This window comes from Microvirga guangxiensis (assembly GCF_900102135.1).
GTDB classification, from domain to species: domain Bacteria; phylum Pseudomonadota; class Alphaproteobacteria; order Rhizobiales; family Beijerinckiaceae; genus Microvirga; species Microvirga guangxiensis.
The window spans coordinates 56,533-170,450 of record NZ_FMVJ01000007.1 but is presented as its reverse complement, the minus strand read 5'-3'; the positions used below and the strand labels follow the sequence as shown (position 1 = coordinate 170,450).

At 62.3% G+C, this 113,918-nt stretch carries 107 protein-coding genes and 1 riboswitch (2 of these 108 only partly in view); of the genes, 60 read left to right on the top strand and 47 right to left on the bottom strand.

Going from position 1 to position 113,918, the window contains the following annotated elements; genetic code table 11:
* The 4 genes from BLP10_RS13700 to BLP10_RS13685 form a co-directional block, all read right to left on the bottom strand.
* Window positions 1-492, bottom strand: partial view of a L,D-transpeptidase gene (locus tag BLP10_RS13700; protein ID WP_091135390.1) — the 5' portion only. 156 nt of this gene lie to the left of the window's left edge; only the first 492 of its 648 coding nucleotides appear in the window; it begins with the start codon at window positions 490-492; the stop codon falls past the left edge of the window.
* 95 nt (window positions 493-587) lie between these two features.
* The gene (gene glyS / locus BLP10_RS13695; protein WP_091135388.1) at window positions 588-2,837 is read right to left on the bottom strand and encodes a glycine--tRNA ligase subunit beta; all 2,250 of its coding nucleotides are present in this window, start codon (window positions 2,835-2,837) and stop codon (window positions 588-590) included.
* 48 nt (window positions 2,838-2,885) lie between these two features.
* Window positions 2,886-3,827: a glycine--tRNA ligase subunit alpha gene (locus BLP10_RS13690; protein WP_091135386.1), complete on the bottom strand. Its 942-nt coding sequence runs from the start codon at window positions 3,825-3,827 to the stop codon at window positions 2,886-2,888.
* Between the two features lie 215 nt (window positions 3,828-4,042).
* Complete coding sequence (locus BLP10_RS13685) at window positions 4,043-4,927, bottom strand: S49 family peptidase (RefSeq protein ID WP_091135384.1); 885 nt, start codon at window positions 4,925-4,927, stop codon at window positions 4,043-4,045.
* Window positions 4,928-5,088: 161 nt separating this feature from the next.
* On the opposite strand from BLP10_RS13685, the gene BLP10_RS13680 reads away from it, so the two are divergent.
* Window positions 5,089-5,406, top strand: coding sequence for a hypothetical protein (locus BLP10_RS13680; protein WP_091135382.1), 318 nt, complete (start codon window positions 5,089-5,091; stop codon window positions 5,404-5,406).
* A gap of 31 nt (window positions 5,407-5,437) precedes the next feature.
* Here BLP10_RS13680 and BLP10_RS13675 read toward each other — a convergent pair whose 3' ends face one another.
* The 3 genes from BLP10_RS13675 to BLP10_RS13665 all read right to left on the bottom strand — a co-directional run bounded on the left by BLP10_RS13675 (window position 5,438) and on the right by BLP10_RS13665 (window position 7,076).
* Entirely contained in the window at window positions 5,438-6,010 is a 573-nt protein-coding gene (locus BLP10_RS13675; protein ID WP_091135380.1) for an SMI1/KNR4 family protein, read from the bottom strand.
* 105 nt (window positions 6,011-6,115) lie between these two features.
* Complete coding sequence (locus tag BLP10_RS13670; RefSeq protein WP_091135377.1) at window positions 6,116-6,859, bottom strand: tRNA1(Val) (adenine(37)-N6)-methyltransferase; 744 nt, start codon at window positions 6,857-6,859, stop codon at window positions 6,116-6,118.
* Complete coding sequence (locus tag BLP10_RS13665) at window positions 6,852-7,076, bottom strand: putative signal transducing protein (protein ID WP_091135596.1); 225 nt, start codon at window positions 7,074-7,076, stop codon at window positions 6,852-6,854. The genes BLP10_RS13670 and BLP10_RS13665 overlap by 8 nt, the downstream gene beginning before the upstream one ends.
* Before the next feature lie 113 nt (window positions 7,077-7,189).
* Here BLP10_RS13665 and BLP10_RS13660 point away from each other — a divergent pair, with 113 nt between their 5' ends.
* Both BLP10_RS13660 and BLP10_RS13655 read left to right on the top strand, forming a co-directional pair.
* Entirely contained in the window at window positions 7,190-8,209 is a 1,020-nt protein-coding gene (locus BLP10_RS13660) for a polyprenyl synthetase family protein (RefSeq protein WP_091135592.1), read from the top strand.
* Window positions 8,210-8,560: 351 nt separating this feature from the next.
* Window positions 8,561-9,370 (top strand): MetQ/NlpA family ABC transporter substrate-binding protein, encoded by an 810-nt coding sequence (locus tag BLP10_RS13655; RefSeq protein ID WP_091135375.1) that lies wholly within the window; start codon window positions 8,561-8,563, stop codon window positions 9,368-9,370.
* A 102-nt stretch (window positions 9,371-9,472) separates the two neighbouring features.
* On the opposite strand, the gene BLP10_RS13650 is transcribed toward BLP10_RS13655, so the two are convergent.
* From BLP10_RS13650 to BLP10_RS13640, 3 genes are all read right to left on the bottom strand, one after another.
* Window positions 9,473-10,345, bottom strand: a complete 873-nt coding sequence (locus BLP10_RS13650) for a 4-(cytidine 5'-diphospho)-2-C-methyl-D-erythritol kinase (protein ID WP_091135588.1) — start codon at window positions 10,343-10,345, stop codon at window positions 9,473-9,475.
* Between the two features lie 97 nt (window positions 10,346-10,442).
* Window positions 10,443-12,245 carry a tetratricopeptide repeat protein gene (locus tag BLP10_RS13645; RefSeq protein ID WP_244510526.1) on the bottom strand — a complete coding sequence of 601 codons (1,803 nt, stop codon included), beginning with the start codon at window positions 12,243-12,245 and terminating at the stop codon, window positions 10,443-10,445.
* Window positions 12,246-12,536: 291 nt separating this feature from the next.
* Window positions 12,537-14,201: an electron transfer flavoprotein-ubiquinone oxidoreductase gene (locus BLP10_RS13640; protein WP_091135373.1), complete on the bottom strand. Its 1,665-nt coding sequence runs from the start codon at window positions 14,199-14,201 to the stop codon at window positions 12,537-12,539.
* A 232-nt stretch (window positions 14,202-14,433) separates the two neighbouring features.
* On the opposite strand from BLP10_RS13640, the gene BLP10_RS13635 reads away from it, so the two are divergent.
* The 4 genes from BLP10_RS13635 (at window position 14,434) to moaB (ending at window position 17,920) form a co-directional block, all read left to right on the top strand.
* Window positions 14,434-15,000 carry a methylated-DNA--[protein]-cysteine S-methyltransferase gene (locus BLP10_RS13635; protein ID WP_091135371.1) on the top strand — a complete coding sequence of 189 codons (567 nt, stop codon included), beginning with the start codon at window positions 14,434-14,436 and terminating at the stop codon, window positions 14,998-15,000.
* 401 nt (window positions 15,001-15,401) lie between these two features.
* A complete protein-coding gene (locus BLP10_RS13630) occupies window positions 15,402-16,244 on the top strand; it encodes a uracil-DNA glycosylase (protein ID WP_091135369.1) in 843 nt (280 codons plus the stop codon).
* An 85-nt stretch (window positions 16,245-16,329) separates the two neighbouring features.
* Window positions 16,330-17,193 carry a KPN_02809 family neutral zinc metallopeptidase gene (gene ypfJ, locus BLP10_RS13625; protein ID WP_091135367.1) on the top strand — a complete coding sequence of 288 codons (864 nt, stop codon included), beginning with the start codon at window positions 16,330-16,332 and terminating at the stop codon, window positions 17,191-17,193.
* Window positions 17,194-17,365: 172 nt separating this feature from the next.
* Window positions 17,366-17,920, top strand: a complete 555-nt coding sequence (gene moaB / locus BLP10_RS13620) for a molybdenum cofactor biosynthesis protein B (RefSeq protein WP_091135365.1) — start codon at window positions 17,366-17,368, stop codon at window positions 17,918-17,920.
* An 84-nt stretch (window positions 17,921-18,004) separates the two neighbouring features.
* Here moaB and BLP10_RS13615 read toward each other — a convergent pair whose 3' ends face one another.
* Window positions 18,005-18,496 carry a hypothetical protein gene (locus tag BLP10_RS13615; RefSeq protein ID WP_244510525.1) on the bottom strand — a complete coding sequence of 164 codons (492 nt, stop codon included), beginning with the start codon at window positions 18,494-18,496 and terminating at the stop codon, window positions 18,005-18,007.
* A 124-nt stretch (window positions 18,497-18,620) separates the two neighbouring features.
* Between BLP10_RS13615 and BLP10_RS13610 the strand changes: the two genes are divergently transcribed.
* From BLP10_RS13610 to BLP10_RS13600, 3 genes are all read left to right on the top strand, one after another.
* The gene (locus BLP10_RS13610) at window positions 18,621-19,793 is read left to right on the top strand and encodes a PA0069 family radical SAM protein (protein ID WP_175493912.1); all 1,173 of its coding nucleotides are present in this window, start codon (window positions 18,621-18,623) and stop codon (window positions 19,791-19,793) included.
* Window positions 19,794-20,239: 446 nt separating this feature from the next.
* A complete protein-coding gene (locus tag BLP10_RS13605; RefSeq protein ID WP_175493911.1) occupies window positions 20,240-20,881 on the top strand; it encodes a ribonuclease HII in 642 nt (213 codons plus the stop codon).
* Window positions 20,882-21,040: 159 nt separating this feature from the next.
* Window positions 21,041-22,240 carry a site-specific DNA-methyltransferase gene (locus BLP10_RS13600; RefSeq protein WP_244510523.1) on the top strand — a complete coding sequence of 400 codons (1,200 nt, stop codon included), beginning with the start codon at window positions 21,041-21,043 and terminating at the stop codon, window positions 22,238-22,240.
* Between the two features lie 172 nt (window positions 22,241-22,412).
* Here BLP10_RS13600 and BLP10_RS13595 read toward each other — a convergent pair whose 3' ends face one another.
* Window positions 22,413-23,273, bottom strand: a complete 861-nt coding sequence (locus BLP10_RS13595) for an alpha/beta fold hydrolase (protein WP_091135361.1) — start codon at window positions 23,271-23,273, stop codon at window positions 22,413-22,415.
* A 198-nt stretch (window positions 23,274-23,471) separates the two neighbouring features.
* Between BLP10_RS13595 and BLP10_RS13590 the strand changes: the two genes are divergently transcribed.
* Window positions 23,472-24,368: a LysR family transcriptional regulator gene (locus BLP10_RS13590; RefSeq protein WP_091135360.1), complete on the top strand. Its 897-nt coding sequence runs from the start codon at window positions 23,472-23,474 to the stop codon at window positions 24,366-24,368.
* Here the strand turns inward: BLP10_RS13590 and mutY are convergent, their stop codons facing one another.
* Complete coding sequence (mutY, locus tag BLP10_RS13585) at window positions 24,369-25,487, bottom strand: A/G-specific adenine glycosylase (RefSeq protein ID WP_091135358.1); 1,119 nt, start codon at window positions 25,485-25,487, stop codon at window positions 24,369-24,371. It abuts the gene before it with no gap.
* Between the two features lie 57 nt (window positions 25,488-25,544).
* Between mutY and BLP10_RS13580 the strand changes: the two genes are divergently transcribed.
* The 9 genes from BLP10_RS13580 (at window position 25,545) to BLP10_RS13540 (ending at window position 33,784) form a co-directional block, all read left to right on the top strand.
* Window positions 25,545-26,054 (top strand): DUF721 domain-containing protein, encoded by a 510-nt coding sequence (locus tag BLP10_RS13580; protein ID WP_091135356.1) that lies wholly within the window; start codon window positions 25,545-25,547, stop codon window positions 26,052-26,054.
* A 72-nt stretch (window positions 26,055-26,126) separates the two neighbouring features.
* A complete protein-coding gene (locus tag BLP10_RS13575) occupies window positions 26,127-26,765 on the top strand; it encodes a DsbA family protein (protein WP_091135354.1) in 639 nt (212 codons plus the stop codon).
* 42 nt (window positions 26,766-26,807) lie between these two features.
* Complete coding sequence (gene smc, locus BLP10_RS13570) at window positions 26,808-30,269, top strand: chromosome segregation protein SMC (protein ID WP_091135352.1); 3,462 nt, start codon at window positions 26,808-26,810, stop codon at window positions 30,267-30,269.
* A 206-nt stretch (window positions 30,270-30,475) separates the two neighbouring features.
* Window positions 30,476-30,847, top strand: a complete 372-nt coding sequence (locus BLP10_RS13565) for an AtpZ/AtpI family protein (protein ID WP_091135350.1) — start codon at window positions 30,476-30,478, stop codon at window positions 30,845-30,847.
* Between the two features lie 60 nt (window positions 30,848-30,907).
* Window positions 30,908-31,636: a F0F1 ATP synthase subunit A gene (locus BLP10_RS13560; RefSeq protein ID WP_091135349.1), complete on the top strand. Its 729-nt coding sequence runs from the start codon at window positions 30,908-30,910 to the stop codon at window positions 31,634-31,636.
* Between the two features lie 55 nt (window positions 31,637-31,691).
* On the top strand, window positions 31,692-31,916 hold the full coding sequence (locus BLP10_RS13555) for a F0F1 ATP synthase subunit C (RefSeq protein ID WP_027315246.1): 225 nt from the start codon (window positions 31,692-31,694) through the stop codon (window positions 31,914-31,916).
* A gap of 107 nt (window positions 31,917-32,023) precedes the next feature.
* Window positions 32,024-32,575 (top strand): F0F1 ATP synthase subunit B family protein, encoded by a 552-nt coding sequence (locus BLP10_RS13550; protein ID WP_091135346.1) that lies wholly within the window; start codon window positions 32,024-32,026, stop codon window positions 32,573-32,575.
* Between the two features lie 10 nt (window positions 32,576-32,585).
* Window positions 32,586-33,071 (top strand): F0F1 ATP synthase subunit B family protein, encoded by a 486-nt coding sequence (locus BLP10_RS13545; RefSeq protein WP_091135342.1) that lies wholly within the window; start codon window positions 32,586-32,588, stop codon window positions 33,069-33,071.
* A gap of 68 nt (window positions 33,072-33,139) precedes the next feature.
* A complete protein-coding gene (locus BLP10_RS13540; RefSeq protein ID WP_091135340.1) occupies window positions 33,140-33,784 on the top strand; it encodes an HAD family hydrolase in 645 nt (214 codons plus the stop codon).
* Window positions 33,785-33,851: 67 nt separating this feature from the next.
* Here BLP10_RS13540 and BLP10_RS13535 read toward each other — a convergent pair whose 3' ends face one another.
* The 7 genes from BLP10_RS13535 to gcvT all read right to left on the bottom strand — a co-directional run bounded on the left by BLP10_RS13535 (window position 33,852) and on the right by gcvT (window position 43,869).
* A complete protein-coding gene (locus BLP10_RS13535; protein WP_175493910.1) occupies window positions 33,852-35,918 on the bottom strand; it encodes an acyltransferase family protein in 2,067 nt (688 codons plus the stop codon).
* A gap of 294 nt (window positions 35,919-36,212) precedes the next feature.
* Window positions 36,213-38,258, bottom strand: a complete 2,046-nt coding sequence (locus BLP10_RS13530; protein ID WP_091135336.1) for an acyltransferase family protein — start codon at window positions 38,256-38,258, stop codon at window positions 36,213-36,215.
* Window positions 38,259-38,571: 313 nt separating this feature from the next.
* Entirely contained in the window at window positions 38,572-40,140 is a 1,569-nt protein-coding gene (gene gcvPB / locus BLP10_RS13525) for an aminomethyl-transferring glycine dehydrogenase subunit GcvPB (protein WP_091135334.1), read from the bottom strand.
* A complete protein-coding gene (gene gcvPA / locus BLP10_RS13520; RefSeq protein ID WP_091135333.1) occupies window positions 40,140-41,480 on the bottom strand; it encodes an aminomethyl-transferring glycine dehydrogenase subunit GcvPA in 1,341 nt (446 codons plus the stop codon). The genes gcvPB and gcvPA overlap by 1 nt, the downstream gene beginning before the upstream one ends.
* 217 nt (window positions 41,481-41,697) lie before the next feature.
* Window positions 41,698-42,168: an OsmC family protein gene (locus BLP10_RS13515; protein ID WP_091135570.1), complete on the bottom strand. Its 471-nt coding sequence runs from the start codon at window positions 42,166-42,168 to the stop codon at window positions 41,698-41,700.
* A 159-nt stretch (window positions 42,169-42,327) separates the two neighbouring features.
* Window positions 42,328-42,702 (bottom strand): glycine cleavage system protein GcvH, encoded by a 375-nt coding sequence (gene gcvH, locus BLP10_RS13510; protein WP_091135331.1) that lies wholly within the window; start codon window positions 42,700-42,702, stop codon window positions 42,328-42,330.
* Between the two features lie 18 nt (window positions 42,703-42,720).
* Window positions 42,721-43,869, bottom strand: coding sequence for a glycine cleavage system aminomethyltransferase GcvT (gcvT, locus tag BLP10_RS13505; RefSeq protein WP_091135329.1), 1,149 nt, complete (start codon window positions 43,867-43,869; stop codon window positions 42,721-42,723).
* Between the two features lie 161 nt (window positions 43,870-44,030).
* A riboswitch (glycine riboswitch) is annotated at window positions 44,031-44,121 on the bottom strand.
* A 169-nt stretch (window positions 44,122-44,290) separates the two neighbouring features.
* On the opposite strand from gcvT, the gene BLP10_RS13500 reads away from it, so the two are divergent.
* Window positions 44,291-45,595, top strand: coding sequence for a hemolysin family protein (locus BLP10_RS13500; protein ID WP_091135327.1), 1,305 nt, complete (start codon window positions 44,291-44,293; stop codon window positions 45,593-45,595).
* Between the two features lie 176 nt (window positions 45,596-45,771).
* Here the strand turns inward: BLP10_RS13500 and BLP10_RS13495 are convergent, their stop codons facing one another.
* Window positions 45,772-46,353: a hypothetical protein gene (locus BLP10_RS13495; RefSeq protein ID WP_091135326.1), complete on the bottom strand. Its 582-nt coding sequence runs from the start codon at window positions 46,351-46,353 to the stop codon at window positions 45,772-45,774.
* 29 nt (window positions 46,354-46,382) lie between these two features.
* Complete coding sequence (locus BLP10_RS13490) at window positions 46,383-46,895, bottom strand: invasion associated locus B family protein (protein ID WP_091135324.1); 513 nt, start codon at window positions 46,893-46,895, stop codon at window positions 46,383-46,385.
* A 316-nt stretch (window positions 46,896-47,211) separates the two neighbouring features.
* Here BLP10_RS13490 and coxB point away from each other — a divergent pair, with 316 nt between their 5' ends.
* The 11 genes from coxB to BLP10_RS13440 all read left to right on the top strand — a co-directional run bounded on the left by coxB (window position 47,212) and on the right by BLP10_RS13440 (window position 59,797).
* Window positions 47,212-48,066: a cytochrome c oxidase subunit II gene (coxB, locus tag BLP10_RS13485; RefSeq protein WP_091135322.1), complete on the top strand. Its 855-nt coding sequence runs from the start codon at window positions 47,212-47,214 to the stop codon at window positions 48,064-48,066.
* 29 nt (window positions 48,067-48,095) lie between these two features.
* Entirely contained in the window at window positions 48,096-49,715 is a 1,620-nt protein-coding gene (gene ctaD / locus BLP10_RS13480; RefSeq protein WP_091135321.1) for a cytochrome c oxidase subunit I, read from the top strand.
* A gap of 140 nt (window positions 49,716-49,855) precedes the next feature.
* A complete protein-coding gene (locus tag BLP10_RS13475; protein ID WP_091135319.1) occupies window positions 49,856-50,812 on the top strand; it encodes a heme o synthase in 957 nt (318 codons plus the stop codon).
* Between the two features lie 4 nt (window positions 50,813-50,816).
* Complete coding sequence (locus BLP10_RS23205) at window positions 50,817-50,975, top strand: hypothetical protein (protein ID WP_175493909.1); 159 nt, start codon at window positions 50,817-50,819, stop codon at window positions 50,973-50,975.
* A 7-nt stretch (window positions 50,976-50,982) separates the two neighbouring features.
* Window positions 50,983-51,573, top strand: a complete 591-nt coding sequence (locus BLP10_RS13470) for a cytochrome c oxidase assembly protein (RefSeq protein ID WP_091135317.1) — start codon at window positions 50,983-50,985, stop codon at window positions 51,571-51,573.
* Window positions 51,574-51,640: 67 nt separating this feature from the next.
* Window positions 51,641-52,498, top strand: coding sequence for a cytochrome c oxidase subunit 3 (locus BLP10_RS13465; RefSeq protein WP_091135315.1), 858 nt, complete (start codon window positions 51,641-51,643; stop codon window positions 52,496-52,498).
* Window positions 52,499-52,601: 103 nt separating this feature from the next.
* Window positions 52,602-52,973, top strand: a complete 372-nt coding sequence (locus tag BLP10_RS13460; RefSeq protein ID WP_244510522.1) for a DUF983 domain-containing protein — start codon at window positions 52,602-52,604, stop codon at window positions 52,971-52,973.
* Window positions 52,970-53,716, top strand: coding sequence for an SURF1 family protein (locus tag BLP10_RS13455; protein ID WP_091135314.1), 747 nt, complete (start codon window positions 52,970-52,972; stop codon window positions 53,714-53,716). The genes BLP10_RS13460 and BLP10_RS13455 overlap by 4 nt, the downstream gene beginning before the upstream one ends.
* Before the next feature lie 73 nt (window positions 53,717-53,789).
* Window positions 53,790-55,205 (top strand): threonine synthase, encoded by a 1,416-nt coding sequence (gene thrC, locus BLP10_RS13450; protein WP_091135311.1) that lies wholly within the window; start codon window positions 53,790-53,792, stop codon window positions 55,203-55,205.
* Window positions 55,202-56,485, top strand: a complete 1,284-nt coding sequence (locus BLP10_RS13445; RefSeq protein ID WP_091135309.1) for a M16 family metallopeptidase — start codon at window positions 55,202-55,204, stop codon at window positions 56,483-56,485. Before thrC ends, BLP10_RS13445 begins: the two co-directional genes overlap by 4 nt.
* Before the next feature lie 474 nt (window positions 56,486-56,959).
* On the top strand, window positions 56,960-59,797 hold the full coding sequence (locus tag BLP10_RS13440) for an EAL domain-containing protein (RefSeq protein WP_244510537.1): 2,838 nt from the start codon (window positions 56,960-56,962) through the stop codon (window positions 59,795-59,797).
* Window positions 59,798-59,801: 4 nt separating this feature from the next.
* Here BLP10_RS13440 and BLP10_RS13435 read toward each other — a convergent pair whose 3' ends face one another.
* On the bottom strand, window positions 59,802-60,413 hold the full coding sequence (locus tag BLP10_RS13435; RefSeq protein ID WP_091135307.1) for a YqgE/AlgH family protein: 612 nt from the start codon (window positions 60,411-60,413) through the stop codon (window positions 59,802-59,804).
* Between the two features lie 108 nt (window positions 60,414-60,521).
* Here BLP10_RS13435 and BLP10_RS13430 point away from each other — a divergent pair, with 108 nt between their 5' ends.
* Together BLP10_RS13430 and BLP10_RS13425 are read left to right on the top strand one after the other, a co-directional pair.
* Window positions 60,522-61,349, top strand: a complete 828-nt coding sequence (locus BLP10_RS13430) for a protein-disulfide reductase DsbD domain-containing protein (protein WP_175493908.1) — start codon at window positions 60,522-60,524, stop codon at window positions 61,347-61,349.
* A gap of 44 nt (window positions 61,350-61,393) precedes the next feature.
* Window positions 61,394-61,876 (top strand): peroxiredoxin, encoded by a 483-nt coding sequence (locus BLP10_RS13425; protein ID WP_091135303.1) that lies wholly within the window; start codon window positions 61,394-61,396, stop codon window positions 61,874-61,876.
* A 70-nt stretch (window positions 61,877-61,946) separates the two neighbouring features.
* Here the strand turns inward: BLP10_RS13425 and rnhA are convergent, their stop codons facing one another.
* From rnhA to ispH, 3 genes are read right to left on the bottom strand one after another with little or no spacing between them, the layout of a single operon-like run.
* A complete protein-coding gene (rnhA, locus tag BLP10_RS13420; protein ID WP_091135301.1) occupies window positions 61,947-62,402 on the bottom strand; it encodes a ribonuclease HI in 456 nt (151 codons plus the stop codon).
* Entirely contained in the window at window positions 62,399-63,364 is a 966-nt protein-coding gene (locus BLP10_RS13415) for a homoserine kinase (RefSeq protein WP_091135299.1), read from the bottom strand. The genes rnhA and BLP10_RS13415 overlap by 4 nt, the downstream gene beginning before the upstream one ends.
* Window positions 63,365-63,367: 3 nt before the next feature.
* A complete protein-coding gene (ispH, locus tag BLP10_RS13410; protein WP_091135297.1) occupies window positions 63,368-64,327 on the bottom strand; it encodes a 4-hydroxy-3-methylbut-2-enyl diphosphate reductase in 960 nt (319 codons plus the stop codon).
* 336 nt (window positions 64,328-64,663) lie between these two features.
* On the opposite strand from ispH, the gene BLP10_RS13405 reads away from it, so the two are divergent.
* Genes BLP10_RS13405 through BLP10_RS13395 form a run of 3 tightly spaced genes read left to right on the top strand, consistent with a single transcriptional unit; the run spans window position 64,664 to window position 68,657 of the window.
* Window positions 64,664-66,514, top strand: a complete 1,851-nt coding sequence (locus BLP10_RS13405) for a monovalent cation:proton antiporter-2 (CPA2) family protein (RefSeq protein ID WP_091135295.1) — start codon at window positions 64,664-64,666, stop codon at window positions 66,512-66,514.
* Complete coding sequence (locus tag BLP10_RS13400; RefSeq protein WP_091135294.1) at window positions 66,514-67,893, top strand: MATE family efflux transporter; 1,380 nt, start codon at window positions 66,514-66,516, stop codon at window positions 67,891-67,893. Before BLP10_RS13405 ends, BLP10_RS13400 begins: the two co-directional genes overlap by 1 nt.
* 38 nt (window positions 67,894-67,931) lie before the next feature.
* Window positions 67,932-68,657, top strand: coding sequence for a DUF937 domain-containing protein (locus BLP10_RS13395; protein WP_091135292.1), 726 nt, complete (start codon window positions 67,932-67,934; stop codon window positions 68,655-68,657).
* On the opposite strand, the gene BLP10_RS13390 is transcribed toward BLP10_RS13395, so the two are convergent.
* Complete coding sequence (locus BLP10_RS13390; RefSeq protein ID WP_091135290.1) at window positions 68,654-68,965, bottom strand: DUF1127 domain-containing protein; 312 nt, start codon at window positions 68,963-68,965, stop codon at window positions 68,654-68,656. The two genes, BLP10_RS13395 and BLP10_RS13390, sit on opposite strands and share 4 nt — an antisense overlap.
* 245 nt (window positions 68,966-69,210) lie before the next feature.
* Here BLP10_RS13390 and BLP10_RS13385 point away from each other — a divergent pair, with 245 nt between their 5' ends.
* Window positions 69,211-70,101 carry a LysR substrate-binding domain-containing protein gene (locus BLP10_RS13385; protein WP_091135288.1) on the top strand — a complete coding sequence of 297 codons (891 nt, stop codon included), beginning with the start codon at window positions 69,211-69,213 and terminating at the stop codon, window positions 70,099-70,101.
* 3 nt (window positions 70,102-70,104) lie between these two features.
* Here the strand turns inward: BLP10_RS13385 and BLP10_RS13380 are convergent, their stop codons facing one another.
* Both BLP10_RS13380 and BLP10_RS23200 read right to left on the bottom strand, forming a co-directional pair.
* Window positions 70,105-71,034, bottom strand: a complete 930-nt coding sequence (locus BLP10_RS13380; RefSeq protein WP_091135286.1) for a DMT family transporter — start codon at window positions 71,032-71,034, stop codon at window positions 70,105-70,107.
* Between the two features lie 150 nt (window positions 71,035-71,184).
* On the bottom strand, window positions 71,185-71,751 hold the full coding sequence (locus BLP10_RS23200; RefSeq protein ID WP_175493907.1) for a YdcF family protein: 567 nt from the start codon (window positions 71,749-71,751) through the stop codon (window positions 71,185-71,187).
* Window positions 71,752-72,072: 321 nt separating this feature from the next.
* Between BLP10_RS23200 and BLP10_RS23195 the strand changes: the two genes are divergently transcribed.
* On the top strand, window positions 72,073-72,639 hold the full coding sequence (locus BLP10_RS23195) for a helix-turn-helix domain-containing protein (RefSeq protein ID WP_175493906.1): 567 nt from the start codon (window positions 72,073-72,075) through the stop codon (window positions 72,637-72,639).
* Between the two features lie 93 nt (window positions 72,640-72,732).
* On the opposite strand, the gene BLP10_RS13370 is transcribed toward BLP10_RS23195, so the two are convergent.
* Window positions 72,733-73,596 carry a DMT family transporter gene (locus BLP10_RS13370; protein ID WP_091135557.1) on the bottom strand — a complete coding sequence of 288 codons (864 nt, stop codon included), beginning with the start codon at window positions 73,594-73,596 and terminating at the stop codon, window positions 72,733-72,735.
* 224 nt (window positions 73,597-73,820) lie between these two features.
* On the opposite strand from BLP10_RS13370, the gene gcvA reads away from it, so the two are divergent.
* Together gcvA and BLP10_RS13360 are read left to right on the top strand one after the other, a co-directional pair.
* Window positions 73,821-74,747: a transcriptional regulator GcvA gene (gene gcvA / locus BLP10_RS13365; protein WP_091135282.1), complete on the top strand. Its 927-nt coding sequence runs from the start codon at window positions 73,821-73,823 to the stop codon at window positions 74,745-74,747.
* Window positions 74,748-74,915: 168 nt separating this feature from the next.
* Window positions 74,916-75,887: a DUF4424 family protein gene (locus tag BLP10_RS13360; protein WP_091135280.1), complete on the top strand. Its 972-nt coding sequence runs from the start codon at window positions 74,916-74,918 to the stop codon at window positions 75,885-75,887.
* Between the two features lie 24 nt (window positions 75,888-75,911).
* On the opposite strand, the gene BLP10_RS23550 is transcribed toward BLP10_RS13360, so the two are convergent.
* Entirely contained in the window at window positions 75,912-76,562 is a 651-nt protein-coding gene (locus tag BLP10_RS23550; RefSeq protein WP_244510521.1) for a helix-hairpin-helix domain-containing protein, read from the bottom strand.
* A 118-nt stretch (window positions 76,563-76,680) separates the two neighbouring features.
* On the bottom strand, window positions 76,681-77,238 hold the full coding sequence (locus tag BLP10_RS13350; protein WP_091135278.1) for a PRC-barrel domain-containing protein: 558 nt from the start codon (window positions 77,236-77,238) through the stop codon (window positions 76,681-76,683).
* A gap of 195 nt (window positions 77,239-77,433) precedes the next feature.
* Between BLP10_RS13350 and BLP10_RS13345 the strand changes: the two genes are divergently transcribed.
* From BLP10_RS13345 to BLP10_RS13335, 3 genes are read left to right on the top strand one after another with little or no spacing between them, the layout of a single operon-like run.
* Complete coding sequence (locus tag BLP10_RS13345; RefSeq protein ID WP_091135277.1) at window positions 77,434-78,411, top strand: ABC transporter substrate-binding protein; 978 nt, start codon at window positions 77,434-77,436, stop codon at window positions 78,409-78,411.
* Window positions 78,411-79,217, top strand: coding sequence for an ABC transporter ATP-binding protein (locus tag BLP10_RS13340; RefSeq protein ID WP_091135275.1), 807 nt, complete (start codon window positions 78,411-78,413; stop codon window positions 79,215-79,217). The genes BLP10_RS13345 and BLP10_RS13340 overlap by 1 nt, the downstream gene beginning before the upstream one ends.
* Window positions 79,214-79,987 carry an ABC transporter permease gene (locus BLP10_RS13335; protein ID WP_091135273.1) on the top strand — a complete coding sequence of 258 codons (774 nt, stop codon included), beginning with the start codon at window positions 79,214-79,216 and terminating at the stop codon, window positions 79,985-79,987. Before BLP10_RS13340 ends, BLP10_RS13335 begins: the two co-directional genes overlap by 4 nt.
* A gap of 3 nt (window positions 79,988-79,990) precedes the next feature.
* Here BLP10_RS13335 and BLP10_RS13330 read toward each other — a convergent pair whose 3' ends face one another.
* Together BLP10_RS13330 and BLP10_RS13325 are read right to left on the bottom strand one after the other, a co-directional pair.
* Window positions 79,991-80,926 (bottom strand): DUF5996 family protein, encoded by a 936-nt coding sequence (locus BLP10_RS13330; protein WP_091135272.1) that lies wholly within the window; start codon window positions 80,924-80,926, stop codon window positions 79,991-79,993.
* Between the two features lie 76 nt (window positions 80,927-81,002).
* On the bottom strand, window positions 81,003-82,043 hold the full coding sequence (locus tag BLP10_RS13325; RefSeq protein WP_091135270.1) for a hemerythrin domain-containing protein: 1,041 nt from the start codon (window positions 82,041-82,043) through the stop codon (window positions 81,003-81,005).
* Between the two features lie 194 nt (window positions 82,044-82,237).
* Between BLP10_RS13325 and BLP10_RS13320 the strand changes: the two genes are divergently transcribed.
* Entirely contained in the window at window positions 82,238-83,233 is a 996-nt protein-coding gene (locus BLP10_RS13320; protein WP_091135268.1) for a threo-3-hydroxy-L-aspartate ammonia-lyase, read from the top strand.
* Here the strand turns inward: BLP10_RS13320 and BLP10_RS13315 are convergent.
* The 3 genes from BLP10_RS13315 to BLP10_RS13305 form a co-directional block, all read right to left on the bottom strand.
* Window positions 83,230-83,925, bottom strand: coding sequence for a hypothetical protein (locus BLP10_RS13315; RefSeq protein WP_244510520.1), 696 nt, complete (start codon window positions 83,923-83,925; stop codon window positions 83,230-83,232). The two genes, BLP10_RS13320 and BLP10_RS13315, sit on opposite strands and share 4 nt — an antisense overlap.
* Window positions 83,922-84,236, bottom strand: coding sequence for a hypothetical protein (locus tag BLP10_RS13310; RefSeq protein ID WP_139165496.1), 315 nt, complete (start codon window positions 84,234-84,236; stop codon window positions 83,922-83,924). Before BLP10_RS13310 ends, BLP10_RS13315 begins: the two co-directional genes overlap by 4 nt.
* A gap of 132 nt (window positions 84,237-84,368) precedes the next feature.
* Window positions 84,369-84,839 (bottom strand): MarR family winged helix-turn-helix transcriptional regulator, encoded by a 471-nt coding sequence (locus BLP10_RS13305; protein WP_091135263.1) that lies wholly within the window; start codon window positions 84,837-84,839, stop codon window positions 84,369-84,371.
* Window positions 84,840-84,933: 94 nt separating this feature from the next.
* Between BLP10_RS13305 and BLP10_RS13300 the strand changes: the two genes are divergently transcribed.
* Complete coding sequence (locus BLP10_RS13300) at window positions 84,934-85,287, top strand: DUF1428 domain-containing protein (RefSeq protein WP_091135261.1); 354 nt, start codon at window positions 84,934-84,936, stop codon at window positions 85,285-85,287.
* A gap of 10 nt (window positions 85,288-85,297) precedes the next feature.
* Window positions 85,298-86,077: a VOC family protein gene (locus tag BLP10_RS13295; protein ID WP_091135259.1), complete on the top strand. Its 780-nt coding sequence runs from the start codon at window positions 85,298-85,300 to the stop codon at window positions 86,075-86,077.
* 109 nt (window positions 86,078-86,186) lie between these two features.
* On the opposite strand, the gene BLP10_RS13290 is transcribed toward BLP10_RS13295, so the two are convergent.
* Complete coding sequence (locus BLP10_RS13290) at window positions 86,187-86,429, bottom strand: DUF3297 family protein (protein WP_091135257.1); 243 nt, start codon at window positions 86,427-86,429, stop codon at window positions 86,187-86,189.
* 176 nt (window positions 86,430-86,605) lie between these two features.
* Between BLP10_RS13290 and kynA the strand changes: the two genes are divergently transcribed.
* From kynA to BLP10_RS13275, 3 genes are all read left to right on the top strand, one after another.
* Window positions 86,606-87,433, top strand: coding sequence for a tryptophan 2,3-dioxygenase (gene kynA / locus BLP10_RS13285; protein WP_210183620.1), 828 nt, complete (start codon window positions 86,606-86,608; stop codon window positions 87,431-87,433).
* 17 nt (window positions 87,434-87,450) lie between these two features.
* The gene (locus BLP10_RS13280) at window positions 87,451-88,629 is read left to right on the top strand and encodes an aminotransferase class V-fold PLP-dependent enzyme (protein ID WP_091135254.1); all 1,179 of its coding nucleotides are present in this window, start codon (window positions 87,451-87,453) and stop codon (window positions 88,627-88,629) included.
* A gap of 279 nt (window positions 88,630-88,908) precedes the next feature.
* Window positions 88,909-90,351 (top strand): calcium-binding protein, encoded by a 1,443-nt coding sequence (locus tag BLP10_RS13275; RefSeq protein WP_175493905.1) that lies wholly within the window; start codon window positions 88,909-88,911, stop codon window positions 90,349-90,351.
* Window positions 90,352-90,612: 261 nt separating this feature from the next.
* Here the strand turns inward: BLP10_RS13275 and BLP10_RS13270 are convergent, their stop codons facing one another.
* A complete protein-coding gene (locus BLP10_RS13270) occupies window positions 90,613-91,791 on the bottom strand; it encodes a BaiN/RdsA family NAD(P)/FAD-dependent oxidoreductase (protein ID WP_091135251.1) in 1,179 nt (392 codons plus the stop codon).
* 179 nt (window positions 91,792-91,970) lie between these two features.
* Between BLP10_RS13270 and BLP10_RS13265 the strand changes: the two genes are divergently transcribed.
* Window positions 91,971-92,408: a YqaA family protein gene (locus BLP10_RS13265; RefSeq protein WP_091135546.1), complete on the top strand. Its 438-nt coding sequence runs from the start codon at window positions 91,971-91,973 to the stop codon at window positions 92,406-92,408.
* Here the strand turns inward: BLP10_RS13265 and BLP10_RS13260 are convergent.
* On the bottom strand, window positions 92,405-92,650 hold the full coding sequence (locus BLP10_RS13260; protein WP_091135249.1) for a hypothetical protein: 246 nt from the start codon (window positions 92,648-92,650) through the stop codon (window positions 92,405-92,407). The genes BLP10_RS13265 and BLP10_RS13260 overlap by 4 nt on opposite strands.
* 215 nt (window positions 92,651-92,865) lie before the next feature.
* Here BLP10_RS13260 and ilvD point away from each other — a divergent pair, with 215 nt between their 5' ends.
* A complete protein-coding gene (ilvD, locus tag BLP10_RS13255; protein WP_091135247.1) occupies window positions 92,866-94,695 on the top strand; it encodes a dihydroxy-acid dehydratase in 1,830 nt (609 codons plus the stop codon).
* Between the two features lie 164 nt (window positions 94,696-94,859).
* Window positions 94,860-97,280, top strand: a complete 2,421-nt coding sequence (locus BLP10_RS23855) for a glycoside hydrolase family 113 (RefSeq protein ID WP_280141106.1) — start codon at window positions 94,860-94,862, stop codon at window positions 97,278-97,280.
* Between the two features lie 135 nt (window positions 97,281-97,415).
* Here the strand turns inward: BLP10_RS23855 and BLP10_RS23850 are convergent, their stop codons facing one another.
* The 3 genes from BLP10_RS23850 to BLP10_RS13235 form a co-directional block, all read right to left on the bottom strand.
* Window positions 97,416-98,906 carry a GGDEF domain-containing protein gene (locus BLP10_RS23850; protein ID WP_091135242.1) on the bottom strand — a complete coding sequence of 497 codons (1,491 nt, stop codon included), beginning with the start codon at window positions 98,904-98,906 and terminating at the stop codon, window positions 97,416-97,418.
* A 15-nt stretch (window positions 98,907-98,921) separates the two neighbouring features.
* On the bottom strand, window positions 98,922-99,239 hold the full coding sequence (gene sugE, locus BLP10_RS13240) for a quaternary ammonium compound efflux SMR transporter SugE (RefSeq protein ID WP_091135240.1): 318 nt from the start codon (window positions 99,237-99,239) through the stop codon (window positions 98,922-98,924).
* A gap of 172 nt (window positions 99,240-99,411) precedes the next feature.
* Window positions 99,412-99,702 carry a hypothetical protein gene (locus BLP10_RS13235; RefSeq protein WP_091135238.1) on the bottom strand — a complete coding sequence of 97 codons (291 nt, stop codon included), beginning with the start codon at window positions 99,700-99,702 and terminating at the stop codon, window positions 99,412-99,414.
* Window positions 99,703-100,324: 622 nt separating this feature from the next.
* On the opposite strand from BLP10_RS13235, the gene BLP10_RS13230 reads away from it, so the two are divergent.
* Window positions 100,325-102,889, top strand: a complete 2,565-nt coding sequence (locus BLP10_RS13230; RefSeq protein WP_175493904.1) for an autotransporter family protein — start codon at window positions 100,325-100,327, stop codon at window positions 102,887-102,889.
* A gap of 61 nt (window positions 102,890-102,950) precedes the next feature.
* Here the strand turns inward: BLP10_RS13230 and BLP10_RS13225 are convergent, their stop codons facing one another.
* The 4 genes from BLP10_RS13225 to BLP10_RS13210 all read right to left on the bottom strand — a co-directional run bounded on the left by BLP10_RS13225 (window position 102,951) and on the right by BLP10_RS13210 (window position 109,159).
* Window positions 102,951-105,257 carry a hypothetical protein gene (locus BLP10_RS13225; RefSeq protein WP_175493903.1) on the bottom strand — a complete coding sequence of 769 codons (2,307 nt, stop codon included), beginning with the start codon at window positions 105,255-105,257 and terminating at the stop codon, window positions 102,951-102,953.
* A 356-nt stretch (window positions 105,258-105,613) separates the two neighbouring features.
* Window positions 105,614-106,981 carry a glutamate--cysteine ligase gene (locus tag BLP10_RS13220; protein ID WP_091135232.1) on the bottom strand — a complete coding sequence of 456 codons (1,368 nt, stop codon included), beginning with the start codon at window positions 106,979-106,981 and terminating at the stop codon, window positions 105,614-105,616.
* 122 nt (window positions 106,982-107,103) lie between these two features.
* Window positions 107,104-108,243 carry a carboxylate-amine ligase gene (locus BLP10_RS13215; RefSeq protein ID WP_091135230.1) on the bottom strand — a complete coding sequence of 380 codons (1,140 nt, stop codon included), beginning with the start codon at window positions 108,241-108,243 and terminating at the stop codon, window positions 107,104-107,106.
* 169 nt (window positions 108,244-108,412) lie between these two features.
* Window positions 108,413-109,159 carry a 16S rRNA (uracil(1498)-N(3))-methyltransferase gene (locus tag BLP10_RS13210; protein WP_091135228.1) on the bottom strand — a complete coding sequence of 249 codons (747 nt, stop codon included), beginning with the start codon at window positions 109,157-109,159 and terminating at the stop codon, window positions 108,413-108,415.
* A 207-nt stretch (window positions 109,160-109,366) separates the two neighbouring features.
* Here BLP10_RS13210 and BLP10_RS13205 point away from each other — a divergent pair, with 207 nt between their 5' ends.
* The 6 genes from BLP10_RS13205 to BLP10_RS13180 form a co-directional block, all read left to right on the top strand.
* Window positions 109,367-109,831 (top strand): hypothetical protein, encoded by a 465-nt coding sequence (locus BLP10_RS13205; RefSeq protein WP_091135226.1) that lies wholly within the window; start codon window positions 109,367-109,369, stop codon window positions 109,829-109,831.
* A 19-nt stretch (window positions 109,832-109,850) separates the two neighbouring features.
* Complete coding sequence (gene ubiA, locus BLP10_RS13200; protein WP_091135225.1) at window positions 109,851-110,780, top strand: 4-hydroxybenzoate octaprenyltransferase; 930 nt, start codon at window positions 109,851-109,853, stop codon at window positions 110,778-110,780.
* An 84-nt stretch (window positions 110,781-110,864) separates the two neighbouring features.
* A complete protein-coding gene (locus BLP10_RS13195; RefSeq protein WP_091135223.1) occupies window positions 110,865-111,668 on the top strand; it encodes an inositol monophosphatase family protein in 804 nt (267 codons plus the stop codon).
* A 58-nt stretch (window positions 111,669-111,726) separates the two neighbouring features.
* Window positions 111,727-111,957: a DUF4170 domain-containing protein gene (locus BLP10_RS13190; protein WP_091135221.1), complete on the top strand. Its 231-nt coding sequence runs from the start codon at window positions 111,727-111,729 to the stop codon at window positions 111,955-111,957.
* A gap of 16 nt (window positions 111,958-111,973) precedes the next feature.
* On the top strand, window positions 111,974-112,714 hold the full coding sequence (locus tag BLP10_RS13185; RefSeq protein WP_091135219.1) for a lysophospholipid acyltransferase family protein: 741 nt from the start codon (window positions 111,974-111,976) through the stop codon (window positions 112,712-112,714).
* Window positions 112,711-113,918, top strand: partial view of a 3-deoxy-D-manno-octulosonic acid transferase gene (locus BLP10_RS13180; protein WP_091135217.1) — the 5' portion only. 82 nt of this gene lie beyond the right edge of the window; 1,208 of the gene's 1,290 nt are visible here — the first part of the coding sequence; it begins with the start codon at window positions 112,711-112,713; its stop codon lies beyond the right edge, outside the window. Before BLP10_RS13185 ends, BLP10_RS13180 begins: the two co-directional genes overlap by 4 nt.

The window sequence follows — 113,918 nt, the reverse complement described above, 5'->3', positions numbered from 1 at the left end:
GAGAGTGTCTGCGCCATTCTGGTGAAGATACAGCGCGCGCGCGCCGAGCGGGTTGTCGAGCCCGGCCTCGCGGTGCTCCGGCAGGTCGGGGTTGATGCCCTTCATGGTCTTGGTGGGGCGCCAGGACGGCCATACGCCCTTGCGGCCGACGGAGGCCACGCCCTTCCAGGAGAAGCCCTGCTTGCCGACGCCGACGCCGTAGCGAATCGCTTTCTTGTCGGGCTGGATGAGATAGAGCATGCGCTCGTCGATATCGACCACGATGGAGCCAGGCTTTTCGGGCCCATCGTAGTTCACGGTCTGCTTGGCGTATTTCGCATCCATGAGCCGGCGGTCGACGAGCGGAACGTCGAACGGCTTGTCGGGCATGGAGCCGATATACCACGCCGCATCGTCAGTTGCCGCGGCCTGGACGGGCGCGGGCTGCTGGGCGGTTTGGCAGGCGGAGAGGGAGGCGCTGAGGACAGCGCCGAGAAGCAGGCGTCGGAACATGGTGAGTCTACCGAAAAGGTGTTGCCGACTACCTAGGCCTCTGAGGGGCCTTTGGCTGTGCCCCTCATGCAACACCTTAATGGGAATTAACTCTACTATCCCTCAATCCGGGAGAAATCGGCCACCGTACGGGTCGCCTCACGGATGCTGTTGAGCAGGCGCAAGCGGTTGGCGCGAAGGGCCGGATCCTCGGCATTCACGGTTACCTTGTCGAAGAACGCGTCCACAGGCTGGCGCAGGCGGGACAAAGCGCGCATCGCACCCTCGAAATCCTCGTTGGCGACAGCGGCAGCCGCCTCTTCCCGCGCCTGGTGGAGAACCACCGCAAGCGCCTTCTCCTCGATCTGTCCCTGATCGTTCACGATCTGGAGATCGGGAGCTTCATTGTAGGTGCGCCCGTCCTTCTTCTCCTCGATGCGCAGAATGTTGGCCGCGCGGCGATAGCCGGCGAGCAGATTCGCCCCGTCCTCCGTATCGAGGAAGCGGCCCAGCGCCTCCACGCGGCGGACGACCATGAGCAGGTCATCCTGGCCTTCGAGCGCGAACACGGCATCGATGAGATCGTGGCGCGCGCCCTGATCGCGGAGATAGACCTTCAGACGATCGGCGAAGAAGGAGAGGAGGTCAGCAACCAACCCTCTATTGCCGAATGCCTCTCGTGCATCATCCAGTACGATTGCCTTGGTTCCACCTGCGAGCTTTTCTGCGAACGCTTCAAGCTCCTCACTGCCCATCTTCTCAGCTATGGTTTCCATGTCCGAGAGTTCATCGGAGCGAGTGCGAAGGTATTTTGCAAAATCGTGCATGGCGCTCGCATGGAAACTCGGCTCCGAGACAGACAACTTCATATTGTTCTCGAGCACCAACCTGATCACGCCCAACGCAGCACGACGCAACGCATAGGGATCCTTCGACCCCGTCGGCTTCTCGTCGATAGCCCAGAAGCCGACGAGCGTGTCGATCTTGTCGGCGAGCGCCACGGCCACCGACACCGGATCGGTCGGCACGCGGTCGGAGGGCCCAAGCGGCTTGTAGTGTTCTTCGATGGCAGCGGCGACGGATGGGTTCTCGCCCTGCAGCGTCGCGTAGTAGCGGCCCATCAGGCCCTGCAGCTCGGGGAACTCGCCGACCATTTCGGTGACGAGATCGGCCTTGGCGAGACGCGCGGCGCGCTCGGCCATTGCGGGGTCTGCGCCGACGATGGGTGCAAGCTCCTTGGCAAGCGCCGCGATGCGCTCCACACGCTCGAACTGCGTGCCGAGTTTTTCGTGGAACACGATGCTCTTCAGCTTTTCGAGACGATCCTCCAGCTTCACGCCCTGGTCCGTCTTCCAGAAGAAATTCGCGTCGGAGAGGCGGGCGCGCACCACGCGCTCATTGCCGCCGACGATGGTCTTGCCGCCATCGCTGGCGATGAGGTTCGACGTGAGCAGGAACTTGTTGGCGAGCTTGCCGGTCGCAGGATCGCGCAGCACGAAGCATTTCTGGTTCGCGCGGATGGTAGTGCGGATCACTTCGGGCGGAATGTCGAGGAAGGCTTCATCGAACGAGCCCATGAGCACCACGGGCCATTCCACGAGTCCGGCGACTTCTTCGAGCAGGCCTTCGTCCTCGACGAGTTCGAGGCCCTGCGCGAAGGCGAGATCCTTCGCATCGTGCAGGATCATGTCCTTGCGGCGATCCGCATCGAGCACGACCTTCGCGCGCTCGAGAGCCGGGACGTAATCGTCGAAACGCTTCACGCGGATTTCACCCGGCGCGAGGAAACGGTGGCCATAGGTGACATCGCCCGAGGTGATGCCGTCGACCTCGAAGCGCACCACTTCCGGATCTTCCGTCTCGGGTCCGAAGGTGCAGAGGATCGATTGCAGCGGACGCACCCAGCGCAAGCTGCCGGCTTCAGCCGAAGCCGCGCCCCAACGCATGGATTTCGGCCAGGGGAAATTCTTGATGATCTGCGGCAGGATCTCAGCCAGCACATCCGTGGTGGCGCGGCCGGGCTTCTCGATGATAGCGACGTAGAACTCGCCCTTCTTCGGATCGCTCTCGATCTTCGCCTGGTCGAGCGAAGCGAGCCCCGCCCCTTTCAGGAAGCCCTGGATCGCCGCGTCGGGCGAACCCACGCGCGGCCCTTTTCGCTCCTCGCGCACATCCTGGCCCTTGATGGGCAGGCCCATGATGGTGAGCGCGAGACGGCGCGGCGTGGCGAAGGCCTGCGCTCCCTCGTAGAGGAAGCCGCGCTCCACCAGCGCATCGGTCACAAGCTTCTTCAAATCCTCCGCCGCACGGCGCTGCATGCGGGCGGGGATTTCTTCGGAAAAGAGTTCAAGGAGAAGATCGGGCATGGGAGATATGAAACTTACGTGTTGAGGGAACGGGTGAGCGCGCGGTGCTTAAGCAGCCACGCCCCCGCCCTCGGTCTTCAGCCATGCCGCGCCGCAGGCTTTCGCCAGTTCGCGGACGCGCAGGATGTAGCTCTGGCGCTCGGTGACCGAAATCACGCCGCGCGCATCGAGCAGGTTGAACATGTGGCTGGCCTTGATGCACTGGTCGTAGGCCGGCAGTGCCATGAGATGGCGGCTGTCGTTGGAGCCGTCCTTCGGCTCGCCCGCTTCGAGATATTTGCGGCAGGCGGCTTCCGCGTCGCGGAAGTGGCGGAAGAGCATTTCCGTGTCGGCGTATTCGAAGTTGTGACGCGAATATTCCTGCTCGGCCTGCAGGAATACATCGCCGTAGGTGACCTTCCGGTCGCCGTCCTGGCCGTTGAAGTTGAGATCGTAGATCGACTCCACGCCCTGCAGATACATGGCAAGGCGCTCGAGGCCGTAGGTCAGCTCGCCCGCAACCGGCGAGCACTCGAAACCCGCTACCTGCTGGAAGTAGGTGAACTGCGAGACTTCCATGCCGTCGCACCAGCATTCCCAACCGAGGCCCCAGGCGCCCAGCGTCGGGCTCTCCCAATCGTCCTCGACGAAACGGATGTCGTGCAGGGAGGTGTCGATGCCGATGGCCTTCAGCGAACCGAGATAGAGCTCCTGCAAGTTCGGGGGGTTCGGCTTCAGGATCACCTGGAACTGGTAATAATGCTGAAGGCGATTGGGGTTCTCGCCGTAGCGGCCGTCCTTGGGGCGGCGGGAGGGCTGCACATAGGCTGCACGCCAAGGCTTGGGACCCAGAGCCCGCAATGTCGTCGCCGGGTGGAAGGTGCCTGCGCCCATTTCCATGTCATAGGGCTGCAGGATGACGCAGCCTTGTTCAGCCCAATAGCGCTGGAGCGTGAGGATCAGGCCCTGGAAAGAGCGCGCAGGATTCATGTGCGCGGGTTCGCTGGTCATGAGAGCGTCCGGTCTTTGAAAATCTTGAGCGAACCCTTGGGATGATGGGGGCTTCAAGTCAAGCGCCGCACATATTCCCCTCCCCCTTGTGGGGAAGGGTTAGGGGTGGGGGTGCAAGTGCCACGCTGGTCCAGTTCAGCGCCAGCACCCCCACCTCCCACTCCTCCCCACAAGGGGTAGGAGGGCTACCAGCGCCACCATAAGGGCGGAATTGCCTAGAGCCCCAACCGTGCCCAGGCCGCCCGCTCCTCAAGGGTTCCCACCACTTCCGCCGGGTCGATGAGGCCGCCCCCGGTCACGGCACGGCGGCCGATGAGGCGGGCGAGCAGCGGCGGGCGGGCAGGCTCGATCATGCGGAACTTCACATCCTCGCCGAAGCGCTGCCGCAGAACGGAGCGGACATCGCCGAGCCCGTCGATGAGCCCGAGATCCAGCGCCTCAGCGCCGACCCAGAAGGCTCCTGAAAAGAGATCCTCATAGGAATCGTTGAGCTTCTCGCCCCGTCGGGTCTTCACGAGATCGACGAAAACCTCGTGGATCTTGCGCTGAAGGCCCTTGAGGCGTGCGACGTCCTCCGGGTTTTCTGGCCTGAACGGATCGAGCATGGCCTTGTTCTCGCCCGCCGTGTGTACGCGCCGCTCCACGCCGATGCGGGCGATCAATTCCTGGAAGCCGAAGCTCGCGGAAACCACGCCAATGGAGCCCACGATGGAGGCAGGATCAGCATAAATCTCATCCGCCGCGCAGGCGATCATGTAGCCGCCCGAGGCCGCCGCATCCTCCACGAAGGCGAGAACCGGGATCTTTTTCTCCTCGGCCAAGCTTCGGATGCGCTTGAAAATCAGGTGAGACTGGGCTGCCGATCCGCCGGGGGAATTGATGACGATGGCCACTGCCTTCGCACCAGGCACGGAGAAGGCCCGCTCCAGCATCGAGGCTACATTTGCCATGGCCAGCCCCGAACGGAACGGCATGACGGCCCCGATGGCGCCTGACAGGCGCAGCACCGGCACGATGGGGTGAGAATAGCTACGGTACCGGCTGGGCAGGAGAAACTGAAGACGGGCCGGAAGCAGGGAGGAGAAAGATGTCTGAGCCATGGCCTTTATGTAGTGCGTGCGGTGCAGCTTCCCAAGATGAACGTACCGTTAGGGAAAGTTTCGGCCTTCGTTCAGTTAAGTCCGTTTAAAGATTCAGCATGGATAATATCCAGGCACATGCCGCTCATGGTCCAAGCCATTGCGGCTCAGGAGAAATTGACATGCGCAAGCTGCTTATCGGTCTTCTCGGCTTTGCCACCCTTGGCTTTGGTGCCCTTTCGGCTCCGCAGGCCGAGGCTCAGCCCTATTACGGGTACCGTCCGGTTGTGGAATACCGCTCCGGCCCGGTCCTCGTGCGCCATGATCGCGGGCGCCCGCACTATGGCCGCCGCGTCTACCGCCCTGCCCCGGCCTATCGTCCGGTTCCCGTAGCCCGCCGCTGCTGGGTCGAGCCCCGCAGGGTCTGGAACGGCTACCGCTGGGTTCGCCGCGGGGTTGAGGTCTGCCGCACGGTTCGCCGGCCCGGCTACCGCTGGTAATGACCGAAAAGGGCGCCTGAGGCGCCCTTTTTCATAAGGCGGGCTCTTCTTCTTTCCTCAAGCCTGTGAAAAGCTGTTCGAAGTTCGGCACACGCAGAACCTCCTCCAGCCCATCTGCTCCCTCCTCAAGAAAAGCGACCTCTGGCTCGGCGCTTGGCCCATCTGTCCGGTAATCGAGGCACAGGAAGCAGTCCCATCCATGCCGGGCAAGGACGATCAGTAGGTCGGCATTGGGAAAGCGGCTACGGAAGGATGAATCGTCATCTCCGTAGTCGACCATGTCCGAGAGCTCTCCCAGTGTCTCCAGTTTATGGACCGGATGGATGTCCCCATCGAGAATGACGCAGTGCCAATCGTCGAAAACCGGACGCGGATCAGGCGTCTTCGCGTAGAACCGGTAGCTCGTGTAACCGCCATTGCGATTTCGATACAAAGCCTTCAAGAGCTTAGGAAGGCTAACTCCCAACCGGCCCTCGGTTTCGGCAATGAGCTCATCCACCCTCGTGGCCGCACCCTCTTCTTTTTGGGACCAGTGCAGGCTCTCATGCCAGAATGAGCCGGTGGTTGGAGCAACGCTCGAAAGAGAGAGTTTATCTCCTTCCATACAGCCCCCTTTCTTGTCCAAACGCCTTGCCCGTTTTGAGCCAACCCGCGCTTATACAAATTATATATCATTATATCTGAATCCGAAATAACCGCCGAAGATGGGTTAGTCGACGAGGAGTGCCTCTCCCCGGTGCAGGGCTTCGGCATCAGAGTTGAAACGGCCATCCGGCCCATGGAGCACGACAGGCGGCAGAATACGCAAAGGCGCTCGGCTGCCCTTAACGCCGGATAGCAGAATACGAATTGCTGGCTGGTCGATGGCGGGATGGACAAAGCGAATTGCAATTCCCCCCATGCTCTTCCCTACAACGGCAACACAATCTGCCAGCCGGTCGGCCCGATGGATCAGGACGAGCTTCCCCCTGGGCTTGAGCAGGCTCAGGCATATCTTGAGCCATGCTTCGAGCCCTCCCGCCGGAAGAGCATGAGCAGCCGCCCTGCCCCGATCCGGCGAGATTCGCGCCTGACCTTCTTCGAGAAAAGGAGGATTCGTCAGCACCAGATCGGCAGTTTCAGGGTTCAGCGCTGCCGCATGACGAGACTTCTTATCGAGAAGATCGGCTACGAAGATGTCGGCCTCGACCCCGTTCGCCCTGCAGTTCCGCCTGCATAGCTCGGCCAGATCCACATCCCGTTCAACGAAGCCTAGGCGCATCTCCTTCTCCCGAGCGGCCACCATGAGCCCGACCGCGCCGGTGGCGGCTCCCACATCGAGCACCCTGTCCCCAGCTTTCGCGGGCGCGCTTGCTGCCAGAAGCACGGCATCCGTGCCGGCCCGATGCCCCTTGGCGGGCTGAATCAGGGTGACTCGGCCTCCCAGCAAACAATCTTCCGTGATCTCACTCATCGCGCAGCTCGCCTGCGAGACCGGCCTCGCGAATGAGCTGGCGGGCTTCCTCCACTTCGTCATCGGGCACCAGAAGCCGCCGGGGAAAGGCGCCGATCATTCCCTCGATGGAGCTGACATGCATATCTGCCACCAGCACATGGATATTGGCGTTCTCCAATAAGGATTGTAGGAAACCGATCAGAACGAGATCGTTGGTTCGGACGTTTTCGACCATCGGCAGGCTACCTTCCTCTGCGGCAAGCGTTTGCATTGCAGCATGGAAAGTGCCATGCCACATGAATGAATATTCCTACCGGCCATCACAGCCGGCAACCCGGGTTTCAACACGTGGGCGTCGTCGTTCCCTTCGAAGAGAAGCATCCCGAGAAGAATGCGAGCATCGAAAAGCTCGTCTCCCTTGTGGCCGCCGACATGGATCGGGTCAATGCGATGATCCTGTCGCGGACCGGTTCCGAGGTCACCATGATCCCGGAGGTGGCGAACCACCTCATCTCATCGGGCGGCAAACGGCTACGCCCCATGCTGACGCTGGCGACCGCCGGCCTCTCCGAATACGAGGGCGACGGGCATGTGAAGCTCGCCGCCGCCGTCGAATTCATGCACACGGCCACTCTCCTCCACGACGACGTCGTGGACGAAAGCGACATGCGCCGGGGCAAGATCGCCGCCCGCATCAAGTGGGGCAACGAGGCGAGCGTGCTCGTGGGCGATTTCCTGCTCGGTCAGGCCTTCCGCATGATGGTGGAGGTGGGCTCGCTCCGCGCCCTCGACATCCTCTCCGCCGCCGCGACCGTGATCGCCGAAGGCGAGGTGATGCAGCTCGCCGCCGCCAAGAACACCGAAACCACGGAAGATGAATACCTCGCCGTGATCCGCGGCAAGACGGCGGAACTCTTCGCCGCCGCCTGTGAGGTCAGCCCCGTCATTGCCGGCCGTCCCAAGGCCGAGCAAGCCGCCTGCCGCTCCTACGGTATGAATCTCGGCATCGCCTTCCAGCTCATCGACGATGCCCTCGATTACGGCGGCAAGGCCGCGACACTGGGCAAGAACGTGGGCGACGATTTCCGTGAGGGTAAGATCACCCTCCCCGTCGTTCTCTCCTTCCGCCGCGGCTCGGCGGAGGAGCGCGCCTTCTGGAAGCGCGTGCTCGAACAGGGCGAGATCGAGGACGGCGATCTCGAACAGGCAATCAGCATCATGCGCCGCCACAAGTCCCTGGAGGACACGGTGGAGCGGGCACGCCACTACGGCTCCATGGCTCGTGATGCGCTCGCCCTCTTCCCCACGAGCCCCATGAAGCAGGCTTTGCTCGAGACGGTCGATTTCTGCATCGCCCGTGCATATTGAGCATAGCAGCGCTGTTCTTTTTACAGAACAAATCGGTTGACATAAAATCCCGCCGGTCTAAAACGGACTTGCCTTGAGGCCACTCGTCTCAAGGCCGCGGTGATTTGAGACGAGCAGCTTGCCCCGCGTGATCAAAGGCTAAAGCGCCACGAGCGGCTTCCGCCTCGTGGTTCACGAGGATCGATGGGCTATGACGCGACTGATGACTGCACTGCCATTCATGCCGATCTCACCGCCTTCTCGGCCCGAATACTGTCGTCGCCTCGACGCCTGATCTTCCTCATCCCAACCCGAACCACATGTCCGGCTTCAACTTGAAGCCCAGACGCACTTTGCCTGAAAGGTACTCCCATGTCCGTTTTCACCCGCCGCACCCTTTTGTCCGCGACCTTCGCGCTCGGTGCCCTTGCTGCCGCGACGCTGCCCGCCGCGGCCCAGCAGAAGAGCATCAAGGTCGGCGTCATGTCCGGGGCCGAAGAGGAGGTGGCGCAGGTCGTCAAGAAGGTGGCCGCCACCAAGGGCCTGAACGTCGAGCTCGTGCCCTTCTCCGATTATGCTCTCGTGAACGAGGCCCTGGACCGCAAGGATCTCGACGCCAACGCGTTCCAGCACAAGCCCTATCTCGATGCGCAGATCGCGGCGCGCGGCTACAAGATCGTGCCCGTCGGCTTCACCTTCGTGCAGCCCATCGGTCTCTATTCCAGCAAGGTGAAAGCCGTGGCCGACCTGCCCAAGGGCGCGAAGATCGGCATTCCGAACGATCCGAGCAACGGCGGCCGCGCCCTCAATCTTCTGGCGCAGGAAGGCGTGATCAAGATCAAGGAGGGCAAGGGCCTGTCGCCGAGCCTGCTCGACATCGCCGAGAACCCGAAGAACATTCAGTTCTCGGAGCTCGACGCCGCGCAGCTGCCCCGCGCCCTGCCCGATCTCGATGCCGCCGTGATCAACACCGACCACGCACTCAATGGCGGCCTCGACATCCGAAAGGACACGATCGCGGTGGAGAAGCGCGAGGGCAACCCTTATGCGAACTTCATCGCCGCCCGTCAGGGTGACGAGAACCGCGCGGAGATCAAGACCTTCGTGGAATCCTACCAATCGCCCGAAGTCGCGAAGTTCCTGGAAGAGCGCTTCAAGGGCGCCATCATTCCGGCCTGGTAAAAGCTGAAGCCGATTGAACGACGAAAAGCCGGATCGTCAGCAGTGACGGTCCGGCTTTCTGTTTGAACGACAGCTGCAGCGCGGACGCCTCGAAGAACGGGGCTAGTGCAGCTCCGTAGCCTCGACCCACCATTGCGGTCGATGATCCAGCACGAAACGAGCCGCCTTCGCGGCACTCGACGCATCGTCATAGAGCCCGAAAACCGTCGCCCCTGAGCCTGACATGCGCACCAGGCGGCAAGCCTCGGTGCACGATACCAGATCGAGCCCCTCTTCGATGATCGGCTGGACCTTGAGAGCAGGCGGCTGAAGATCGTTGCGGGTTGCTTCGAGGACTTGCAGAAGATCATTGCGGGACGTCGCCTCGGCAGAGGGATGACCGAGGCCTTGCAATTGTTGCCCCGGCTGCAGTCCGAGCGCCCTGAACACGGCCGGCGTTTCGACGGGCACGCGCGGATTGACCAGCACGGCGAAGAGCGGCGGCATCTGTAAGGCTGGGCCCAACTCTTCCCCGATGCCTCGCATCATGCGGGCTCGAGGCTCGAGACAGACGAGCACGTCCGCGCCTGTCAGCCGCGCCGCATCGCGAAGGGCAGGATGCGACAATGGCAAATCGTTGAGTTGCGCAAGCAGCCTCAAAGCCGCCGCCGCATCGGATGAGCCGCCGCCGATTCCGGCTGCGACCGGCAGGCGCTTGGTGAGATGAAACGTTCCGACCTTGAGGCCCTCCACGCGCTCCGCCAGAAGCCGCGCGGCTTTCATGACGAGATTATCCCCATCGTGTCCCGCCGACGCGGCGGTCGGCCCGCTGACCTGCAAGGACAGCCGGGGATCCGGGGTCAATTGGAGATCGTCGCTCACACCGGCGAAAGCGACGAGGCTTTCGAGCGCGTGATATCCATCCGCCCGACGCCCCAGAACATGAAGGCTCAGGTTGATCTTGGCGGGTGCACGGGTAGAAAGAGGCTGAGGCATGTTCCTTCCATGCCCGAGAGACGGATCGATGGGAAGGGTCTGGCCGCCAAACAAAATGGCCGGGCAAAACCCGGCCATTTCAGCAAAGCGTCGCTTGTCAGCCGCCGTTATGGGCGGCCGGTGCCGGTGAGGGAGCAGGTGCGCTCTCGGCGGCGGTCGGGTTCTTTTCCACCTCGTCGAGACCGTGATCGATCTTCCGGAGGATCTTGACCAGATCTTCGGGCTCGGGGTTCGAAGCCTTGGCGTGATCCCACTGGAACTTCGCCTCGAGCTTACGGCCCACCTTCCAATAGGCGTCGCCCAGGTGATCGTTGATCGTCGGATCGCCCGCCTTCAGCTCTACCGCCTTTTCGAGTTCGCGCACGGCGTCCTCGTAGCGGCCCATCCGATAATAGGCCCAGCCGAGGGAGTCGATGATCATGCCGTCGCGGGGCGCGAGCTCCACCGCCTTCGTGAGCATCTTGAAAGCTTCATCGATGTTCTCGTTCCGGTCGACCCAGGAATAGGCGAGATAGTTCATCACCTGCGCCTTGCCGGCCGGCAAGGTATCGGGCACCAGCTCCAGGGACTTCTTGAGATCTGCCTCGGCCTTGTCCCATTGCTTGGCGCGTTCATAGGACGTGCCGCGATAGAAGAAGAGGATCCAGTGGCCGCGCTGAGGCGTGCCCACAAGCTCAATGGCCTTGCCGTAGGTTTCGGCCGCTTCCGCGAACTTCTTGCGCGAGCGCTGCACATTGCCCAGCGCCATGACGACTTCCACGTCGTCCGGACGCTCTTTCATGAGCTTGTCGAGATAGGCCATGGCCTCCTCGCCGCGCTCCATCTGCTCGTAATTCTGGCCGATGGAGATGTCGGCGCTCGTGCGCACCGGCGAATCCTTCGGCACGCGGTTGAAGACCGCGTTAGCCTGATCGTACTGCTTCAGGCGCTCGTAGACGTCGCCCAGGGTGATCAGAGCCATCGGGTGATCCGGCTTCAGATCGAGACCGAGCTGGAGATAGATGGTGGCCGTCAGCTCGTCGCCCTGCGAATTACCCACCACGCCGAGACCGTAGAGGAGTTCGGCCGCGCCGTCCTGCGCATTGGTGACGAGCGGCATGAGGGGCTTGCCCTCTTCGAGCGCGGTCAAAGCGGCCTTCACGATGGGATGACGCGGCGCAAGCTCGTCGAAGGCCTTGTAGATGGCGATCGCCTCGTTCTTCTTGCCGCGCTTGGCAAGGAAGCGGCCATAGGCATCCACCACCTGGAGAGTGTTCTTCTCGCCCTCGTAGGCCGCCTTGAAGCGCTTCTCAGCCTCGGCGGGGTTGCCCACCACATCGGCGATCAGGGCCGCATGATATTCACGGAACTGCTTGAACGGATCGTTGCCCGGCGTGCCGCGCAGCTTGTCCGTGGTTGCCAGAGCCTGCTTGGCGTCCTTGGAACCGGCATAGGCCCAGGCGGTCAGCAGCGTCGCGGTGAGATCCGCCTGGCGGCTGCGCGCGCTCTTGGCAAGGCGAGAACGGGCATCGCCATATTTCTGCGCCTTCATGGAGCGGACCGCGAGGGCGAACTGGGCCAGATTGTTGGACGAATCACGGGCCGAGAGCCGCTCTGCCGCCCGATAGGCTTCCTGCATCGAGCCGCTGGCGAGGAACACCACGAAACCGCGCTCCAGAAGCTCCTGATTGCCCGGATCCTCCTGAATGGCTTCTCGGAAATAGAGCGAGGCGGCATGGGTGTCGCGGGCGGAACCGGCTACATAAGCTGAGAGGAAGTTGCCCTCCAGGCTCTGAGCGGGCCTCAGAGGCTCATTCGGATCTGGATTGTTCGCCAAGGCCGGCGAGGCCAGAAGGCCGGCCGCCATCAGGACGAATGCGGGCAAACCCTTGCGGGCTAAAGGCAATTTGAACGTGGGCACGAAGCGCGGCTCCAATCATCGCGACATCTCAAGGTGAGAACATAAGGAGATGTGCGCCAAATCAGGCCGGAGAATGGCGTTTCCCTGTTGCCGTCGCAAGGGGACAATTGCCGCTGGAGGCGTAAAAGCCTCGTGAGAGTGAAGGATTTCACGCCAAGGCCAAGGCGCCATCCGGGCCCAAAGCGTCATCTCGGACGGCGTCAGCTGATCCGGGATCGTCCGCAGGATATGGCACTATTCTCTTCACGCGATCCCGGGCTCTGCTGCGCAGCCCCGGGATAACAACCTTCCTTACATATTCACGTAGTTCGGTCCGCCGCCGCCTTCCGGCGTGGTCCAGTTGATGTTCTGGTTCGGATCCTTGATGTCGCAGGTCTTGCAATGGACGCAGTTCTGCGCGTTGATCTGGAACCGGGCACCGCCCTCGCCTTCCACCCATTCATAGACGCCAGCCGGGCAGTAGCGCTGCGAGGGGCCGCCGAAGACATCGTGTTCGGATGCCTTCTGCAGGCCCATATCCTTCACCTTGAGATGGACCGGCTGATCCTCCTCATGGTTGGTGTTGGACAGGAACACCGATGACAGCTTGTCGAAGGTGAGCACGCCGTCGGGGCGGTCGTACTTGATCGGCTTCACCTGGGAGAGCGGCAGCAGGCATTCGTGGTCCGGCTTGCCGTGCTTCATGGTGCCGAAGGGCGACCAGTTGAAGACTTCCGTCAGCCACATGTCGAGGCCGCCGAGCGCCACGCCCGCCGCCGTGCCGTATTTCGACCAGAGCGGCTTCACGTTGCGCACGCGCTTCAAGTCGTAACCGATGGGCGAAGAACGCCATGCATCCTCGTAGGATGAAACCTCGTCATTGGCGCGACCCGCCTGCAGCGCCTCGAACACATGGTCGGCGCAAAGCATGCCGGAGAGAACGGCGTTGTGGCTGCCCTTGATGCGCGGCACATTCACGAAGCCCGCCGAGTCGCCCACGAGGCAACCGCCCGGGAACGAGAGACGCGGCACCGATTGCCAGCCGCCCTCCATGATGGCGCGTGCGCCGTAGCCGATGCGCTTGGCGCCCTCGAACACGTCGCGCACCATCGGATGCGTCTTGAAGCGCTGGAACTCATCGAAGGGCGAGAGGGTCGGGTTCTTGTAGTTCAGATGCACCACGAAGCCGACGGACACGAGATTATCGTCAAAGTGGTAGAGCCAGGAGCCGCCGCCTGAATTGTTCGGCAGCGGCCAGCCCATGGAATGTCGCACGAGGCCCGGCTGGAACTTCTCGGGCTTCACCTGCCACAGCTCCTTGATGCCGATGCCGTATTTCTGGTGATCGCGGCCCTCGTTGAGGCCGAAGCGCTCCACCATCTGCTTGGTGAGCGAACCGCGCGCGCCCTCGCCGAAGATCGTGTACTTGGCGCGAAGCTCCATGCCGCGGGTGAAGTTGGCGTTGGGCTCGCCGTCGCGGCTGATGCCCATGTCGCCGGTGGCGACGCCCACGACCTTGCCGTCCTCGATCAACACTTCCGCCGCCGGGAAGCCCGGATAGATCTCGACGCCCAGTTCCTCCGCCTTGCGGCCGAGATAGCGGGCGACATTGCCGAGGGAGCCCACGAAGTTGCCGTGATTGTTCATGAGCTTGGGCATGAACACGTTGGGCAGCTTCACGCCGCCTGCATGGCCTAGATACATGAACTCGTCCGCCGTCACTTCCGTCTTGAGCGGACGGTCGGGATCGGTGCGCCATTCCGGCAGGAGGGCATCGAGGCCGATCGGATCGATCACCGCGCCGGAGAGAATGTGAGCGCCGACCTCGGACCCCTTCTCCACCACCACGACGGAGATGTCGGCGCCCTTCTCGGCCGCCTGCTGCTTGAGGCGGATGGCCGTCGCCAGACCCGCAGGGCCGGCACCGACGACCACGACGTCGAACTCCATGGATTCACGGGCGGGCAGATCGGACATGAGTTCTCTCTCCTGTACGCGACTTGAAAACCAGATCGTTTACATATGAACAATATGGCGAAGTTCTCAAGTGCAGCCTTCTTTGGAATTGTCCTAGCTTCATTAGACTTAAGCGGAAAGTTCCCTTTCAGCATAAGGTTATGCCGAAAGGCGATATATTCTCTTCTCTTCAAGAAGTTTGCAGGCTCCGTCCCAAGTTGTTCCTGTTGTCGATGGTGCTTAGAATGAACCGATGCAGGACCAAGCCTCCAAGCACGAAGCGTTTCATACGCTCTTCGATACGCCCATCGGCGTCTGCGGCCTCGCCTGGAACGGGCGTGGAATCATGGGCGTGCAATTGCCGGAGGATGACGCATCCAGGACGCGCGACCGCATCGCAAAGCGTTTTCCGGGAAGCTCGGAAGCTGCCCCGCCGGCCCATATTCGGGCCATCATCGACGATGTGATCGCCCTGCTGAAGGGCGAAGCGCGCGATCTGTCCCACATCCCCTTGGATATGGAAGGCGTGCCGGAGCTTCACCGGCGCGTCTACGAGGTTGCGTCAAGCATCCAGCCTGGACGGCTGCTGACCTATGGGGAAATCGCGTCCAAGGTCGGAATCAATAATGCCCGGCTGATCGGCCAGGCCCTGGGCAAGAACCCGTTTCCCATCATCGTCCCCTGCCACCGTGTCGTCGCGGCGGGCGGCAAGCTCGGCGGGTTCTCGGCCAATGGCGGTGGCCTGACCAAGCGCCGCCTGCTCGCCATCGAGAACGCCCGGCGAGACGACAGCCCGACGCTCTTCGACCTGATTTCCTGAGGCTGTCTCACAAAGATATGGCGCATGTTCCCTCCCCCTTGCGGGGAGGGATCGAGGGTGGGGGTCGCAAAGTCGAAGCGTTGCGTCTGCTCCAGTGAATACGACAGCTCTACAGCACATCCCCTCTCCCGGGTGGGAGAGGGGCAGGGGTGAGGGTGTACCCTGTCCGGGTCAGGCAGTCCCTCACCCGGAGCTGCGCTCCGACCTCCCCCACCCGGGAGAGGTCTTCCAGCGTCTCACTGGTTTGATGTCTCACCCAATCAGACCACCCCCACCTCTACCCCTCCCCGCAAGGGGGAGGGGAAGAGCGGCAGTGCTTTGTTAGCCCGCCCTCCACGACAAGGCCGGCCCTTCATATGCTGTGAGTTGTTCATCGGCCTCGGAATGCTTACATACATCCCATGCAGGATCTCCCCTCCGACCGCGATGCTTTGAAGGCGCTGCTCGACTTCCATGTCGAGGCGGGGGTGGATCTTGCCTTGGACGAAACCCCGCATAATCGCTTCGCGGAGCCCAAGGCCGAACCGGCTCGGGCCGGAGGCCCTGCCCAGCAGGCGCAGCCCGCCCGCGCCCCGGCATCTCCTGCCTCGTCTCCTTCGCCTCGCGCCCTGCCGAAGGTGGCCGCCAGCGCGCCGGATGAGGTCGCGAGCATGGCCCGCGAGCAGGCCCGGCATGCGCAGTCGCTGCAGGAGCTCGAAGCGATCCTGGCCGGTTTCGAAGGCTGCGCCCTGAAATTCTCCGCCAAGAACCTGGCCTTCGCCGATGGCAACCCGGAAGGCCGCGTCATGCTGATAGGCGAGGCTCCCGGCGCGGACGAGGACCGGATCGGCAAGCCCTTCATGGGCCGCTCGGGCCAGCTTCTCGACCGGATGCTCGCCACGATCGGCCTCGACCGATCCCAGGTCTATGTGGCCAACATCGTGCCGTGGCGTCCGCCGGGCAACCGCACGCCGACCCCACAGGAAATCGCGATCTGCAAGCCGTTCATCGCGCGGCAGATCGAACTGGCGAAACCGGAATTCATGCTGTGCCTCGGAGGCCCGGCCGCTCAGAATCTTCTCGGCCTGAAGGAGGGAATCCTCCGCACCCGTGGCCGCTGGTTCTCCTACAAGACCGAGGACGGGCGCGAGATCAGGGCGCTTCCGACCCTGCATCCGGCCTATCTTCTGCGCCAGCCTCTGCAGAAGCGTCTCGGCTGGCGCGATTTCATGGCCTTGCGCCGGGCGCTTGACGCCAAGGAATAAGCTCCTTCTGCCTGAGCCGGAACCCAGCTATATGCTCACGCCTTAAGTTCCTGCGGCGTTCGATGCCGCTGCTGGTAGGTGGATCATGCGCTGGGATAACTTTCGAACCTCGTCAAATGTGGAAGACCGTCGCGGCATGGGCATGGGCGGCGCAGGTGGTCTCGGCATCGGCACCGTTCTGATCCTCGGTCTTGTCGGCTGGGCGCTCGGGATCGATCCGCGCATCCTGATCGGCGGCGCGGAGATGATCGCAGGCGGCGGTTCGGGCTATCAGCAGCAGCAGGGCCAGCAAGGCACGCCACAGGACGAGATGGGCCGCTTCGCAGCAGCGGTTCTCGGCAACACGGAAGACGTCTGGAAAACGGTTCTGCCGCAGCAGGCGAACCGTGAATACCGTGAGCCGAAGCTCGTGCTGTTCTCTGGCGCGACACGCTCCGGCTGCGGCGGCGCGCAATCGGCCATGGGGCCGTTCTACTGCCCGCTCGACCAGACCGTTTACATCGATCTCTCCTTCTTCCAGGAAATGCAGCAGCGCTTCCGTGCGGGCGGCGACTTCGCCTATGCCTATGTGCTCGCGCACGAGGTCGGCCACCATGTGGAAAACGTGCTCGGCATCCTGCCGCGCGTGCAGCAGCGCCAGCAGGAGGTCAGCCGCTCCGAGGCGAACCAGCTTTCCGTGCGCGTCGAGCTGATGGCGGATTGCCTAGCGGGCGTGTGGGCGCATCATTCCAACCAGCGCTGGCAATCGCTCGAGCAGGGCGACATCGAGGAAGCGATCCGCGCCGCCGAAGCCATCGGCGACGACCGTCTGCAGAAACAATCCCAAGGCCGCGTGGTACCGGATTCATTCACCCACGGCTCCTCGGAGCAGCGCATGCGCTGGCTCACGACTGGCCTCAAGAGCGGCTCGGTGCAGTCCTGCGACACGTTCAGGGCGAGCAGGCTTTAAAACAGAGACGTCATTCCGGGGCTGCGAAAGCAGAACCCGGGACCGCATGACGAGAATGGCGCCCTCTCCTGAATACGATCCGGGATCGGCGCTACGCTCTGTCCGGGATGACGCGTGTGGTCGAACGAATGACTCTACGCTACAACCACATCGATCACGCGAGAGTTCTTTCATGCCCGGCATCGACGAAACGCTCACATTCATTCCGCTCAGCATCGCGGTGCTCACCGTATCCGACACGCGTTCTCTCGACGAGGACAAGTCAGGCGCGACGCTTGCCGAACGCATCGCGAAAGCCGGTCACACGCTTGAGGATCGCGCCATCGTGACGGACGATGTGGAAGCCATCCGCGCGAAGGTGAAAGGCTGGATCGAGAATCCCGCCATCGACGTGATCATCACCACAGGCGGCACGGGCTTTACAGGGCGCGACGTAACCCCGGAGGCCATCGAGCCGTTGTTCGAGAAGCGCATGGACGGCTTCTCCGCAATCTTCCATCGCATCTCCTACGACAAGATCGGCACCTCCACGATCCAATCGCGGGCGACGGCGGGCGTGGCGAACGCCACCTTCATCTTCGTGCTGCCGGGCTCACCCGGCGCGTGCAAGGATGCGTGGGACGGCATTCTCGTAAGCCAGCTCGATTACCGCTACCGCCCCTGCAATTTCGTGGAGATCATGCCGCGCCTCGACGAGCACCTGAAACGCGGGAAGCTGCAGGGCTGAATATTCAGCAAAAGCCTTATCCTGAGGAGCCGCGAAGCGGCGTCTCGAAGGACGAGGCTCAAGGCAGTGCTGCCGCCAGCCTTATCACCCGAACACCGGATCGCGCTCGATCCGGGCCGACAAACGCACGGGCGTACGCGCTTTCATTTCGTTGAGCAGCACACGGCGATGCACGAGATCGCCCGCGTGAACTTTCGAGCGCAAGAACATGCGCCGCATCAAGCCCGACATGCCGTCGCCGTGACGGCGGAACCGAGCAAGACCGCGCTCCGGCGGCGCCAGCGCCACGAACCGGTCGAGAACCCGGATCCAACCCTCCTGCGGAATGTCGCCGTCGTCGAGGCAGAGCAGCCACTCGCGGCGGGCGGCCTGCGCTCCGTCTGCCCAGGAAACGTCATCAGCCACGATCAGGGTGGCTCCTGCCGCGTCGGCCACTTTCACCAGCGTCTCGTCCTGTCCATGAGCCAGGATGACGGCATCGCCCACGAGCCCTGCCGCAACAGCGGGCACGAGGGCGCTCAAAGTGGCTGCCAGGGCCTCGGGCCCGGAGCTGACGCGGACGAGAACTGTGATCATGAGCCCTCTTATATCGCCTTCGGATGAAGCCGTCGCCAGCAACATGATCATAAGGCCACTTGATTTTGTTCCCGATTTGTTCTGTTCTAATAGTGTTCTTCACCGAGATTCGCCCGAGGCCGCCATGTCCATTCGTTTCAAGGACCAGCCTGCTCCTTCGAAACCTGTAAAGCGCTCGCCCATCGAGGCGGCGGAGGCCGCGCGGCGGCGCATGGACGATCCTGCTTACCGGGTGGAGATGGAGCGCAGGCGCGGTCGCGGCTCGATGGCGAATCCGAGCGGGCGCTACGAGCCCGCGCAGCGGGAGAGTTTCGATGACGGCTGGGACATCGAGGACGAGCTGCCTCCCCTGCCGACCGAGGTGATCGTCGAGAAGGCCCGCACGATCATCACGAAGAATGATTCGCCCGACATTCTCTTCGAGAGGTCCATCAACCCCTATCGCGGCTGCGAGCACGGCTGCTCCTATTGCTTCGCGCGGCCGACGCACGCCTATCAGGGGCTCTCCTCGGGCCTCGATTTCGAGACCAAGATCTTCGCCAAGCCCAATGCGGCAGAGCTCCTGGAAAAGGAGCTGCGGGCGCCGAGCTACCAGCCGGCCACCATCGCGCTCGGCGCGAACACGGATCCCTACCAGCCGGTGGAGCGAAAATTCCGCATCACGCGTTCGATCCTGGAAGTTCTGAACCGCGCCAACCACCCGGTCGGCATCGTGACGAAATCGGCGCTCGTCACCCGCGACATCGATATTCTGAGCCAGATGGCCGACAAGCATCTGGTGAAAGTGGCGATCTCGATCACGACGCTGGACCCGAGGCTCGCCCGCAAAATGGAGCCTCGCGCCGCCACGCCGACCAAACGTCTTGAAACCGTGCGCAAGCTCTCGGAGGCGGGCATACCGGTGAGCGTGCTGGTGGCTCCCATCATTCCGGCGATCAACGATCACGAGATCGAGGACATCCTGAAGGCCTCGCAGCAGGCCGGCGCGCAGGAAGCGGGCTATGTGCTTCTGCGTCTGCCGCACGACCTCAAGGACCTGATGCGCGACTGGCTGGTGGAGCACTACCCCGACAAGCTCAAGCACGTGTTCTCGCTGCTTCAGGAAGCGCGGGGCGGGAAGGATTATGACTCCGAGTGGAGCACGCGCCAATCGGGCGTCGGCCCCTATGCCTGGATGATCGGCCGCCGCTTCGAGACCGCCACGGAGCGGCTCGGCCTGAACAAGCGCAACCTGTCCCTGCGCAAGGACCTTTTCAAGGCCCCAGCGAAGGAGACAGGGCAGTTGTCGCTATTCTGATCGAAGAGCGTCATCCCGAACGGCGCAAGCCGAGCTGGGATCGCGTGACCAGCAGAACGCGCTTCTCTCCCCCTTTGCGGGGAGGGATTGAGGGCGGGGGTCGTAAAGTCGAAGCGCTGCACTTCATCCAGAAAGCCCAACAGTCCTACAGCCCCCTCTCCCGGGTGGGAGAGGGGCAGGGGTGAGGGACCGCCCTGTCCGGATCAGGCAGTCCCTCACCCGGAGCTGCGCTCCGACCTCTCCCACCCGGGAGAGGTCTTCCAGCGTCTCACTGGTTTGAGCGCTCACCCGGTCGGACCACCCCCACCCCTACCCCTCCCCGCAAGGGGGAGGGAACAGGCGCCTCACCCTGGGAGGTCCCTGATCGGCCCGGGTCCGCGATTCGAACGGTCGCATGGCATCATGTACGGATGACAAAGGCGCCCCTTGCCGCTTTGATCCGGCCCATGACCGCACCGATTCGCTCACCTAAGAAACCGGGCCTTGGCCTCGAATGCGAGCTTTCAGCCCGCGCGCAGGGCTATTCCTGCATCGTCGGCCTCGATGAGGTGGGGCGCGGCCCCCTGGCAGGCCCAGTGGTGTCGGCGGCGGTCGTGCTCGATCTCGACAACGCCCCACAAGGCCTTGCGGATTCGAAGGCGCTCTCCGCCCAGAAGCGCGAGGCGCTGTTTGCTGAAATCCTTGCGACGTCGAAAGTCGGCATCGCCTCGGTGTCCCATGCGGAGATCGACACCATCAATATCCGGCAGGCATCCCTGCTCGCCATGTGCCGCGCCATGGCCGCCCTTCCCTGCACGCCCGACATGGCGTTCGTGGACGGCAACGATCCGCCGCGCCTGCCCTGTGCGACGGAAGCCGTCATCAAGGGTGATTCGAGCATCGCCTCGATTGCTGCCGCTTCGATCGTGGCGAAAGTGGTGCGGGACCGGATGATGGCGCGCCTTTCCGAGGCTTATCCGGCTTATGGATTCGCGAGCAATGCGGGCTACAGCACGAAAGTGCATCTCCAGGTGCTCGCAGCCGATGGTCCATGCCCCTTCCATCGCCTGAGTTTCGCGCCTTTGAAACAAGGGTTACTGGACCTGTAACCAAACCTAACGCGCGTTAACCCAAAAAGCTCAATCTTTTCAATAAGTCGGCAAGTTTTGCCGACCCAAAATAGCACGTATTTTTTTTCGCTTTTAAACGCGTTCTTTACCCTAACGGACGATGATCCTGAATGTCAGTTGCGTAACCGGTGATCACCCATGGGTACCTCGCGTACCGGGGCTGCCGGCGCCGCCTCCCGGATTAGTGTCTCGCGTACCGGGCGGTCTGCGCCGGCTCCTCGGACGGGGCGTAAAACGCCCCTCTCCGTCGTCCAGCCGAAGTCTCTTCCTCTCAATGAGATCCTTCTCGGCGATTGCATCGCCAATCTCGAGAAGCTCCCGCCTGAGAGCGTGGACGTAGTCTTCGCGGATCCTCCGTACAATCTCCAGCTGGAGCAGGCGCTCACGCGCCCGGACCAGAGCCTCGTCGATGCTGTCGACGATGACTGGGACAAGTTCGCGAGCTTTGCCGATTACGACGCGTTCACCCGCGCGTGGCTCTCTGCCGTGCGCCGCGTGATGAAGAAGAACGCGACGCTGTGGGTGATCGGCTCCTATCACAACATCTTCCGCGTGGGCGCGGCCCTGCAGGATCTCGATTTCTGGATCCTCAACGACATCGTGTGGCGCAAGGCCAACCCGATGCCGAACTTCAAGGGACGCCGCTTCACGAACGCCCACGAGACCATGATCTGGGCCTCCCGCGGCGCGGATTCGAAGGGCTACACCTTCCATTACGACGCGCTGAAAGCCGGCAATGAAGACGTGCAGATGCGCTCGGACTGGTTCATTCCGATCTGCACCGGCGACGAACGTCTGAAAGACGAGAACGGCCGCAAGGTGCATCCGACGCAGAAGCCCGAAGCGCTTCTCGCCCGCGTGCTGCTCTCCTCGTCCAACCCGGGCGACGTGGTGCTCGATCCTTTCTTCGGCTCCGGCACCACCGGCGCCGTCGCGAAACTTCTCGGCCGCAACTTCATCGGGCTTGAGCGCGATCCGACCTATGCGAAGGCCGCGCGCAAGCGCATCGACGCGGTTGTCCCGCTCGATGATGCGTCGGTTTCCGCTCCGCCGGAAAAGCGCACGGAAGTACGCGTGCCGTTCCTCTCCCTCATCGAGGGCGGATACGTGAAGGCGGGCGAAACGCTGGTGGACGAACGCCGCCGCCACAAGGCGGTGGTGCGCGCCGACGGCACGCTGGCGTTAGGCCCCATCGTCGGCTCGATTCACAAGATCGGCGCGCTCACGCAGGGCTTCCCCTCCTGCAACGGCTGGACCTTCTGGAACGTGGAGCGGGACGGCAAGCTCATCTCCATCGACGAGTTCCGCACCAAGGTGCGCGCGGAGATGGCGGCGTAGCCTTCCAACAAATTTGCTTTTTGTCATGGCCGGGCTTGTCCCGGCCATCTTCGTTTGACTACCAATGCCCTCATCATGAGGAGGCGCGCAGCGCCATCTCGAAGGATGTTTCAGTGCACTCTGGAGCCTCCTTCGAGACGCGGACTGCGTCTGCTACTCAGGATGAAGCTTTTTACTTTACGAAGTGCGTCGCAGTTGACGCCAGCCACTCCAGCAATTCCGCATCGAACAGCTCGCTCTCTTCCATTTGCGGCGTGTGCCCGCTTTTCTCGAACACGCGTATGGTCAGATCCTTGAAGCTGCCGCGATAGGCGTCCCAGGTCGCATAAGGCGCGACGAGATAATCGTAGCGGCCGAGCGCGAGGAAGACCGGGATGTCGAACTTGTCCAACCCTTGTCGGACGTCGAGATCGCGGAACGTTTCGCCCCAGAGGTGATCGAAAACGGGCATGTTCACGTGCACGCCGTCCCAGAGCGGAGCGGCATCGTAAGTCCAATCGTACCAACTCTTCGCGCCGAGACGGATGCAGAAGGTGATGAAGCGCTTCTCGGGCGCGGGCTCGATCTCGCTTGGCAACAACGCCAGATCGCTCGCGAGCCTCGCCTTGCGGTCGGGGCAGACGGATTCCTGCCAGTAGCGTTCCGAAGCCTCCTGATGCAGAGCGCTATGGCTCGGGCCCGTGCCAATCATCACCACATGCGAGACGTGTTGCGGATAACGCTTGGCGTATTCCAGCGCCATGTAGCCGTGGCCGGAATGCCCGATGACGATCACCCTCTCATGCCCGAGATGGCGGCGGACGAGATCGATGTCGTCGAGCACAACGTCGAGAGTGTAGTCTTCCGGCTTCAGGTCGTTTGAGGCTTTTGCAAAGCCGCGATGATCCACGAAAATCAGCTGCAGGGATTGCCTCAAGCCTTTCGAGAAGGTGCGCGGATAATAGACGGCGCTGCCGATCACGATGGCGGGCACGCCCTGCCCCTCGATGGAATAGGCCAGCTCGAAGCCGCCGGAGAAAATGGTGCCGCGCATGATCGCTCCTTCCTGAAACGTGCGCGCTTCTCGCTCAAGCGTTCCGGCTTGTGAAGCCCCTCGCCCTCACCAAAACCGTAGAGCGCTCTCACGTTGGCGGAGGGGTGCGGGCGTCAGGAGTTCGGGCGATGGTGGACTTGTCCCCAATCCGGAACAATCCCCTATGCCAATCCCGGTCAACCGCTTTAGCATCCTGTCATGGCTCACGCGTCTCACGATCCCTTCCGCTTTGCGATCACCGAACCGTCCTGGGACGACCTTCGGATCTTCCTGGCCGTGGTGGCTCATGGATCGATGAACAGTGCGGCAAAGGCCCTGGGCCAGAGCCAGCCGACGATCGCCCGGCGCATCAAGGCGCTGGAGGAGTCCCTCGGGCTCGATCTGTTCCAGCGCGGTCCCAACAATCTCGACCTGACGGAAGCCGGACAGGCAATTCTGGAAGCCGCTGCTCCCATGGGCGAGGCGGCAAGTGTCATCTCGCGCACGGCCGCCGCCTATCGCCCCGACCCGGACGCGCCCGTGCGGATCACGGCCACATCCTCCGTCGCCATGTTCCTGTCGCTGCATTCCGCGGAACTGCACAAAGCCGCGGAGCCGGTGGAGATCGCCTACATCCCCACCCGCCGCAGGCTCGATCTCGCCTCGGGTGAGGCTGACATCGCACTTCGCATGCGCACTCTGCCCGAAGGCACGGATGATCTCGTAGCGCGAAAGATCGGCCAGATTGCCTTCGCCATCTACGCCACGACGGACAACCCCGAAGCCGTCATCGCTCCGCCGGAAGACCCAACTCTGTCGCGCCAGGCCGCCTATGTCGCCGAGTTCGCGCAAGGCCGCACCATCGCGGCCCGCATTGGTGACATGCCGATCCGCTATCAGGCCGCGAAGGCAGGTCTAGGGGCTGCTTTCCTTCCCTGCTGGCTCGGCGATTCCGATCCCGATTTCGTGCAGGTGATGAAGCCCGAAGGCGATCTCATCGAGGACGTGTTTCTCGTCATGCACCGCCGCAGCCGCAACCGTCCGAACGTGACACGCGTCGCGAACGCGCTGGCAACGCTGTTCAAGCGCAGTCAAAAGGCGCTGGTCGGCGGCTGATCAGCTGTCAGTCTTTGGAGACGCTTTCTTGCTCGCAGTCTTCGCGCCCGGCAGATCGCCCAAGGCATGCGCCAGCACCTTCTTCATCGCGCCGGGAAGCGCCTCTTCATGCAGTTGAAGACGCGGCGTCCAGCGCATGTCGAATGGCGCGGGCGTCCCCTTCGGCACTTTCGCGAAGAGCACCGTCAGTTCCAGTGGGAAATGCGTGAACACATGGCGCACCGTGCCGGGAAGGCGCTGCCAGCGCGCCTCGATGGGTGCGTCGAGCACGGCGCGGGAAGGCTCGTAAGTAGGCTCCCAATCGCTCGTCGGCGGTTCGGCCATGCCGCCGAGCAAGCCTGTGGGCGGACGGGTGCGCAACAGGATCGTGTCGTCCGCGCGGAGCACCACGAAAGCCGCACCCTTGCGCAATTGCCCGGTTTCTTTCTTCTGCTTCTTCGGAAACGTCTCCTGCAAGCCCGCGGCGCGGGCCTGGCACGGCTTCATCCACGGACAGAGGGCGCAGGCCGGGCGCTTGGGGGTGCAGATGGTGGCGCCGAGATCCATCACCGCCTGCGCGAAATCGCCGGGACGGTCCTCGGGGACCAGTTCTTCCGTCAATGCGCGGATGAGCGGCTTTGCCTTCGGCAGCGGCTCCTCGACCATGAAGAGGCGGGACATGACCCGCTCCACGTTGCCGTCCACCGCTGCCGCCTTCTGATTGAAGGCAATCGCCGCCACGGCCCCTGCCGTATAGGCGCCGATGCCGGGGAGCTTCAGGAGCTCGGCCTCGGTCGAGGGAAATTGCCCGCCATGCTTTTCCACAACAGCCTTGGCGCAGGCATGGAGATTGCGGGCGCGGGAATAATAGCCGAGCCCCGCCCAGGCCTGCATGACCGAATCCGTGGGAGCCTCGGCAAGCGCCTCCACCGTGGGGAAGCGCTGAAGGAAGTTGAGGTAGAAAGGCTTGACCGCCGCCACCGTCGTCTGCTGGAGCATGATCTCCGAAAGCCAGACGCGGTAAGGGTTTGCGGTCTCGCCGGGCTTGGCGCGCCACGGCAGATCGCGCCGGTGACGGTCGTACCAGCAAAGCAGGTCCTGCGGGTCGGGCTTGGTCGCGCTCAAAGCGGGCGTTAACATGTGACGTGGAATAACGGTCTTGCACTCATATTCCAACGCGGCTTTTGAGCATTCAACATGAGACGACCGAGGCCCCTCGCCCGCCCCCTTGCCGAGTTTCTCGACGTCTGCCTCTCCCCGAGCCTGGCGGCGCAAGGCTTTGCGACCTCCGACATCATCATGGCCTGGGCGGATATCGTAGGGGAGCGGCTCGCCGCCTTCACCCAGCCGCTGAAGATCGAATGGAAGCGGAAAGCCCCCCATGCGGACCCGGAGGCAAGACCGGAGCCCGCCACCCTCGTGATCCGCGTGGAAAGCGCCTTCGCCCTTGAGCTCCAGCACATGGCTCCGACCGTCATCGACCGGGTGAACACCTATTACGGCTGGCGCTGCATCGGCAAAATCGTCCTGAAACAAGGCCCCGTGCGGCGGGTTGAGAAGAGGAAGCCCCCCGTGCCCTCACTCTCTCCGGCGGACAAGGCGAAGGTCAGCGCGGCCATCGGCGGGATCGAGGAGGACAGCCTCAAGGCCGCCCTCGACCGGCTCGGCCAAGCGATTGTCAGCTCCGGTTCACGCACGAAAGAGTGAGATAACGGACGCTTGCCTCCACGCTCCAGGCATTCTACCGCAGGACGAAACCTCTTCAGGAGTTCCCTTCACATGATCACCCGGCGTCAGACGCTTCAGCTTCTCGGGACCGCGGCCGTTACCGCTTATCTCGCCACGAGCCTTCCGGCCTTCGCCCAGAACGTGGCCGTTCAGGATCTGGCTCAAGCAGGCCCCCTCGGCGACGTGGCTCTCGGCCCGGAAAACGCCAAGGTGACCATCGTCGAGTACGCCTCGCTCACCTGCTCCCACTGCGCCAACTTCCATGCCACCACCTGGCCGGAGCTGAAGAAGCGCTACATCGACACGGGCAAGGTGCGCTTCATCCTGCGCGAGTTCCCCCTCGATCCGCTGGCGACCGCCGGTTTCATGCTCGCCCGCTGCGACGGCAACGACAAGTATTACCCGATCACGGACATGCTCTTCGAGCAGCAGAAGAACTGGGCCTTTGTGGACAAGCCCCTCGACGCGCTCCGTCAGTTCATGAAGCAGGCAGGTTTTTCACAGGAAAAATTTGATGCTTGCCTCAAGGACCAGAAACTTTATGACGCAGTCAACGCGGTGAAGAACCGGGGTATGGAACAGTTCAATGTGGACTCCACGCCCACTTTCTTCATCAATGGCCAGCGTCATCCGGGAAGCCTGTCGATCGATGAGATTGAAAAGGTCATCAAGCCTCTGCTGGGCGAGTAAGCCCCAAAACCCTGCCGTGAGGCGGGACGGGAAGGCGCGTCCATGAAGCTGACGCGCCTTCGCATCGCAGGGTTCAAGACCTTCGTCGAGCCGACCGACTTCCTGATCGAGCCGGGCCTGACCGGCGTGGTCGGGCCGAACGGCTGCGGAAAATCCAACCTCGTGGAAGCCCTGCGCTGGGTGATGGGTGAGAATTCCCACAAGAACATGCGCGCCACGGGGATGGACGACGTCATCTTCTCCGGTTCCGGCGGCCGGCCCGCCCGGAACTGGGCCGAGGTGATGCTCACCATCGACAACATCGAGCGCACGGCCCCCGCCGCCTTCAACGACGCGGATGTCCTTGAAATCTCGCGCAAGATCGAACGCGAGGAAGGCTCCACCTACCGGGTGAACGGCAAGGAAGTCCGCGCCCGCGACGTGCAGATCCTGTTCGCGGATGCCGCCACCGGCTCCCGCTCCCCCGCCCTCGTCCGCCAGGGCCAGATCAGCGAAATCATCTCGGCGAAGCCCCAATCCCGCCGCCGCATCCTCGAGGATGCCGCCGGCATCGCGGGCCTTCATGCCCGCCGCCACGAGGCGGAGCTGCGCCTGAAGGCCGCCGAGGACAACCTTGTGCGCGTCGAGGACGTGATCCGGGAGCTGGAAAGCCAGGTCGAGAGCCTGAAGCGCCAAGGCCGCCAGGCCTCCCGCTACAAGAACCTCTCCTCCGAGATCCGCCGCCTCGAAGCGCTGATGTACGCGATCAGTTATGCCGATGCGCGGGATCAGGCCGCCACCGCCGAACGGCAGGTGGCCGAGGACCTCAAGGCCGTTGCCGACCTGACCGAGGCCCAGACCCAGACCGCCACGGCCCAGGCCGTCGCCGCCCACCACATCCCTGCCCTGCGGCAGGCCGAGGCCGAGGCCGCAGCCGCCCTGCAGCGCCTGACCCATGCCCGGAACGAGCTGGAATCGGAGGAGCGCCGCTCCAAGGACCGCCTGGTCGAGCTGGAGCGCCATATCGGCGACCTGAACCGGGACATCGCCCGCGAGGCCGCGCAGCGCGCCGATGCGGAAGCCACCATCGAGCGCCTTCAGATCGAGGCTGCCGAGATCGCCCAGACCACCGACGGGGCTGACGACGTTCGCGCCGAGAACGAGGAGCGCCTTCAGGCCGCCGAAGCCGCATTGGCCGAGGCCGAGGCCGCTCTCAGCGCCCTCCAGGCCCAGACCTCCGATCTCAACGCCCGCCGCGCCGCCCTCGAGCGCTCCGTGCGCGAGGAGATGGAGCGCGCAGCCCGCTTCCGCTCCGAGAAGGAGCGCCTGGAACGCGAGATCGAGGCGCTTGCCGCCTCCTCGACCCATGACGGCCCGCCCATCGACGACCTGCGCGAGGAAACCGCAATCGCCGAGGAAACCGCCCAGGCTTCCGAGGAAGCGGTGATCGAGGCCCGCGAGGCCGTGGCCGCCGCCCGCGAGATGGAGAACCGCCTGCGCCAGCCTCTCAACGAGGCCGAACGCAAGGCGCAACGGCTTGAGACGGAGGTTCTGACCCTCGCCAAGCTCGTGACCTCCGCAACCGGCGACCTCTGGCCTCCGGCCCTCGACCAGATCACGGTCGAGAAGGGTTACGAGGCAGCCTTGGGTGCAGCCCTTGGCGACGATCTCGAAGCCTCGACCAATCCTTCCGCCCCGCACCACTGGGAAATGACCGGCTCCGGCGAGAACGATCCTCGCCTGCCCGAAGGCGTGCGGTCGCTGGCCGATCTTGCCCGGGCTCCCGTGGAGCTGCAGCGGCGTCTTCGCCAGATCGGCGTGGTGAACCGGGACGACGGCCTGCGCCTGCGCGGCCTCTTGAAGCCCGGCCAGCGCCTGGTCTCGCAGGAAGGCGACCTGTGGCGCTGGGATGGCTTCACCACCGCTGCCGAAGCCCCCTCGCCTGCGGCCCGCCGTTTGGCCGAAAAGAACCGCCTTGGCGACCTTGAGCGCGAGGCCGCAGAGGCCCGCGAAGAGGCCGAGCAGCTGCGGCACGAAGCCGAGGGCGCTCTTGAGGCCGTCCGTCAGGCGGCGTCCCGCGAGATGCAGGCTATCGAGGCCGCCCGTCAGGCCCGACAGGCGCTCGATTCCGCCCGTACGCGCCTCTCCGTCGCCGAGCGCAAGGAGGCCGAACTCGGCCAGCGCCGTTCGGCCCTGCAGGAAGGCCTGACCCGCCTTTCCGAAAGCGAGGCCGAAGCCCTGGAGCGCGTGCAGGATGCGGAAAGCGCCCTGCAGGATCTCGCTCCCGCGCCGGATCTCGAAAGCCGCCTCCTCGAAGAGCGCACCCGGGTGGCCGAGCGCCGAGCCGCCGCCTCCGAGGCACGCGCCGCCGTTCAATCCCTGATGCACGAAGCGGAACTCCGCCGCCGCCGTCAGGATTCGATTGCCGCCGATATCCGCCTTTGGACTGAGCGCGCCGCCCGCGCCGCCAAGGCCAACGAGGATCTCGGCGAGCGCCTGGAGCGCGCCCAGGACGAGCACCAGCGCCTGCTGGAGGCTCCCGACACCTATCTCCAGCGCCGCCGCGCCCTCATCAACGAGGTCGAGGAAGCGGAAGCCAAGCGCAAGGAGGCCGCCGACCGGCTCGCAGACGCCGAAACTGGGCTGGCCGAGACCGACCGCAGCGCCCGCGCGGCTCTCGAAGCCCTGGCCGCCGCCCGCGAGGCCCGCGCCGGCTCCCAGGCCCGCCACGAGGCCGCCGTGCAGCGCCTGGCCGAAATCACCCGCAACATCGCGGAGAATCTCGAAACCACGCCGGCGGGCCTCATCGAGATGGCCGGCTTGCGGGAAGTGACCGAGCTCCCCTCGCACAGCGAGATCGAATCGAAACTCCACTCCCTCAAGGCGGATCGCGAGCGCCTCGGCGCGGTGAACCTGCGCGCCGACGAGGAACTGACGGAACTCGAGACCAAGTACACCGGCATCGCCACCGAGCGCGACGACCTGGTGGAAGCCATCAAGCGCCTGCGTCAGGCTATCGGAAGCCTCAACCGCGAAGGCCGTGAGCGCCTGCTTGCCGCCTTCGACGTGGTCAACGATCATTTCAAGCGCCTCTTCACCACCCTCTTCGGCGGCGGCACGGCGGAACTGACCCTGGTCGATTCGGACGATCCGCTGGAAGCCGGCCTTGAGATTCTGGCCCGCCCGCCGGGCAAGAAGCCTCAGAGCATGACCCTTCTCTCCGGCGGCGAGCAGGCGCTGACGGCCACCGCGCTCATCTTCGCGGTGTTCCTCACGAATCCCTCGCCGATCTGCGTGCTGGACGAGGTGGACGCGCCCCTCGACGACGCCAACGTGGAGCGCTATTGCGCACTCCTCGAAGAGATGTCGAAGCAGACGGAAACCCGTTTCGTGGTCATCACCCACAACCCGATCACCATGGCCCGCATGGACCGGCTCTTCGGCGTCACCATGGCAGAACGGGGCGTGTCGCAGCTCGTGTCAGTGGACCTCCAGAGCGCTGAGCGCATTCTTGAGGTAGCTTAAGGCTTTCAGGCCCGCCTTCCTTCAGCCTTAAAAACGTGTGCGCTTTCTGCTCAAGTATGCGTGAAAACGCACTTTATCTAGTTTTATCAATTACTTAACTGTTTTCAGACGGTCCTTGACAGGGGGGACCCCCGCTCATATGTTGCGCCCGGCTTTCGGGGCCAGGCTTCCAAGCATTTTCCCGCAACGCTTTTTAGGAGATCGCAATGGCGGACCCTACCGGGCGGAACGGCGAAAATGAGCGGAAACCGGATGGTGCCGATGACGCCAACCTTTCGGCGAGGCTGAAATCTCTCGATGCACGGATCTCACAAGCATCCGTACAGCGGGCTGAGGCTGAACCTCGTGAACGACCAAAGCAAGACAACACCGCGATCGGCCAGGCCTTCAGGTATTCGGCCGAATTCGTTTCAGGGGTTCTTGCCGGCGGCGTGCTGGGTTGGCTCATCGACAAACTGTTCGGCATTTCGCCTTGGGGTCTCATTATTTGTCTCATCCTCGGCTTCTGCGCCGGCATGCTCAATCTTCTTCGAGCATCGGGCGCAGTGAAATCAGCCCGGTATGACGACAAAAAGTGAGAAGCCTCGGTTTCGGTAACGTTTAAGCAGCAGCGCAACAGCAGGATTTGAGAGCGGATCATGGCGAGCCCGATCGAACAATTTCAGGTCAAGCCCATCATTCCGATTATCAATTTCACCAATTCATCGCTGTTCATGCTCGGCGCTGCAGCGGTCATCGTCGGTGGATTGCTCTACGCCACGCGCAAGAAGGCCCTGGTTCCCGGCCGTGCGCAGTCGGTCGCTGAGATCCTGCACGATTTCGTGGCCAACACGCTGACCGACACGACAGGCCGCGAAGGCATGAAGTTCTTCCCCTTCGTGTTCTCCCTCTTCATGTTCGTGCTGACGGCAAACCTGCTCGGCATGGTCCCAGGTTTCTTCACCGTCACCAGCCAGATCGTCGTGACCTTCGCGCTCGCGTTCCTGGTGATCGGCACCGTGATCGTTTACGGCTTCGTCGCCCACGGCCTGCACTTCCTGCATCTCTTCACGCCCTCGGGCGTGCCGGGCTGGCTTCTGCCCTTCATCACCGTGATCGAGATCATCTCCTTCCTCTCACGTCCGATCTCCCTGTCCCTGCGTCTCTTCGCGAACATGCTGGCCGGCCACATTGCGCTCAAGGTCTTCGGCGGCTTCGTGGTGTCGCTCGGCACCGCCGGCATCGGCATCGCGCTTCTCTCCCCTCTTCCGCTTCTCATGGCGGTTGGTCTTACGGCGCTCGAGTTCCTCGTCGCCGCGCTGCAGGCCTACGTCTTCACGGTGTTGACCTGCATCTACCTCAACGACGCCCTGCATCCGGGACACTAAGGCGCGGCGTCGTCCCTCTTCCCTCTCTCCCGATCATCACCCCTAGGAGATCACGATGGATCCTATCGCTTTCAAGTACCTCGGCGCGGGCCTGGCCTGCTTCGGCATGGGCCTCGCCGCTCTCGGCGTCGGCAACATTTTCGGCAACTTCCTGTCGGGCGCCCTGCGTAACCCGTCGGCTGCCGACGGCCAGTTCGCTCGTGCGTTCATCGGTGCGGCGCTCGCGGAAGGCCTCGGCATCTTCTGCCTCGTCGTCGCCCTTCTCCTGCTGTTCACCTAATTCACTTCTTTCGGTGATCGGGAGAGCAAGGCTCAGGTTGAAGCCTTGCTTGAGACAGTGACGGCGGAAAACCCGCCGTCATTTCCACATTCCAGGACCGTTTTTCCATGGCTCAGGCTCAGACCACCCAGGCTGGTACGGAAGCTCACGGCGGCGCCCACGCGGCGGATGCCACCTTCCCGCCTTTCGCGACGGAAACCTTCGCCGGTCAGATCATCTGGCTCGCGATCACCTTCGTGCTGCTCTATACGCTTCTCTCGAAGCTCGTTCTGCCGCGTCTGTCCGGCATCATCGAGAACCGCCGCGCGCTCATTGCGAAGGATCTCGACGAGGCCGCCGCCATGAAGGCCCGTGCGGAAGAGGCAGGCTCCGCCTACGAGAAGGCTCTGGCCGAGGCCAAGGGCCGCGCTCAGGCTCTCGCCCAGGAAACCCGCGCCAAGCTCGCCGCTGAGAGCGACGCCAAGCGCAAGGCCCTGGAAGCCGACCTCAACAAGCGTCTGGCTGAATCGGAAGCCACCATCGCCACCAAGAAGACGCAGGCCATGAGCCATGTCCGCGGCATCGCCGCCGAGACTGCCACGGCCATCGTCGAACGGATCACCGGCAAGGCCCCTGCTCCGCAGTCGGTCGAAGCCGCCCTCGATCAAACCCAGGCGTAAGGAGAGCCCCATGCTAGCCAATCCCACCTTCTGGGTTGCCGTCTCCTTATTCATCTTCATCGGGTTGCTGTATTACTACGGCGTTCCCCGCACCATCGGCAATCAGCTCGATTCCCGCGGCAAGCGCATCGCCGACGAACTGGCCGAGGCCAAGCGCCTGCGTCAGGATGCCGAAAACCTCCTGAAGGAGTTCGAGTCCAAGCGTGCCGCCGCCGAGCGCGAGGCCGCCGAGATCGTCTCCAACGCCAAGCAAGAGGCCGAGCGCCTTGCCGCCGAAGCCCAGGAGAAGATGGCCGACTTCGTGAAGCGCCGCACCGCTTCCGCCGAGGCAAAGATCGCCCAGGCCGAGGCCCAGGCCTCCGCCGAGGTCCGCGCCGCCGCTGTCGACGCCGCCGTCAAGGCCTCCGAGCGCGTGCTGCGCCAGGAGATCAACGGCAGCACCGCCTCGGCGCTGGTGAGCAAGGGCCTGACCGACGTGCGCGCGAAGCTGCAGTAAGCTCGCGCAACACCGGCACCGTTTAAAAAGGCCGCCTTCAAAGGCGGCCTTTTTGCTTGAGAGGAAACATGCTGCTGATTTTCGACTGCGACGGTGTTCTGGTTGATTCCGAGACCCTCGCCTGCCAGATCGACGCCGACATCCTGTCCGGGCTCGGTCTGCCCTATACCGTCGACGACATCACACGCGAATTCGTCGGAAAAAGCATGAAGGACATGATCGCCCGCATCGAGGCGGACCATGCCTGCACATTGCCTGAGGATCTGAGCGAACGAATCAACACCGCTCTCTACCAGCGGTTCGAAACGGAGCTGCAACCGATCGACGGCGTGCGCGAGGCGATTCTCGCCCTGCCCTATCCGCGCTGCGTCGCTTCCTCCTCAGTCCCGGAACGAATCGCTCTATCGCTGCGCGTGACAGGCCTCGCCGATCTCTTCGAGAACGTCTTCAGTGCAACGCAGGTGGCGCACGGCAAGCCGGCGCCCGACCTGTTTCTTTTTGCAGCGGAGCGGATGGGCGCCGATCCGAAGGATTGTCTCGTGATCGAGGATTCAACCGCGGGAGTGCAGGCGGCCATTGCCGCCGGAATGCGCGTGATCGGCTTTACAGGCGGCAGCCATTGCGGGCCGAACCATGCGCAGAAACTGCTACAGGCCGGTGCGACGGCATTGATCGAACGAATGGAAGAACTGCCCGAAACGATCCTTCGGTGACGAGGCGAGCAGAACTGACCCATCAGCTTACGGAATGCGTGAACGGATATCGCGCTTCAGTCGCCAGCTATCCGTCCGCCTCAACAATCTGGTGCTTGTCCGTGCTTTTCGGATCAACCGGAGAGAAAAGATCCGGGCGAACCCTCTTGATTTCCTGCGAGAGCGGAGCTGCCAGCGTACGGGCATATTCCCGGGTAATGTGTTGGGTGTCGCGATAGATCAACACATTGCCGCCGACAGGATAGCAATATTCCTGATCGCAGAACCGATCTGTCAGATCGATGAATGCAACGTTCTTAGGTTGAGGATTGAGCAATTCTACAGGGCTGACAGGATCGATGACCGCATGACGTGGCCTTGAGCAGGGCAGGACATCGCGCGGATTGGCTGCAACACATCTCAAGAGGTTAAGCTGCATCTTTGGGTTGTCGCGAATGGCAACGATCTGAATGTTCTTTTCAGCCAGCCTTTCCCATTGTGTGAGATAGCTCTCCGGAACATATTGTATCGACTCGCCTTCTTGACGAGTAATTCTGCGGCGGGTCGACGTGGTGAAAACCATATCGGGCTGGAGTTCTACCAGAAGCTTATAAACGCTCTCATTCCAGATGGCACACGGCGATGCCATATCTGGCAAGAACATGAAGGGACACGCTCCTTTGGTGATGGCGATCAGCCTCCATTTTTGCTCTTGCGCAATTTGCCCTATCGCCGGCAGCCAATGCTCCGAATGCGAGCCACCAACGACGACAACCGTCCTCAAGGCCTCTTCTCTACTGACACCTCGCTCGCAAGTAATGACTTCGCTCTTGGCGATGCTTTGCTGGCAATACTGCTGCTTTAGTGGCTCCAGCATTTCCTCAGGGGGATAAATAGGAATGCCCGGCTTTACGACAGCCTCACGTGTCAGCGGGAATGCACCACCCTGATATTGCGCCTTCATCAGGGTCATAGCCTCCTCCCGTCGGCTCTCCGCAACATGCAGGGATATGATCCAGACCAGCACCGCCGCGATGACAGGCGCAGCACATCCCGTGGACAGCGCATGAATCTGCCAAGGCTTCTGCTTGCCGATGGGCGAGCGCTGAAGGGGCTGTTCGAGAAAGCGTGTCGTCACATAGGCCCCGACTAAAGAGACCAAGAGAATCAGTAATCCACTGCCGAGTCCGACTTTGCTGCTGTTTTGAACGACCGTGTAGAAGATCAAGATCGGCCAGTGCCAGAGGTAGAAGGAGAACGAAACGTCGCCTAGCAGCACAAGCGGCTTCGAGGCCAAGATCCGGTCGACACCGTATCGGCTCTGCGTATGAGTGGAAGCGAGGACCAGAACCGCGCCGAGCGTCGGCCAGAGAGCGACATAGCCTGGAAACTTGATAGAAGCAGGAATGATGAAGCCGCAGCTGACGATCAGTGCTAGGCCCGCCCAACCCACTAGGATCCGCATCAGGTGCGGCAACGCTACATGCGGGAGCAGGATCGCAGCGAGACCACCCAGGGAAAACTCCCAGACGCGCGCTAGCGGATTGAAGTAGGTAGGAGCCGGATCCGCTGCAGTCTCAGTGATGGAGTAAGCGAGCGAAGTGACAAAAACCGCCGTCAGCACGATGATCGGGATTGCAACGGGCCGGCTGAACAGGCGCGATAGCCAGCCGGTTGCCAGGATCATGAACGGCCATACGGCATAGAACTGAATCTGGATCGACAAAGCCCAGAATTGCTGGACCGGACTTAACGCCGCATCCCTCTCGAGATAATCAACGGATTTCATCATGAGATTGATGTTCTCGACATGAAAGACGCTGGCGATCGTTTCGCTCAGGAATCGCGACACTTCTGCCCCGGGCAACAGAACGAAAGCCGCGATCGTAGTCAGAGCAAGAACGAAATAAGCAACGGGCGCAACTCTTCTGGCGATCCGCCCCCAGAAAACGATCAGCCGAATGCCACCTGTTTTCAGATCTTCCCGGTAAAGAGAACCGGTGATGAGAAAACCGGAAATGACGAAGAAGACATCCACGCCACCCGAGACGCGCCCGCCCCAGATGTGAAAGCACGCCACCAACAGGGCGCCGATAGTGCGGACCCCTTGGATTTCGGGGCGGTAAGTCGAGTTCTCAGCTCTCGCAGCAACCATGAACCTATGCTCTTCATAGTTCCGGCAGCGAAGGGAGGAGCTCGCCTGGAGAGACGAGATCAAAGCCATGGTGCATCTTGCGAGATGCCCGCAACGGACGCCCCGCCAGAAATTCTGAACATACTCTCTGAGTGGATGCTGCCGTAACAACTCAGGTGACGTGAAGTAATTCCCTGAGTTTGCTCCTATCAGGAAGAAAACGGCTTGCATCCTCTCCGAACATGCAGGTGCGACTACCGACGAGGACTTCTGCACGCCATGTGCGTGAGCCGCAGCTGTCAAAAACCTTACAGCTTATTGGCCTGCGTCAGTGACCCGCTGTCCGCTTGTCTTCCGCTGGGCAACCGGCAGGAATAGATCCGGCCGGACCTTCTCCATTCTCTCACCGAGAGCAGGAGCGAGATGGCGAGCGTACGTTGCCGTCAGATGGGTGCCGTCTCTGTACATGATGATGTTCTTCTGAACAGGGGGGCACATGTACCTTGTGCAGAACTGATCGTTGAGATCGATGAAACTCACATTCGTCGGTCTTGGGTTCAGCCGTGTGCTCGGGTCCTTGTCGTCCAGAACTTCAGAGCGCGGGCGGCCACAGTTGATTCCGGGAGAAGGCGCGCCGGAGAGGCATCGGGGCGCATTGATGATCAAACGCGGCGTATCGCGAAGAGCGATGAAGGTGACACCACTGTTCTCGAAGCGAGCCCAATGCTCGAGGAACTCAGATGGGACGTATTCCTTCTTCCCCTCATTCGCGGCGTTTCCACTGGAATCCCGCAAACGACCGCGATTAGGGCGCGTTGATGTCGTAAATACTGCGTCCGGCTTCAGCTTGAGCAAGTGCTGCACCAAGGCTTCCGTCCATTCACGGCAGGTTGCATGCATGCGGTCATAGGCCATGGGAGGACATCCGTCCTTTGTCGTAACGACAAGGCGCCAGTCGTTCTCCCTCGCTAGGACCTCCAAAGCGGGAAACCAGTGAGCGGAATGGGAATCGCCCACAAGAGCGATGGTCTTTGTGGGGTTAGTCTTGTTACCGTACGTGCAGGAGATCAACTCGACTCGTTTCTCTGCCTGGTTGCAGTTGTCGAGATTGATCCGGGGAATATCCCCCATCGCTGTCTCCAAAGGCGGCTGAAGAGGCAGCTTGCGGTATTCCTCGATCGCTATGGAAGCAGACGCACCTCCTGGGTGAGTGACGACCGCAATCGTGACGGATGCAGCCAGGAGGACGGGCAGAACCAGCGCAGCTCCGATCATCTGGAAGCGGCTGAACGTTTTGCCGAAGCCTATGGTCTGAATAGGCTCCTCGACCCAGCGATGAGAAAGATATGCGCAACAAAGCGCTACGGCGATGACGGAAAGGCCCTGGGCTAGATCCAAGCTCGTCTCGCCTGTCAGGAGCATGGCGAAAATCAGGATCGGCCAGTGCCACAGGTAGAACGAAAAGGAGAAGTCCCCCATGAAAACCAGGGGCTTCATACTCAGCAGCCTATCGGCGCCAAAGCGCACTCCACTGCTGCCGCTAATGAGCAAGAGACTTGCGCCGAGCACAGGCCAGAGGGCGACATAGCCGGGGTAATGCGCGGAGGCAGGCACCAGGAAGCCGCAACTGAGGATCGCAATCAGTCCAACCCATCCCGCGACGTAACGCACCTTTGGCGGAATATTCAGGTGAGGCGCGGCGACGGCAACGAGGCCGCCGATTGCAAACTCCCAGACACGGGCAAGCGTATTGAAATATGTCGGGGATGGGTCTCGGCCGGTCTGGATGATCGAATATGCGAGGGATGCAAGGAATACCAAGGCTAGAGCCAGGGCGAATGCGGTCCATGCCGAACGGACCTTGCGAGCGGCAAAGGCCACCCCAAGGAGAAGAAAGGGCCAGACCGCATAGAATTGTACCTGTACGGACAGGGCCCAGAACTGCTGCGTCGGGCTCGGCGGATTGTCGCGGGAGAGATAATCGACCGCGTTCCTCATGAGCTTGAAATTTTCAAGGTGAAGGGCGCTGTAGGCGATCTCCGGCAGAAAATCCCGCTGCTCCAGAGGCGGCATCAAGACCATGATCGCCAGGAACGTAAAGAATAGAACCAGAATTCCCATAGGGACCACGCGTCTGGCGATCCGCCACCAAAATGCAACCACATCAATGGTCTGGTGTCTTTGGACCTCTTTGTAGAGGGAGCCGGTGATCAGGAATCCGGAAATGACGAAGAAGACGTCGACCCCGCCCGAGACGCGCCCGCCCCAGATATGAAAGCATGCCACCAGCAGGGCGCCGATGGTGCGGACTCCTTGGATTTCGGGGCGGTAAGTTGAGCCTACCTTAGTCGAAGCCGTCATCGCGCTCTGTCTTCACCGTCCACGATGACCGGGGGCAACCTGCCAAATGGAGTTGGGCATAGCCCTAGCCAGCGGTGCCAACGCATGAGGGAAAGCCTAGCTTCACCTCATCAACCCGGCATCGCATAGAGTTGCCGTTACGTTACACCCCATTAGCTCAGGGCCGTTGATTTGCCTCCTCTCCAAACAGAGAGGTGCGTATATACTTTGGCAAATTTTCCCCTAACAAGCTGTGCCCAATCGGTCACAACCTTGAGGCCATAACGAAAAATGCCGCCCGAAGGGGCGGCATTTCCGGAGAATTGCGTCGTTTTTACTCAGCCGCTTCCGCGACCGGAGCCGGCTTTGTCCATTTGAGGATCGGGTTGCGGGCCGCGCGGGTTTCGTCGAGGCGGCGGCGTGGGGCGTGGTAGGGAGCGCCTGTGAAGCGTTCCGTGTCGCCGTTCTTGGCCGCCATGGCGAGATCGCGCAGCGTCGCGACGAAGAGATCAAGGGACGACTTCGATTCGGACTCCGTCGGCTCGATCAGCATCGCGCCATGCACCACCAGCGGGAAGTACATGGTCATCGGGTGATAGCCCTCGTCGATCATGGCCTTCGCCACGTCGAGGGTGGTCACGCCCGTGTCCTTCAGCCACGCATCGTCGAACAGCACCTCGTGCATGCACGGCTTGTTGCCGAACGGCAGCGACATGAGGTCGGAGAGTCCGGCGCGGATGTAGTTGGCGTTGAGCACGGCGTCCTCTGACGCCTGCTTCATCCCGTCCGAACCATGCGAGAGCATGTAGGACAGAGCGCGCACATACATGCCCATCTGGCCATGGAAGGCGGTCATGCGGCCGAAAGGCTTCTCGGCAGCGTCGGCCGCTTCCTCAACCAGCTCGAAGCCGTCCTTGCCCACGCGCACGAACGGAACCGGCGCGTAAGGCGCAAGACGCTCGGAGAGCACCACCGGGCCGGAGCCCGGGCCGCCGCCGCCATGCGGCGTCGAGAAGGTCTTGTGCAGGTTGATGTGCATGGCATCGACGCCGAGATCGCCCGGCTTCGCCTTGCCGACGATGGCATTGAAGTTCGCGCCGTCGCAGTAGAAGTAGGCACCCGCATCATGAATCGCCTTCGCGATCTCAGCGACCTGCGGCTCGAAGAGGCCGCAGGTGTTGGGGTTCGTGAGCATGATCGCGGCCACATCCGGACCGAGACGCTCCTTCACGTCCTCCACATGCACCCAGCCGTCCTCGCGGGCCGGAACCGGCTTCACCACGAATCCGATGAGGGCTGCAGTCGCCGGGTTCGTGCCGTGCGCGGAATCGGGCACGAGCACCACGTTGCGGGTTTTGCCCTCGCCCTTGGCCTCGATGGCGGCCTTGATCGCCATCATGCCGCACAGTTCGCCATGCGCGCCGGCCTTCGGCGAGAGCGCGACGGACGTCATGTTGGTGAGCGTGACGAGATAGCGGCCGAGCTCGTTCATGAGTTCGAGCGCGCCCTGCACGGTGGAAATCGGCTGCAGCGGATGCACGTCGGAGAAGCCCGGCAGACGCGCCATGCGCTCGTTGAGGCGCGCATTGTGCTTCATCGTGCAAGAGCCCAGCGGGAACAGGCCAGTGTCGATGCCGTAGTTCATCTGAGACAGGCGCACGTAATGGCGCATGGTCTCGGGCTCGGAGAGACCCGGAAGACCGATGGCCTCCTTGCGCTCCAGGCCGCCGAGACGCGGCTGGAAATCCTCCGGCTCGTCGATGTCGACGCCGGTCGTGTCGTAGCGGCCGATCTCGAAGAGCAGCGGCTCGACCTGCGCCAGCGCCTTGTTGCCGGTGAAGGTCGGATGCTCGGTGGTGCCGGCCTGACCGGCTTGGGTGGGACGTCCCTGGCGGTTCAACATCACAGAACCTCCTTCAAGGCGGCACAGAAGGCCGCACGGTCATCATCGGTGTTCACTTCGGTGGAAGCGACGAGCAGCAGATTGTCGAGGCCGGCGCCGGGCAGCAGGCGCGACACAGGCACGCCCGCGAGCACGCCCTTCTTGGCAAGCGCTTCGACCACTTCAGCCGCAGGCTTTGCCAGCTTCACGGTGAACTCGTTGAAGAACGTCTTGTTGAGAACCTCGACGCCCTTCACGCCAGCCAATTGGTCGGCGAGCTTGATCGCATTCGCATGGTTCACGCGGGCAAGACGCTTCAGGCCCGTTTCGCCGAGCAGCGTCATGTGAATGGTGAAGGCCAGCGCGCAGAGGCCCGAATTCGTGCAGATGTTCGAGGTCGCCTTGTCGCGGCGGATATGCTGCTCGCGCGTCGAGAGCGTGAGCACGAAACCGCGATTGCCGTCCGCATCCACCGTCTCGCCGCAGAGGCGGCCCGGCATCTGGCGGATGAACTTGGACTGCGTGGCGAAAAGACCCACATAAGGTCCGCCGAAGTTCAGCGCGTTGCCGATGGACTGGCCCTCGCCGACCACGATGTCGGCGCCCTGGCTGCCCGGCGACGCCATGAGGCCGAGCGTCACGACTTCCGTGAACACGGCGATCAGCAGCGCGCCATGCTTGTGCGCCTTCTCGGCGATCGGCTTCAGGTCGCGCACATTACCGAACACGTCCGGCGACTGCACGACGACGCAGGACGTCGTGTCGTCGATCTGCGAGAGAATGTCCTCGGAGCCCGCCACGTCCGGCTGCATGGTGACGACCTGATCGCTCGCCATGTCGGAGAGCGTGCGCACCACTTCAGCGTAATGCGGATGCAGGCCGCCGGAGAGCACGGCCTTGCGGCGCTTGGTGACGCGGTGCGCCATGAGCACCGCCTCGCCCGTGCCGGTCGAGCCGTCATACATGGAGGCGTTCGCCACTTCCATGCCGGTGAGAGCGGCGACCTGCGTCTGAAACTCGAAGAGATATTGCAGCGTGCCCTGTGCGATCTCGGGCTGATACGGCGTGTAGCTCGTGAGGAACTCGGAACGCTGGATCAGGTGATCGACGGTCGCCGGAACGTGGTGCTTGTAAGCGCCAGCGCCCACGAAGAACGGCACGGAGGATGCCGGCACATTCTTGGACGACATGCGGGAGAGGATGCGCTCCACCTCCAATTCGCCCTTGCGGCGCGGCAGGTCGACCGGCTCCTTCAGGAGCAGGTTCTTCGGCACATCGGCGAACAGTTCGTCCACCGTTTTGACGCCGATGCGCGCGAGCATCTCGCTGCGATCGGTGTCGGAAAGAGGCAAATAACGCATCGGCTAAAAACCTTGCTAGCGTGTCTCACGAATTTCTCCCCTTGTGCAGAAGCAGGCAGGAGAGGCGCAACGGGCTCTCCTCCCCCTTGTGGGGAGGAGTGGGAGGTGGGGGTGTCAGCGCCAACATCTCAGAATGTAGCGCTCACACCCCCACCCCTAGCCCCTCCCCACAAGGGGGAGGGGGATAGATATGATGGTTCGCCGGATGCTCATGCTGTCACGGGATGCCCGCCACCACGATTTCCGTGACCACGGAATTGGCGATGAAGCATTCCTTGTGAGCGAGGTGATGCATGTCGGCGATCTGCTCGGGCGTCGGAATCTGGTCGCCGGAGAACGCGATTTCGGGGTTGAGCGTCACTTTCGAGACGTAGAATTTCCCGTTCTCGTTCTTCGTCATCACACCGAGCGCCTTGTCCTCGTAACGGTCGATGACGAGGCGCCTTTTGGCGGCGATGTGAAGGAAGGTGAGCATGTGGCAGCTCGATATGGATGCCACGAACGCTTCCTCCGGGTCGACAGCATCCTCGCGGGAATACGGCAAGGGCACCACGAGCGGTGACGGCGACGCCTGAACCTCGATGCCGCCGTCGAACGACCAACGGTGGCCACGCTTGTACTTGTTGTCGGAGAAAGCCTCGCCTTCCCCGCGCGTCCAAACCACTGTGGCCGTGTATTCGTGTGCCATGGCCTTGCCCGACTTTTCGTTCTCCACGAAGCCTCACCCTGAGGAGGACCGTCAGGTCCGTCTCGAAGGGCGAGGCGTCTCCAGTGCTCTCTGAATCCTCCTTCGAGACGCCGCTCACGCGGCTCCTCAGGATGAGGCAGAGTTTCGTGACGCTCTCGATTACGAAATCGACTTCACGAATTCCTGGTACTGCTCCTCGGTCAGCAGACCGTCGAGCTCGCTTGGGTTCGTGAGGCGGATCTTCAGGAACCAGCCGCGACCGGCGGGGTCCTCGTTCACGGTGCCGGGCGTGGCTTCGAGATCGCTGTTGACCTCGACGACTTCGCCGGAAACCGGAGCGTAGACTTCGCTTGCGGCCTTCACGCTCTCGACGACGGCGGCTTCATCGCCCTTGTTGAGCGTTTTGCCGACGCTCGGCAGCTCCACGAAAACGACGTCGCCGAGCTGGCCCTGAGCGAAATCGGAAATGCCGACGATGCCGGCGTCGCCTTCGACGCGGATGTATTCGTGATCCTTGGTGTAACGCGTGGTCATTGTTGTTCTCCCCTGGGATTAGCGCTTGTAGCGATGCGGTACGAACGGCATGGCGGCGACCTTGGCAGGCAGCGGCTTGCCGCGAACGACGAGATGAAGATCGGTGCCGATGGCGGAAACATCCTTCGACACGTAGCCCATGGCGATGGGACCATTGACGGTGGGGCCGAAGCCGCCGGAAGTGACGATGCCGACCTCGCGTCCGTCGGGCGTGGTGATCACGGTGCCCTCGCGAGCGGGAGCGCGGCCTTCCGGCAGAATGCCGATGCGCACGCGGGCAGCGCCTTCCTTCACCTCGCGCTGAATGCGCGCGGCGCCCGGGAAGCCTCCCTCCTCGCGGCGGCGCTTCTGGATGGACCAGTTGAGGCCGGCTTCGATCGGCGATGTGGTGGTGTCGATATCGTGGCCGTAGAGGCACAGGCCCGCTTCGAGGCGCAAGGAATCGCGCGCACCGAGGCCGATGGGCTTCACTTCAGGATCAGCGAGCAGCGTGTTCCAGAGTTTTGTCGCGTCGCCTGCCTTGCAGGAAATCTCGTAGCCGTCCTCGCCGGTGTAGCCGGAGCGGGAAACGTGGCACCAGATGCCGTCGATCTGCACGTCGGCGGACATCATGAAAGGGATATCCGCAGCCTCGGGCGAGAGCTTGCCGAGCACGGCAGCGGCTGACGGACCCTGCAGCGCCATCAGCGCGAGGTCGTCCTTTCGGTTCAGGCTCACGCCCTGCGGCAGGCGCGCCTGGATATGCGCGTAGTCCTGCTCCTTCATGGAAGCGTTGACGACGAGATAGAGCCAGCCCTCGTGGCCGGGAGCGCCCACGCGGGTGACCATGAGGTCGTCGAGGATGCCGCCGTTCTCGTCGAGCAGCTGCGAATAGCGCTGCTGGTTCGGCTTGAGGTTCAGCACATCGGCGGGAACAAGGGCCTCGAGCGCCTTGGCTGCGGTCTCATGGCTCTTGTCGTCGGCCACGAGGAATGCCTGGCCCATATGGGAGACATCGAACAGGCCCGCATGCTCGCGGGTCCAGTTGTGCTCGGTCATGATGCCGGTGGGGTACTGCACCGGCATGTTGTAACCGGCAAACGGCACCATGCGGGCACCGAGCGCCACATGCTCGGCATGGAGCGGCGTATTCAGAAGCGGCTGATCGCTGTGCGCTGTCTCGGCCATCGTGTTCCCTCAAAGGTGCGCGTTTCATCGAGCCTTTCGGCCCGTTGCTGTGCGCCCCCTCTGTCACGAGACCTGAGAGATTTCCCTGATCCGCTTTTGCGGCAGGTTACGCCCGTCGGTGGGCGATGCCCCTTACAAGCATCGCCGCTTTCCAGAGTGCCAGCTCCCTCGCGGTCCTTTGGCCTGAGCGTTTCCGGGGCGGTTGCGCCTTCGGCGCCGGGCGTGTGGCCCGGTCTCTTCCGCGGGGATCATCGGCTGACATAAGCTCTGAAGAGGAAATATGATCCTGTCAACAAAACAGGGTGCCGCAACTCTCATCTCCCCGTCTTAATTGACGGCAGCGCTTCGAACCCCCATGTTAGGGCATCATCCACAGAAGGGGGAAAGCGCGGCCTGATCCGGTCGGCAGCTCCTGACATCGTTGCTCGAACTGGTCATCGCTCTTGCTCTCGTCGCCCTGAACGGCGTTTTCGCGCTTTCAGAACTCGCTATCGTGTCCGCACGCAGGCCCCGCCTCAAGGCCATGGCGGAACAGGGACGCTCCGGCGCCAGCACCGCCCTGACCCTCATGGAGGATTCGGGGCGCTTCCTCTCCACGGTCCAGATCGGCATCACCCTCGTCGGCATCCTGGCCGGCGCCTTCTCGGGCGCGGCTCTCGGCGACCGCCTGTCGCAAATCCTCATGGATCAAGGCATGCCGGAACGAGCGGCGGACCCGCTCGGCTTCGGCATCGTCATCAGCGTCATCACCTATCTCTCCATCGTCATCGGCGAGCTGGTGCCCAAGCAGCTTGCCCTGCGTCATCCGGAAGGCATCGCCTGCACGATGGCTCCGATCATGCTGGTGCTCTCGAAGGTCGCCGCGCCCGCCGTGTGGCTCCTCAATGCCTCGACGCGCCTGATCTTCGGCCTTTTCGGCACGCCCTCGGGCGATGAAACGACCGTGACCGAAGAGGAGATCAAGATGCTCGTCGGCGAGGCCGAGAGCGCAGGCGTGATCGAGGAGCAGGAACGGCGCATGATCTCCGGCGTCCTGCGCCTCGGCGACCGGACGGTCCGCGGCCTCATGACCCCGCGCACGGATGTGGACTGGATCGATGTCGAGGACGATGCGGAGACCATCCGCGCCCTCCTGCTGGAGACCCCTCACTCTCGCCTGCCGGTCAGCGATGGCTCGCCGGACAACATCATCGGCGTGGTCCAGTCGCGCGCGCTTCTGGCGGCCCTGCTGTCGGGCCAGCCCCTGGACATCCGAAGCCAGGTTCAGAGCGCGCCGGTGATCCCGGACACTCTCTACGCCTTGGACGCGCTGGCGACCTTGCGCGACTCGGAGGTGCCCATGGCGCTCGTCCATGACGAGTACGGGCATTTCGAAGGTGTCGTGACCCCGGCCGACGCGCTGGAGGCCATCGTCGGAGCCTTCCGTTCCGACGGCGAGGCGCCGGAGCCCGACGCCGTCCGCCGCGAGGACGGCTCCTGGCTGCTCGCGGGCTCCATGCCCGTCGATGAAATGGCGGATGTCCTCGGGATCACCCTTCCCGAGCCGCGCAGCTATCATACGGTCGGCGGGCTGGTGATCAGCGAATTGCAGCGCCTGCCGAACACGGGCGAGTCCGTCGACGTGCTCGGATGGCGCCTGGAGGTGATCGACCTGGACGAGCGCCGGATCGACAAGGTGCTCGCCATGCCCCTGAACCAGAGAGTGGGCTCACCCACCCTCTCCTGAGGTCAGCCTTGGTAAAGGCATTGCCTGGCGGTCGGCGATCCAGCGCCGATCGTTTCGCGCTTATCCGACTTCCATATGAGCTGTGACCGACCCCTTGTAGGTCGTCGGAAGACGTCCCCATAAGCGAAAGGCCCGGCGAGACCGGGCCTTTATCTGAAAACGGTTTTCTGTCGGCCCTAGCCCCGGCGTCCGGCCCGGCCTCCAAGACCCACTTCGATCTCGAAATCGTTGGCTTGGCTTGCAGGCACCAGGATGTTGTCCTCGACCACGGTGACGGTCGTCTGCGCGCTTCCGGCCGGAATGGCCGCCACGGCGCTGCGGCTGCGGTTGGCGATCACGCCCGAGCGGCTCTTCACCACGATCTGGACCGGGACGTTGTAGCGCCCTGCTCCGCCTCCTGCGCCCAGGAGCGCGCGGGCTTCCACACCCACCTTCACCAGGGTGGAGCCGTCAGGCTGGCCGACGCATTCGCGGGCAAGGTTGCTGATGGCGATCTGGCTCCGCAGGGCCGATGCGTCGCCGGCGCGGCCGCCGGCATAGCCCTGAATGGCGGACCCGCCCTCGAAGACCGTCACCGGCGGGCAGTATACGTCGCTCGTGGGCGTGGCCTGGACCGGAGGAAGCGTGGCGCCGCCCGTCAGCAGCATCTCGCCGATGCCCATGCCGCCGCTCTCGCCGGACCCGGCGCATCCGGCCAGAACCGACACGGCCAGAACCGTCAGCGCCGCACCGGCCTTCGCACTCAAACCCTTAGCCATCGAATCCCCCGGCTTGCTTCTTTAAGCCCTTACGGAAGCGCATCGTAACCGGCCGCGAATCCATTCAGCGACACGGGAATGCCGATGCCCTCCTCGGGCGTCTGGAACACGATGAAGGTGGCGGATTGCCCAGTCTTCATCTGATTGATGAGATTATCTTCCATGACAACCTCGGCAACGCAACCCGTTGCGAGGCAACGCACGAATCCAGCCCTGCCGATATCCGTCTGGTCGATCTTGAGACCGAGGCCGGACGGCAGGAGAATACCCAGGGGCGCGACGACGCGAAGAAGTCGGCTTTTGGCGTCGGCGGTTTTCAACACAATAATCACGAGGGTGACGTTCGGACGGTCCTCGGCCACCACGTTCTGAACGAGAGCGCATTGTTCGGCGGTCGCCCCCGCAGGAGTTTCGCAACGCATCTGCCAATCGCCATAGGTGTTCTTCACCATGCCCTGGGCATGGGCGGCGCCGGCAGCGGCCAAGGCAGAAAGCCCCAGAAATGCCGCCGTCCCAAAGCGGACCCAACGTGATACGCCCATCGGTCTCTCCTTCTTGAGTCCTCGTTCCAAGGGCGGCGGCTCCGCCGCTCCGACCCAAATCTTTGGCCGTTGGGACCATGGCAGGGGCCATAATGTCAAGCGAGAGAAGGATAAGGTGGGGATCACAACCGGTTTCGGCGGTTATGACGCATAAATTGCGACCACAGAACCGTTGCGCTTCGGCGCGTCCTGTGGTCTTTGGCACAAATCTAAAGTGACGGCGCAAGCTGGGCGCCGCTATTCGCACGCCCATGCTGTCCCTTTATGCTTTCGTGGCCGCCCGGCCACCGTATCTTTTAGGAGCTTTGGAACGCCGATGCGGATCGAGAATGCACGTCGATCGGTGACCGCCCTCTCCACGGCAGCGGTCGCACTTGTGTTGGGCATAAGTGAGGCATGGGCCGCAGCCGGCCGGCCCTCCCCCTGGGAAATGGGCATGCAGGAGATGGTGACCGAGTTGGGGCAGAGCGCCTCCGACTTCCACACCTACCTGGTCTGGCTGATTGCCGCGATCTGCCTGCTCGTGCTGGCGTTGCTCCTGGTGATCATCGCCCGCTTCAACGAGCGGAAGAATCCGGTTCCCTCCCGGACCACGCACAACACCCTGCTTGAAGTGGCCTGGACCATCGTTCCGGTGCTGATCCTGGTGGCCGTCGCCATCCCGTCCTTCCGCCTCCTGCGCCAGCAGCTGGTTCCGCCGCAGGCGGACGTGGTGATCAAGGCCACGGGCTATTCCTGGTACTGGGGCTACGAGTACCCAGAGGATCAGGGCGGCTTCAAGTTCGACTCGAACATGGTCACCGATGAGGCGGCCCTGAAGCCCGACCAGCCGCGCCTGCTCGGTGCCGACAACGCCATGGTCGTGCCCGTCGGCAAGGTCGTGCGCGTCCAGGTCACCTCGGCCGACGTGATCCATGCCTTCGCCGTTCCGTCCTTCTTCATCAAGGTCGACGCCGTTCCCGGACGCCTGAACGAGACTTGGTTCAAGGCCGAGAAGGAAGGCGTTTATTACGGCCAGTGCTCTGAACTCTGCGGCAACGGTCACCCCTACATGCCGATCGAGGTCCGCGTCGTGAGCGAGCAGCAATATGCCGCTTGGCTCGCCGAGGCGAAGCAGCGTTATGCTTCCACGGAAGACACGACTCCGGTCAAGTTCGCGAACGCTCAGTAATTTAAAACAAGGACCATAGAGGTCGCATCATGGCACATGCAGTTGATTCCGCTCACGCGGATCACCACGATCATCTTCCTGGCTTCTGGCGCCGCTGGTTCTACTCCACGAACCACAAGGATATCGGCACCCTCTACCTCATCTTCGGCTTCATGGCCGGCATTATCGGCGGCATTCTGTCCATCGCCATGCGTCTGGAACTCCAGGAGCCCGGCCTGCAGTTCTTCGCCAACCCGCAGACGTTCAACGTCTTCGTGACGGGCCACGGCCTCATCATGGTGTTCTTCATGGTGATGCCCACCCTCATCGGCGGCTTCGGCAACTGGTTCATCCCGCTCATGATCGGCGCGCCCGACATGGCCTTCCCGCGGATGAACAACATCTCGTTCTGGCTCCTTGTGGCCGCCTTCGCCCTGATGCTCTGCTCGCTTTTCGTCGAAGGCGCTCCGGGCTCGCTCGGCTTCGGCGGCGGCTGGACGGTGTATCCCCCGCTGTCGACGACGGGACACCCTGGCCCTGCGCTCGATTTCGGCATCCTGGCCCTCCACCTCGCCGGCGCGTCCTCGATCCTGGGCGCGATCAACTTCATCACCACGATCCTCAACATGCGCGCTCCGGGCATGACGCTGCACAAGATGCCGCTGTTCGCCTGGGCCATGCTGGTCACCGCCTTCCTGCTGCTCATCTCGCTGCCGGTTTTGGCGGGTGCAATCACGATGCTGCTGACGGACCGTAACTTCGGCACCACCTTCTTCGAGCCATCGGGCGGCGGCGATCCGATTCTCTACCAGCACCTGTTCTGGTTCTTCGGCCATCCCGAAGTGTACATCATGATCCTGCCGGCTTTCGGCATCGTGTCGCACATCATCTCCACCTTCTCGAAGAAGCCGATCTTCGGTTATCTCGGCATGGCCTACGCCATGGTGGCGATCGGCGTCGTCGGCTTCGTCGTGTGGGCGCACCACATGTACACGGTCGGCCTCTCGCTCCAGACGCAGGCCTATTTCGTGTTCGCCACGATGGTGATCGCGGTGCCCACGGGCATCAAGATCTTCTCGTGGATCGCCACCATGTGGGGCGGCTCCATCCGCTTCACGGCGGCCATGCAGTGGGCCATCGGCTTCGTGTTCCTGTTCACGGTCGGCGGCGTCACCGGCGTCGTGCTCGCGAACGCTCCGGTCGACCGCTACATGCACGACACCTACTACGTGGTGGCTCACTTCCACTACGTGCTGTCGCTCGGCGCCGTGTTCGTGATCTTCGCCGGCATCTACTACTGGTTCCCGAAGATCACCGGCTACATCATGCCGGAATGGATCGGTAAGGTGCACTTCTGGATCGCCTTCATCGGCGCCAACGTGCTGTTCTTCCCGATGCACTTCCTCGGCCTGTCGGGCATGCCGCGCCGCTATGCGGACTACCCGGATGCCTTCGCCGGCTGGAACCTCGTGTCCTCGATCGGCTCCTACATCTTCGGCGCCGGCATCCTCTTCTTCATGTTCGGCGTGGTTTACGCGCTGGTCCGCAAGGAGAAGGCTGGCGACAATCCGTGGGGTGAAGGTGCAACGACGCTGGAATGGACCCTGTCCTCCCCGCCTCCGTTCCACCAGTTCGAGACCCTGCCCCGCATCGTCGATACGGGCCACTAATCAAGCGAGCCGGGCGGCAATCGCCGCCCGTGCTCCTCCCCCGAGGGCTTCGGCGAGCGAAGCCTTCCGGCGAGGAGCTGACATCGAGAGGCGCCTTTTTTAAGCCTCACCCCTTTCAGCATTTCGGAAGAACATTTGGTATGAACACCCTGTCGAACAGTTTGACCAAGCCCCAGAACGAGAGCATCGCCAGCAATGGTCTCTCGCAGGGTGACGTGTCCGACTTCTTCGCTCTCCTTAAGCCGCGGGTCATGTTTCTCGTCGTGTTCACGGCGCTCGTCGGCATGGTCGTCAGCCATCCGGACGTGAACCCGATTCTGGCTTTCATCTCCCTGCTGATGATCGCCGTCGGCGGCGGCGCTTCGGGCTGCCTGAACATGTGGTGGGACGCGGATATCGACGCCGTGATGACCCGCACCCGCAAGCGCCCGATCCCGGCCGGCAAGATCCAGCCCAACGAGGCCCTGGCCTTCGGCCTGACCCTCTCCGCGGGCTCGGTGCTGATCCTCGGTCTCGCCAGCAACTGGCTTGCAGCGGGCCTGCTGGCCTTCACGATCTTCTTCTACGTCGTGATCTACTCCATGTGGCTGAAGCGCTCGACGCCTCAGAACATCGTGATCGGCGGCGCGGCGGGCGCCCTCCCCCCGATCGTCGCGCAGGCCGCCGTGACCGGCTCCGTCGCGTGGGACAGCGTCATTCTGTTCGCCATCATCTTCATGTGGACGCCGCCGCATTTCTGGGCGTTGGCCCTGGTGAAATCGGGCGATTACGAGCGCGCCGGCATCCCAATGATGCCGAATGTCGCCGGTCCGGATTCCACCCGCTTTCAGATTCTTGCCTACACGGTGCTTCTGGCCCCGCTCGGCATGGCCCCGGTCTTCTTCGGCTTCGGCGGCCTCGCCTATGCTGTGGTCGCGCTCATCGGCGGTCTCGGCATGCTGGCGCTCGCGATCCAGGTCTATCGCCTGCGCGAAGGCGAGCCGGCCATGCGGGTGGCCCAGCAGCTCTTCGCCTTCTCGATCCTCTACCTCTTCCTGCTGTTCGCCACGCTTCTCGCGGAGCATGGCTTCGGCTTCTTCCGCCCGGTTCTGGGGTAAGGCGATGACGGATATGAACTCCTATCGTCCCACTCCGGAGGAGCAACTGCGCCGCAAGCGTCGGTCTCGCGCCTTGGGTCTGACGCTCGGCATTCTCTGCCTGATCCTGTTCGCAATTACGATTGCGAAGCTGGGACCTCAGGTCCTGAATCGCCCCATGTGAGACCAGTATGACCGAAGCACCGCACAATCAGCGCAAAATGCAACGCACCGCCTTTACCTGCCTCGGCATCGTCGTAGGCATGGTCGGTCTCGCCTATGCCTCGGTGCCCCTCTACGATCTCTTCTGCAGGGTGACGGGCTTCGACGGCACGCCGATCGTGCGCGACAGCAACACTTCGCAGGTCGTGGACCGCACGATTGCCGTGCGCTTCGACGCCAACGTGGTGCCGAGCCTGGGCTGGCGCTTCTCGCCGGAAAAGCCCGAGGTCAAGGTCAAGCTCGGCGAGACCATGACGGTCTATTACAAGGTCACCAATACGAGCGATAAGCCCGCCACCGGGATCGCGACCTACAACGTGCAGCCGGATTTGGCCGCCACCTACTTCTCGAAGCTCGAATGTTTCTGCTTCACGGAGCAGACCCTGCAGCCGGGGGAAACCCTTGAATCGGCGGTCGTGTTCTATATCGACCCGCGCCTGCTGCAGGATTCCGACGTGAAGAACATCTCTTCCATCACCCTCTCCTACACCTACTTCCCGTCCAAGGCGGGAAAGCCGGTGGCGGAGGTGACATCTTCAACCACATCAACCGTTCAATAAGGAACGTGACAAGCTAGGCTGAAACGTCCTAAAGCGAAGTCACAATCGAGGCACGGAGACGACTAAAATGGCCGAGGCTCACGCCAAGAACCACGACTACCACATTCTTGAACCGAGCCCGTGGCCGCTGATCGGCTCGGTCAGCGCCTTCCTCATGGCTTTCGGATTCGTCACCTGGTGGAAGGACCTCAACATCGCCGGCATGGACATCGGCGCCTTCGTGTTCGGCGCCGGCATCATCGGCGTGCTCTACACCATGATCGCCTGGTGGAGCGACGTGGTGCGCGAAGCCAATACGGGCTCCCATACCCGCGTGGTCCAGCTGCATCACCGCTACGGCATGATCATGTTCATCGCCTCCGAGGTGATGTTCTTCGCCGCATGGTTCTGGGCCTATTTCGATGCGGCCCTCTATGCCGGCGACCCGCAGGTCTTCTCGCGCGTCGAGGCTCTCGGCGGCGTGTGGCCCCCGAAGGGCATCGAGACCTTCGATCCCTGGCACCTGCCCCTGCTCAACACCCTGATCCTGCTCACCTCGGGCACCACGGTCACCTGGGCGCACCATGCGCTCCTGCACAACGACCGTCAGGGCCTCAAGACCGGCCTGTGGCTCACGGTGATCCTCGGCGCGATCTTCAGCTGCGTCCAGGTCTACGAGTACAGCCACGCCACCTTCGGCTTCAGCGGCAACATCTACGGCGCCACCTTCTTCATGGCGACGGGCTTCCACGGCTTCCACGTGCTGATCGGCACGATCTTCCTCGCCGTCTGCCTGCTGCGCGCCTATCGCGGCGACTTCACGCCCAAGCAGCACCTCGGCTTCGAATTCGCCGCATGGTACTGGCACTTCGTGGACGTGGTTTGGCTCTTCCTCTTCGCCGCCATCTACGTGTGGGGCTACGGCGGATATTCAGGCGGACACTAAAGCCGCTCGAGACGGAACCAAGATCAAGGGCGGCTTTCGGGCCGCCCTTCGTTTTTACGCCTCCCCTCCCCATGTGAGCGGAGGCATCTCACGGAGAAGAAACGTGGCCCAGGTCCCGAAGACGTCGTCCCCGATCCTCGCCGGCCTCAAATGCCGATGCCCCCGATGCGGCAAGGGACGTCTCTTCAACGGCTTTCTCACCCTCGCTCCGCGTTGCGAGGTCTGCGGCCTCGACTACTCCTTCGCCGATCCGGCAGACGGCCCGGCCTTCTTCGTGATGATCATCATGGGAATTCCGGCCGCGGGCTTCGGCGTTTGGGTCGAACTTACCTTCGAGCCGCCCCTCTGGGTGCATCTGATCACGACGCTGCCGTTCCTGCTGCTGACCTGCATTCCACCGATCCGCCCGGCCAAAGGCATGCTGGTGGCGAGCCAATATCTCCATAAGGCCGAGGAAGGGCGTTTCCAGAAGTGACCGTCGCCAGCCTCAACAAGGGCCGCTCCCTTCTCATTCCCGGCGTTGCTGCCCTCATCGCCCTGGCGATTCTCCTCAGCCTCGGCACGTGGCAGATGCAGCGCAAGGCCTGGAAGGAAAGCCTGATCCAGCAGATCGAGACCCGCGCCTATGGCGAGCCGGGCGCCATTCTGCCCGAATCGGAATGGGCCCGCTGGCACGCCGACCAGGACGAGTTCCGGAAGGTGCGCGTCACCGGCACCTTCCTGCACGATCTGGAAGCCCACGTTTACGGCCTCGCTCCTGGAACGCGGCAGGGCGCTCCCATCCAGGGCTACTACATCCTCACCCCCTTGAGGCTCGCCACGGGCGGGATCGTGATGATCAATCGTGGCTTCGTGCCGACCGATCTGAAAAACCCGGCCACGCGCCCGCAATCTCAGCCCAGCGGGCAGGTCACGGTCACGGGCCTCGTGCGGGCGCCGGAAGCGCGCAATATCTTCACGCCCAACGACGATCTGGCCCGGAACCTCTGGTTCGCCCGCAATCCCCAGGCAATCGCCGCGGCTCGCGGACTTGAGAGCGTTGCGCCCTTCCTGATCGACGCCGACGCCACGCCCAACCCGGGCGGCTGGCCGCGCGGCGGGCAAACCCCGCTCACGCTGCCCAACAACCACCTGCAATACGCCGTCACCTGGTATGGCATCGCGCTCACCCTCGTGGCCGTCTTCGCAGCCTTCGCCTGGAGGCGTATCAAGGGATGATGCCGCGCCAGAAGCGGCTTGCCGTGACCGGCCCCTGCACCTAATGTCCGGGCGCATTTCCAGGAGATTGACCTTGCTCCATGTCTCGACCCGCGGGGAAGCTCCCGCGCTTGGCTTTTCCGACGCGCTTCTGACCGGCCTTGCCAGGGACGGCGGCCTCTACCTGCCGGAAAAATGGCCGAGCTTGTCGGCGGACACGATCAAGGGCTTTGCCGGACGATCCTATGCGGAGGTGGCGAAGGCCGTGCTCGGCCCGCTGGTGGACGGCGATATTCCGGCCGCCGACCTCAGCCACATGATCGACGAATCCTATGCCTCGTTCCGGCACGACGCGGTCTGTCCGCTGACGCAGCTGGACGACAACCTGTTCCTGCTCGAACTCTTCCACGGCCCGACGCTCGCCTTCAAGGACGTGGCGATGCAGTTGCTCGGCCGCCTCATGGATCATGTGCTGAAAAGCCGTGGCGCGCGCGCCACCATCGTCGGCGCGACATCGGGCGATACGGGCAGCGCAGCGGTCGAGGCCTTCAAGGGCCTCGATCAGGTCGATATCTTCATCCTCTACCCGCATGGCCGCGTGTCGGACGTGCAGCGCCGCCAGATGACGACGGTGGCCTCGCCCAACGTGCATGCGCTGGCCGTCGAAGGCACCTTCGACGATTGCCAGAACATGGTGAAGGCCATGTTCAACCATCGCGGCTTCCGCGACGAGCTGCAGCTGTCGGGCGTGAACTCCATCAATTGGGCCCGCGTGGCGGCGCAGGCGGTGTATTACTTCACCGCAGCGGTCGCCCTCGGCGGACCGCACCGCCCCGTCTCCTTCTCCGTGCCGACCGGCAATTTCGGCGACATTCTCGCCGGTTGGGTCGCCAAGCGCATGGGCCTGCCCATCGAGCGGCTGATGATCGGCACCAATGCCAACGACATTCTCGCGCGCACGCTTCAAAGCGGCGCCTACGAGATGAAGGGCGTCGAGGCCACGACTTCGCCGTCGATGGATATTCAGATTTCCTCGAATTTCGAGCGCCTGCTGTTCGAATCCTATGACCGCAACGGCGAGGCAATCCGACGCCTGATGGCAAGCCTCAACCAGTCGCGTTCCTTCATGATCGAAGCAGGTCCTCTCGCGCGCATCCGCGAGGAGTTCTCGGCTCACGCGGTGAACGAGGCGAGTGTCGCCGACGAGATGGCGCAGACCTATCGCAGCACCGGTTACGTGCTCGATCCGCACAGCGCCGTCGGCACCCGCGCAGCACGCGCGCTTCTGAAGGACAAGCCCGACGTCCCGGTGGTGGCTCTTTCCACCGCGCATCCGGCGAAATTCCCGGATGCGGTCGAGCGCGCCACAGGCGTGCGCCCCGCGCTTCCGCCGCACATGGCCGATCTGATGGAGCGCAATGAGAGCTTCACGGTTCTTCCCAACGATCAGTCTGCGGTCGAGCGCTTCATTCGCGAACGCGCGCGGGCGGTCAAAGGCGCCGCCGCATGAATCAGCATTTCGTCCGCGAGAAGCGCGTCGACATCACGAGGCTTTCCAACGGCCTGACGGTCGCGACCGAGCACATGCCGGAAGTCGCCACCGCCACTCTCGGCGTCTGGGTGGGCACCGGCTCGCGCCATGAGCAGGCGCATGAGCACGGCCTGTCGCATCTGATCGAGCACATGGCCTTCAAGGGCACCGCTCGCCGCTCCGCGCGGCAGATCGCGGAAGACATCGAGAATGTGGGCGGCGACATCAACGCCGCCACCAGCGTCGAATACACGAGCTACACCGCACGCGTTCTCGGCGAGAACGTGGATGTCGCCCTCGACGTGCTCGGCGACATTCTCATCAACTCCGCTTTCGACGAAGCGGAGCTTGCGCGCGAGAAGAGTGTCATCCTGCAGGAATACGCCGCCGTCGAGGATACGCCGGACGACCTGATCTATGACGCGTTCATGGAAACGGCTTTCGCAGGCCAGCCCGTCGGCCGCCCGATCCTCGGCACGCCGGAGACGATCAAGAGCTTCAACGAGGGCACGATCCGCGCCTTCCTGGCCCGAGAATACATTCCATCGAAGATGGTGCTCGCGGCGGCCGGCAACGTGGATCATGCGCAGATCGTCGAAGCGGCCGAGCGCCTCTTCGGCGCCATGCCCGCAGCGGACATTCGCACACCGGAGAACGGACATTACACCGGCGGCGAGCGGCGCATTGCGCGCAAGCTCGAACAGGCCAACATCGTGCTGGGCTTGCCCGGCCTGTCGTTCAAGGATCCCGGCTATTATGCTACGCATCTCTTCGCCCATATCCTCGGCGGAGGCCTCACCTCACGCCTGTGGCATGAGGTGCGCGAGACGCGCGGTCTTGCCTATTCCATCGATTCCTTCCACTGGCCCTTCTCCGATTGCGGCCTTTTCGGCATCGGCGCGGGCACGGCAGGGTCGGATGTGAAGGAACTCACCAAAGTCACCCTCGACTGCATGCGCCAGGCGACCACGGACATCAGCGAGATCGAGATGATCCGCTCCAAGGCGCAGATGAAGGTGGCTCTGCTGACGGCACTGGAAACGCCCGGCGGACGGATCGAGCGCATGGCGCGCCAGCTCCTCTCGTGGGGCCGCATCGTGGAAAGCGACGAGATCGTCAAGAAAGTGGACGCCCTCGACCAGGACCACGTGCGCGAGGCGGGTCGCCTTCTCCTGCAGGGCAATCCCACCGTTGCAGCCATCGGGCCGATCAAGGGCCTGCCCTCTCTCGAGGTCATCACGGCTGGCCTGCGCGGCTGATGAAGCTGGGCAGCCCTCCTCCCCCTTGTGGGGAGGAGTTGGAGGTGGGGGTGTAAGCGCCACTGCTTCAAGACGTGACGCCAACACCCCCACCCTCACCCTCCCCACAAGGGGGAGGGAAACACCCGCCATATTCTTTCCAACCAGATACTGAGGATGAGGCCACAGGCGGTAGGACGCATATCCCCACAACAAGCCCAAAGATGAGGATGAGTGTGGGATAATGCGTCTCTGCGAAAGGCCACATGCCGCTACGTTATGTCCATTTCACCTCAATCCCGCCGCAAAAGGCCTCCATGCGCGTGGTTAACGATAAATAACGAGTCATGCGGACAAGTGGGGGCCTCGGGAGGCTTCGGCTTGCCCTCAAGCTCCCTGACCGGTACCAATCTGCCTTCGACTTTTGGACCGGACGAAAGAACCGAAGCGGTGCGGATCGTATCTTTCGCCATAGCCTTCCTTCTGGTGGCATTCATGGGACTGGCCCTGCCGACGACCGGCTGGGCGGTGGAATCCGTGCGTGTCGACCCCAAGATGAAGGCCATCGACCTCACGCAGGCCATCGAGCGCTACAAATCCGATGGCGATGAAATCCGCATCTCCACGGCCCCGGGCCGCGACGGCATCGTTCGCCGCATCGCCGTGAAGGCGCGCGAGGCAGGCACCCGGCCGGATTGGATCGTCTTCGCGCTCACCAACGATACCGACGAGCAGGTGGACCGTCTTCTGGTCGCCCCGCATTTCCGGCTCACCGGATCGGGCGTGATCTGGCCGGACCTCGGAGCCTCGCGGATCGCGGCCATCACGGCGAGCCAAGGCATCCGGCCCGAGCGCGACGACAGCCCCGACGCGGACGTCTTCCTCATCACGCTCGATCCCGGCACCACCGTCACCTTCGTGGCCGAGCTTCGCACCGACAACCTGCCTCAACTCCATCTCTGGGATGGGGCTGCCTATAAGGAGCGCGTGAACGGGCTGACGCTCTATAAGGGCATCATCATCGGCATCGCGGGCCTGCTGGCCCTGTTCCTGACCATCGTGTTCGTGGTGAAGGGCGCTCTCATCTTCCCGGCGGCCGCAGCCCTGGCTTGGGCGGTGCTCGCCTATGCCAGCATCGATTTCGGTTTCTTCCAGCGCGTGTTCCCGATCTCCGAGGTCACGGAACAGATCTATCGCGCTGGCGCGGAAGCGGTGCTCGCGGCCACCCTGCTCGTGTTCCTCTTCGCCTATCTCAACCTGAACCGCTGGCACGTCCGCTACAGCCACGTGACGGCGTTCTGGCTCGCCTTCCTCGGCGCGCTGCTGCTGCTTGCCGTCGTCGATGCCTCGGTGGCCTCCGGCGTGGCGCGCATGTCGATCGCGGCCGTTGCCGGAATCGGCTTCATCCTCGTGATCCACCTCGCGACGCATGGCTATGACCGTGCCATCATGCTGGTGCCTACCTGGCTTCTGCTGATCGCGTGGACGGTGGCTGCGAGCTTCACGGTCCTCGGCCAGCTCGCTTCCGATCTCGTGCCTCCTGCCCTCGTCGGCGGCCTCGTGCTGATCGTCATGCTCATCGGCTTCACCGTGATGCAGCATGCCTTCGCCGGCGGCGGTTTCGCGCGCGGCTTCGTCAACGACACCGAGCGGCGTGCGCTGGCGCTGGCCGGCGCGGGCGACATCGTGTTCGACTGGGACGTGGTGTCCGACAATATCTTCGTGAGCCCGGAGATCGAGCATCAGCTTGGACTGAAGCGCGGCACCCTCGAAGGGCCCGCCTCCGCATGGCTCGACCTGATCCACCCCTTCGACAAGGATCGCTACCGCCTTGCGCTCGACACGGTGATCGAGCAGCGCCGCGGCCGCCTCGTGCAGGATTTCCGCCTGCGCTCGGCCTCGAATGCGCATCACTGGTTCCGCCTGAAGGCGCGTCCGGTGATCGGCTCGGACGGCGAGGTCATCCGCATCGTCGGCACGCTGGCCGATGTGACCACCAGCAAGAACGCCGAGGAACGCCTGCTGCACGATGCCGTGCACGACAACCTCACGAGCCTGCCGAACCGCCAGCTCTTCTACGATCGTCTGGAAGCGGCGCTGACCTTCGCAAGCCAGGACGATGCCTTACGCCCGACCGTGCTCGTGATCGACATCGACAAGTTCAAGGAATCGAACGAGCAATCCGGCTATGCCGCAGGCGACTCGATCCTGCTCACTCTCTCGCGCCGCCTCGGCCGCCTCCTGAAGCCGCAGGATACGCTCGCGCGCATCTCGGGCGACGAATTCGCGATCATTCTCCTCTCCGAGCGCGAGACCGACCGCATCATCGCCTTCGCCGACATGGTCCGGCGCATCGTGACCACGCCGGTCACCTACGCCGAGCGCGAGATCTTCCTCACCGCCTCCATCGGCATCGCCCTGCACGATCCCCAGATCGCGGCCCGTCGCGAAGAGGTTCTGCGTAACGCCGAGATCGCCATGGCGCATGCGCGCCGTCACGGCGGCGACCGCATCGAGGTGTTCCGCCCCACCATGCGCTCGGACCGCAGCGACCATTTCACCATGGAAAGCGATCTGCGCCATGCGCTGGACCGCAGCGAGATGAAGGTTCTGTTCAAGCCCATCGTGCGCCTCGAAGACCGCACCATCGCCGGTTTCGAATCGATGCTGCGCTGGGATCACCCGCGCCTGGGCCGCATCTCGCCCGACGACTTCATGTCGATTGCCGAGGAGACCGGCCTCATCGTCAAGCTCAGCGTATTCCTGCTGGAGCAGACGGCGCGGGAACTCGCCATCTGGCAGAATGCGCTCGAGGTCGAGCCGCCGATCTTCGCCAGCGTGAATATGTCGAGCCACCACCTCCTGCGCCACGATCTGCTGCAGGAAGTGAAGACCGTGATCGCGCGCACACGCGTTCTGCCCGGCTCGCTCAAGATCGAGATGACGGAAAGTCTCGTGATGGAGAATCCGGAATACTCCGCCCAGATGCTGGCGCGCCTGCGCGATCTCGGCGCCGGGCTCTCGCTCGACGATTTCGGCACGGGCTATTCAGCCCTCTCCTATCTGCTGCGCTTCCCGTTCGACACGCTCAAGGTGGACGAGTCGTTCGTTCGCCAGATGGCGTCGGGCAATCCGGTCATCCTGCGCTCCATCATCAAGATGGCGCACGAACTCGGTATGGAGATCGTCGCGGAAGGCGCGGAAAGCGAGTCGGAAGCCATTGAGCTCTACCAGCTCGGCTGCGAATATGCGCAGGGCCCCGTTTTCGGCGAGCCGATGTCGGTGATGCAGGCCCGTCAGCTCGTAGGCGCGACCAGCACCGAGGCTGCGTAAGACCTCAGGCGTGGCCCGCTTCCATGGAGAGCATGGCAGGTTCGATGCCAATCCGGCGCAGGGCCATCTCGTAGCGGATATCGGCAGGCGTGCTGAAGATCAGTTCGGCATCGGCGGGACAGTTCAGCCAGCCATTGGACTGAAGCTCGAGTTCGAGCTGACCCGCGCCCCAGCCCGCATAGCCGAGCGCGAGCACCGCAGCCCGGGGGCCGCGCCCCTGGGCGATGGCGCGCAGGATGTCGATGGTCGCGGTCAAGCACACCCCGTCGTCGATGGGCAGCGTCGACTGGGCGATGTGAAAATCGGGCGAATGCAACACGAAGCCACGGCTCGTCTCCACCGGGCCGCCGATGAGAACCTGCATGCGGCCCACCTGCTCCGGCAGATGAATGCGGTCCAGTTCGGGCACGATCTCGAGTTGGACCAGAAGGTCCGTCATGTTCACGTTTGCGGCAGGACGGTTGAGAATGATGCCCATGGCCCCTTCCGGGGAATGGGCGCAGACATAGATCACCGCGCGCGAGAAGCGCTCGTCCGACATACCGGGCATTGCCACAAGCAGCTGCCCGTCAAGATACGGGGAGCCGGCGCCGTAAGGATCTAGCTGGAAGCTCATGTCTCGAAATCTGCCTTAATGGGCCAGCAAAACCCGATCACGGGATCGTGGATGGCAGACCCGAATAGAAAACGCATAAAGGAAGCGCCTCAGGGAGGCGTCAGTTCCATGACATCGACATTACGCATCGCCGCATCCGCCTTTTTTGTGAGCCTGTCCTGTTTCTCCGCATTTGGACAGCCTGCTCCCGCGTCACCCTCGGCGCAGGGGTTTCACTCGCAGGTGCGGCTGCTGTCGGGCGGGAGGCAGGGGGAGAACTGGCTCTCCGGCGTCCAGATCACTCTCGATGAGGGCTTCAAGACCTATTGGCGCAACCCCGGCGAATCGGGACTGCCGCCCAGCTTCGACTGGTCGGCCTCCGAGAACGTGGAATCCGTGGAGGTGCAATGGCCGGCCCCCAAGCGCCATGAGGATGCGGCGGGCGTGGCCTATGTCTACAGCCACGAGGTCGTCCTGCCGGTCGTGGTGAAGCCCAAGGCCGCCGACAAGCCGGTCAAGCTGGCGCTCGTCGTCGATTACGGCGTCTGCAAGGATATCTGCATCCCGGCCCATGCGGATCTGAGCATGGGCCTCACCGAGGCCGGTCCCCAGCGCGCGGCGATCGAGACGTTCATGGCCAAGGTTCCACGGCGGCAGGCCGTGGGAGCGCAGGGCGAACTCACCGTTCTGTCCGTGCAGCCCCGGAACGGCGCCAAGCCGGAACTGTCCGTCTCCGTCCTGGCTCCATCCGGGGAGAAGCCTGCTCTCTTCGCCGAGGCTCCCGACAATTGGTATGTCTCGAGTTCCACGGCCGACGCGGACAATCGCTTCACCGTGACGGTGGAGGAGAAACCCAAGGATGCATCGGGCCCGGTTCCCCTCACCCTCACGCTGGTTGCTGGAGACAAGGCCATCGAGACGCAAGTGAGCCTCGACGCCGGCAATTCGCCGCGCTAGTGAAGGCCATGGATTCCTAACGCATCAGCTCTGGAGAAAAGTGCATGGCCATTCAGGTTGGAGAACGCCTCCCCCAGGTCACATTCCGCGTCATGACCGCCGACGGTCCGGTCGCCAAGACGACGGACGACCTCTTCAAGGGGCGCAAGGTGGTGCTCGTGGCGGTTCCCGGCGCGTTCACCCCCACCTGCCACCGCAACCACCTGCCCGGCTACGTGCAGCGCGCGGAAGAGATCAAGGCGAAGGGCGTGGATTCGATCCTGGTCACCGCCGTCAACGACGTCTTCGTCATGGATGCCTGGGCCAAGTCCTCGGGCGCTGAAGGCATCGACTTCCTGTCGGACGGCAATGGCGATTTCGCCAAGGCGATCAAGCTCACCATGGACGGAACCGGCTTCGGCCTCGGCATCCGCTCGCAGCGCTACTCCATGGTGGTAGAAGACGGCGTCGTGAAGGCGATCAACATCGAAGACACCCCGTCCAAGGCTCAGGTGTCGGGCGCCGACAACATCCTGAAGGATCTCTGATCCTTTCACACCGTCGAACATATGAAGCCCCTGCCCGCTCGATGCCGGCAGGGGCTTTTTCGTCGATGCTCTATGCGCGTCTTTTCTTGAAAGGCTGCATGGCGGAAACCGCCAGCTCGTCGACGCGGATGTTGATGGGATCGTCCGCGTGTCCCTTCACCCAGTGCCAGGCGACATCGTGCCGGGACGCGGCCTCATCGAGCTCGCGCCAGAGGTCCTCGTTCTTCACGGGCTTGTTGTCGGCGGTGCGCCATCCTCGGCGCTTCCAGTTGTGCATCCATTGCGTGATGCCCTGGCGCACATATTGGGAATCCGTGAACAGGTCCACCGCGCAGGGGCGCTTGAGGGCGTTGAGGCCCTCGATGGCCGCGCGGATCTCCATGCGGTTGTTGGTGGTGTGAGGCTCGCCGCCGGACACCTCCTTCTCGCTGCCCTTGAAGAACAGGATCGCGGCCCATCCGCCCGGTCCGGGATTTCCCGAGCAGGCGCCGTCGGTATAGATCAGGATGCGTTCAGAACCGCTCATGCTTCGAGTCCATATTCGCGGGCGTTCCTTACATGGCGGTGGAAGTGGAGCTTGCGGTCGTATTCCAGCGGGTCCTTCGGCTTCACGAGCGCGCCCGGCGGCACATTGAGCCAATCCACGAGGCGGGTGAGCATGAAGCGCATGGCGGAACCCCGGCACAGCACCGGCAGGGCCTCGATCTCCTGCGCCGTGAGCGGGCGGACGGCCTGATAGCCCGCGAGCAGCGCCTGGCCCTTCGTGAGGTTGAAGGACCCATCCTGCTCGAAGCACCAGGCATTGAGGCAGATGGCGACGTCGTAGGCGAAGGCGTCCGTGCAGGCGAAATAGAAGTCGATCAGCCCCGACACCTCGGAGCCGATGAAGAACACGTTGTCCGTGAACAGATCGGCATGGATGATGCCCGTGGGCAGGCCCTTGGGCCATGCATCCTGCAGATAGGCGAGTTCACGCCGCGTGCGCTCCGCCAATCCGCCGGAGACGGTATCGGCCTGAGCTTCCGCGAGACCGAAAAGCGGCGCCCAGGCATCGAGCGACAGGGCGTTCGGCCGGTCCATCGCGAAATCCTGGCCGGCGAGGTGCAGCTGCGCCAGCGCCCCGCCCAGAGCCCCGCAATGCTTGGCCGTGGGACGGCGGACGGCGATGCCGTCGAGGAACGTGATGATGACGGCGGGGCGCCCGGCCACGCGGCCCAGGGGCTGTCCCTGGCGGTTGTTGACCGGCAGCGGGCAGTTCAGGCCCTTGTTGGCGAGATGCTGCATGAGCCCGAGGAAGAACGGCAGGTCCGCTTCCCTCACCCGCTTCTCGTACAGCGTGAGGATGTAGGAGCCCTCTGTCGTGTGGAGGAAATAATTGGTGTTCTCCACACCCTCGGCGATGCCCTTGTAGGAAAGAACCGTGCCGATGTCGTAGGTTGCGAGGAAGCCTTCGAGCTCCTCGTCGCTGACTTCCGTATAGACTGCCACCTTTTACTCCGCCGCCTGCTCACGCAACTCGCGCGGCAAAGGAAAGAATACGCTCTCGTCCGCCGTCGACACGCTCTCCACCGACACCTCGTAGCGCTCGGCGAAGGCGTCGATGATTTCTTCCACCAGGATTTCCGGCGCGGAGGCTCCAGCGGTGATGCCCAGCCTGCGGATGTTTCCGAACAGCGACCAGTCGATATCCTCGGCGCGCAGGATCAGGCGCACCAGAGCGCAGCCTTCCCGCTCGGCCACTTCGCGCAGGCGCTGCGAGTTGGAGGAATTGGGCGAGCCCACCACGATCATCGCATCGACCTGGGGCGCCACGCGCTTGACCGCGCCCTGGCGATTGGTGGTGGCGTAGCAGATGTCTTCCTTGTGCGGGCCGACGATGGACGGGAAGCGCGCCTTCAGGGCTTCCACCATGTCCTGCGTGTCGTCGACGGACAGGGTCGTCTGGGTCACGAAGGCCAGGTTCTCGGGATCGGCAGGCTGAAGGCGGGCGATATCGTCCACGGTCTCCACGAGGGTGACGGCCCCTTCCGGAAGCTGCCCCATGGTGCCGATCACCTCCGGATGGCCCACATGGCCGATCAGGATGATGTGACGGTCCCGCTTGTGGTGCACCTGCGCCTCCCGATGGACCTTGGTCACCAGGGGGCAGGTGGCGTCGATGGCGAAGAAATTGCGGGCCTCGGCGGCCTCCGGCACGGATTTCGGCACGCCATGGGCCGAGAAGATGACGGGGGCCTTCGTGTCCGGGATCTCGTCGAGCTCCCGCACGAAAACCGCCCCTTTCCGCTTCAGATTTTCCACCACGTATTTGTTGTGCACGATCTCGTGGCGCACATAGACCGGCGCGCCATGGATCGTCAGCGCCTTCTCGACAGCGTCGATGGCGCGGACAACCCCGGCGCAGAAGCCGCGCGGGGCGCAAAGCAGAATGTCGAGGGGTGGCTTCGTCATGATCCCGCGATGTGGCGAGACGAGGGGCCTCCTGTCAAGCGGGAGCGACCGTTATTCGCGGTTCGAGCCAGCTGCGCATCGTTCACCAAGCGCAGCCCGACAGTGTCATTCCCGGCCGGAGCGCAGCGGAGGGGAAGTGAATTCATAGCGCCGCGGTTGATCGTGGATCCCCTTCCCTCGCTGACGCTCGCCGGGGATGACATCACCGGTTCAGCCCCTCGCCCGGTCAACTCCCCGCAAGGAAGAGAATAGCCGCAGAATGCCCTAAGAAACACTCGCCCTGCGGGACAAGACTCCCTAGAAAGGGTACACCGCTCACCGGATTCCGATCGCCCGATGGCCAGCGCAGCCTCCCATGTCAGCTTTCTCCCACCCATCCTGACCTTCTGCGGGGCGGCGGTCATTGCCGTGCCCCTCTTCCGCCTCATCGGCCTCTCTGCCGTGCTTGGCTATCTGGCGGCGGGCATCGCCATCGGCCCCTCCGGCCTGAGCCTTGTCGGCGATCCCCAGACCATTGCCACGGTCGCGGAGCTCGGCGTCGTCCTGCTGCTCTTCATCATCGGGCTGGAGCTGAAGCTCTCCCACCTCTGGTCCATGAAGCGGGACATCTTCGGATTGGGCTTGGCCCAAATGGCCCTCACCGCCCTCTGCCTCGGCGGCGCATCGCTGGCCGTGGGCCTGAGCCCCAACGCGGCCTTCGTCATCGGCATCGCGATGGCGCTCTCGGCCACCGCCATCGCCCTTCAGATGCTGGGGGAGCGCAACGATCTGCAGACCCCCTATGGACAGCGCTCCTTCGCCATTCTGCTGTTCCAGGATCTCTCGGTCGTTCCCGTTCTCGCCATTCTGCCCCTCCTGGCTTCCGGCATGGCCGTCGAGAACGGCTCGATAGTCGACAGGCTTCTGGTGACAGCCGAAGCTCTTGCGGCCATCGCAGCGGTGGTTCTGGTCGGCCGCTATGGGCTCAACCCATTCTTTCGCATCCTGGCGCGCACCGGTTCACGCGAGGTGATGACGGCGTCAGCGCTGCTCGTGGTGCTGGGTGCTGCCCTGCTCATGGAGGAAGTCGGTCTCTCCATGGCCATGGGCGCGTTCCTGGCCGGCCTGCTGCTCGCCGAGTCGAATTTCCGCCACCAGCTCGAGGCCGATATCGAGCCCTTTCGCGGAATGCTGCTCGGCCTGTTCTTCATGAGCGTCGGCATGTCCATCGATCTCGCCCTTGTCCGCGAGCAATGGATGCTGCTGGCTGTTGCCGCTCCGGTCGTGATCCTCGGAAAGACCTTGTTGATCACGGTTCTTTCCCGCTTCTTCGGAGCCACATGGCGCGAGGGCCTGCGCTCAGGCACGCTTCTTTGCACCGCGGGCGAGTTCGCCTTCGTGCTCCTGCCTGTCGCCCTGAGCGCCGGATTGATGCTTCCCAAGGACGTGCAGATCGTCACTGCGCTTGCCGCCATTACCATGCTGCTCGGCCCGATTTTCTCGACCCTGGTCGAGAAGGCCCTGCTCTCCCGCCCCGAACGTGCGGATGAGCATGGCGAGGATGATCTTCCCGGACAGGAAGGCGAGCTCTCGAGCCGTGTTCTCGTCATCGGTTTCGGACGCTTCGGGCAGATCGTGAACCAGGTTCTGCTGTCTCAGAGCATCAACGCCACCGTCATCGACAACAATGTCGAACGCGTGCGCGATGCGGCCCGCTTCGGCCTCAAGATCTATTACGGGGACGGGACGCGCCTCGACGTCCTGCGTGCCGCCGGCGCGGAGAAGGCAGAGATGATCTGCATCTGCACGAACGATCCGGACACCATCGAGAGGATCGCCGAGATCCTTCACGAGAACTTTCCCAATGCCCGCAGCTTCGTGCGTGCATACGACCGCATTCATGCGGTGAGGCTTCTGAAGATCGGCGTCGACTATCAGCTTCGCGAAACGTTCGAATCCGCCATCGTGTTCGGCCGCTCGGCCCTCGAGGAACTAGGCGTCGACGCGGAGACAGCCGCCAGCTGCGCGCAGGATGTGCGAAAGCGCGATATCGCGCGCCTCTTCCTGCAGAAGGAGATCGGCGCGATGGGTGGCGCGGAACTCGTGGTGGGCGCCAGGATCGAGCCCGAGCCTCTTACCTCTCCGACCGCCAAGGCCAAGGCCTTGAGTCCCGAAACACGGGACATTCTCGGCGAGGGAGTCCTCTGATGGACATCAAGCCTGCAGGATCGTCAGCGGGAACGCATTCCGATACGCCGGTTTTCGTGCAGGGCTCGACCATGCGCCACGTGCTCGTGATGACGGCAACCGGCGGCGCGGGCCTGATCGCCATCTTCATCGTGGATCTGGTGTCGCTGCTCTACATCTCCTGGCTCAACGATCCGAGCATGACGGCGGGCGTCGGCATCGCGACGGTCGTGATGTTCTTCAGCGTTTCCATCAATGTGGGCCTGATGATTCCCATCGGGGCGCTTGTGTCCCGCGCCATGGGTGCGCGCCTCTACGACGATGCGAGACGCCTGGCGACATCAGGCAGCATCATCATGACCGCCATCGGCTTGGGCGTCAGCCTGATCGCTCTGCCGTTCCTCCCGCTGATCCTGGGAGCGATGGGCGCGAGCGGGCGCACCTATCAGATCGCTCACAGCTTTCTCTGGATCGCCCTGCCGACGAATGCCCTCATGGCCGGCGGCATGGCATTCTCCACGATCCTGCGGGCGGCGGGGGATGCCAAGCGCAGCATGTATGCGACGCTCTCGGTCGCCGTCGTCACGGTTCTGCTCGATCCGGTCCTGATCTTCGCCCTGGATCTGAAATCCGATGGCGCCGCGATCACGATCAATATCGCGCGCGTGGCCTATCTCTATGTCGGCTATCTCTATGTGACACGCGCTCACAAGCTGCTTGCCAAGCCCAGCCTCAAATCCATTCTGCGCGATGCGCGGCCCTTCTTCGCAATCGCCGTTCCCGCGATTCTGACCAACCTCGCCGCACCTGCGGCCAATGCCTTCTTCACGGGCATCATGGCGCAGTTCGGCGACGAGGCCATTGCAGCCTCGGCCATCATCGACCGCGTCGTCCCCGTATCCTTCGCAGGCGTTTTTGCGCTCGCGGGAGCCATCGGCCCCGTTCTGGGACAGAACTGGGGCGCCAGACGGTACGACCGCATGAAGCAGACCCTGAAGGATTCGCTGACCTTCATGATCCTCTACATCCTCGGCGTGTGGCTGCTGCTGTTCCTGCTTCAGACGCCGATCGTCATCGCGTTCAATGCACCGCCGCTCACGGCTGAGCTCGTGCGGTTCTTCTGCCAGCTGAGCGGACCGATCTGGCTCTTCGTCAGTCTGGTCTTCGTCGCCAATGCCTCGTTCAACAATCTGGGCTATCCCCTTCTCTCTACCTTCTTCAACTGGGGGCGGGCGACACTCGGCATGATTCCATTCGCTTACTACGGAGCCCAGATCGGCGGGCCGAAGGGCGCGTTGCTCGGGATCGGCGCCGGGTCCATCGTCTTCGGAATTGCGGCCATCATCACTGCGTTCTGGACAATCCGCCGTCTGGAGAGGCAAGCTGTTCCGATCCCGTAAGAAATGGGTGGAACGCACCGGCATTCGAGGAGTCTGCCATGTTCAACTGGTTCGACCTGATGCGACAGGCGCAGACACAGGCAGGTTTCGAGGCTTTGGCCCGGCAGTTCCAGCTGACAAGCGACCAGCAGCAGAGAGCCATGGCGGCGCTCATGCCTGCCTTCATCATGGGCCTGCAGCATGCCATGATCGGCAACGACCCGAACCGCGTCCTGCAATCGCTGATGAGCGGCGGCTATCAGAATTTCTGGCAGATGGCGGCACGCTCCTTCACCCCGCAGGCCCAGCAGGAAGGCAGGCACCTTCTCGACCAGCTGTTCGGCTCCGACGAGGCAAGCCGTCGCGTGGCCCATCAGGCGGCCGATTTCGCCGGCATCGGTGTCGAGACCATGCAGCAGATCTTGCCTCTGTATGCAGGCCTTGTCGCGGGCGGATTGTCCCAATGGATGAGGACTCAGGCTCAGGGCGCTCCAACCTTCGCAAGCGCGGAGGAGAAACCCAGGCAGGATGCGTCCAATCCCTGGATGGAATTGTGGGGCAATTGGATGAAGCTCCCGGAGCCCGAGAAAAAGCCTGCCGTGAATCCGTTTCAGGAAATGATGTCGGGCTTCCTTCAGATGTCCGCGCCCACGAAGCCGCAGGAGCCCGCGCAACCATCCCTGGGAGAAATGATGGAGAAGGGACAGGAGATGCAGATGCAGTATCTCACATCCCTTCAGTCGATTCTCGAGGAGGCCTGGAAAACGGGCTCCAGAAAGCCTTAAGCCCGGCTCACGAGTTGAACCACCGGCCGGACGTTATGTGCGGCGGCCGGCCGTGGAGCCGGCAGGGTCGGCCTGGTGCATCGAACCAATACCCATGATGGCCGATGATGAAGCGGCTCTGCGAGCGCGCTCACCACATCGTCCCGCGTGAGGCCGATATCCTTGAGCATGCGCTCGTCCAGCTCGGCGAGATTCCTGACCTCCCGGCGATCCATGTAAGCCTTGGCGAGGGAAACGAGCGTGCGCACGAACGGACCCGGGCCGAAGAATCCGGGGAGGGTCGTGACGGGTGCTGCAGACCGGGTCATGTCGGGTCTCCTTTCGCCTTCGCTGCTTTCACGGTCGTTCAGAGATGTCCGTGAACATTCCGAAAAGTGTCAGAGAAATACCAGCAATCTTCCAGAGATCTGCCACGGCCCTGCCGCTTCAAGCCATTGATACTTATAAGCAATTTTTTGTTGCTATTTGTAACGTTTAGCACAAAACGTTTCATCACTTGAAACGATAGTTTGAGATATGTATCATCATTGATATTGATGGGGAGGCGGAAGCCATGCACTTGCTCGATATCGATCAGCTCAGGACATTCGTGGCGATTGCGGATACGGGGTCGTTCACCCGCGCGGCGGAGATCGTGCATAAGACGCAGAGCGCGGTGTCCATGCAGATGAAGCGGCTGGAGGACCGGGTCGGCAAGGCGATCTTCGAGCGCGACGGACGCCTCTCCAAGCTCACCGACGAGGGCGAGCGCCTGCTCGATTACGCCCGCCGGATCGTTCGCCTGAACGCGGAATGCATGGCCTCCTTCAACGATCACGAGCTGACCGGCCGCGTGCGCTTAGGGTTGCCGGACGATTACGCCGACCGCTACCTGCCGGAGATCCTGGCCCGCTTCTCGCGCTCCAACCCGAAGGCCGAGGTGACGGTGATGTGCGAGCCCACGCACAACCTGATCGAGCGCGTCCAGCATGGCGACATCGACCTTGCCATCATCACCCATGTGGACCGGCGCGGCCCGTCCGAGATCGTGCGCATCGAGCAGCTGCTGTGGGTCACCTCCGCCCGCCACGGCGTGCATGAGGAAACCCCGATTCCGCTCGCCCTCGGGCGTCCGAACTGCGATTGGCGGCACTCGGCGACGGAAGCCCTGGAGAGCGCCGACCGCGCCTTCCGCGTGGCCTATGTGAGCTACCATTCAACCGCTGTCGGCGCAGCCGTTCTCGCGGGCCTAGCCGTGTCGGTTCTGCCGGAAAGCGCCGTGCGCCCCGGCATGCGGATTCTCGGCCCCTCCGACGGCTTCCCCGCCCTGCCCTCGTGCAAGATCGGCCTGATCCGCGCGCGCGGCGAGGAGAACCCGCTGGCGGATGCGCTGGGCTTCCACATCAAGCAGTCGCTCGACAACCTCGGCTCGACGCGGCCCGTGTATGGGGTCGCCGCGGAGTAACGGCTACTTCGCGGAGGGCTTGCGCAGCACCAGCACGTTGCCGACGAGGGCGAACACCACGCCGATGCCGGCAAGAGCTGTCCACTGATAGCTTTCGAGCAGGGTGGATACCGCAAGCGCGATGATGGGAAACAGCACCGTCGTATAGCCTGCGCGCGCGGCGCCCAGGCGGCGCAGCAGCGTGAGATAGGCCATGAACGCCAGGACCGACGCGCCGATGGAAAGATAGAGCAGCGAGCCGATATACTTCATCGTCGGCTCGATGATGAAGGCGTTGCCGCGCACGACGTTCAGCGTCAGCAGAACCACGCAGCCATAGGTCATGCCCCATGCGGTGGCGGAGAGAAGCGGCGCGCCGCGGCGCTGCACCACCGTCGAGATCATGTTGCCCGAGCAGAAGAACAGCGTGCCCATCACGCAAAGCCCGAGGCCTTTCAGCGCCGCCGCGTTGAAGCCCGCACCCGTGATTTCCGGCCAGAACAGAAGCCCGATCCCCGCAACGCCGATCACGCCGCCGAGCGCCACGCGCGGCTCTACCTTCTGCCGGAAGATCACGAAGCCCAGCACCAGGTTGAACACGGATGCGAGCGAGAACACCACCGAGAGCAGCCCCGACGGCACGCTCAAACCGCCGTAATAGAACGAGATGAAGTTGAACGAGAACAGGCAGCATCCCACAGCCGCAAAGCGCAGGTGATCGGCGAGCGGGAAGCGCACCTGATGGCCGGTGGCGAGCACCCAGCCCCACATGAGCACGGCGGAGAGCAGAAAGCGCCACAGCACCGACATCTCCGGGGCGACCACTCCGAGCTGCGCGCGAATGCCGATCCAGCTCACGCCCCACAGGAGCACGGTGGCGGCATAGAGCCCGAAAGTGGTTCCGTCGAAGCGCTTGGCGTCCTGAGCGGACATCGTGGCGGCGGCCTGGGTCATGGCATGGTCTCGAAGAATCTCAAGAGGCTTCGATTACGCCTGTTGGATCATCAGCACAAATGATGAAATGTCATCGTTTTTTGCTGAAACGGTGATGAAACGTTTCATGAAACGCCTCAAACGTCCCTGAAAACCCCATGAAACGGCGGTTCAGCAATTCCCGTTCACCCGGCAGCGGGTGAGGTAATACGCCTCCCCTGCCAGAAACATGCCCCATGCTTTCCATCCCACATAAAGGCTCGTGGGAGTCGGTGACGGCTCCGCCTCGATCCCGAGACGTCGCGCAATAGCCATGGCTCGGCGCATATGCAGCGGGTCGCTGACGATCAAGACTCTCTTCGCCCCATGCCGCCTCAGGATAGGCAGCGCGAAGGTCAGATTCTCCTGCGTGGTGCTGGATGCCTCCTCCAGGAGGATCGCGTTGGGCGGCACTCCCTGCCCCACACTCCAGTCGCGCGCGGCCCGCGCTTCCGACAGTCGATCGCCCGGCCCGCGGCCGCCGGTCATTACAAGACGCCGCACCCGGCCTGCGCGAAAGAGGTTCACCCCATGGCGGATGCGTTCCTCGAAGACGGGTGAAGGCCTGTCCGTATAGACCGCAGCGCCGAGCACGATGGCCGCATCGGCCGGCCCTTCGCTGAAGCGCGTGGAATAGAGCGCGATCTCCGCCATGGCGCCGACAGCTATGAACACGGGCAGCATCAGAGCGAGTGCCAATACCGATCCAACTCTCTTCACCCTTCGAAATCGCATTCTGCCCTGTCTTCCAGCCACACCGTCCATGATCCCATCATTTCTCAGAACGCCATCCAGGGCCGCAGGGTGGAGATTAGCGCACGCCCCCTCGAGGGAGCGACGGGAGCGGAGGCGCACAATTGGACGAGTGGCCGCTTCAGTCAGCACGCCTGCTCCTGATCGCGGATCCGCTGCGTCTCGCCTGCTCGCAGGCGAGACGGTCGCCCAGATCCTTACTCCAACCTTGACTGTTTTCCCATATGCGGCATAATGTTCGTCTTTTGTTCTAAAAAAGTGATTGTCATGACAATTCATTCCTCCAACTCCTCTTTCGATAACAACATCTCTACAAAGACCCCCGGTGCTCTCCGCGAGAAGCTCACCCCTGCCCGCGTCGCCGCCATGCGCGAATTCGTGGAGGGCACGACCTGGCCCTACAAGCGCATCGCCGAGGAGATCGGCGTCTCCATCACCACCATCTCTCGCTATGTAGCCCAGGAAGGCTGGCAGCGTCCGCCAGGCGCCGCCGTTCCGGCCCGGGCGCTCAATCATCGTGAGCGGGTAACGCAAAAGCTCTGGAAACTCACCGAGCGTCATGCGGACGCCCTTGAGGACATGCCGGTGGAACTCGCTCAGCGCTCCCTCCAACCACTCGCTCGTCTCACCCGCGTGCTGGGAGACATCGATAAGCGCAACCCTCCCTCCCCGCCGCAGCGCACGGAGTTCACCTACGAACAAGACGAGGCGCCCCCTCGTACGCTTCACGAGCTGCGCGACGAGCTCCAAGCCCATCTCGAGCGCATCATGCAGGAAGAAGGCTATGGCTGGGAGGTACGGGAATGGTGGTTCGAAAGCGGCGGAGGGATTTGAGAAGGGACAGCTATGGAAAGGTGATCGCCGGCAAATCTTGCATGAGCACACCCGGCAGCCGCAGTGGGCCCTAGCTGTCTCGGCGCGCTGATCCTAGATCGCTTGGCTTGCCTTGCCGGGAGATGTCACGGTCAAGGCAAGACCGCCCAGGATCAGCGACACGCCAACCGCAAAAAGGCCTCCCAGTGAATCACCGAACATCGCAGCCGAGGCAGCGATGCCGATGACCGGTTGCAGATACTGAATGCTCGCTGCAATCCCGGCCGGAACCGTGCGCAGGATATTCAGCCACATGAACATTCCTGCGACGGTGACGATGAGCCCCAGATATGCCGCAGCCGCCACGGCCTCAGCGGTGATCTGGAACGAAACGTGCCCCATCTCCCAGCCTGCCCATGGCATCAGCGCGGCGAAGCCGAACAATGTGCTCCAAGCGGCCACGACGACAGTGCCGTATTCATTGGTGAGTTCGACGCCCCAGACGTAATAGAACGCGATCGCCAGCGACGAGAGCAGCATGAAGCCAGCGCCGGCCACGCTGGTCTGAAGCTCAGAACTCGCCCCGCCTCCATTGCCGGAAGCAACCACCGCAATGCCGATGAAGGCTGCCAGCAACCCCAGCTTCTGACGTCCCGAAATGGATTGTTTCAGGCGCAAGGCGGCAAAGACCACCACGAAAACTGGAATAGTCGCCGAGATGATGGTGCCGACCGAGGCCGACGTACCTGCCACCCCAAAGGTTTGGGCAATCTGCCCGACGCCGATGCCCAATATGCCGAGGGCGGCAACACGGGGAAGCGCCCGCCATGGCAGGCGTCGCCTGCCCAGGATGAGGAGCATCAGAAGGGGTACGGCAATCGCGAAGCGCAGCGCCGTCAGGGTCAGAGGCGGCAATGTCAGGAGGCCGAGCTTCGTGATGGGAATGGACAGGCCCCACATGACAGCGAGCAGCAGCATGGACGCAAAGCTGCCCATGGATGGAGCAGCCGGATGGGGAGAAACGGCGGCCTGGGATGGGGCGGTGGGGATGCCCGTTGCGTTTTGGCTTGTCATGAGCAGTTCTGCGGGAAATCGAGGCGATGTCGCCATCGTGGTCTGTTCACAGTGCTAGGTCCGCGGCTCCTGGCTGACAAACCATTTGTTCTCACGTAACGTGTGAGCCAAACTCACACATAAAGATCATGATCGAGCGTCTCCCTCCCCTGCAAACCCTGCGCGCCTTCGAGGCTGCCGGACGTCTCTTGAGCATGACGTTGGCCGCCGAGGAATTGCACGTCACCCACGGCGCGGTAAGCAGGCACATCAAGACACTTGAAGAGCATCTGGGTGTTGCCCTGTTCAGGCGGCTCACACGTCGGATCGCCCTGACCGATGAAGGAGCCCGATTTCACGAGGCTGTCTCCCGCCTGCTGGCGGATTTGATAAGAGAGACCGAACGCATCAGCGGGCAGAAGAGCGCTGAGCAGCTGACCATCAGCACGGGCATCTCATTCGCGAGCAAGTGGCTGGGGCCACGCCTGCATCGATTGATAGCGCGCTACCCCGAATTCGATATTCACCTCGACATCACTGACCCTGATGCGGATCTGATGAACGAGCGGATCGATGCGGCTGTGCGTTACGGTTATGGCCGCTATCCGAATGTTGTCTCGGAGAGAATCCTGGAGGAAACATTCACGCCGGTGTGCAGCCCTGCCTATCGAGAGGAGATGGGTGGATTGCTATCCGTCAGGAGCCTTGCTGCGTGCAGATTGCTGCATGAAGACCGTTTGCTGCATGACGACCGCATGCTGGCGAATTGGGAACGATGGTTTGCGCTGGCGGGTGCGGATGGCACCCCCAGGAGCCGTGGTCCGATCTACAGTCATGGCAGCATGGCCATCGAGGCGGCCATTCGCGGCGAGGGTGTGGCGCTCGGACGTAGTGTGCTGGTCGCAGAAGACATTGCCGCCGGGCGTCTGGTTGCCCCATTTCCCCAGCACCGTCTCAAGGCAGAACGAGGTTATGACCTCGTCTATCGTCCAGGCAATAGAGATCACCCTAAGGTCTGTGCAGTGCGCGACTGGCTGGCAGCCGAGATTCGGCAGTTTCTCACGGATGCGGTTTGAAGGGAGGAGCCCTCAAGCCAAGTACATCACACCTCGCCGTTCATGCGCTCCCGATATAATAAGCTGGACGGATGCCGAAGGCATTTCAAGCGCGAGCTTCCATGATAGCTCTTTCCCGCTTGGGCTTTTCGGAATAGTGACTGCCTCAGTCCATCGAGGGGTTTTTCCGTGCGCTATCTTCTGACGCTTGCAGCCTTGGCATCGGTCAGTTTCTGGCCGGGAGCGGTCCGGGCGAATGACACGATGGCGCATTTTGCCGCCGGGGAGCTCGTCTTCACCCAGACCGATGCCGTCAGCATGGTGTCGGAGGACCTGTTCCTTTCAATGAATGAGGTGCGGGTCACTTACCGCTTTCGCAACCTGACCTCCCAAGACGTCAAGGGACTTGTAGCTTTCCCTATGCCGGAGGTTGGCCGCACCATGTCGGATGCGGATTATCCCGACGGTCCTGAGGCGAACCCGATGCGGTTTTCCGTTTCCGTGGACGGTCAGCCTTCTGCGGTCCAGTTCGAAGCCAAGGCCGTGCTCAATGGGCGGGATGTGACGAAGACATTGCGTGATCTCGACATTCCAATTCCGCCCTATTCGGAGCGCGTGGATTCCGCGCTGAAGAAGCTGGATCGGCAGGCCATCGACCGGTTGGAACGGGAAGGCCTTCTCGAAACCGGCGACGAGATGTTTCCCAATTGGGCGCTTGCGGGCGCCTATCATTGGCAGCAGACCTTTCCCGCCGGACGGGACACGATCATTCAGCATCGCTACAAGCCCAGTGTCGGTGCGACCGTCCTGTCTCTGGACTCGATGGTCCGCGCCAAAACCGCGGAGGAGATGTATCTCGTCGGCGAAAATTCCTGCATGGACGGCGACTTCATCAAGGGAGCGAAGAAATGGGCCGCCCGTCAGCTGAAATCGGGAGGCGGCAGCCAGCGCATCCTCGACTACATCCTCGTCACGGGTGCGAACTGGGCCGGCCCTATCGGCACTTTCACGCTGACGGTGGATAAGGGACACCCCGACAACCTCGTCAGCTTCTGCGGCGAAGGCGTCAGGAAAATTGCGCCGACGCAGTTTCAGATGGTGAAGAAGAACTTCACCCCGAAGCAGAACATTTCCGTGCTGATCCTCGACACGGGCTTCTGACCGCCCTGCCGCGATGCGTGGAAATCACCTCACCGCCACCTGATCCTTGATCTTCTCGTAGACCGAACGGCGGATGACCTTGCGCTTCACGAGGTCCTCCACCGAGGCATAAGGGCGGCCTTTGATGATGGCTCGACCGAGGGCGCCTGCGTTACGCAAACGATTGAGCTCTTCGAAGGAGGCCTTGTTGAGATCGACGAGATCGCCATCAGAAGCATCATCCGCTGCAACGCCAGCAACATTCACCGCACCCGTCATCTCCGGTGATGAATGGGCGGTGGCAGCCTGTCCGGTTGCGGGAACCGGCGCATCGCGGCTCGATGCTGCGGCGTGATCGGCGCTCACAGAATTCGGCGCATCGATAGACGCGCTTCCCTCAGCAGATGCTTCTGCGACCGCCGGTGGCGTGACGCCGCTATCCGCCGGAATGATTGCAGGTGAATCTGCGCTTGCGATTTGCACCGCTGCTGCTTGGTCCCGCGGCTCATCGGCATGCAGGACAATTGCACCATCGTTGCGATCGAGGGAGGCAACGGTGTCCTGCTTCTCTACTGTCAGGGACAAGGCAAAGCCGCCTGAAGCGGCAAGGACGACGACGATGAAAACGCGCAGCAGCTGATATGCAGCGATGCTTCGCGACCTGATAGGCGCTCGAGAAAGATTGCCAATCTGCATAGTCCACACCCGCATGTTGTTGCGTCGATACACGACGAAAGCAGACCATTGCTATCCGCGTGATATGGCGGATCAGTGGCAAAATATTCTCAGGTTATAGCGTTTGCTTGTGCGGCCTTCAGGGGCGATTGAGCCAGTAATTCTGCATCTCGCGGTCGCTGTCTCGATCGAGTTTGTCGCGCCGTTCATCTGCGAAGGCAGGTGCGCCGCGCAACTGCTCTTCCGTGATGTCAGTGTGATAGCCCTCGAGCTCCTTGTCATAGGTGAGCTTGTCCCACGGAATGGTGTGGTGATGCACGCCGAGGCCGAACAATCCGCCGAACGTCACGTCCACGTAGAGCACGCGTCCGCTCACCTTCTCGATGATAAGCCGCTTGATGGTGCCGATCTGCTCATTATTGGAGCCATAGACCGCCGTTCCCTCCACACGGTCGCTCTCGATGACGGGTCGCGGCGGAGCCTGATTGATCGGACCTGAGAGATAGAAGCCGTTCTCCAGGATGCCGGCGGCCACGACCGCGCGGCTGACATCGAGGTTCCACTCCTCCCCAGGCCCGATCTCCCGAGCCTGGATCCATGGGCCGTATTCGGATGGCAGTATCGAAGCGCGAGGCTCGTCGGTGTAACCACGCAGCCCGGGCATGTTCACAGCTTGGAAGACGAAATAAGTCCGCATGACGGCCTCCCGTCGCAAGGCGAGCCCCCTCCCGATTCCCTCACACTTCCCCCCAGAGCGCAAGATCGATGAGGGGGTGCCGCGGAGCCGGTTTGCCTGAGACGACCGTCAAGCCCGGCTCGGGCGGGGGCGACGCCCGCCATTGACCTTGCTTCCGGATCGCCTAGCCTGTTCCCACGGCATGGAGGTCCATCGATGCGGCAAGGATGGCGGCTTTTTCTGCTCGCGGCGTTCTCGTGGCTGGCGGCGCAGGCACCCTCTTTCGGGCAGGCGGCAACGACCCTGCGGGTCGGGCATTTTCCCAACATCACCCATGTGCAGGCCCTCGTGGCCCGGGCCATGGAGCGGCAGGGCAAAGGCTGGTTCGCGGATCGCCTGGGCCCCGGCGTAAAGAAGATCGAGTGGTATGCCTACAATGCCGGCCCGAGCGCCATGGAGGCGATCTTCGCCAAGTCCCTCGACCTTACCTATGTGGGCCCGAACCCGGCACTGAATGCCTATGCGCGCTCGCGTGGGGATGAAGTGCGCATAGTGGCGGGCGCGGTGAACGGCGGCTCGGCCCTCGTGGTGCAGGGGGATTCCACGCTCACGAAACCTGCCGACTTCAAAGGCAAGCGCATCGCCACGCCGCAATTCGGCAACACGCAGGATGTGGCTGCCCGCGCCTGGCTTGTCGCCGGGGGTCTGCGGATCACGCAGACGGGCGGCGATGCCCAAGTGGTGCCTACCAGCAATCCCGACCAGCTCTCCCTGTTCCGGGCGAAGCAGCTCGATGCTGTATGGACCGTGGAGCCCTGGGTCTCGCGTCTCGAAGCCGAGGCCGGCGGCAAGATACTGGTAGAGGAGAAGGATGCGATCACCACCGTGCTCGTCTCGAGCGCTGAATTCCTGTCGAAGAACCGCGATCTCGCCAAGCGCTTCGTGGCGGCCCATCGCGAACTCACGGAATGGATCAGGCAGAACCCGGACGAGGCGCAGCGGCTTGCCCGCGAGGAGTTGGAGGCTACCTTCAAGGTAGGCATGGCGCCCGAGCTCGTGGCTCGTGCATGGGCACGCATGAACATCACGCCGGATGTGACTCTGCAGGCCTTCCAGTCCTTCGTCACAAGCGCGCAGGCCGTGGGCTTCCTACGAGGCACGCCCGACCTGAACCGCATGCTCGAGGCGCCTTGATGGAGGCGCCAGCCACTCTTTCATCCGAAGCGCGCCCGGCCAAGATCGAGATTGAAGGCGTGTCGAAATGGTTCACGCCCAAGCGCAACATCGTGCAGGCGCTGGACAACGTGTCCCTGTCTGTCGCGGATGGCGAGTTCGTCTGCCTGCTCGGCCCCAGCGGCTGCGGTAAATCCACCCTGCTCGACATCATCGCCGGCCTCACCAAACCGGATCAGGGCCGCGTGCTGGCCGACGGAAAGGCCATCGAAGGCCCCGGGCGGGAGCGCCTCGTGATGTTCCAGGAATCGGCGTTGTTTCCGTGGCTGGATGCGTTCGGCAATGTGATGTTCGGCCTCAAGCTCAGGCCTGATCTTACCGGCAAGGAACGCCGTCGCATCGCGAACGAATATCTCGAACTCGTGGGGCTCGGGAAATTCAAGCACGCCCATGTGCATGAACTCTCCGGCGGCATGAAGCAGCGCGTGGCCCTGGCGCGCGCGCTCGCGCCCGATCCGCATGTGCTGCTGATGGACGAGCCCTTCGCCGCGCTCGATGCCATGACACGCGACCAGCTCTACGACGACATTCAGCGCATCTGGATGGAAAGCCGCAAGACCATCGTGTTCGTCACGCACAATGTGCGTGAGGCCGTGTGCCTCGGCGACCGCATCGTGCTCATGACTCCCTCGCCTGGACGCATTTCGCAGATCTTCGACATTCCCCTGCCCCGCCCACGCGACATCAACAGCCCGGAGCTTGCCGCTTATTCCTCGAAGATCGCCGCCGCGCTGAAAGGCACGGCCAACGGAGCCGCATTCGAATGAAGCGCTTTGCCGTTGCCCTTCTCTTTTTCGCCGCGCTCATCGGCCTGTGGGAGCTTGCCGTGCGCAGCGGGCGCTGGTCGTCCGTGCTGCTGCCATCGCCGATCTTCGTGGCGGAATACATCTGGTTCGCGCTCCTCGACGGCACGCTCGTCGAATCCACCTGGGTGACGCTGAAGCGCCTCCTCGTCGGCTATTTCGCTGGCGTGCTCATCGGCCTCCCGCTAGGGCTCCTCACCAGCACGTCGCAATTTCTCGAGGACACCCTCGGCGCACTGGCGCTGGGCTTCCAGACGCTGCCCAGCGTCTGTTGGGTGCCGCTCGCCCTCGTGTGGTTCGGGCAGACGGAAGGCGCGATGCTCTTCGTCGTCATCATGGGCACCGTATGGTCGGTCATCATTGCCACCGATCACGGCGCGCGCAACATTCCGCCGATCTATGCCCGCGCCGCGCGCACCATGGGCTCCGAGGGCTTCCACAAATGGACGAGGGTGATCCTGCCCGCATCGCTGCCTTTTCTCGTGAGCGGGATGAAACAGGGATGGGCCTTCGCCTGGCGCTCGCTGATGGCGGCGGAGATCTACGTGACGATCCTCACCGGCTTCGGACTGGGCCATCTGCTGCATTACGGGCGCGAGCTCAACGCCATGGAGCAGGTGATAGGCATCATGATCGTGATCGTGGTGATCGGCCTTCTCGTCGACCGCCTGCTGTTCTCCCCCTGGGAGCGCTTCCTGCACCGGCGCTGGGGCACGAACGTGAAGGAGACGTGATCCTCAGATCGGCCTCACCCGCGCGGGAACGCCCATCTCGCATTCCAAAGCTGCGCGGTCCCATTTCGCCGCATCGGCAGCGGCAATGTATATTTTCTCCAGGAACTCGAGCAGCAGCGCATCGGGATCGGTAGCCTTGCGCAAGGTATCGTACGGAAGAATGAATTCGCTCAGGGTTGTGTCGAAGAAAGCGCCTTCCGGCACCTTGGCATCGCGAAATCCCGGCGGCTCAGGATAGGCATACGAATAGAACGCTGCTTCCGGGTAGGCATCGTTGCCCGGCCAGAAGCCTGCGCTGCTCACTTCATCGGAATAAGCTTCACGCGTCACGTCGTCGGGCAATCCCGGCACGCCGCCGGGATGAAGCGGTGCCTTCCGCCCTGAAAAGCGTGTGACGGCGAGATCGAAACTGCCCCAGAAGAAATGCGACGGCGAGGCCTTACCGAGAAACGAGGTGCGGAAGTGCTTGAAGATGCGGTCCGTCTGCACGAGCGCGCGCCAGAAACGGTAAGCCGCATCCGCATCGTAGCTGGCATGGGTGCGATCCTCCGAGAAGCGGATCGGATCAGGCACCTCGTTCGGCTTCTCTTTGATCGTAACATGCACGCCGATGCCGCGCAGAAGATCGAAAAGCTCCTCATAGAATTCTGCGACGCTGCGCGGCTCCATTGCGAGAATGCCCTCGTCGCCCCGGCTCGTACGTACGAGAACCCGATGGGCGATGAAGTCGAACTCGATTTCCACGATCTCGCGCCCCACAGGCATGGTCGACGTGGTGAGCCCGCGCGCGCTCACATAGAGCGGCACCTGCCAACCGTGATTGAGCCAGGGGGTCAGGGACAGGCGCACCTTCCCGACGATTTGCGTCCAGAGCTGCAGGGTGGCAGCAGTATCGCGCCATTGCGGATAGGACAGTTCGGGCCAGCCTGCGTCATCCATCGGGTATCTCCCGCGAGGAACGGATGGGATGCCCGGGATATAGGCCAGCTTGGCCCGATGTCATGACAGAACGATGTTACTGCCCTTCCTGCTTCGGAGAACCGGTGCTCCTATTCTCCGTCTGCCCGCCACCGGTTCCCACTGAACCCACCGACGAAGCAGGGCTGCCGCTCGGAACTGTCCCGCTGGGTTGCAGGGGGGTCGAAAGGCCCGAAGGCGCACGAGGCGGATTGGCGGATGAGAACCAGTTCTCGTCCGAACCGGCGCTGGAGCCGGTCGCTGCGCCACCCGCACGTGTATCAGGGCGATCCATCGTGGAGGTTGTCTCCGTGACGCGGGGCGACCCCATCCCCGGCTGTGCGGTTCGTTGCTGTCCCGCTCTTTGCTGTCCCATGCCGCGCTGCATCCCAGTAGCGCCGGAGGAAGCGCGGCCTTCCATGCCGCGACGGCTCAAGGAGCGGTCAATCACGCCGCTATCGAGGGGGAAAGGAGGCTCCGGGCGATGACGCGCAGGGCGAAGAGGCTGGTTGGAGCGGGATCGACCGCCCTGTGTCAGGCTCCAGGCGAGAGCCGCTCCGCCGATGGCGAGCGCGCCCGCCAGCAGGCCGAAGGTCATGCCTGTCGGCATGCCGTAGCGGCTCGGCATCATCGCCTGCGGCATGTGCCAGCGGGATGCCTCGTAAGAGGCGATCTTTTCACGCTCATAAGCCCGCCGCAGCTCATCCGTTTCCTCGCGGGACATGAGGCCATGGGCCGTCACCAGTGCGCCATTTTCCTCCAGGCTGAAGGCATGGCGGATTACGCCGGCGAGTTCCTTGAAATCGAGCGCCCATTGCCGGGTATTCTTGTTCGGCTGGGCGGAGAGCGCCGCCAGCCTACGCCGAATGTCGCGATGCTCGTCGTCGAGCTCGTGAAGATAGGTTTCCGTGCGGCCGTCGTGAGAGAAAGCCGGATAGAGAACATTCTGCTTGGCTGCAATGTGGCGCTCAAGCTCGTCCTTCAAATCCTCGAACAGCTCGGCGCGGCTGTTCGGGCCTGTCGGTGTCGCCTCCAGCACCTCGCGGCAGAGCTCCTCGATATTCGCATGCTCCGACAAAATCATCCGCCACAGGTCCATGACGAGTCTCCTCTCGAATTCGCTTCAGCGGAGAACGGCTGTGAGGGGCATGCGTTCCGGGACCATCCGGAAGTGTCACCGTTCCAGGAATTTGCTTCGGTCAGGAAGCTGCGCGAAGGACGCGATTGTCTTTGTGCCGCCTCTCACAAATGCTATGGCTGTCACGCAGAACAAAATCACGTGAATCGCGCTCCATGACCTCTTCGAATTCCGCCGACAGCCTGAGCCTTCCCACCTATGATGACGTGATCGCGGCATCGCAGCGCATCGAGGGCATCGCCCATCGCACGCCAGTGCTTACCTCCAGGACTGCCGATGAGCGCACAGGAGCCAGGCTTTTCTTCAAGGCGGAAAACCTGCAAAGAGGCGGCGCCTTCAAGTTCCGTGGCGCCTATAACGCGATCGCGCGGCTGCCGCAGGATGCGAAGATACGGGGCGTGGTGGCCTTCTCCTCGGGCAATCACGCGCAGGCCATCGCCTATGCAGGTCAGCTTCAGAACGTGCCTTCCGTCATCATCATGCCGAAGGATGCTCCGGCCATGAAGGTCGCTGCCACCAAGGGCTATGGCGGCGAAGTCGTGCTCTACGACCGCTACACGGAAGACCGCGAGGAGATCGGGCGCAGACTTTCCGCCGAGCGTGGGCTCACGCTCATCCCCCCTTATGACCATGAGGATGTGATCGTAGGCCAAGGCACTGCCACCAAGGAGCTGATCGAGGAAGTCGGCCCACTCGACCTGCTGCTCGTTTGCGTCGGCGGCGGCGGTCTGCTCGCAGGCTCGGCGCTCGCCGCACGGGCGCTCTCGCCCGAATGCAGGATCGTCGGTGTCGAGCCTGAAGCCGGCAATGATGCCCAGCAATCCTTCCGCTCAGGGACCATCGTGCGTATCCCCGTTCCCGTCACCATCGCGGACGGCGCGCAGACCACGTATATTGGTCAGAAGACTTTTCCGATCATCCGCGCGCTCGCAAGCGACATGGTGACGGTGACGGACGCAATGCTGGTGGACACCATGCGCTTTTTCGCCGAACGCATGAAGATCGTGGTGGAGCCGACCGGATGCCTTGCCGCAGCAGCAGCTCTGCACGGCATCGTCCCGTGCGAGGGCAAGCGCGTCGGCATCATCATCAGCGGCGGAAACGTGGACCCGAAAGCCTATGCGGGCTTTCTATCCGATGCGATGGCCTAAGGTCCCGCGCGCAGGATGAACGCATTGCCGTCATGGTCGCCCGTCGTGAGCTTGGGATTGTCGGCAAGCGCATTGTCGAGGCTGACGGAGCTGGACATCTTGTAAGCGGTGGTCCGGTCCATTCGTTCAACGAAATCGTTTCGCGCCTGATTGAAGGATGCGAAACGGTGTCCGGGCCAGCGGAAAGGGTCCACGCGCTCGCGGCTGAAGGCCCCGGTAAAAAGATAGATCTGCCCCAGCATGTATGGGCCGAAGATGCGCCCGTGGTTATTGCTGAGTTCGAACACCTCGTTGGAGAAAGCATCGTCCCAGCCTTTGGGCAATTGTGCGAAGAGTTGTCCGCCGATCACGGCCTGATATCCGGCGGAATGTCCGAGGCGGATGGGATAGCCCGCGCTGCGCGCTGCTGCGATGAGACGGGCGACGGCGTCGGCACGGCTTATGGCCCCTTCATCGACGATGATGATGTTGATGGGCTCCCGCAGGATCTTGCCCTCATAGACTTCGCCGAGCCAGTCGGACGGCACGTCCTGCGCCGTGAGCATCCATTTGCCGATGGACGGAAGTCCCGGCGGATCTGCCTCGGAAAAAGCGGGGTTCGATAAACTCTGCGCCCAGGAAGGCCCCGCCAGCGAGGCGAGGCTTGCGAGAAGCGCGGCGCAGATCATTGCAAGGGTGCGAATATCCGTCACGACTGCCCCTGAGGCGCGAAGAAGCAGATGATCGCCCGCGTGGTCTGCTCTTCGCACAAGTGAAAATGCCGGTCGGGCGAAGGCCTGCTGTGCTCACGGCCGATGAAACGTCCATCCCAGAGGCGGTAGCCGTCCTCCGTCTCGATGACCGTCTCGCCGTTTGCCGCGACAAGCTCCCGACAATCGTTATCGTCGCAGCACCAGAACGGATACCAGCGATGAGCCACCGTCTGCGGCGCGGCGAGAAAAGCCGTCGAGAAGACGGCGGCCTTGATTGACCGGGAAGCTCTGCGGGAGAGCATGCGGGACAAGCCTTTCTCAAGGACGACGATCGTCCCCGGCTGACAAGCTTGTCTTAAAACTTGGGCGGCTTGGCTCCGCGTCCAGCCTTGGGACTGGATGAGACGGATCGCGAGGCCCCTCCTCCGCAAATATTATGGCAATTATCCCTGCCGCGACGACCTTGATCGCGACAGGGTGCTCAATGCGCTACGCAAGGCATCCGGCTGGAGCGCCGTCAGCTCCGCTTCGACAGCCGCATGAAGATCGCGCCAGATCGGCACTGCGGAGGCCAGCACCTTCTGGCCTGTCTCGGTGAGGTGGAGAAGGCGGCTGCGACGGTCATCCGGATCCACCTTGATGGTGACGAGACCGTCGCGCTCCAACGGCTTCAGGGCCGCCGTCAGGGTTGTGCGGTCCATCGCCAGCAATTGCGCCACAGAGCCGACTTTCGGCGAGTCGGGCCGATTGAGGGCATTCAGCAGGGAGAATTGCCCGGATGTAATCCCAACCGGCTGGAAAGCCTCGTCGAAGATTCTCGAAAGGGTGCGCGCCGCCCTTTGAGCATGAAGGCAAAGGCAGGCATCCCGAATATGGATTGTCGTATCGAAGGGAACATCGCGGCTGTTTGACATGAGAATATTATGTTGATATCAACGTAAAAGTCAACAATGAACATCAAAACTTGCAGAAGCAGGATTGAAAGCGCGGGGCCTAGGGAGACGACCGATGAGCTATGTGGATGGATTCGTGGTGGCTGTGCCTGCCGGCGAAAAGGAAGCCTATCGCAAGCACGCGGCGGAAGCCGCGCCCCTGTTCAAGGAATTCGGCGCGACCCGCATGGTCGAGTGCTGGGGTGACGATGTACCTGACGGCAAGCTCACCGATTTCCGCATGGCCGTGAAGGCCAAGGATGACGAGGTCGTCGTCTTCAGCTGGATCGAATACCCCTCGAAAGAAGTGCGGGATGCCGCGAACCAAAAGATCATGACCGATCCGCGCATGCGGGCCATGGGCGAAACGATGCCCTTCGACGGCAAGCGCATGATCTTCGGCGGTTTCATGCCGATCCTCGACGTCTGAGAGGTGCTTCATGACCAATCGGCATGGCGATTTTATCTGGTATGAACTTCTGACCACCGACACAGCCGCGGCCTCACGGTTCTACGGCGCTGTTCTCGGTTGGCAGGCGCGACCGGCGGGCGAAGCGACCCAGGACTACAGCATCTTCGGGACCGGCATTGCGGATGTCGCAGGCTTCATGCGGCTTCCGGCAGGCGCCGCGGCAGCAGGCATGCGCCCATGCTGGCTGGGCTATATCGGCGTCGACAATGTGGATTCCTCGGCGTCGGACATCGTGCGGGCCGGCGGCATTCAGCACATGCCGCCTACCGACATTCCCGGAGTCGGCCGATTTGCAATGATGGCCGATCCGGAAGGCGTCGTGTTCTATGTGATGCGCGGCGCGGTGGAAGGCACCAGCACGGCCTTCTCCCAGACCGAGCGTGGGCATTGTCACTGGAACGAGCTTGCCGCCAATGACCAGAAAGCGGCTCTGGCCTTCTATTCCGGCCTATTCGGATGGGAGAAAGGCGACGCGATGCCGATGGGGGCCATGGGCGATTATCAGTTCATCGACCATCACGGCCAAACCATCGGCGCCGTGATGAACAGGCAGGAGGATGGGCCACCCGCGAGATGGACATTCTACTTCGGCGTCGAGGATATCGACCTTGCCGCAGGAGCCGTGTCCGACAATGGCGGCATGATCCATTATGGTCCCGCCGAAGTTCCGGGCGGCGTCCACATCATCGTCGCCACGGATCCGCAAGGCGCGATGTTCGGCCTCGTCGGCCCTCGCAAGAGTTCCTGAGCGCCACCTGCATCAAACAAGTTTCAGGCGGGGCATGCCGCAAGGCACGAATCCACGCGGGCCGGAGGCCCCGCCTCAGACGGGCTCCGGCAGCAGCACTCCGGAAGGCTCAGTCCGTGGATTGCAGGTAGGGCTCGACCTTGCCCTTGAGCTTGATGGTCATGGGATTGCCGAAGCGATCCTTGGCATTGCCGGCGATCACGCGGACCCAGCCCTCGCTGACGCAATACTCATCGACGTTGGTCTTCTCGGCCCCGTTGAAGCGGATGCCGATACCCTTGGCCAGAAGCTCCTCGTTGTAATGAGGGCTGTTCGGGTTGGTGGACAGGCGGTCTGGAAGCGTATCGCTCATGCGGATGGTCTCCGTTCAAAGGGGCAAATCGGCCCGCAACCTAGCCGCTCGGGAGCCGGATGCCAATTCTCCGGCCCCTTCCCTGGTGACATTGTTCGCGTTGACCCTATTTCCCCTCAAAGGCTACCTGAAACGACAAGAGATTCAGGCATTGCAGACGGCTGGGGAGGGCAATGATGGCGAACGGACCTACGGAAGGCATCCACACCGATTTCACGAAGGACATGAGCTACGGAGACTATCTCCAGCTCGACACGCTTCTCTCCGCCCAGCAGCCCCTGACGCAGGAGCATGACGAGCTGCTCTTCATCACCATCCATCAGGTGATGGAGCTGTGGCTCAAGCTCCTCAACCGTGAGCTCGACACCGCCCTCGCCCATCTGCGCGCCGACGAGCTGCAGCCTGCCTTCAAGTGCACGGCGCGCATCAACCGGATTCAGGAACAGCTGATCCAGGCCTGGACCGTGCTCTCCACCATGACGCCATCCGATTACCTGAGCTTCAGGCCTGCGCTTGGGCAGTCCTCGGGCTTCCAGTCCTGGCAGTACCGCCTCGTTGAGTTCAAGCTCGGAGCCAAGGACGAGCTCAAGATGGCGCCGCACCGCCATCGCGGCGACATCGCCGATCAATTGGAGGCCGCCTATCGCGCGCCCAGCCTTTACGACGAGGCGCTGCGTCTTCTCGCGCGGCGCGGATATGCCGTTCCTGAGGAAGTGCTCGCTCGCGACGTGACGCAGCCCTACACGGCGCATTCTGGCGTCGAAGCTGTGTGGGAGGACATCTATCGTCATTCCGGCGAGCATTTCGACCTCTACGAACTTGCGGAAGAGCTGGTCGATCTGGAGGATGCATTCCAGCAATGGCGCTTCCGTCACATGAAGACGGTGGAGCGCATCATCGGCATGCGGCGCGGCACCGGCGGCAGCACCGGCGTCACCTATCTTCGCAAGGCGCTGGAGCGCTACTTCTTTCCGGAACTCTGGTCCGTACGCGGCAATCTCTGACTTTCTCGAGGCGTTACATGCTCGATCTGCGTTCACACTTCTCCCGCTTTCTCAACGCCGCGCCGGAGCGCCTGCATTTCGCGGCCCACAGCCATCACCCCTGGCCGAATGTGACGCGCGAAGCGCATCTGCAGTCCTGGGACGACGCTGCGCGTCTCATCGACGACAAATGGGAGCATGTTCTCGGGCCCGTGCTCGACGAGTTCCGCGCGCATGTGGCGGGCCACCTCAACCTGCCTGATCCCGGCACCATCGCGGTTGCGCCCAACACGCATGAATTCCTCAAGCGGATCCTCTCCTGCTTTCCTATTGACCGGCCCATCCGCATCCTGACTTCGGACGGAGAGTTTCATTCCTTCACCAGACAAATCGCGCGCCTGGAGGAAGACAATGCCGTTTCCGTCACGCGCGTGCCGGTGGAGCCGCTTGCGAGCTTCGAGGATCGTTTCTGCTCGGCGGCCAACGACTCCTATGACCTCGTCTTCGTGAGCCAGGTGTTCTTCAACTCCGGTTTTGAAGCCGATGTGCGCAGGCTTGTGGAATCGGTGAGCAGTGATGCGATGGTTGTGATCGACGGCTATCATGGCTTCATGGCGCGGGCGACGGATCTCGCCACCATCGCGGACCGCGCCTTCTACATCGCAGGCGGCTACAAATACGCCATGGCAGGTGAAGGCGCCTGCTTCATGCATTGCCCGCCAGGATGGGGCCTGCGTCCCCGCGACACCGGCTGGTATGCCGCCTTCGGCAATCTCGCAAATGCGCAACAGGGACAGGTCGGATACAGCACGGACGGCTGGCGCTTCATGGGCTCGACCTTCGATCCATCTGGTCTCTACCGCTTCAACGCGGTCATGCGCTGGCTATCCCACGAGGGCATAACACCAGCCATCATCCATGCGCATGCCAAGGCGCTTCAGCAGCATTTCCTGCAGCACCTTGCCGATTGCCCCCTGCTCAACCAGGCCCGCCTCGTCGTGCCGCAGGATGAGATGCGCCGCGGCAATTTTCTTACCTTTGAGACACCGGAGGCGCAGAGTATTTATGCCAGCCTCAAACGTCAGCATGTGATCACAGACGTCAGAGGCAATCGCCTGCGGATCGGCTTCGGTCTCTACCAGACGCAAGAAGAAGTGGTCGAACTTAGCCGGCGCCTCACCGAGCTCAGCCCTTCAAGATCGGTTTCCGCAGCCTAGGCCAGCTTTTCCGTCCGGCCCGCAGCTTCATCGGCATGTGCGCAAGCGCACATGCTCACCATTGCCGGGTTATGACGACGCCCTAAGTCTTGAAACGTAATTACGTTTAACACCGCTGCAGGAATAACCTTCGCGGCCAAGAGGACTAGGAGCAGAGTTATGAATTTCCCGAAGGATGAAGCACCTCAAATATTATACCCGATTGCAGTCGATTTCCTCTCGATGGTGAGGAGCAGTGCCGCAATCGACAGCTCCCTTTTCGCGCCTCTGTCCGCGACAGTGACCTGGGAGGGGGATGCAGGTAACAATACACGCCGCGGCAGCGATGCAAAAGACATCATGTACGGCAGGGGTGGAGATGACAGTCTGTACGGAGAAGGTGGCGACGATATTCTCTACGGCGGCGAAGGGCAGGACTTCCTCAGTGGCGGCCAAGGAGCAGATATCCTTTATGGAGGCCTTCATAATGATGTCTACTATGCCGATGAAGACGATGGCATCTTCGAATACGAAGGCGGCGGAGTGGACACGGTATACGCCCGAACAAACATAACCGTCGGCGCTCACATCGAGGTCATCAGAGCATTTGATTCTAGCAAGGACATCAGTCTGTCCGTCACGCTCGATCATGTTGCTTCAAACATGCTGATAGGAGATTCCGGCAACAACAGACTGAGTGGAGGCTATGGTGACGATCATCTCATCGGCCAGCTCGGCGATGATACCTACATCATCCACGATGCAGGAGACATCATCGTGGAGCGCGCCGGTGAAGGCAATGACAAGCTCATCGCTTACGTCAGTTACACTCTTGATGCAGGAGTCGATGTCGAGACCCTGGAGATTGCTGCCTATAGCCATGACGTAACGCTCACAGGCAATGAATTGAAAAACACCCTCCGCGGCAATGCCTATGACAACACCCTCCTCGGAGGCGGCGGCGATGATACGCTGGAGGGCAAGGGCGCCAATGACACGCTCGATGGCGGCAGCGGGACGAATACAGCCGTGTATTCCGGTGCCAGTACTGATTACATCGTGACGAAGAATGCCAATGGCACATTCACCATTGCCGACAAGCGCCATGAGAAGGATGGGACGGATCTTCTGAAGAATATCAAGTTCGTCAAGTTCAGCGACAAGACGGTTGATCTTCAGCCCCCTCCCCCAGATCCGAAACCCGACCCTGTTGAACCGGGCCCTGTCACTCCAGGACCGGGCGGCACCCCTGGTACGCCGGCACCCGTGGAACCCACCCCTTCACAGAGCGGCCAGGTTCTGACCGGCACCAGGACCAAAAACACGCTGACGGGCGGCGCCGGTAACGACAAGATCAACGGCGGCTACGGCAACGACATCCTCACCGGCGGAACAGGGCAGGACGTATTCGTGTTCGATGCCAGGCTCGGCACGTCCAAAACCGATCGGAAAGTGAACTTCGACACGATCACCGACTTCTCCGTGGCGGACGATACAATCTGGCTCGACAACAAGGTGTTCAAGAAGCTCGGAAAGGGCTCCGAGGCGTCGCCGGTGCAACTGAACAGCAAGTATTTCAAGGTCGGCAAGGCCAAGGACAAGAACGACTACATTCTCTACGACAAGAAAACAGGCGTCCTGTCCTATGATGCCGACGGTTCAGGCTCCAAGTACACGCCGTTGGAATTCGCCAAGCTCGCAAAAAACCTCTCTCTCTCTGCCGCTGATTTCTGCGTCGTTTGAGCCTATCGTCTGAAAAAAGAAAGTTCCGACGCCGGTGGCGTCGGAACTTTTTCGCATCATTTCCGACATTGGCGCGCAGGCGGCTGCACGCATGCCGCCGCCTCGCGGGTGTAGGCAGCACCGAGCGGGAAAATGCCGCTAGTCTACTTCAAGTCCGCCTTCGGTTTGACATCGGGAGCACCGACGTTCTCTCTACATATATGCAGGTTGGTTCGTATGCATGAAGGATTACCATCCAGGAATGCGTTTGAGCGCCCTCGCTCAAACCGCCTGCCCCGCGCACCAGCCGGATGACCAGGCCCATTGGAAATTGTAGCCGCCGAGCCAGCCGGTCACGTCCACCACCTCGCCGATCATGTAGAGCCCGGGAACGGACTTGACCTCCATCGTCTTCGAGTCGAGCTCGCGCGTGTCGACGCCGCCGAGGGTTACTTCCGCGGTGCGGTAGCCCTCCGATCCCGCCGGCTTGAAGCGCCATTGGTTGACGGCCTCGTCGATGCGCCGCAGGTGCTTGTCGGAATAATCGGCGAGGTTTGCAGGGCCCTTTTCCGTCTCAGCGACCAGTTGCGCGAGCCGTTTGGGAAGAAACGCGGACAGTGCCGTCTGCAACGCCTGCCTGCCGTTTTGCGCACGCGCCGCGCGCAACTCCTCGAACAGGTTCACGCCCGGCAGCATGGACACGGCAATCTCCGCGCCCTCGCGCCAGTAAGACGATATCTGAAGGATGGACGGGCCGCTCAAGCCGCGATGTGTGAACAGCATGGCCTCGGCGAATTTCGTCTTGCCGCATGCAACGACCGCATCGACGGAGACTCCGGCGAGGGGCGTCAGCCGGTCCAGCATCACAGGTTCCAGCGTGAGCGGAACGAGGGCGGGCCGCGTCTCGACCACGTTCAGCCCGAATTGCTGGGCGAGATCGTAGCCGAAACCGGTGGCGCCCATCTTCGGGATGGATTTGCCGCCCGTTGCCACCACGAGCGAGCGACATTGAACGGCATCGCTCGAAAGCGCGAGACGGAAACCGTCTTCGTTCTTCTCCACCTGCGTGACGGAGGTCCTGAGGCGCAGCTCGGCGCCTGCCTGCTTCATCTCATTGAGGAGCAGATCGACGATCTGTCGTGACGAGCCGTCGCAGAACAGCTGGCCAAGCGTTTTCTCATGGTAAGCGATGCCGTAGCGCTCCACGAGAGCGATGAAATCCCGCTGCGTATAGCGCCGAAGGGCCGAGATGCAGAAGCTCGGGTTCTGGGAAATGTAGTTGGCGGGCGCGGCATGAAGGTTGGTGAAGTTGCACCGCCCTCCCCCGGAGATGCGGATCTTCTCGCCGGGCTTGTCGGCATGGTCGACGATCAGCACGGAGCGGCCGCGCTTTCCGGCCTCTGCCGCGCACATCATGCCTGCGGCGCCGGCGCCGATCACCACAACGTCGAACTGTTCCAAGAGCCCTATCCTGAAGAGATTCCGCAAAAAGCCGGCCTGTGCCGGACGCGGCCCGTTGGTAATGCACTTTCACTCAGCCGCGCAAGCTGGAGCACAGCCTTCAGCGCCAAAGCCACGTTTGGGAAGCCTGGGGAAGCGTGTTAAGGCCGGTGGCCCACTACGGCGTGATGACGGATCTCATGCAGCACTTTGCCGAATACAGCGCTCTTTTCGCAGCGGCATTCCTGTCCGCCACCATCTTCCCGTTTCAATCGGAGGCGGTGCTGTTCGGCATGCTCGTGGCCGAGCATTACACTTGGTGGCTGCTCATTCTCGTGGCGAGCGTCGGCAATATTCTCGGCTCCGTCGTGAACTGGTTCATTGGGCGCTTCTTCAGCCGCTTCGAGGGCCGCCGCTGGTTTCCGGTGAAGCGCGAGCAGATGATGAAGGCAGAGAAGTGGTATCACCGCTATGGACGATGGACGCTCCTGCTCAGCTGGGTTCCGATCATCGGCGACCCTCTCACGATCGTCGCGGGCGTGATGCGGGAGCCTTTGCCGATTTTCATCCTGCTCGTGGCCCTGGCCAAGACCGGCCGCTATCTCGCCGTCGGGGCGTTGAGCCTCGGCTGGATTTAAGGCCCCTGCAAGCTCGCCCAGAGCTCTTCCAGATGGCTCGGCTCGATCACCTCGCCGGATGCAGTCCGGATTACCGCATGCATGCCGGCTGGCGCCTCGTTGTTCATAGCCCAGTGGACGGCCTCCCGGAGAGTTGAAAACTCGATCACGTCGCTGCCGTGGGGCGGCGTGCTGCCCTTCGGTGTGGCCATCGGCTCGAATTGGAGGTGGGCTGTGGCATCCCAATCGGTATCCGGCACCATGATTTCGCCCTTTCTGGCTGCGTTGCGGGACCAACGCAGAGGGGGCTTGGCCGGTTCGGATCAGGCGAATTTCCAAGCTGAGCGATAATAAAATTGCGCGAAAACGCCGGCCTGGGATGCATTCTGCGCCTAAAGGCGGCAGCAAAAGCGCTTGCATGTCGCTTGATTTCGGCCGAACAAGGCACGCTTAGACTTTTGAAGACCGGGATAAACCGATGCCAGCCTATCGCTCTCGCACCACCACCCACGGCCGCAACATGGCGGGCGCTCGCGGCCTCTGGAGGGCCACGGGCATGAAGGATTCCGACTTCGGCAAGCCGATCATTGCCGTGGTCAACTCCTTCACCCAGTTCGTGCCGGGCCACGTCCACCTGAAGGACCTCGGCCAGCTGGTCGCCCGGGAAATCGAGAAGGCGGGCGGCGTCGCCAAGGAATTCAACACCATCGCGGTGGATGACGGCATCGCCATGGGCCATGACGGCATGCTCTACTCCCTGCCCTCGCGGGAGCTGATCGCCGATTCCGTAGAATACATGGTCAATGCCCATTGTGCCGACGCCATGGTCTGCATCTCCAACTGCGACAAGATCACCCCCGGCATGCTGATGGCCTCCTTGCGCCTCAACATCCCGACGGTCTTCGTGTCCGGCGGTCCCATGGAAGCAGGCAAGGTCGTGCTCAACGGCGTGACCAAGAAGCTCGATCTCGTGGACGCCATGGTGGCCGCTGCCGACGAAAACGTGGCGGATGAGGACATCAAAGTCATCGAACGCTCCGCCTGCCCCACCTGCGGCTCGTGCTCGGGCATGTTCACCGCCAATTCCATGAACTGCCTCACCGAGGCGCTCGGCCTCTCGCTGCCGGGCAACGGCTCGACGCTGGCGACCCACGCCGACCGCAAGCGCCTCTTCGTGGAAGCCGGCCACCTGATCGTCGACCTGGCCCGCCGCTACTACGAGCAGGACGACGTGAACGTGCTGCCGCGCTCGATTGCGAATTTCGCCGCCTTCGAGAACGCCATGACGCTGGACATCGCCATGGGCGGCTCGAGCAACACGGTGCTGCACCTGCTGGCCGCCGCCTACGAGGCGGAAGTCAACTTCACCATGGACGACATCGACCGCCTGTCGCGCCGCGTGCCGGTGCTGTGCAAGGTCGCGCCTGCCGTGGCGAACGTGCACATGGAAGACGTGCACCGCGCTGGCGGCATCATGGGCATTCTGGGCGAACTCGACCGCGCAGGCCTCCTCGACACCTCCGTGCCGACGGTTCATTCGGAAAGCATGAAGGCAGCCCTCGACCGCTGGGACGTGCGCCGCACCAACAGCCATTCGGTGCACGAGTTCTTCAGCGCCGCGCCCGGCGGCGTGCCGACGCAGACCGCGTTCAGCCAGGAAAGCCGTTATGACAGCGTGGACACGGACCGCGCTGGCGGTGTCATCCGCGACAAGGATCACGCCTTCTCGAAGGACGGCGGCCTCGCCGTGCTCTCCGGCAACCTCGCCCTCGACGGCTGCATCGTGAAGACGGCGGGCGTCGACGAAAGCATCCTCGTCTTCTCCGGCCCGGCCATCGTTTTCGAGAGCCAGGACGATGCGGTGAGCGGCATCCTCAACGGCAAGGTGAAAGCCGGCGACGTGGTCGTCATCCGCTACGAAGGTCCGCGCGGCGGGCCCGGCATGCAGGAGATGCTCTATCCCACCAGCTACCTGAAGTCGAAGGGCCTCGGCAAAGCCTGTGCCCTGATCACGGATGGCCGCTTCTCCGGTGGCACCTCGGGCCTGTCCATCGGTCACGCATCGCCGGAAGCGGCCGAAGGCGGCACCATCGGCCTCGTGCGCGACGGCGACCGGATCGAGATCGACATTCCGAACCGCAAGATCCATCTCGCTGTCGACGATGCCGAGCTGGAGCGCCGGCGTGAGGAGCAGAATGCCAAGGGCTGGCACCCTGCTCAGCCGCGCAAGCGCAAGGTATCTGCGGCTCTCAAGGCCTATGCGATGCTCGCCACCAGCGCCGCCAAGGGCGCTGTCCGGCAGATCTGATCTCTTTATTCGTTCTGTTTCTTCGAAGCCCCTGAAGTCATCTTCAGGGGCTTTTTCATGTCACTTCGACAGACCTGCGGCGTCGCGAGACTTGAACCAGAGAGAAGGCGTGGCTACGATTATAACATAATAACGTAATGATTCACGATACTGGGGCATTTTCCATGACGACAGGCGAGTCCATTTTCACGTGGGAAGGCATCAGCCTGCCCTCCTATTGGGGCGGCAATTTCCAATCCTCCGACGGCCTTTCCGCCATGGATCTGATCAAGGCCAATGGCGCCAACACCATCAGTCTGGTTCCGAACTTCTTCATGTCGAACCAGTACAGCAACGAGATGAAGCTCAACCTCAATCCCACGACGCCCTGGATGAGCGAGAGCGATACCTTCGCCCAAGTGAGGCAAGGCATCATGGATGCTGTCGCCAAGGGCTTGAACGTGGTGGTCAAGCCGCATGTGGAAACGGACAACCGCGTCTGGCGCGCCCTGATCGAGCCCACCGATCCTGACCTGTGGTTCGCTAACTACAAAGCCATGATGGTGGAATATGCCAAGGTCGCGCAGGAAGCAGGCGCGGCCATGTTCTGCATCGGCACCGAGATGCGCAGCATGACCGACCCCGACAAGGTCTGCCCCAGCGGCCGGACCTATACGGAGAAGTGGGAGGAGATCATCGATGCGGTGCGTGCCGTCTATTCCGGCAAGCTCACCTATGCCGCCACGGATGATGAAGCGCTGGCCATCGAGTTCTGGGACAAGCTCGACTACATCGGCGTCGATGCCTATTTCAGCATGGCCCCCGACGGTACCTACGATCCGACGCTGACCCAGCTGATCGATTCCTGGATCAAGCCGCCGGTGAACTGGAACTCGCAACAGGTGTACGGCACCACCTCGGTCGTCGACACATGGAAGCAGCTCTCGGAGAAATGGGGCAAGAAGGTCATCTTCACCGAGATCGGCTATGCCAGCTATGACGGCACCAATCTGAGCCCCGGCTGGCTTCGCGACACCCAGCCCGTGGACCTGGAGGAGCAGCAACTCGCTTACGAAGCCCTCTTCCATGTGATGCAGAACTACGGCGGCCAATGGCTCGATGGCGCATTGCTGTGGAGCTATCAGACCACCACGGATCCGCTCTATGTTCCGCCGACGGATTACACCACGCAAGGCAAGCCAGCCGATGCCGTCATCAAGGCAGGCTATTCGAGCCCGGAGCACGTGACCGGCATCACCTGGAACGGTACGGCGGAGGCGAACAGGATCGATGGCGGCTATCATAACGACACGTTGAACGGCAACGGTGGAAACGATGCGCTGTGGGGCGGCGCCGGCAATGACACCCTCAATGGAGGCGCAGGCAACGATCTGCTCGACGGCGCAACCGGCGCGAACACCGCCGTGTTCTCCGGCGTGATGGCCGATTACAGCATCACAAAGCTCGCCAACGGCGATTACCAGGTTTCAGACAAGGCGGCACGCGACGGAACGGATACATTGAAGAACATTCAATATATCCAATTCAGCGACCGGCAGGTCGTTGTCGCCGCACTCCCGGAACTCTCCATTAAGGCAAAGGATGCCATCAAGCTCGAGGGCAGCCATGGCAGCTGGACCGAGTTTACCTTCACGGTGACCCGTAGCAGCACCGATGGCAGCCCTACGGCTCGCTGGGAGCTAAGCGCTATCGATGATGACGATGTTGAAACGACATCTGGCACCGTAACGTTCAGCGGCAACTCGACTACGGCCACCATCACCGTGAAAATCAAGGCGGATCAGATTGCGGAGGGCAACCAGACTTTCGCGATCACTCTGACGGACTCGACGAACGCTGCGATCAAAGAGAAAGAGAGCAGCGCAACCGGACAAGTCATTGATGATGATTTGATCTACACGCCCGCTCTTAGCGAGCTTTCGATTGGTGAGAATGCGGCCATCGACGCTGTCGTCGGCACGTTTAGCCCAACCAATGTCCATGGCGTCGGTATCACGTACAGCATTGCCAGCGATGATACCTTCAAGATCGTGAACAATCAGCTCGTTGTGGCACGCGCGCTCGACTTCGAGAAAGCGGCTTCGCATAACGTCCGTGTGACCATGACGGACAGTCTGGGCGGCGTGACCAGCGAGACATTCATCATCAGTGTACGCGATGAAGTGGATATTGTGCGAGGCACCGCCCGCAAGGATAAGCTTGTAGGAACATCTGGCCCTGACAAGCTGTATGGCGGTAAAGGCAATGACCATCTGTGGGGCGGCACGGGCAAGGACACGTTCGTGTTCGATACGAGCCTGAACAGTCGCGCCAACAAGGACAAGATTGCCGACTGGAACTATAGGGACGACACAATTCATTTGGAGAACAAGGTCTTCAAGGCCCTCAAAAAGGCTGGTACGCTCAAGAAGAGCTTCTTCACCATCGGCGCGAACGCGAAGGACGCCAACGATTTCGTGGGCTACAACAAGAAGACTGGTGATTTGTGGTACGATTCTAACGGCAGCAAGGCAGGTGGGCAGGTTGTGTTCGCCAATATCGGCAAGAACAAGAAGATCGCCTACGACAGCTTCTTCATCATCTGAACTGACGTGAGTACCTTAAGCGAGAGCAGATCCGCTCTCGCTTAAGGTACATATTTTTCTTACGAGAAAACAATTTCTCTTTCTCTGGCATGAGCTTTCAGGCTTAAGGAGTTAAACTCCTTCCTGTACAAAGCACTAAGCGGCCTGTGCGATCGCCACGCGGTTGCGACCGCCTTGCTTGGCTTTGTAGAGAGCTTTGTCGGCCATGTGGATCAATTCGGCAGGGCCCGTGTGAGAGCGCCCGAAGGCAGGCGATTGGGTGACGCTGCCGATGCTGATCGTCAGGATGAAGGTCGGAGGGTTCGCCTCATGCGGCAACGCAAGTGCCTCGATACGCGCGCGGATCATCTCGGCGACATTCGCGGCTCCTGCCTCCTCCGAGCCCGGCAAGAGAACCACAATCTCCTCGCCGCCATACCGGGCGACGAAGTCACCAGGGCGGCTTACCGTTTCCGCAATGACTTTCGACACTTTGCGCAGGCATTCATCGCCCTGCTGATGGCCGTATAGATCGTTATAGGCTTTGAACTGGTCGACATCGATCAGGAGAAGCGAAAGAGGCGTTGCGTCGCGAGAGGCGCGGAGCCATTCGATTTCCAACCGGCTGTCGAAGGTGCGGCGGTTGGCCAGCCCTGTGAGACCATCCGTTGTTGCAAGCACAGCAAGTTCGGCTTCGGCCTGTTCTCGGCGCAGCAGCTCCCTGGCAAGCCTCCAGCCCAGTACGATAATGAGGCCGATGAGAACCGCAACACGCAGCGCGCGGATCTGAAACTCCAGCAGCCAGCTTCTCAAGGCTTCTTCCTGGCCCACGGCGGACAGAAGAACGACCGGGTAAACGTGATTTCGCTGATAGCCTGCAAGACGCAAGATGCCGTCGACCGGAGAGACGTAGGAACGCGATCCATAAGGGCTTCCGCTCAGCAGCCACCCGAAGCCTTCCGGTCGGAAACCGATGGCTTGATCGATATAAGGAGAGCGGGACAAGATCCTGCCGTCCATGGTGCTGAGCATGACGATGGAGCCTTCGGATCCCACATCGATGCGGCTGAAGAAATTCGCGAAATAGCGGGGCGGAATGCTGATCTGCACGACACCGCCGAAACTGCCGTCGGGCTTATTGAGACGCCGGGACAAGGTCAGCACCTTATCGCTCCCGATTGGATCCGGGATCATCGGCCCAAAGAACCATTTTCTGTCCGGCGAGGTGGCATGATGCTTGAAGAATGCCTGATCCTTGGCGTTCACCTTGGAATGGCCGGGCAGAGAGCTGCTCAGGACGAAGCCGTCCTCGCTGAAGACTGTCAGCGTCTTCAGAGCCTGCAATGTCTGAATACGCTCGGAGAAGAAGGTCTGCATCCCCACCATCTGGTCGGCCTCAGTTCCCTCCCGCTCGATCCTGTCAACGATATCGACCAGGATGGCGTCGGCCAGATTGAACGTATCCTCCGCATGCTGGGTCAGCGACTTGGCGAGATTGCGCATCTCGCTCTCGATCCGGCTGAACTCATCCTCACGCTCGGTCCAGTCTCTCCAGCCTTCGAGGCCGAGGATGAGCAGGCAGATCAATGCTACGAAGATCTTGAGCCATCGCGACGAGGAATAAGTTTTGCTCGGGGAGAAAACCATCTGCGCGGTTCTCCCTCAGGTCGCTGCAAACTTGAGACCGAGGATCCCGACGACGATCAGTCCGATGCAGCCAAGGCGTAGGGCGGTGGCTGGCTCACCGAAGAGAACAATACCGAGGATTGCCGTGCCTACGGTTCCAATGCCGGTCCAGACGGCATATCCGGTTCCGACAGGAAGGGTTTTGAGGGCAAGTCCCAGGAGGAGGACACTCGCCACCATGCTGATGGCTGTCAGGACCGACGGCATAAGCCGGGTGAAGCCCTCGGTATATTTGAGCCCAATGGCCCAACCGATTTCCAATAGACCTGCCAGTGTCAGATAAACCCACGCCATACAGGTCTCACGTCACCATTCGGTGACACCCCTTCCCGAGTGATAACGCGAGGCCCCCCAAGCGCATTCATCCTTATACAAGGCTACGGCATGCGCCTCAATAGAGGCCAAGGTTGCAGAATTGCCGAGAAAAGACCGAAGGAAGACCTTGCGCATGAAGCGAGTGCCCCGGTTATTCCGTGGGACGCGCCGAGGGGTTCAGGGACGCATAGGGGTTGAAGGGCTCGTAGATCTGGTGCTTCCACGCATCCCCGCAATTGATGCAGATGGAGCGGATCATATGATTGCTCTGCTCCAGGCGCCTGAGCAGCTTCTCCTGCCGCTTCAGGGCATCGTTCGCCTCGGTGTCGTAACCGGAGGGCCGCACCGTGATCTGCAGGCCTTGAGCCGCCGGTGCCGCTCCCTGGGCAAAGGCTGAACCCGTCAGGCCGGCCAGAATGGCAATGATCACGAAATGGCGCATCTGACTCTCCCGCAGCCGCTTTGAAACATGTTCGACTGGACTCCATGCAACTCTATTCCGTCAAGAGTGAAAAGCCCGATCGTGACCATAAGAAGCAGGTTTCACGAGATAGTTCTTGCTCCCACTGAAAAGAGGGATGGTTTGGGCAAGGACAACAGCTGAAGCGACCTAAGGGAACCTGGCGTTCGGTAGGCCAACGGATCTTTTGCATGGGCCCGACCTTCCGCTGTTTCAGGCTGCTGCAGCGCCAGGCCTAACCCGTGAAATGCCGTTACAGAACTTGGCAAAAAGTTCCGCCAGCTTATCAAGATTTTTTTCTTCACTGAAGAACAAAAACCCCTCCGTTTAGAGAGGTGGCGAGCATCGAGAGCTGCCTAGATGGCCATGCTTGAAGTAATCAAATGGGTCAGGTGTGAAGCCTATGTGCTGCATAAACGCTGTTGCAACCGCCTTCAATCGCTTTGGACATTCAAAGACCACAACGTCTTTCACCCATCTTGTCCGTCTGGTTCTGTTCAGCTCCGTATCCTCAATCATCTTTACGGAAACCGGTTATGCGGCCTGCGTTCAAACCGGAAATGACGTAGTTTGCTCCGGCAGTTCCGTCAGCAACGCCAAGCCATTGGCCCAGGTAATCGGCGGCGGCTCCATCCTCAATGAAGGGGATGCCGTTGTGAACGGGGATACCTACAGCGGCCTTCTGGGCCGAGGCGACACGATCACCATCACCAACAAAGGCACGATGACGACCGACGGCAACTCCACGGATGCGCTGGAGATTGTCGGCAACGACGGCATCATGATCAATGAAGGCCAGGTTCGCACGAGCGGAGCCTCAGCAGAAGCAATGCGTGCCGAAGGTCATCGAAATGTGCTGACCAACAACGGCATCATCCATACCGGAAGCGGCGCGTCGGCTTTCGGAATGTTCGCGAAAGGCAACGGCAATATTCTGATAAGCAGCGGCTCGATTCAAACGGAGGGATCCGGCTCCGAAGGAATGCGGGCGGATGGCGATGGGAACTCAGTGACCAATCGCGGCAGCATCAGAACGTCCGGCTCCGTGGGCAACGCCATGCGCGCCTATGGCAGCAACAACACGATCATCAATTCCGGCAGCGTCACCACTTTCGGCATTGAAGCGCGTGGGCTCAAGGTCGGCCTCGGGACGAATAATCTCATCATCAATCGTGGAACGATCCGCACCTCGGAAACGGATGCTTACGGCATATGGGTCTACAGCAAGGCGGGCGAGACCACCACGATCATCAATGAAGTCGGGGGTGTGATAGAAAGCGGAAAAGCCCAAACGTTCAGGTTCGACGACGGGGATGAGCGCATTGAAAACTTCGGCCGCATTTCCAATCTCAGCGGAGGTGCAGCGGCCGAACTCGGCGCCGGCAACGATACGTTCCTGATCGGCGCGACCTCCAACATTACCGGCTTCGTCGATGCAGGCGCAGGCGTGGATACTTTCACGCTGGGAGGCGCCGTCAACGCATCGTTCGATTCCGCCCTTATCGGCGCGGCTGCACAATACCGCAACTTCGAGAACTACGAGAAGGTCGGCACGTCGACCTGGACCGTCACCGGCACGAATGACAGCACCATGCCCTGGCATGTGCGCGAAGGCGGCCTGATGGTGACGGGGACCATGCGCGGCTCATCCATGATTGTCTATGATGGCGCAACACTCGGCGGCTCGGGCACCATCGGCGGCATCGATGCGCGCTCCGGAAGCACCTTGTCGCCGGGCATGAACGGCATCGGCTCGCTTGCGGTTACCGGCAATGTCCTCATCGCGAATGGTACAATCTACAAGATCGATCTCAATGCATCGCAAGAGAGCGACAGGATCGTAGCCGACGGCACGGCGCGTGTTCAGGGTGGCACCGTGCAGGTGAATGCATTGCCGGGGAACTACATTCCCGGCAGCCGCTGGACTATTCTCACGGCCAAAGGCGGCGTTACGGGCCAGTTCTCTGACGTGACGACGAACTTGGCGTTCTTCAGTCCCGTGCTGAGCAAGGACGGCAACAACATCTATCTCGTCCTCATGCGTCGCGAGCGCCCGCTCCCCAACAATCGCCCTGCGCCTCGCCCCTTCGATACGGTGACGGAGGACGAGCTTCCCTTCGTCCTCGATCAAACTTCCGGAGCGCCTATCGTCAGCGCCATGGGCACGATCCTGGTGCATGACGATCTCTTCAGGTCAGCAGTGCTTTGCCGCTTGCGGTGCTCGGAAGGCATTCCGAACTTAGTCGCTTCAGAGTTCGTCACAGCGGGATATGCTGTCGATCTGCCCGGACAGGCGGCGAACACCACGCGCATTCCGGTTTCCGTTCCGCAGACGACCCACGATTGGACCATGTGGGCCAAGGCCATCGGCTCCTGGGGCTCCACGGATGCCACGCCGACGTCCTATGCCTTGGAGCGCAGCACGGCTGGCCTCGTGTTCGGCGTCGACAGCGGGTTCGGCACGCCGTATCGCCTCGGGATCGCGGCAGGATATTTCTCGACGGATCTGGACTTCGCCGCACTCGCCTCAGGCGGCAATGTGGAGAGCATGCATATCGGCGTTTACGGTTCCGCCGCGTTCGGGGCGCTCAACCTGCGCGGTGGCGTAGCCTATGCCCATCATGAAGTGGATATGGTCCGCGACATCCGCTTCACGGGCTTCTCCGGCACCAATCGCTCCGACAGCTCCGTGGATTCGATCCAGGCATTCGGCGAGGTCGGCTATGAGATCATGCTCAGCGACCGGGTGATGCTGGAGCCTTTCGCGGGACTGGCGCATGTGCATGTGGCAGGCCGCGGCGTGTGGGAGGAAGGCTCCGAACTCGCAGTAACAGGCGACGTTCATTCCTTCGACACCACCTATTCGACCCTGGGCGCACGCCTCGTCGCCACCATGCCGACCAGCGCTGGCGCCATCACCTTCAAGGGGCTGCTCGGCTGGCGTCACGCCTTCGGCGACATCGTGCCGAAAGCCACGTTCTCTTATGTGGGCGACGGCCGCCCGTTCCCGGTCACAGGCGCCCCCATCGACCGGGACAGCCTCGTGGTCGAAGCCGGCCTGAACTGGGAAGTCGCGAAGAACGTGACGTTGAACGTGTCATATTCCGGCACCATGGGCCGGCGTGATCAGGAGCACACAGTCAGAGGCGGCCTCAACATCCGCTTCTGATCGGCAACAGAAATGAAGACGCGGATCTCCCATGGGAGATCCGCGTCTTTTCATGCGCATATCAGATGACGAAGAAATCGTTGAAGGCGATCTTCTTGTCCTTGCCGATATTGGCGAACACCACCTGGCCGCCCGCCTTGCTGCCGTTGGCGTCATACCAGAGATCGCCCGTCTTCTTGTTGTAGCCGACGAAGTCGTTCTTGTCCTTCGCCTTGTCGCCGAGCACGAACGAGCTTTTGCCGAGCTTTCCCGCCTTCAGCGCCGTGAACACCTGGTTCTCCAGATGGATCACGTCGTCCCGGGCCGACCAGTCCGCGATCTTGTCCTTGTTGGTTTTCTTGTTCAGCGGCGTGTTGAACACGAACACGTCCTTGCCCTTGCCGCCATAGAGCACGTCGTTGCCACCGCCGCCGTTGACGGTGTCATTTCCTGCGCCGCCTTTGATCGTGTTCTTGGCGTCGTTGCCGAGAATGCCGTTGGCGAGGCTGTTGCCCATCAAAGTGAGCGCTGCCGCGCCGGTGCCGACGAGGTTCTCGAGGTTCGAGGCAAGCGTGTAGCTGACCGCGCTGTAAACAAGGTCCGTGCCGCCGTTCTTGGCTTCGACGACCACGTCGCCCTTGCTGTCCACATGATAGATGTCGTTGCCTGATCCGCCGATCATGCGGTCGTTGCCGGTGCCGCCATTCAGCATGTCGTTGCCGTCGCCGCCATCCATCGTATCGTTGCCGCTCTCGCCGTACAGCCTGTCGTCGCCACCGAGTCCATTGATCACGTTATCGCTGCTGTTGGCCTCGATGGCGTTGTTGCCGGCATTGCCGGTCAGATACACGGCGTCGCCGCCTGCGATGATGTCCTCGATACCGTCATGCGCTACATAGTCTACGGTTGTGAGCACCACATCGTCACCGGAAGTGTCGATGATGACATCACCGGCGTCATCCACATGGTAGACGTCGTCGCCGGCGCCGCCCACCATCGTGTCGGCATCCGCTCCCCCATTCAGGATGTCCTTGCCCGCGCCACCGACAAGGCTATCGCGGCCAGGTGTGCCGTTGATCTGCTCGGGAGACACGTCGCCCACGGTGATGGTGAAGGTCTTTTGCGCACTCTGGCCCGCTTCGTCCGTGACCCGAATGGTGATGGTGTGAGAGGCCTGTGTCTCATAATCGAGCACGGCACCGTCGGCGACCTCAAGGTCATCGCCGTAGATGACGAAGCGCCCGTCCGTATCGCCCCAGGTGCCGTCGCTAAGAAGAATCTCGTAGGTCAGATAAGCATTTGGCTCACTGGCCGCCCAGAAACTGCCGATCTTCGTACCGCCCGCGGAGTTCTCAAGGATGGTTGTTCCATTCAGTTCGAGATCGGTCGGAGAGCCATTCGGTTCCGATGTTGTTGATGGCTCAATGGTGACTGCAACGGTAGCCTCTGCTATGCGCCCGCCTTTGTCCGCTACAATGACCTCAACGTAGTGCGTCTCGGAGATGTTCGGGTCGGGGGACAGATTGGTGTAGCTCAACGCGCTCAGCAGTTTCTCAATCCGCGCTGGCGTGGCCTTCTCGTTGAATGCTATGTTCAAATACCATCCACCATTATCCGATGCGAGATAGCCGATCTCGATGCCATCGATGATGACACCACTCAACCAGTTGTATCCGTCGGTCAGTTCGACTTCATTGGGTCTGGTCTGAATGCCGAGTTGAAACTCGCCGGATGAATAGCTTATGACTTCCAACCCATCCAAGGTAGGGTCATCGCTCGTGACCGTCGCATTCCCGCCAAGGTCGAGAAGAGCGGTTCCACCAGCCGAGGTCTTGACTGTATCTCCGTTGAGACCGCCGATTGTGGGAGCAGTATTGGTGCTTCTCTCGCCGCTTTCATCGAAGATCGTGTCGATGCCCCGATCATGCAACTCCTGGAGCTCCGCATCCGACAGAATGCCATGAGTGACAATTAGCTTGTCATCACTGGTTGAGCGCCCATCGATCAGCTTGACTTTGGCGATGTCCTCGACCGTGATAGTCGCGCCGTCTGAAATCAAATAGATATTCTCGACATTCTGGATTGTTATGCCCGTCAGGTCGATGGTGGTCCCCTCAATGAAGATACGGTCACCCCATTCCGAATGGTTCTCGCCACCATCGATGAGCTTCACATCCTGCAACTGATCTGCCCTGAGACTTATGCTGTCATCGGTGTCGGAACCTAGGATGGTCTCGACGCTGGTGAATTTACCGACGGTGTACAGGGAATGAATTCCGCCGTCAGTCAGTTTGAGAGTGTCGTTGCCTGCCCCACCATCGATCTCGTCAAGGGGGCTCAGCGCACCTGGTGCTGCGAGGATGCTGTCGTCATCGACAGTACCCGTCACAGCATCGACTCCCTCGGTCAAAACATATTCTGCACCGGCAACAAGGGTAACATCTGTTAAAGAGGTCGCCTCGGTTCCAGTGCCGACAAAGGTGTCACCGTCGGGGATCGAGGCACCGTTTGCGGCCACAAAGCTCGGGGAAAGCACAGGCTTGGCAATGAGCTTCTTTGAGGTAGGGACCTTCGGGAGCTTCGAGCTCTTGGACATCGAACAGAGACCTTTTAGCAGAGTAACCGGTTCTACCGGACAACAAGGCCTCTATTGATAACATTATTTTATATCATATCAACAAAATCTATGATCGCGCGCTCCTCAGTCTGCACCTTCTACAACTCAGCCTGAGGAGCCCTAAGGACTCAGAACACACATTCCGTAAAGGCAGGATTCACCGATCCGCCCCAAGCGCCATGATAGCGCTCCAGCAAACGCTCCGCTGACGTCCACCCTGAAAGAACGACCTTCTCGGCGTAGGCGAGGTGCTTCGTCTCGTCCTGCCCTGCCCCATCAAGACAGGCACGGCGCTTGAGGCCTTCGCGCGACAGCGCAACGGCATCGCGAGCGACATCCTGCACGAAGCGCCCTGCAATTGTTGCCTTCAAGGCAAGCTTCGGCACATCGGCGCGCAGCTGCTCCCGCTGTTCTGCGCTCCATCCTTTCACCAGTTCCCAGGCCCCGTCGAGCGCCGCCTCGTCGTAGAGCAATCCGGTCCAGAACGCGGAGAGCGCAACGATGTGCTCGATATTGCCCACATCGGCTCCGCGCATCTCGAGATAGCGCTTCAGGCGCACTTCAGGAAACAGCGTCGAGACATGGTTGGCCCAGTCGGAGCGCACGGCGCGCTCCCCCGGCAACTGCGAGAGCTTGCCCGCGAGAAGATCGCGGAACGAGGCGCCTGCCACATCATGATAGGTCTCGTCGCGCTTGACGAAATACATCGGCACATCGAGCGCCCAATCCACATAGCGCTCGTAGCCGAAACCATCCTCGAACGCGAAGGCCATCATGCCCGTGCGGTCCCTGTCCGTGTCGCGCCAGATCTCGGAGCGCATGGAGAGGAAACCGTTGGGCTTGCCGTCGGTGAATGGCGAGTTGGCGAAGATCGCCGTCGCGATGGGCTGCAGCGCCAGCGACACGCGCAGCTTCTTCACCATGTCCGCCTCGGACGCATAGTCCATGTTCACCTGCACGGTGGACGTGCGGTACATCATGTCGAGGCCCAAGCTGCCGACCTTCGGCATGTAGTTCGTCATGATGCCATAGCGCTTCTTGGGCATCACCGGCGTCTCGGCGCGCGTCCACAACGGGCTCATGCCCAGGGTGAGGAAATCGATGCCGAGTTTCTCGCCGACCGCCTTTGCGTCGGCGATGTGCTGCGCGGTTTCAGCGGCAGTCTCATGCAAAGTCTTCAGCGGCGCGCCGGAGAGCTCGAACTGTCCGCCGGGCTCCAGCGAGATTGCGCCGCCCTTCTCGTCGAAGAGACCGATGGGATGGTCGTCTTCCATGATGGGCGACCAGCCGGTGCGCTCCTGCAGACCCTCCAACAGCGCGCGAATGCCTTTGCCTCCGTCGTAGGGAACGGGACTGGTATCGGCCTTGTAGAAAGGAACCTTCTCGTGCTCGGTGCCCAACCGCCACGTCTCGCGCGGCTTCTCGCCTTCAGCGATCCACGCGACAAGCTCGGAACGCGCGCCAATGGGGGTCGTATCGGATACGTCCCGCGCCATACATCACCTCATCCAAAAAGCGCGTTCAAGGCGCGCCGACTCAGGTCGGGACTAGATAGGTGGATTAAGGCCAAGCTGCAATGATGCCTGGCCCCACATTTTGTGGGGCCAGTTGTAACATCCTAATGGCGAACGACCAGATCCCCAACCGTTTCCGCGGAGAGCCAGTCGACAACCCTGGCCAGGGCATCCCGGCTCGACAGGCCACGGCCGACGGCTTCGGTATAGAGAGTGAGCTGCCGGTCGGCGCTGGTGCCGCGGGCCACGATCCAGCGGGCGAGATCCACCTCGCGCTCGCAGCCGAGCTCCTTGGCATCGTCCTCGATCATGTCGAGAACCTCATCCAGCAATTCGCGAACGGGCTTGGCGCTGCGGGTCTTCTCGTCCACGAAGCTGCCGTGGATGCCATAACGCATGGCGCGCCAGCAGTTCTCGTCGTTGATGGCGCGGGATGCGCCGGTCTGCCCGGCATTGAGCTTGGTATCGAGGCTCAAACGGCGCACGAGGCAGCGATAGATGGCGGCAATGGCGATGGTGTCGTCCACTCGCGTGCAACTGTCGGCCACGCGCAGCTCGAGGGTCGGATGCTTCAGCGACGGCCGGATCACCCACCAGACATAGCTCGAATTCTCGATGGCGCGGGCCGCCACCAATGTATCGATGTAACGCTGATAATCCGCAGCGTCCTCGAACAGATCCGGGAGGCCGGTGCGCGGCAGCTCGCGATACGCGGCGAGACGGTAGCCGAGCAGGCCCGTGCGCTGCGCCTGCCAGAACGGCGACGAGGTGGAAAGCGCGAGCAGAAGCGGGAGATAAGGCTGAATGCGGTTCATGATATCGACGCGCGCGCCGAGATCGGGCACCTCCACATGCACATGCATGCCGCACAGAACCGTGCGGCTGCCGAGCATCTGAAGATCGTGCATCACCTTGCCGTAGCGCGGCTGAGCACTGGCGCGCACGCGTGACCAGACGGCGAGCGGATGCGTGCCGGACGCCATGATGGACAGGTTGTAGTCACGGGCGATCGCGCCCACCGAAGAGCGCATGCCCATGAGCTGCGACCGGGCCTCCGCGAAATCGACCATCGGCTTGGTCGCGATCTCGATCTGCGGCTCGAGCATCTCGGGCTGGATGTCATCCGAGAGCTGCTCCCGGCATGAGGTGAAGAACTCTTTGATTTTCCCCTTGGCCACATCCCGCTTGGCGGCATCGTTCACGAAGTATTCTTCCTCGATGCCGAACTTGAAATCCCAGCTCATTTCCCGGTTTCCTCTTGTTTTTCAGGAATGACCCTTGCGTGCTCGAAGGCAAGCCGGATGTCGCACCAAACTCGCTCCGAATAGGGCGTGAGTGGGGCGAACCGGCTTTAAACTGCTAAGCTTCTCAAGCTAGAGGCGATTTGGAAAAGTCCATCGTCGGATGGGGGCGTCAGTTCCAATCGCCGAGCACGGATTGAACGATTGCGAGGGCAGCCACAGCGGCTGTATCTGCTCGCAGGATGCGCGGTCCCAACGATACGCAAACACATCTTTCGTGGGCGGCGACAAGCGCTCTCTCCTGATCGGTAAACCCCCCTTCGGGGCCCACGATAACGGCAACGCCTGATCCTTTGTTCCCAAGCTTGGCAAGAGCTTCGACCGGGTTTGCAACGGCCGCATCCTCGTCGCAGAACACAAGGACGCGATCTTTCTCCAAGCCTTTGAGAAACCGTTCTAAATTTTCCTCATCCCGCACCTCAGGAATCGTGATGACCCCGCATTGCTCCGCTGCCTCGATGGCATTGCTGCGCATACGCTCCAGGTTCACCCGCGTGCTCTGCGTCCGGCGGGTGATGACGGGCTGGAGAACCCCTGCCCCCATCTCCACGGCCTTCTGGACCATGTAATCCAGCCGGGCATGCTTGAGGGGCGCGAACGCATAGATCAGGTCAGGCCGCGCCTCTTGGGGGCGGGTTTGTTCAACACAGACGAGATCCGCGGATTTGCGCCCCTCCACGGAGATTTCGGCTCGCCACTCCCCATCCTGCCCGTTGAAGATCAGCACGCTCTCCCCATCCTTCAGGCGCAGGACGTTCAGCAGATAATTGGCCTGTGCACGGTCGAGAGCGATCCTCGCGTTCTTTTGAAGCTGAGAATCGACGCAGAGGCGGGGAGCATTGAAATCGTAACCGGCCATGGGACCCCTGAGAGATTGACCCTTGAGCTTTAGCAACTTCCTCCGGTCTTGGGGAAGAGACCGGCGCTTTGCGCTAACCTGCCGTTCAGGTGCGCCATGGCACAGCTTGGGCCCAGGCGACCAATCGCCCCTTGGCCTTAAGGGCTTTTACCTGTTAACAGAGCACAGGCTGGCGAGACGTCGCTGGCTTTTTGAAGGGTTTTTGCCATGACGCACATCCGTTTGACCTTGATGGCCACGCTTGCCGCCGTCGGCATTTTCGCATCCGCTCCTGCCTCCGCGCAGTCGAGCGCCTGTCAGGAAGGTCAGAAGATCCTGGTCGAGCGCCAGAGCATCGTCAAGCAGGTCTCCGAACTCATGGGTGGAGGCAAGAAGAAGCAGGTCGATCCCCGCGCCGCCTGCACCGTCTTTGGCAAGCTCGTCACGAACGGGGATGCCGGCCTGAAATGGATGTCGACCAACAAGGATTGGTGCCAGGTTCCCGATCAGGTGGTCCAGGGCTTCGAGCAGGATCACAAGCGTGCCCAGACCTTCAGGTCCCAGGCCTGCGGTGCTGCGGCGAAGATGGCCGCGGCTGAAAAGCGCGCCAAGCAGCAGGCTGAGCAGGGCGGCGGTCCTCGCTTGGGCGGCGGCCTGACCGGCACGCTGAGCGTTCCGAAAGGCGCCCTCTAAGCAGAAGGTCCCTTAAGTGATGGAGCGTCCTGCGGCGTCATCCCTTCCCGATGCCGTACGCGGCCATTGGGCCGACCGGTGGGCACCGGTGGGCCTGCGCCCTTATTTGCGCCTGGCACGGATCGAGCGGCCTATCGGCTGGTGGCTGCTGCTGCTCCCCTGCTGGTGGTCGACGGCTCTTGCCGCCCTCGCGAAGGGGCAGCCTTGGCCCGACCCGCTCCATTGCGTCCTCTTCCTGATCGGCGCGGTCGCCATGCGAGGGGCCGGCTGCACCTATAACGACATCGTCGACCGCGACCTCGACATCCGCGTCGAGCGCACCCGCCAGCGCCCCCTGCCCTCTGGCCAGGTCAGCCTGAAAGGGGCGCTCGCCTTCCTCGGGCTTCAGGCTCTCATCGGCCTTCTGGTTCTTCTGCAGTTCAACGGTTTCGCTATCGCGACCGGTTTCGGATCGCTTGGCGTCGTTGCGCTCTATCCCTTCATGAAGCGCTTCTTCTGGATGCCGCAGATCGTGCTGGGACTCGCCTTCTCCTGGGGCGCCCTGATGGGCTGGGCCGCTGTTTTCGACTCCTTAAGCCTCGCCCCGGTTCTGCTCTACTTCGCCAGCGTCGCCTGGGTCGTGGGCTACGACACCATCTACGCCCTGCAGGATATCGAGGACGACGAGATCGCCGGCATCAAATCCTCCGCCCGCTTCTTCGGCGAGCGGGTCAAGATGGGCGTGGGCCTCTGCTATGTCCTGACCATCGCTCTCATGGCCGCGGCCTTTCGTCAGGCGGATGTGGGCATCGTCTCCTTTATCGGCCTCGGTATTTTCGCCCTGCATCTCGGCTGGCAGGTAACCCGGCTCGACCGCTCCGACGGCGCAGGCGCCCTGCGGCTTTTCCGCTCGAACCGGGATGCCGGGCTGATCCTGTTCGCGGCCATGATCGTCGATGCCCTGATCTGAGCGGCGCAATCTTCTTGAGAAGAAACAAGGTTTCTTCAACGCCCTCCCTGGCATCCGCCGCCGATCTCTCCCATCTTGAAACCGATGTTCTCTCCGTCAGACGATTCCTTGTCATCCCTGTCCGCTGCCGTCCGCGATGCCGCGCGCCGGGCCGGCGCTCTGGCCCTCCCCTATTTCCGCGCGGGCAAGCAGACAGCAGCCCGGCTCTGGTACAAGGGGCAGAGTTCCCCAGTCACGGAAGCCGACATCGCTCTCGACACCTTTCTGAAGGACCATCTCACGGGGCTTCTTCCCGAGGCCGGATGGCTGTCGGAGGAAACGGCGGACGACCCCGCGCGCTTGGACCGCAGCCATGTGTGGGTAGTCGACCCGATCGACGGCACCCGGGCCTTCGCTTCTGGACATCCGGACTGGGCTGTTTCCATCGCCCTCGTATGTGAGGGCTCTCCGGTGCTGGGCGTCCTCCTTGCCCCCATTCACGACCGCCTCTACGAGGCCGTTCTCGGCGGCGGTGCCTGGTGCAATGGAGAAAGGCTCCAGCTATCGGAAATGGCCCCTTCCGCCCCAGCCCGCGTGGCCGGGCCCAAGCCGCTGGTTGACCGGTTTGCGGACAATTTCAGCCCCATCGAGCGCTTGCCCAAGGTGCCCTCCCTGGCGCTCAGGCTCGCCCGAGTGGCGGAGGGCTCCATCGATGTCGGACTCGTTTCCCACAATTCACAGGACTGGGACATCGCCGCAGCTGATCTCATCCTGCGGGAGGCCGGAGGGATTTTGACCGATTTGTCAGGAGCGCCCCCGACTTACAACAAACCTCATCCACGCCATGGTGAGATGATTGCCGTTGCGTCACGGTTGCATCCTCGTGCTATTGGAGCCATGAGGACCTGAACAAGGTTGGCCTCGCAGCAAAAACCCAAATCCATTTCTTCGGAAGAGTTCTGAAAACATGACTGACACGCCTGGCAAGCAGCTTCTTCACCTGGTTTTCGGCGGCGAGCTCGAAAACCTTGAGTCCGTCGATTTCAAGGATCTCTCCAACCTCGACATCGTCGGGATCTTCCCGAACTACGCGACCGCTCACGCTGCCTGGAAGGCCAAGGCGCAGGCCACGGTGGACAATGCGCAGATGCGCTACTTCATCGTACACCTGCACCGCCTGCTGGAGCCGCAGGCTTAAAAGCCTCAAGGCCACGATGGGTCTCGTCAAACGCATCACGCGCTCGCGACCGGTTCAGGAGACCCTGGGTCTCCTGGTCGCGGGCTATCTCAAGTTCGTGCAGCGCACGAACCGGTTCGTCATGGAACCGGCGGATGCCTATGACCGGATCGCCCCCCAGATGCCCGTGATCGCCGCCATGTGGCACGGGCAGCATTTCATGATTCATTTCGCCAAGCGTCCCCAGGATCGCGCGGCAAGCCTCGTCTCCCGGTCCGGCGACGGGGAGTTCAACGCCATTGCGCTCCGCCATCTCGGCATCCGCGCCATTCGCGGCTCAGGCGCGCGTGGCCGCGACATCCGCAAGAAAGGCGGCGTCCAGGCCATGCGCGGTATGCTCAAGGCGCTCGCGGACGGCGAGATGGTCGTCATGACCGCCGACATCCCGAAGATCTCGCGGGTCTGCGGCCAGGGCATCGTGACCCTCGCGCAGATGTCCGGCCGTCCCATCGTGCCGGTTGCCGTGGTCACGAGCCGTCGCGTCGACTTCAACAGCTGGGACAAGGCCAGCATCGGCCTGCCCTTCGGGCGTGGCGCGATGGTGCTGGGCGAGCCGGTCCATGTCCCGCGCGACGCGGATGCGCAGGCGCTCGAAACCTTCCGCCAGCAGGTGGAGCGGGAACTCGACGCCATTCATGAGCGGGCTTACACCCTCGTGGGATCGCGAGACCCCGGCGCGAAAGCCTCCCCAGCCCTTGCAGGAGGAACGCGCCCATGAGCACACCGATCCTGTTCAAGGCCTATCGGACTACCACAGCCCTGCTCGAACCGGCCGTGCTCGGGCTTCTCCTGTGGCGGCAACGCAAAGGGCGCGAGGAGCGCTCGCGCCTGGGCGAGCGCCAGGGCTATCCCAGCCGTCAGAGGCCCAAGGGCCACCTGATCTGGGTGCATGGCGCGAGCATCGGCGAGACCCTGTCCCTGCTTCCCGTGGTCGAGCGCCTGACCCAGCGCGGGCTCGCGGTGCTCGTGACCTCCGGCACGCGCACCTCCGCCTCGCTCATCTCGCGCCGCCTGCCTCCCGGGGCCGTGCACCAATTCGTGCCCCTCGACGTGCCACGCTATGTGCGCCGCTTCCTCGATCACTGGCAGCCTGATCTTGCCCTCATCGCGGAATCCGAAATCTGGCCGAACACGATCATGGCTCTCGACGAGCGCCACATCCCTCTCGTGATGGTCAACGGGCGGATGTCGGATCGCTCGTTCCAGCGCTGGCAGAAGCTTCCCGGGGTCATCAGGAGCCTGCTCGAACGCTTTGCCCTTTGCCTTGCCCAAACCCAGGATGATGCGGCGCGGCTCGCCCGTCTCGGCGCGCCGCGCGTCGTGGTGACCGGCAACCTTAAATTCGATGCGGCCCCGCCCCCCTCAGATCCGCGCGTGGTAGCGCATCTCTCCGGCCTCATCGCAGGCCGCCCCGTCTGGCTCGCGGCCAGCACCCATGCGGGCGAGGAAGGCGTGATCGTCGCGGTGCATCGCGCGCTCGCCAAGCGGCACCCAAATCTGCTCACCATCATCGCGCCGCGTCATCCTCATCGCGGCCCTGAGGTTGCAGCCATCGTCGCGCAGGCAGGATTGCGCGCCAGTCGCCGCTCGGAGGGCATTCACCCTGATCGTGCGACCGATGTTTATGTGGCAGATACAGTGGGCGAGATGGGGCTGTTCTATCGCCTCTCACCCATCGTGGTCATGGGTGGATCGCTGGTGGCCCACGGCGGGCAGAATCCCATCGAGCCGGCCAAGCTCGGGGCAGCGATCCTGCACGGACCTCACGTTCACAATTTCGAAGATGTCTATGCTGCCATCGATCTCGCGCGTGGCGCGCTGATGGTGAAGGACTCGACGGCGCTCGCCCGCGCCGTCAGCGAGCTTCTCACGAATACCGCTTTGACGCGCGACATGTCCCGCGCTGCCGGAGAAGCTGTGCA

Coding starts and splice junctions, on each gene's coding strand:
- glyS (WP_091135388.1), bottom strand. CDS start 2,837: ATGCCCGATCTTCTCCTTGAACTCTTTTCCGAAGAAATCCCCGCCCGC.
- BLP10_RS13690 (WP_091135386.1), bottom strand. CDS start 3,827: ATGACCAGCGAACCCGCGCACATGAATCCTGCGCGCTCTTTCCAGGGC.
- BLP10_RS13685 (WP_091135384.1), bottom strand. CDS start 4,927: ATGGCTCAGACATCTTTCTCCTCCCTGCTTCCGGCCCGTCTTCAGTTT.
- BLP10_RS13680 (WP_091135382.1), top strand. CDS start 5,089: ATGCGCAAGCTGCTTATCGGTCTTCTCGGCTTTGCCACCCTTGGCTTT.
- BLP10_RS13675 (WP_091135380.1), bottom strand. CDS start 6,010: ATGGAAGGAGATAAACTCTCTCTTTCGAGCGTTGCTCCAACCACCGGC.
- BLP10_RS13670 (WP_091135377.1), bottom strand. CDS start 6,859: ATGAGTGAGATCACGGAAGATTGTTTGCTGGGAGGCCGAGTCACCCTG.
- BLP10_RS13665 (WP_091135596.1), bottom strand. CDS start 7,076: ATGGTCGAAAACGTCCGAACCAACGATCTCGTTCTGATCGGTTTCCTA.
- BLP10_RS13655 (WP_091135375.1), top strand. CDS start 8,561: ATGTCCGTTTTCACCCGCCGCACCCTTTTGTCCGCGACCTTCGCGCTC.
- BLP10_RS13650 (WP_091135588.1), bottom strand. CDS start 10,345: ATGCCTCAGCCTCTTTCTACCCGTGCACCCGCCAAGATCAACCTGAGC.
- BLP10_RS13640 (WP_091135373.1), bottom strand. CDS start 14,201: ATGTCCGATCTGCCCGCCCGTGAATCCATGGAGTTCGACGTCGTGGTC.
- BLP10_RS13635 (WP_091135371.1), top strand. CDS start 14,434: ATGCAGGACCAAGCCTCCAAGCACGAAGCGTTTCATACGCTCTTCGAT.
- BLP10_RS13630 (WP_091135369.1), top strand. CDS start 15,402: ATGCAGGATCTCCCCTCCGACCGCGATGCTTTGAAGGCGCTGCTCGAC.
- ypfJ (WP_091135367.1), top strand. CDS start 16,330: ATGCGCTGGGATAACTTTCGAACCTCGTCAAATGTGGAAGACCGTCGC.
- moaB (WP_091135365.1), top strand. CDS start 17,366: ATGCCCGGCATCGACGAAACGCTCACATTCATTCCGCTCAGCATCGCG.
- BLP10_RS13615 (WP_244510525.1), bottom strand. CDS start 18,496: ATGATCACAGTTCTCGTCCGCGTCAGCTCCGGGCCCGAGGCCCTGGCA.
- BLP10_RS13610 (WP_175493912.1), top strand. CDS start 18,621: ATGTCCATTCGTTTCAAGGACCAGCCTGCTCCTTCGAAACCTGTAAAG.
- BLP10_RS13605 (WP_175493911.1), top strand. CDS start 20,240: ATGACCGCACCGATTCGCTCACCTAAGAAACCGGGCCTTGGCCTCGAA.
- BLP10_RS13600 (WP_244510523.1), top strand. CDS start 21,041: ATGGGTACCTCGCGTACCGGGGCTGCCGGCGCCGCCTCCCGGATTAGT.
- BLP10_RS13595 (WP_091135361.1), bottom strand. CDS start 23,273: ATGCGCGGCACCATTTTCTCCGGCGGCTTCGAGCTGGCCTATTCCATC.
- BLP10_RS13590 (WP_091135360.1), top strand. CDS start 23,472: ATGGCTCACGCGTCTCACGATCCCTTCCGCTTTGCGATCACCGAACCG.
- mutY (WP_091135358.1), bottom strand. CDS start 25,487: ATGTTAACGCCCGCTTTGAGCGCGACCAAGCCCGACCCGCAGGACCTG.
- BLP10_RS13580 (WP_091135356.1), top strand. CDS start 25,545: ATGAGACGACCGAGGCCCCTCGCCCGCCCCCTTGCCGAGTTTCTCGAC.
- BLP10_RS13575 (WP_091135354.1), top strand. CDS start 26,127: ATGATCACCCGGCGTCAGACGCTTCAGCTTCTCGGGACCGCGGCCGTT.
- smc (WP_091135352.1), top strand. CDS start 26,808: ATGAAGCTGACGCGCCTTCGCATCGCAGGGTTCAAGACCTTCGTCGAG.
- BLP10_RS13565 (WP_091135350.1), top strand. CDS start 30,476: ATGGCGGACCCTACCGGGCGGAACGGCGAAAATGAGCGGAAACCGGAT.
- BLP10_RS13560 (WP_091135349.1), top strand. CDS start 30,908: ATGGCGAGCCCGATCGAACAATTTCAGGTCAAGCCCATCATTCCGATT.
- BLP10_RS13555 (WP_027315246.1), top strand. CDS start 31,692: ATGGATCCTATCGCTTTCAAGTACCTCGGCGCGGGCCTGGCCTGCTTC.
- BLP10_RS13550 (WP_091135346.1), top strand. CDS start 32,024: ATGGCTCAGGCTCAGACCACCCAGGCTGGTACGGAAGCTCACGGCGGC.
- BLP10_RS13545 (WP_091135342.1), top strand. CDS start 32,586: ATGCTAGCCAATCCCACCTTCTGGGTTGCCGTCTCCTTATTCATCTTC.
- BLP10_RS13540 (WP_091135340.1), top strand. CDS start 33,140: ATGCTGCTGATTTTCGACTGCGACGGTGTTCTGGTTGATTCCGAGACC.
- BLP10_RS13535 (WP_175493910.1), bottom strand. CDS start 35,918: ATGGTTGCTGCGAGAGCTGAGAACTCGACTTACCGCCCCGAAATCCAA.
- BLP10_RS13530 (WP_091135336.1), bottom strand. CDS start 38,258: ATGACGGCTTCGACTAAGGTAGGCTCAACTTACCGCCCCGAAATCCAA.
- gcvPB (WP_091135334.1), bottom strand. CDS start 40,140: ATGTTGAACCGCCAGGGACGTCCCACCCAAGCCGGTCAGGCCGGCACC.
- gcvPA (WP_091135333.1), bottom strand. CDS start 41,480: ATGCGTTATTTGCCTCTTTCCGACACCGATCGCAGCGAGATGCTCGCG.
- BLP10_RS13515 (WP_091135570.1), bottom strand. CDS start 42,168: ATGGCACACGAATACACGGCCACAGTGGTTTGGACGCGCGGGGAAGGC.
- gcvH (WP_091135331.1), bottom strand. CDS start 42,702: ATGACCACGCGTTACACCAAGGATCACGAATACATCCGCGTCGAAGGC.
- gcvT (WP_091135329.1), bottom strand. CDS start 43,869: ATGGCCGAGACAGCGCACAGCGATCAGCCGCTTCTGAATACGCCGCTC.
- BLP10_RS13495 (WP_091135326.1), bottom strand. CDS start 46,353: ATGGCTAAGGGTTTGAGTGCGAAGGCCGGTGCGGCGCTGACGGTTCTG.
- BLP10_RS13490 (WP_091135324.1), bottom strand. CDS start 46,895: ATGGGCGTATCACGTTGGGTCCGCTTTGGGACGGCGGCATTTCTGGGG.
- coxB (WP_091135322.1), top strand. CDS start 47,212: ATGCGGATCGAGAATGCACGTCGATCGGTGACCGCCCTCTCCACGGCA.
- ctaD (WP_091135321.1), top strand. CDS start 48,096: ATGGCACATGCAGTTGATTCCGCTCACGCGGATCACCACGATCATCTT.
- BLP10_RS13475 (WP_091135319.1), top strand. CDS start 49,856: ATGAACACCCTGTCGAACAGTTTGACCAAGCCCCAGAACGAGAGCATC.
- BLP10_RS23205 (WP_175493909.1), top strand. CDS start 50,817: ATGACGGATATGAACTCCTATCGTCCCACTCCGGAGGAGCAACTGCGC.
- BLP10_RS13470 (WP_091135317.1), top strand. CDS start 50,983: ATGACCGAAGCACCGCACAATCAGCGCAAAATGCAACGCACCGCCTTT.
- BLP10_RS13465 (WP_091135315.1), top strand. CDS start 51,641: ATGGCCGAGGCTCACGCCAAGAACCACGACTACCACATTCTTGAACCG.
- BLP10_RS13445 (WP_091135309.1), top strand. CDS start 55,202: ATGAATCAGCATTTCGTCCGCGAGAAGCGCGTCGACATCACGAGGCTT.
- BLP10_RS13440 (WP_244510537.1), top strand. CDS start 56,960: ATGGGACTGGCCCTGCCGACGACCGGCTGGGCGGTGGAATCCGTGCGT.
- BLP10_RS13435 (WP_091135307.1), bottom strand. CDS start 60,413: ATGAGCTTCCAGCTAGATCCTTACGGCGCCGGCTCCCCGTATCTTGAC.
- BLP10_RS13430 (WP_175493908.1), top strand. CDS start 60,522: ATGACATCGACATTACGCATCGCCGCATCCGCCTTTTTTGTGAGCCTG.
- BLP10_RS13425 (WP_091135303.1), top strand. CDS start 61,394: ATGGCCATTCAGGTTGGAGAACGCCTCCCCCAGGTCACATTCCGCGTC.
- rnhA (WP_091135301.1), bottom strand. CDS start 62,402: ATGAGCGGTTCTGAACGCATCCTGATCTATACCGACGGCGCCTGCTCG.
- ispH (WP_091135297.1), bottom strand. CDS start 64,327: ATGACGAAGCCACCCCTCGACATTCTGCTTTGCGCCCCGCGCGGCTTC.
- BLP10_RS13405 (WP_091135295.1), top strand. CDS start 64,664: ATGGCCAGCGCAGCCTCCCATGTCAGCTTTCTCCCACCCATCCTGACC.
- BLP10_RS13400 (WP_091135294.1), top strand. CDS start 66,514: ATGGACATCAAGCCTGCAGGATCGTCAGCGGGAACGCATTCCGATACG.
- BLP10_RS13395 (WP_091135292.1), top strand. CDS start 67,932: ATGTTCAACTGGTTCGACCTGATGCGACAGGCGCAGACACAGGCAGGT.
- BLP10_RS13390 (WP_091135290.1), bottom strand. CDS start 68,965: ATGACCCGGTCTGCAGCACCCGTCACGACCCTCCCCGGATTCTTCGGC.
- BLP10_RS13385 (WP_091135288.1), top strand. CDS start 69,211: ATGCACTTGCTCGATATCGATCAGCTCAGGACATTCGTGGCGATTGCG.
- BLP10_RS13380 (WP_091135286.1), bottom strand. CDS start 71,034: ATGACCCAGGCCGCCGCCACGATGTCCGCTCAGGACGCCAAGCGCTTC.
- BLP10_RS23195 (WP_175493906.1), top strand. CDS start 72,073: ATGACAATTCATTCCTCCAACTCCTCTTTCGATAACAACATCTCTACA.
- BLP10_RS13370 (WP_091135557.1), bottom strand. CDS start 73,596: ATGCTGCTGCTCGCTGTCATGTGGGGCCTGTCCATTCCCATCACGAAG.
- gcvA (WP_091135282.1), top strand. CDS start 73,821: ATGATCGAGCGTCTCCCTCCCCTGCAAACCCTGCGCGCCTTCGAGGCT.
- BLP10_RS23550 (WP_244510521.1), bottom strand. CDS start 76,562: ATGCAGATTGGCAATCTTTCTCGAGCGCCTATCAGGTCGCGAAGCATC.
- BLP10_RS13350 (WP_091135278.1), bottom strand. CDS start 77,238: ATGCGGACTTATTTCGTCTTCCAAGCTGTGAACATGCCCGGGCTGCGT.
- BLP10_RS13345 (WP_091135277.1), top strand. CDS start 77,434: ATGCGGCAAGGATGGCGGCTTTTTCTGCTCGCGGCGTTCTCGTGGCTG.
- BLP10_RS13340 (WP_091135275.1), top strand. CDS start 78,411: ATGGAGGCGCCAGCCACTCTTTCATCCGAAGCGCGCCCGGCCAAGATC.
- BLP10_RS13335 (WP_091135273.1), top strand. CDS start 79,214: ATGAAGCGCTTTGCCGTTGCCCTTCTCTTTTTCGCCGCGCTCATCGGC.
- BLP10_RS13330 (WP_091135272.1), bottom strand. CDS start 80,926: ATGGATGACGCAGGCTGGCCCGAACTGTCCTATCCGCAATGGCGCGAT.
- BLP10_RS13325 (WP_091135270.1), bottom strand. CDS start 82,043: ATGGACCTGTGGCGGATGATTTTGTCGGAGCATGCGAATATCGAGGAG.
- BLP10_RS13320 (WP_091135268.1), top strand. CDS start 82,238: ATGACCTCTTCGAATTCCGCCGACAGCCTGAGCCTTCCCACCTATGAT.
- BLP10_RS13305 (WP_091135263.1), bottom strand. CDS start 84,839: ATGTCAAACAGCCGCGATGTTCCCTTCGATACGACAATCCATATTCGG.
- BLP10_RS13300 (WP_091135261.1), top strand. CDS start 84,934: ATGAGCTATGTGGATGGATTCGTGGTGGCTGTGCCTGCCGGCGAAAAG.
- BLP10_RS13295 (WP_091135259.1), top strand. CDS start 85,298: ATGACCAATCGGCATGGCGATTTTATCTGGTATGAACTTCTGACCACC.
- BLP10_RS13290 (WP_091135257.1), bottom strand. CDS start 86,429: ATGAGCGATACGCTTCCAGACCGCCTGTCCACCAACCCGAACAGCCCT.
- kynA (WP_210183620.1), top strand. CDS start 86,606: ATGGCGAACGGACCTACGGAAGGCATCCACACCGATTTCACGAAGGAC.
- BLP10_RS13280 (WP_091135254.1), top strand. CDS start 87,451: ATGCTCGATCTGCGTTCACACTTCTCCCGCTTTCTCAACGCCGCGCCG.
- BLP10_RS13265 (WP_091135546.1), top strand. CDS start 91,971: ATGCAGCACTTTGCCGAATACAGCGCTCTTTTCGCAGCGGCATTCCTG.
- BLP10_RS13260 (WP_091135249.1), bottom strand. CDS start 92,650: ATGGTGCCGGATACCGATTGGGATGCCACAGCCCACCTCCAATTCGAG.
- ilvD (WP_091135247.1), top strand. CDS start 92,866: ATGCCAGCCTATCGCTCTCGCACCACCACCCACGGCCGCAACATGGCG.
- BLP10_RS23855 (WP_280141106.1), top strand. CDS start 94,860: ATGACGACAGGCGAGTCCATTTTCACGTGGGAAGGCATCAGCCTGCCC.
- BLP10_RS23850 (WP_091135242.1), bottom strand. CDS start 98,906: ATGGTTTTCTCCCCGAGCAAAACTTATTCCTCGTCGCGATGGCTCAAG.
- sugE (WP_091135240.1), bottom strand. CDS start 99,239: ATGGCGTGGGTTTATCTGACACTGGCAGGTCTATTGGAAATCGGTTGG.
- BLP10_RS13235 (WP_091135238.1), bottom strand. CDS start 99,702: ATGCGCCATTTCGTGATCATTGCCATTCTGGCCGGCCTGACGGGTTCA.
- BLP10_RS13220 (WP_091135232.1), bottom strand. CDS start 106,981: ATGGCGCGGGACGTATCCGATACGACCCCCATTGGCGCGCGTTCCGAG.
- BLP10_RS13215 (WP_091135230.1), bottom strand. CDS start 108,243: ATGAGCTGGGATTTCAAGTTCGGCATCGAGGAAGAATACTTCGTGAAC.
- BLP10_RS13210 (WP_091135228.1), bottom strand. CDS start 109,159: ATGGCCGGTTACGATTTCAATGCTCCCCGCCTCTGCGTCGATTCTCAG.
- BLP10_RS13205 (WP_091135226.1), top strand. CDS start 109,367: ATGACGCACATCCGTTTGACCTTGATGGCCACGCTTGCCGCCGTCGGC.
- ubiA (WP_091135225.1), top strand. CDS start 109,851: ATGGAGCGTCCTGCGGCGTCATCCCTTCCCGATGCCGTACGCGGCCAT.
- BLP10_RS13195 (WP_091135223.1), top strand. CDS start 110,865: ATGTTCTCTCCGTCAGACGATTCCTTGTCATCCCTGTCCGCTGCCGTC.
- BLP10_RS13190 (WP_091135221.1), top strand. CDS start 111,727: ATGACTGACACGCCTGGCAAGCAGCTTCTTCACCTGGTTTTCGGCGGC.
- BLP10_RS13185 (WP_091135219.1), top strand. CDS start 111,974: ATGGGTCTCGTCAAACGCATCACGCGCTCGCGACCGGTTCAGGAGACC.